We start from the raw sequence: 115343 nt of genomic DNA, 5'->3' as shown, positions 1-115343 counted from the left end.
ATTGAGCCCACAAGCATGCGCGCAAGCATGGTTTTTCCCGTTCCGGAGTCGCCAACGATCGCGAGCGACTCTCCTGGTTGCAGCTGGAAACTTATGCCGTTCAGAATAACCTTCTTGGTGGGCGGCGGAACATACAGAATGCGTTCCACGCTGAGGTGGCCTTGCGGACGCGGAAGCCGCAACCGGTCCATGTTCAGTGGAGAATTATGCAGAAGGGATTTGACACGCCCATATGCGGAACGAGCCTGAACAAAGCCGCGCCAACCCTCGATGGTACCTTCCATTGGAGCAAGGGCGCGACTTGCCACGATTGAAGCCGCAATGATCATTCCGCTGGTCAGTTGACTCTCCAAAGCCAGCCAGGCGCCCCAGCCTAGAATTGCGATCTGTGTGCAGAGGCGCAGGAATTTCGAGATTCCCGTCATCATGATGTTGAGATCTTGCCCCGCAACCTGCGCCTTCAAGGACTCGACCGTTTCGTGGCCCCAAACCTGAACGCCCTCCGGGATCATCCCCATGGCATTGATGACCTGGGCATTACGCGCCATCGCTTCAGCCTGAAGGTTGGCGCGGGTCCCAAAGGCATTCGCCCGCGTAAACGGAATGGCGGTAACCTTCTGATTGAGTATCGCGACAACCATGAGGGCCAGGCCGGACGACAGAACGATTAGCCCGAGATGCGGATGAATCAGGAAGACCACAGCGAAATACACGGGAGCTACCGGCGCGTCGAACATCGTAAGCAGGACCGGGCCGGTAATGAATGCACGGAGATGCTGAAGGTCAGCCAACGTCTGAAACTCGCGGCTTGATCCGCCTTGCGCCGCTTTCGCCGCGGCGCTCAGAACAGGACCACCCAGCCGCGCTTCGGTTTCGACCGCAACGCGCATAAGGATAATCCGGCGCATCATGTCCATCAAGACATGCGCGGCAATAGCCACCACGACGATCATCGTCAGCATGACGAGCGTGTCGGTGCTTCTGCTCGTCATCACGCGATCCGACATGTTGAAAAGATAGACGGGGATCGCAAGGACGAGAAGATTGACGGCGACGGAGAATATCCCGACGGTCACAAGATTGCGCCGGGCATTGGCCAGGCCTTTGCCGAGAACATCGCGGAATTCGTTGTCGCTGGAACGCTTGTGCAAAGGCGGAGAACCGCCGCCCCCTCCACCGCCTCCTCCGCCATTCGACGCTCCACCGCCTCCACCCCCGCCTCCATTCACTACCGACGGGACCGGCGCACCGGTACTGGTCAGCGACTCGCGTCCCGGCGGTCGCGCATCACTTAGTGGTTCCGGCGGTATCTTCGCCACTTCTGTCTGAGGAGGATCATCCGATCGCCTGGCAGCACTATCTGCCGCAGACAGAGCTTGCCGAATTGCAACGGCCACTCCGGATTGATCTTCTGCCGGTTCAAGAACTTCCGTATTCGGCACGTCGTTGTGCGTGCCGTCCGTATCGTGCCGGGCGGGGAACGGGACGACCTCCGCTGTACGCAGTTTCGCGCACTCTTCGTCGGTTAAATGCGCGGATGCGCTGGCTTCGTCGTGAGGTTCATTGTCGCCCCGCGTCATTAGCCCCAACCTCCACAGCGCCGATCAGATTCTGCCTTCATTCTCACGTTGAGCCGCCTCCGTTCAGTGCAAGACGCTTGCTATTGGGTCTTCCTGGACCGTCGTACTTGGTAGGGGTTGCGCTTCCGGCGTCTCGTCCTGGCTGTCGTTGACGAAGGCAATCAGCTCCGGAACCAGGCTTTGCGTATCGTGAACCAGCATATTGCCATTGTCGTCCGGCAAGAGATTTGCCTGCACAAGGATCGTATCGCCGTACACCTGACCGTTCACGTAGGTATTGGTCGCGCCGACATCGACAATCGCAGCATCGTTGGTTAGAAGATCCTTGCCACTGACTACGGACTGCGCTTCGGCACCGTCTGGATGAAGATCCAGAGCGGCTGCGGACGGGGCACCGATAAGCTGAAGCATGACGTTGACATCTGACGTTACATTGGTCTGCCAGATCGCGTTGACGTCATAATAATCGCCCTTGACATATAGCACGTTGAAGACACCACCGGATCCATCCACGAAGGTGCCATAGGAGGGATCGAGTACAGTCGAACCGTTTCCCATAGCGGCAACGAGACTTTCCAGCTTGTCACTCATCGGCTGGAAGTTGTCATCTCCGTAATTCTCGATTGTCGCCGAGTTGGTCAGCTCGTTCTGACCTGAGACAACAGATTGTGACGGATCGGAACCCTCCGCCAGCAACTTGATCATGTCGCTGTTCAACAGGATGTTGTTCTGGAAAATCACGTTCATGCCATGATAGGCGCCGGCGACAATAATCAGATCATAGTGGATCGAGCCGTCGAATATCTCGGTCAGATTGCCCTGCTCGTTCCCACCGCTATAGAGTTCGTAGTGCGTGTCCGAGCTTTCCTGAACGATGATGTCGTTATCAGACAGATAGTTCATTTGCACGATGGTGTGGATGCTGTAGTAATTTCCGTCCACCACATCGACGTTCCAATGCGGACCGGCGAACGTGGCTTTCAGTTCAGCATAAATGCCGGGATGCTGAACGAAATCGGCGATATTATCCATTTTGTTGTCGCCGCTCGCGATGGGCAGTGCGTTGCCGCCAGCAACGTCTATATGGTCGTGATCCATCAGCGAGTTGGTCTGAAAAATCGCATTTGTTTTGAAATAGTCCCCCATCACGATCATGGAGCGGCCAGACTCGCTCAGGTCGACGATCAAAGTGGCGTTCCAGCTGTCGTTCGCGCCAACCTCTGCCCATTGCCCGATGCCGTTACCTAGATCGGGCGGAGGTACTGGCTCCGGAAGCGGCGACTGGTCGGGGGGCTCTGGTGCGGGAGTCTGAAGCGCGCCGTTCAGATAGTAACCCGGTTCAACGGAATGAGAATCCGGAGCGCCGTCCCGGGAGACCAAACCATCATCATAGGCCTTGATAAACTCAATCGCGCCCGCGTTGCCCTGCGGCATCGACCATTCAGCGGGGATATGATCGTTGGCGTTTTCCGCCATCCGTTGCAGGATCGTATCGGCGTCGGCTGCAATACGCGCAATGTCACATGCGATGCTGTCACTGCAAGCCCCCGCGAGAAGATTGTCGTCGTCCAACATGAAGTTGTGTTGCTTGATTTCAAGCTCGGTCTGCTGGCCGCCTTCCTGATACTGAACGGTGATCTTGAACTCTATGCCTCCACCTCCGCCAGCGGCGCCCCGGGGCGCAAACAATCGGGGAAGGCCACCCTGCCCGTCAGAATCCAGATCCGGCTGCGGCGGCGGCGGGCTCAATGATTTTATCGGGAGAATCCGGGGGATATGAAATTCCGCAAACGGCGCAGCCTCCGGCACTTTCAGGCCTCTGCTGTCGAGAAGATCCAGATTTGGACTGCTCTCGTAGTTCGGGCGCAGCGTGACGTAATCGTCTTTCAAGCTCCGGAACGCAGACGGGTCGTATTCGATACGGTCTCGCGCGATGTCATTTATAATCTGCAGGTATCCTGCGAAATGCCAGACTACTTCGGTTATGCCGCCGGGTACCATGGGAGCCTCCTATGTCAGGCTCAAGCAAGCGACGATGCTGCGAGGCTAGCCGCGAGAACAGATCGTTTCAATCATGTGAGCGTTCAAGGAAAAGCCCGCGCGGCGGATGCCGCGCGGGGAAATGCTTGAGATCAACCCAAATTATGGGAGTCAGTCCAGTCATCACCGGCGACATTCATCGTGATGCTGTTGAACTGGATGTTCGCACCCTGGGTGATGTTCTGGTTGAATGCATCCTGCGAGAGGATCGCATCGGCACTTGCCGTTACGCCGCTGGCGCTGTTGCCGGCGATATCATCGATCTTGGAATCGATCTTAACGTCGCCGCCTTCACCCTTCGCATCCATGCGGAAGTCGCCGCCATCATACGAAACCTTCGGATCTTCAACATAATCGCGATCAACCAGATTGTTGACCTGATCGATGTTGAAGATATTGCCGTCGCCATCGAGCTTCTGGTTCACCACGTCTGGCATGATCACTGAGCCATGAACATCGCTCAGACATGAGAGGTCTATAACCGGGCTGCTCAGGCCATCGGCCTTGAGATCGAGATCGATCTTGACGTCAACCTCAACATTGACCTTGTTGTCGACGACGTTCGAAATCTTGTTGTCGACCTTGTTGTCGAGATCATTGTCGACCTTGTTGTCGAGGCTGTTATCGACCTTGTTGTCAACGTCGTTATCGATCTTGTTGTCGTTGCTGTTGCTGTTCTTGTTGTCGTTTTCGTTATCGTTCTCGCTCTTGGAATCGAGCGACTGAACAGCGAACTGCAACTGACCCTGACCCTGGGCTTGACCCTGGCCTTGAAGCTGCGCCTGAAGCTCGGCCTGCTTCTGATCTTGATCCTGGTCTTGCTTCTGATCTTGCTTCTGGTCTTGATCGTCCCGCCTTGGCTTATAGTGACCCATGACGAACTCCTGTTGGGTAAGGAGCATCGCCGTCGCCTCGAAAATCGCTGATCTTCTACGTCTGCGATCGTCAACGCGCTACGATGCGGTTGATGTCGGTCTCCCGACTGCGATCCCCTCGCAATTGTTTGCGAGACTCCGCATGATCAACGTTGCTTATGTAGAAGTCAGGGACTAGCCGCACATTCGAGCATTGCGCATCGTCTTAAGCATTAGACGAACGTCACCATTCGATAAGAATTCAGAGGCCCATACGTCATTTGGTCACGAACAGGCTAATCCTTTCGGCTAGTCCGAATCATTCAAATGGATAGCTCGAATGGGTGAGCTGGCTTGCAATCGGTTTCCGCAACACAACAACTGCACTGGTAAGCCTACGCGCACGAACACCGGAACGCGCCGGCAAAATGAACCTCTCGGCACATTATCCACCGGAATTAGCTTGTTGTCCTCGCCTGCAATCTCGCTAAAGGCAGCAAGCAGTATCAGCGCGATGGCTTATCAGTCGAGCCCAAGTGGCTTTCCAGGCGCGGCAGGAAATCCCAGATATCGCGATTGATGAGCGTCATTTCCTTTGTCGTCTTCACCATGCTCTTCAGCCGCGCTTCATCCATGGGCTTCATTTCACCGAATTGAAGACTATCCTTTGTCTGCACGATCCGCATCGATTGCGTATGGGTTATCTGGCCGCTGGCATCGACGATATACATGCAATGATTGAATTCGTTGCGAACATGAGTCGATTCATTGAATCGTTCGATGATCTTGGAAAGCGCCTTCTCTAGATTATTGTCCCGGATGGTGATCTTCGCCAGGCGCTGGATGAGATCGAGACGCGCGCGCGTTGTGTTGAGTGTGGCAAAGGTCAGCGCTGCCGATGCTTGATCCGTTCGCAAAAGAAGCATGAGAACGTAAATGAACAGACTCTCGTTATTAGTCCAGCTTGAAACCAGGTTTCCAATCAACGCCAGAATAAGTGTACGCCGGTCGGCCGACGCGGGTGCCGATGCCGCAAGCGCCTCAAAATCGGGTTTTGGCGGAAGCTTGCTGGACGCCATGGACAGGTCCCACTCCTGACTGGTCTGGAGTACCGCGCTATTATTGATATATGATCCAGCAGGTCTTGGAACAAAACAAGGGCAGCGTTGGCATTCTGCCCCCCTTTTGGAGAAATTGCGGAGAGCAGCGACATGTGGCGCTGGGTCCTTGACCTGTCCAAAGTTCGCAGAGCCCACCGGGCTGCGACCGCTGTGATCTCGCCCATGGTCGAAAAAAGCCGTAGCCGCCTTGGCGGTATATCCGACCCTATCTGGTCAGACCCGTACATGATCGGCTTCATGGTCATGTTGATCACCATCGCCGCCAGGATTGAAACCGGCAAGATCGAAGGCGAAGCTCTGTGTCGCGTGCAAGCCAAATCCTGGGAAGACATCACCACAGTGCGATCCGGCATAATCGGCGAAGAGGTACTCTTGCTGAGCACTGCATGCAATCAGGATTTCGAAGCTGGCTGCCGGAATGCGCTGGCATTCGGCTCTTTGCTTGTCGGAAACTCGATCCTTTTTGCAGGAGCAGGAAAGCGATGGGAGGATCGGCACAACGACCTGGAGGAAGCGAATTCGTCAATCGCCGAACGAGACGACGTCTCAGCCGCGTGGGAGCGCTTCTTCGATGCGCACATTTCGATGCATGCCTGCGACATCATGTCAGAGCCGGGTCGGATAGCCCTCTAAGTTCCCTCATGGAACCGGTGCGAAAACACATATGGCGTGCAATCAGCTTTCAAATCGCAAGTTTTGTGCAGCGCGACGAGCTCCTTCATAAAAAGCGTTGCAGGATTGCAAAAAAGGAGGACTATACTAAACATTAAAGGCAAATTGATCGTACTCGGCAAACGTTGCGGTTTTGAAATGGAAGGGCGCGTGCGACCACCGAAGTAACGAGTAGGGGGCGTATTATGAGTATCAGCGGCTATTCATATTCACATTCATTCCGAAAACGCCAGCAAGCTTTGGACGATTTGTCTGAACAGTTTTTTCATAACGAACTTCCAGATGTACGCGGCGACCAAAATACGATCCAGCAGCACAACGGTCATTCTCAGCAATTCACACTCAAGCAGTCTCTTTTGAAACGGTCATCGCCGAATAGAGTTCGCCTTTTCATGCGGGCTCCTGGCGATCACCATGCCGCGCCCCGCTCTCATGCCGGTCCATCTTCCGCGGGCCGACATGTAACAAGCTCACAAGATGCGCGCCCTCTCCTTCCGCGTAATCACGCAGATACCAAAGCCCCAAACCAAAACAAGCCTAATGAGATTTCGCGCCTCAACGGCGTCAATGAGAAAGATCACAAGCCTTCCGCGGTGAAGAAACCCGGGATCGTCGTTATCCATCAACGCGCATTTTTTCGCGATTGTTTCGTTCGTTGTCTTGAAGTTTCCTACAGAAGTCACGGCATTTTCGCATTCACAAATATCTTCGAATGGAGAAACTCCACCGAACAAAATGCTCTGAACCCGGCGGTGATCGTATTCTTTGTCGACGGCGGATCGTCCAGCGTTGCCGATCTTCAATTCCTGGAATCCAGCGCCGCGGACATTCCCGTTATCATCATGTCCGACATCGATGACACGAACTATGTCATGCACGCATTGAAGAATGGAGCCCGCGGCTATATACCTACAAGCCTGCCCTTCAATGTTGCCGTCGAAGCTGTTCGCTTGGTGGAGGCCGGCGGAACATTTGTGCCTGTCAGCAGCCTTGAGCTCGATCGCAACAAACAGCCGGCGACTTCGAAAACAAATGAGATTCTGACAGAACGGCAAATGATGGTCGTGGAAGCTCTCTGCCAGGGAATGGCCAACAAACAAATCGCCTATGAGCTTGGTATGAGTGAGCATACCGTTAAAGTTCATCTTCGCCATATCATGCGAAAATTAAAGGTCAGGAACAGGACCGAAGTCGCCGTCCTAACCAAGGACTTTTTTGAAAAAACAAACGAACACAGGTGGCTGGATTCTGGGATCGGCCATAAGGATATTCAGTCTTCCTGATTGCATATGAGTTCGGCTCGAAGGTTTCCAGCTATCAAATCAGGCGGACGAAGTCGCAACGCTTTCTGCCGTTCGTGGGTGAATCAGAACAGCACATATGTCCAGAAGAGGACAAACTACTGCGATCGGGTACGAGGCGCATTCATCACATTGAAGCGCTGGTATCGCGTACAGCCGGTCACGGATTGGAAGTCCATCGCCGAGCTTCGGCAGGCCGCTGATTGGTTCGTCGCTCGCAAGGCTCTGCGCCGGAGAGCCAGTCAAGGTGTCCGGCCATCTGGTGCGTCTTTAGCCAAACGGCGGTCTACTTTTCCGATTTCGCGCAACGGTTCGCCCGGTCAAGCGCGGCCATCAGACTTTGCTCGGTCACGGTCCCGACAAACTGCCTGAGGTATGGTGCTTCAGCGATGGAGCGCTGGGCGATTGTCCGGATGCCATCCTGTGTGTTGCTGGAAAACCCTAGGTCTTTCAGGCTTGTCGGCAGACCAACCGTTTTGAAGAACGCCACCATGTCGGCGAGAAATTCAGGAGATCTCTGCTCGAGACAGAGCTGCGTCAGAAGACCGAACGCCACCTGCTCACCGTGCAGCGCGCCGTTGAGCGACGGAATCGCTGAGAAGCCACGCGTCAGCGAGTGCGCGATCGACAAACCACCACTTTCGAAACCAAGTCCGCTGAGCAAAATCGCCGCCTCGACAATATTTTCGAACGCAGCGTCAGGCTCCTTCCGGTCGACTGCCGTGAGAGATGCAACCGCGTCCCTCCGGATTACCTGATAACACTGGTTGGCAATTGAAACCGCGAGCGCGGCTGGCCGGGCCTTGTAGAAGTTCATGCCGCCCGAATTGAAGCACTGCTCCGCTTCGAATTTCTTCGAAAGCGCATCGCCGATGCCGGCAACGAAAAAACGACGCGGGGCACGTGCAATGATCGATGTGTCGACGACGACCGCGTCCGGGTTGGTTGGCATCAGCCTGACTTCTTTCAGAATGTGATCGTCGGTGTAGATGATCGCAAGACGGCTGGTTGGCGCATCGTTCGAGGCGACCGTCGGCACCACGATAATGCCTCCGCCCCGCTGGATGCGGACACCCTTTGCGGTATCGATCGCCTTGCCACCTCCGATGGCGACGATGACGTCACTCTTTGCTTCGTTCGCTTTGCCCGTCATCGCATCGATCTGGGCAGCGGAGCATTCACCCGAGAATTCGGCGAATTCCAGACCATCGGCACACGGCTGGAGCAGCGCTTTGAGCTGTTCGCGAAGGGCGCCCATCACTGCCACGTCCGCCACAATGAAGGGACGGCGACCATAAAGCGGAACCAGCGTTGCAAGCTCATTCAGGGCGCCAGGCCCCTGAACATAGCGATGCGGGCCGCCAAAGGCTCGAATGGTCATTGGTCACCCCAGAAGAAGTCACGCTTGCCGCCATCCATGCAAATAAGCGCGCCGTTGATGAAGGCCGCCTGAGTTGAGCATAGAAATGCGATCAGCGAACCCACCTCTTCAGGCTGGCAGAACCGCCCAAGAGGATTCTGTCCAGCGATAATCGCCCGCTTCTCGGCGGAAAACCCGGCAATCAACGCGGTCTCAACATAACCTGGCGCAATGGCACTCACGGTAACCCCGGCGCTGCCGACTTCCTTGGCCAACGTCCGCGTGAAGCCAATGACCCCCGCCTTCGCTGCGGAGTAGTTCGTCACGCCCGGGCGACCACCGCCGGTAACGTTCATCGACGAGGTATTCACGATCCGTCCGAAACCCCGCCCGCGTATCAAGGGCAATGCATGCTTGCTGCATAGGAACGTGCTGCGCAGGTGAGTTCGGACGATGATATCCCAGTCGTCAAGGGACATGTTCTCGGCAAGGCTCCCGAGATGGCGGCCGCCGGCGCCGGCGTTGTTCACCAGAATATCGAGTTGCCCGAGACCACGATGCGCTTCCCGCACGACCGCCTCCGCGCCTGCTTCTTCCGATACGTCACCAATAGAGGCAACCGCCTTCGTTCCTACAGCTCTCAGTTCAGCCACTGCGGCTTCCGCCGCCTCGCGGTCGACGTCATTGATCGCGATCGAACACCCCTCCGCCGCCAGCGCGAACGCCTCAGCCTTGCCTATGCCGCGCGCCGCACCGGTGACCAGCGCTGCCTTACCTTTCAGTCCAAGATCCATGATTAACCCTTCACGGCACCAGCGCCGAGGCCTTGAATGAAGTACTGCGTCAGCAGCGCGAACGCTGCGAACAGCGGCAACGCGATCAGCGTCGATCCCGCCATGATCTCGCCCCAGCGCAGGTCGAATGATCCGACCATCGAGGCGAGCCCCACCGGCAGGGTCTTGTTCTCATCGCTTCCGATCATGATCAGCGCGAACGTGTAATCGGTCCACGACAGCAGGAAAGAAAAGATCGCAACGGTGATGAGTCCAGGTAGCGACAGCGGCAGAACAACCCGCAAAAATGCACCCAGCCGCGTACAGCCATCGACCATCGCAGCCTCTTCCAGCTCGAACGGCATGCCTTTGAAAAAGCCCCACAGGAACCAGACCCCAAGCGGAAGCGTCAGTGTCAAGTGCGAGGCGATTAGCCCGATCAACGTGTCACTGAGACCGAGCCGCGCAAAGATCGTAAACATCGGAATCGCGATCAGGAGCGGCGGAAACATGTAGGCATAGAGCATCGCACCGACGATGAGTTTCTTGCCGCGAATACGCTGGCGCGTCACGGCGTAAGCAATCATCACCGAAAAGATCATCGTCACGACGACCGTGACCACCGCCACAACAACGCTATTCATGAAATGGGTCGGATAGTCGGTTAGTTCGAGCAGGTTGCGATAGTACTCCAGCGTGAACGGACCCGGCATCAGCGAAACCGTGCTGAGAAGGCTCGTCGGCTCGCGCAAGCTGGAAATAAACATCCAGTAAATCGGGAACGCCGAATAGATCGCGATAACGATCGCTGCGCCATAGAGGCTGAGCCGGGCGGGAAGCGATTTAACGGCGGCCATCAATCGTCCTCTAGCGGGAAGATGCGGAAGTAGAAGAACACGGCTACCGACAGAATCGCGAACGAGATCGTCGCAATCGCAGCCCCTCCGCCGATGTCGAACAAGCTGAACGCATGACGATAGGATAGAATGGCCAGATGTTCGGTGGACCCGACCGGGCCGCCGCGGGTCAGAAGCCAGATCACGTCGAATTTGTTGAACATCCAGATCGCGCGCAGTAGCACCACCACCGTAAGGATCGGCTTAAGCATCGGTAGTGTGATGTGAAAGAACCGTTGAACTGCCGTGGTGCCGTCGACCCGCGCCGCTTCATACAACGAGGTCGGAACGGTCTGCAATGCTGCAAGAAAGCAGGTCGTGACGAAGGGTGTCCACATCCAGACGCTAACGAGGATGACCGATGCCATCGCCGCACCGGAACTTTCGAACCAGTTCACCGGCGGCAGCCCTATCGCCGCAATGGCCTTGGTGATGATGCCGATGCTGCCATCCACCATCCATTTAAATGTCAGGATAACGACCACGGTCGGCAACAGATACGGAAGGATGGACAATCCGCGCACAAAGTTGCGGCCTGGGAATGTCTCATTGAGGATCAGGGCAAAGCCAATACCGAGTACGACCTGAAGGACGATCGACCCGAAGGAATAAAGCACACCGTTCCAGAGTGCGCGCCAAAACTCCGGTAACTTCAGAATGGCGGTGTAATTATCGAAGCCAGCCCACTTGGCTTCGCCAACGAACGAATCGAGCTTGTAAAAGCTCAAGCTGATCGCATACGCCACCGGCGCAACGATCAAAACGAGCGTCACAAGAAGTCCGATCACCAGGAAGGTGTATATCGTCGCCTTCGAACTCAACTTCGTCTTTCCGGGGAAGAGCCCAGCCGGGAGCATCCGGCCGGGCAGTTGGCACACGCGTTTCTTATGATGTCGTGAGCTTGCGCATCTTGTCGCCAGCCGCCTTGACGCAGTCGGCCGCCGGCATGTTCTTCAGGATGCGATTTTGTAACATCTCGGGGATCACAAAGCCTTCGAACACCTTACCTGGACGCAGATCCGGCACCGGGCCTTCGGTGTCGACGGACGTCAGGATCATCGACTTGTCGACGATGAAATTCTTCATCGTTTCCACCGCGTCCTTGTGCTTCTCGATCAGCGGGTGAGCGCGCCAGCGTGCGTCCTCGTAAACGTCGAGACGTGGCGGCTGGAAGTGCAGCGGCGCGGTGTGCAGGAAGTTGATGTACTGGTTTTCGGTGAACCATTTCATGAACTTCATCGATTCGCTGGAGTTGGGCGTCTTCAGCACAACCCAACCGTCGTAGCCGTGGTTGACGGCCTTCGCCTTCCCCGCGCTGTCCATATACGGCATGATTCCGTACTTGGTCGCGAGAGCCGGCGACGTGCGCTCTAGCGCTTCGACGATGCGTCCGGCATAGGCGGTGTGCCCGACCTTGTCTGAGGAGAAGTTCGATAGGACCTCTCCAAAGCTGGCCTGGCTGGTGCCCGACGGCATGGTCTTGTAAAGATCGGCGAAGAAATCGAGATAGGCCGCGACTTTCGGCGCGTTCGCCGCGTTGTCGACGGCGACATTCCACTTGTCGTCAAACAACTTGACGCCCTCGGCCCACATGAAGCCCGGCGACAGCCAGTTGGTCGCGCCGTTGCTGCCGATCGGGAACAGCGAGCCGGAGCGGCCATCCTCGTTCAGTGCCTGCGAGTTCTTGAGCATATCAGCCCAGGTCTTGGGAACGCTCAGGCCCTTCTTCTCGTAGAGATCCTTGCGGTAATAGATCCAAGCCAGATTGTAATCGTAGGGGTACCAATAGGTTTCGCCCTTGATGGGGAAAAGGATCTTCGGGCCCCACTTATGTTTGCCGGTCAGTTCGGTCAACGGCATCAAATGCCCTTCCGCCTGAAGCAGAAGGACGTGACCCACGAATGCAAATGTCGCGATGTCATAAGGTTGACCACCGCGCAGAGACGTCGTCACCTTGGTGAAGGCATCGTCGAGCGGGACTGAGTCGACGATGACCTGCGTACCCGTCATCCGCTCGTATTCGGCACAAGCAACCTTCAGCGCGCGGATGCTGTCGATGGAGGTTTCAGTGTTGAGAAAACGCAGGGTCTTCTTGCCCTGCCCCCAAACTGCCGGTGCGCCGAGCGTGCCTGCGGCAAGACCCACGCCGACCGCACCAGCGCCCTTGATGAGCCTACGGCGATCGATGTTCGATATCCCGTCTTTAGCCATTTCCCTTGTCTCCCCTAGAAATTTCACTGTTGTGAATGTTTGTTTTGGTTTCTTGGTCGTCTAAAGTCGCTGTCCCGTTGACTTCGAGAACAGGTGGAGCCGTCCAGCCAGGAGCCGGACGGGAATTCGCTGGCCGAACTTCCAGTTATCGACACGGTCGGTCAGAATGCGCAGACGAGCCCCGCTTACCTCACCGATCGTCAGGGTCTGCGCACCCAGCTGCTCGATGACGCCGACTTCGAATGCGAGCGCGTCGGGTCCCTCGCCAAGCGCAATATGCTCGGGCCGGATACCGAGCACGATATCTTCGTTGGCCACTCGGTATTGCTCAGGCAAAGCAATCCGCAGCGCGCCACTCTCGAACACGCCGTTGAGCGCTCGGCCTTCTACGAGATTCATTTCCGGTGAACCGATAAATCCGGCCACAAAGAGATTGACAGGACGATCGTAGACCTCGAGCGGAGCCCCAACCTGCTGCACGTGACCGTCGCGCATGATAACGATGCGATTGGCAAGCGTCATCGCCTCGACCTGATCGTGGGTCACATACACCATGCTGGTGCCGACGTCCTGGTGCAGGCGAGCGATTTCCTCTCGCATCCGGACGCGCAGCTTGGCGTCCAGGTTTGACAGCGGCTCGTCCAGCAAGAACACTTCAGGCTCACGCACGAGCGCACGACCAAGCGCAACGCGTTGCATCTGGCCGCCTGAAAGCTGCTTCGGCTTGCGCTTCAGGAACTCATCAAGGCCCAGCATCTTCGCCGCACGCTGGACCCGCATGTCGATCTGCGCGGTATCCATCTTCCGCATCCGCAAACCGAAGGCGAGATTTTCGTAGATCGTCTTGTGCGGATAGAGCGCGTAGTTCTGGAACACCATCGCAATATTGCGGTCCTTCGGCTCCAGCGCGGTGACGTCGCGGTCGCCAATGAAAAGCCTGCCTGAGGTAATCTCCTCAAGACCCGCCATCATCCGCAACGTCGTCGACTTCCCGCAGCCTGATGGCCCCAGGAACACCACGAATTCACCGTCGCGAATCGTCAGATCGACACCGTGAACGGCGACGACCGGACCATAAGCCTTGCGAACCTTTTCGAGCCTAATCTCTGACATGCATCACTTGCTCTGACCGGCCACGAAACCGTGGATGCGATGATTGATCGGCGCGAGCGCCTTCTGGATATCGCGGTAAATCGGAAAACCTTGATCGTAGACAGCGGTTCGCGCCGGATCCGGCACCGCCCGCGAGACGATCTGAACAACACCGGCGGCGGCACGTTCATCCTTGAACACGCCAATGCCGACGCCTGCCAGCAATGCCGCGCCATACGAGGCATCAGCGACGGCGGGCAGTTCGACCGTGATGTTCAGCACGTCAGCGACGATCTGCCTCCACAAAGCGCTGCGCGCGCCGCCGCCGGTGAGGCGCGCCGTCGAAAAACCAAGGCCCTTGGACTTCATGACCTCAAGACAATCCCGCAGGGAGTAGGCCACGCCCTCGTAGAGCGCGCGGACGAAATGACCGCCGCCGTGGTTGAATCCCGCCCCGACAAAGTCCGCTCGCAACAGCGGATCCCAATAGGGGCTGCGTTCGCCATTAAGGTAGGGATGAAAGAACAACCCTTCCGAGCCAGGGCGCACCGCAGCAGCACGCGCGTCCATGGCGTCGAATACAGCACTCCCGTCCTCGCCCTCGCGGCGGAAGAACGTATCTCGCAGCCATTTGTGCGCAGACGCGCAGGAGTTGGTGGCAGCGATGACGTACCAATGGTCCGGCACGACATGGTAGTAGTTGATCAGCGAGAAATCGGGCCGGGCCTTGGGCGACAGCACGCTCACTGTCGCAGCCGTCGCGAGTTTCACAACGCCCATACCCTCGCGCACCATGCCGGCGCCAAAGGTCTCCGCTGCGGTGTCGGACGTGCCGCAAATTACCGGTGTGCCCTCGGCTAGGCCCGTCGCCTGCGCGGCTTTGGCCGTTACCTTGCCGACAACGGCGTTCGGCTTGACGATCGGCGGCAATGTCGCCATCGGCCAGCCGATCATTCCACAGAGCTCTTTAGACCACTCCCCTGTCTGCGCGTCCAGCATCAGGGTGCCCAGCGCGTCGATGGTGTCGGTTTCCCATGTTCCCGTGAACCGCGCGCGTAGCCAATCCTTGGCGACATAAAGCCTTGTGACGCGCGCGAACGCTTCCGGCTCATGATTGCGCAGCCACAGCATCTGCGGCAGCGTCCAGGTCGGATTGGCCCGATTGGCTCCGATCTCAAGAATACGCGCGTCAGCTTTGTCGCGAAGCTGCTGTGTCTGGTCGCGGCTGCGCTGATCATTCCACAAGATCGCAGGACGGATCACGTGGCCATCGGCATCCTCAAGCACCTGTGTATGGGCGCCAGCGGAGAATGAAATCGCGGCAATATCGGACGCGGGACGCCCGGATGCCTTTAGACCGCGGCGTAGCGCATCACACGCCGCCAGCCACCAGTCATCGGGGTTCTGTTCGCTCCAGCCCGGGTGCGGGGACGATGTCGCGACCGGTGCGGACGCCTCGCTGACCAACGAGCCATTACTCTTGATGATGCTGATCTTGAGCGAACCCGCACCGAGGTCAATGCCGACCAGTAGAGGATCAGACACGGCCATGCGCGCCCTCCCCGAATGCCGCGCCGTTGCGCGCCATCTCAATCACGGCGAATGTCTTTCGCGTTCGAGCCGGCGCGCAACCCAAGCTTTCCGGGATTCAGGAGATTGGCGGGATCGAGCGCATCCTTGATTGTCTGGAGTACACCAAGGCCTGCGCCAAGCTCGCGCTGCATCCACGGATTTCTGAAAAGACCCGCGCCGTGATGGTGCGCGATTGAGCCGCCATGATCGAGCGTCAGTTTCTGAACCGCATCCCAAAGCTTGGCATGGATCGGCAACGCCACATCATCCGCCATCGGCGGCAGACGGATCGTCATGTACTGACACGCGCCTTCCGGATAAACGTGAGACCAGTGCGCGCCGAAGTGGATGCCGGGGTGAATTTTACGCACGGCATTGCCGATGGCTTCATACATCGCGGGAATCGCCGACCAGTTGCCGGTCACCTCGATGGTATCGTTGAAATAACCCGCATCGTGCCATTTCTGCGAATAAGCGACATAGCGGTTTTCCTTCCAATGATGGAAGGGCGCGTCAGGCCCGATTTCGCCGCCGAGATTCTTGGCAATCGCCAGGGCCATGTCCTGCTCGACCGTAATCAGCGGTTCGCTGCCGCTGAACATCATCATGGCCAAGTAAGGCTTGATCTTGAACAACGCGATGTCCTTGGTGCGTTCATCGCTCTCAACCCGGTCGTAAAGCCGCACGATGGCCGGGCGCAGCTCCGCCTGCATGATGAGACGCGCGCAATCCAAGGCTGCTTGCTGCGTCGGAAAGGCCAGCACGACGCCACGCTCGATCTCCGGCTTTTTCCAGATTCGCAGCGTCGCTTCCGTAATAATACCGAATGCCCCCTCACCGCCGATCATCAGATCGCGGATCGATGGACCGACCGAACGCCGCGCGACCGGGCGGACTTCAAGCGGGGTACCGTCCGGCAGCACAGCCCTCAAACCGACAGCAATGTCTTCGATCTTTCCGTAACGGCTGCTGGCTTGGCCACCGCCTCGGCATGCGAGCCAGCCACCAACAGTGGAAATTTCGATTGACTGCGGCAAGTGACCGCTTGTGTATCCGGCCTCATTAAGTTGACGTTCGAACTCGGCACCATTCATGCCTGCCTGCACGGTCACAACCGCATCGGTCGGATTGATCGAAACGATTTTGTCGAGCCGGCGCGTGTCCAGCATGATTTCGCCGCCGAGCGGAATCGCGCCGCCCAGAACTCCCGAGCCGTTACCATAAGGAATAATCGGAACGTTACGCGCCTTCGCAAGCTGAACGATGCGAATAACCTCATCCTCGTTCGCTGGACGCACAACAAGACGCGGCACCGCGCCCGCAAGTGCGCCGGCGCGCTCACGGAAAACCGCAAACGGCAGGCGATCACGCGCATAGCCGAGGCGCTGCTCGAATGATGCCAGAACGTTGGCGTTGCCTACGATTGCGCCGAAAGCGGAGACGAGGCTTTCATCGACATGATCGGTTTCACGCACGGCAGCGATGGTGGTTGCAGTCATGACAGGCCCTTTTCAGAGGCCGAATTCGCCACGCTCACTCGGCGCACTCCCCTGATCGCATTGCATTTTCTGACGATTGAACAAGTGGCTTGCACAATCGTTTGTTCAAACGTCGTACAAACCGCCCCTGCGGTCAAGTGAAAATTTAGCGCGGGGCTGGGCCTGTGGAAGCGCGGATGACAAGACCGTCCGGCGCCAGCGGCGCGACGGGTTGCGGCGTACCGCCGTTCAAAAGGTCGATCAGAAGGTCGGACGCAATTTCGCCCATCAATTCCGTGGGCATCTTCACCGATGTCAGCTGCGGATAGAGCATTGTCGCGACCGGCGCATCGTGCAGACCCACCACCGACACGTCGCGCGGAATTTGCAGACCCGCCTCATGCAACACAGCCATCGCACCTGCCGCGGTCACCAGCGTGGCGCCCAGAACAGCCGTCGGCTTCAGTGCAAGAAGACTGCGCATCGCATCCGCCCCGCCCTCCGCCGTGTATCCGGCGACAGCGACCAGCTTCGGATCGAACGGAATACCGTGCCGCTTCAGTCCATCGCGATAGCCGGCCAATCGTTCACCAGCATTGAATCCGCCGGGACGGCCCGCGAGATGCGCGATCCGCTTGTGGCCCATCTGCGCCAGATGATCGACGGCAATTGCCGCCGCGGCGCGGCTATCCAGTACGACGCAATAAGAGCTGCCCGACAGTTGCCGGTTGAGCAGCACGAATGGCGTGTGAGTGGATTCAAGTTCCTCACGCAGCAGGCTGTCATCATCAAGGCTTGCGACCAGCAGCCCATCGACACGGTTGCCATGCGACAGTCGATGATAAACGGCGTCGGTCGCGCCTGATTCCCGGTGCGCAATCAGCAACGAATAGCCATGACGCGCCGAAGATTTTTCGGCACCGCGAATGGCGGACGCAAACACCGGATTGTCGAGTTGCGGAACGATAAGGCCGAGTGTCCGGCTGCGCGACGTCCGCAAACTCTGCGCGAGCGTATTTGGTGAATAATCCAGGCTACGAGCGCTTTCGAGAATCCGTTCGCGCGTCTCCGGGCGAATGCGTTGGCTCTCCTCACCGCGCAGCACCCGCGAAGCGGTGGATACGTCGACCCCCGCCATACGCGCAACATCGGCTAATCTTGGCCTCATCGATTCCAACATCCCAAGCGGCGACCAGCGCGGCGAGCGTAGACTTGGAGGCCTGATAAAACAAGCAATCCCCAGGCGCGGACTCGACGCAATCCGACGATCAATGTACAAGGCTTGCGGTCGAAAACTGAATAGGCCGGGTTAAAGCACGGATGCAGCCATGAATGTCACCATCTATCACAACCCGGACTGCGGAACGTCCCGCAACACGCTGGCTATGATCCGGCAAAGCGGCACCGAGCCGACGATCATTGAATATCTGAAGGAACCGCCCACCCGCGCAGAGCTGATCGAGCTTATTGCGGCGATGGGAGTTTCGGTGCGCTCACTTCTGCGCGAGAAAGGCACGCCTTATGCCGAACTTGGACTCGGCGACCCGAGGTGGACAGATAACGAGCTGATCGATCTGATGCTCGTACACCCAATTCTGATCAATCGGCCGATTGTCGTGACATCCAAGGGCGTCAGGCTGTGCCGACCATCGGAGGCTGTGCTCGACGTTCTGCCAAATCCGCACATTGGCAGATTCGTCAAGGAAGACGGCGAAATCATCAACGCGGTCTGACGGCACATCGCTAACCAACACCCCGCGCATGCGAGGTGAAGGTCAGATAGCCCGTGACTCAACCTTGTGACTCAGCCTTGGCGAAACGATCGTCAAGCGCGTAGCCCGCGCCACGGACCGTGCGGATCGGATCCGACTCGCGTCCAAGATTCAGGAGTTTCCTGAGGCGGCCGATATGCACATCCACCGTGCGCTCGTCGATATAAATGTCACGTCCCCACACGCCATCAAGCAGTTGCTCGCGGCTGAACACACGCCCCGGATGTTCCAGAAAGAACTCGAGAAGCCGGTATTCGGTCGGACCGAGATCTATCGGACGCCCGGAACGGGCAACACGCCGGCGGTCCCGGTCAAGCTCGATGTCGCCAAAGGCGAGAACTGTCGCGAGGCGCTCCGGACTGGCGCGGCGCAGCAAGCCTTTTACGCGAGCGAGCAGTTCGGGCACCGAGAACGGCTTGACGATATAATCGTCCGCGCCGGTCGCAAGCCCTCTCACTCTTTCGCTTTCCTCGCCGCGCGCAGTCAGCATGATGATCGGGATTTGCTTGGTTTCGGGACGCGCTCGCAGCCGACGGCACAATTCGATCCCAGATAGGCCCGGAAGCATCCAGTCGAGTACAATAAGATCGGGAACATGCTCCTTGAGCCGCGTATCAGCATCGTCGCCGCGGGCGACCGTTTCGACGTCGTAGCCCTCGGCATCCAGGTTGTAGCGAAGCAGCGTAGTCAACGCCTCTTCGTCCTCGACCACAAGAATTCGGGCGCTCATTTCCAGTCCTTCAGTTCTTCGTACAAATTAACTGCCTGACGCGACCGTTGCAAAGTTCGTCATATCGCCCTTCGGGCGCTGATCGAGCATCTGCTGGCCTTCGATCATGTAGAAAACCGTCTCGGCGATGTTGGTCGCATGGTCGCCGATACGTTCAATATTCTTGGCGCAGAACATCAGGTGAATACAGAAACCGATGTTACGCGGGTCTTCCATCATGTAGGTCAGAAGTTCGCGGAACAGAGAGGTGCAGATCGCATCGACCTCCTCATCCCCCTTCCAGACTATCATCGCGGCCGGCAGATCGTGCGCTGCGTAAGCATCGAGTACCGACTTGACCTGCGACTGCACCAGGTCGGTCATGTGTTCCAGGCCGCGGATCAATTTCAGCGGATGGAAATCACTATCGAGCGCCGCGACGCGTTTGCCGATATTCTTGGACAGGTCGCCGATGCGCTCCAGATCGGTCGCAACCCGCATCGAACTGACGATCTCGCGTAGGTCGACCGCCATCGGCTGGCGGCGAGCGATCGTGAGTACCGCACGCTCTTCGATCAGATGCTGCAACTTGTCGATCTCGAGATCGGCGGCGACAACGCGCTTGCCCAGCGCGACATCGCGCCGGATCAATGCATCGACGGAATCGACGATCTGCCGTTCGGCCAGGCCGCCCATCTCGGCAACAAGCCGGTTTAGCTCCTGAAGGTCTTCGTCGAACGCCTTGGCGGTATGATCTGAACCCATGGTATGTCTCTCCCGCGAATGCGCGTCAGCCGAAGCGGCCGGTGATGTAATCTTGCGTGCGCCGATCGGTTGGCGAGGTGAAGATTTTGTTGGTATCGTCGAACTCAACCAGTTCGCCGAGATACATAAAGGCTGTCTTGTCAGACACACGCGCCGCCTGCTGCATATTATGCGTCACGATGGCGATCGTGTAGTCTTCCTTGAGTTCCTGGATCAGTTCTTCAACCTTGGCGGTCGAAATCGGATCGAGCGCCGAGCAAGGCTCGTCGAACAGGATGACTTCGGGACGAACCGCGACAGTGCGTGCAATGCACAGGCGCTGCTGCTGGCCGCCTGACAGGCTGAGGCCGCTGGCGTTCAGCTTGTCCTTGACCTCGTTCCAGAGCGCGCCGCCCTTCAGCGCGGCCTCGACCCGGCCGTCCATTTCCGACTTCGATATCTTCTCATAGAGTCTGATGCCGAACGCGATGTTCTCATAGATCGTCATCGGGAATGGCGTCGGCTTCTGAAACACCATTCCGATCCGGGCGCGCAGCAGGTTCAAATCGAGCTTCGGATCGAGAATATTGGTCGAATCCAGCATCAATTGACCGACGGCGCGCTGACCGGGATAAAGATCGTACATACGGTTGAAGATGCGCAGCAACGTCGATTTGCCGCAGCCCGACGGACCGATGAAGGCGGTCACTCGGTTCTCGCCGAGAACAAGATTAATGTTCTTCAGAGCATGGTGCTCACCATAGTAGAAGTTCAGGTCACGCGCGGTCACCTTGGGCCGCGCATCAAGCCGGCCGGCACTGCCCGGCACGGGTCCACGGGAAAGATCTACGCTGACAGAAAGCTGTTCGTTCATTTCGATGTCCTCTCGGCGCCGAGAATGCGCGCGCCAACGTTAAGGGCAAGTACGGTCAAGGTGATAAGCAAAGCCCCGGTCCATGCGAGCTGTTTCCAGTAGTCGTAGGGGCTTTGAACGAAGTTGTTGATGGTCACCGGCAGGTTCGCCATCGTCTTGGTCAAATCGAGACTGAAGAACTGGTTGCTCAGCGCCGTAAACAGCAGTGGCGCGGTTTCGCCGGCAACACGCGCTGTCGCCAACAGCACACCCGTGATGAGGCCCGAACGTGCGGCACGATAAGCAATCCGCTTAATGACAAGCGAGCGCGGCAAGCCGAGTGCGGAGGCTGCTTCACGAAGCGGATTGGGCACGAGACCAAGCATGTCCTCGGTGGTACGCACAACAACCGGGATCACGATCACGGCGAGCGCCAGCGTGCCGGCCAGCGCCGAGAAGCCACCCATCGGGACAACGATCGCACCGTACACGAACAGACCAATGATGATCGACGGCGCGCTCAGCAGGATGTCGTTGATGAAGCGGATCACCGACGTCAGGCGGTCATGCTTGCCGTATTCGGCAAGATAGGTGCCCGCGAATAATCCGATCGGAGCGCCGATGCCGACGCCGAGTACCGTCATGATGATCGAGCCGACGATGGCGTTGAGCAACCCACCCTCGGTGGAACCAGGCGGCGGTGTGTTCTCGGTGAAGATGCCAAGATGCAGGCCCGCAAAGCCGTTGTAGAACAGCGTGAACAGGATAAGCGCAAGCCAGGTCACGCCGAAGACGGCTGCCCCAAGGCAGAGGAACCTGATGACGATGTCCCAGCGGCGGCGAGAGGCATAGATCGGGTTCATGGCTCAGTTCCCCGCCTTCTTTTCAAGACGCATCAGCATCAGCCGCGCCGCAGCCAACACGAAGAACGTCAGCACGAACAGCAACAGGCCAAGCAGAATAAGGCCCGACTGATGCAGCCCGTCGCTTTCGGCAAATTCGCTGGCAATAGCCGCTGAAATTGTCGTACCCGGAGCAAAGACCGACGAAGATATCCGGAACGAGTTTCCGATAATAAAGGTCACTGCCATCGTCTCGCCAAGCGCGCGGCCGAGAGCAAGCATGATGCCGCCGATCACGCCGACTTTGGTATAGGGAATGACGACGTTGCGGACGACTTCCCATGTGGTGCAGCCGACGCCGTAGGCCGCTTCCTTCAGAACCGGCGGCACCGTCTTGAACACATCGACAGAAATCGCGGTGATGAACGGGAGCACCATGATCGCCAGAATCAGCGCCGCATTGAAAAGGCTGAGATAGGACGGCGGGCCCGCGAAAATCGTCCCGAGGATCGGTACCCCGTCAAATACCCGGATCATGAAGGGCTGGAATGTATTCGCCAGGAACGGGCCAAGTACAAAGAAACCCCACATGCCGTAGATGATCGACGGAATGCCTGCGAGCAGTTCGACCGCAATGCCGATCGGACGGCGAAGCCACTGCGGACAAAGCTCGGTCAGGAAGACCGCGATGCCAATACCGACCGGAATTGCGATAATCATCGCGATCACTGACGTTATCAGCGTGCCGTAGATCGGACCAAGCGCGCCCAGAACTGGAGGATCGGCGGACGGTGCCCAGCGCTGCGTCCAAAGGAATGCAAACCCGTATTCTTTTATCGCCGGCCATGCGCCTGCGATCAGGGAAAGAATGATGCCACCGAGAATGAGCAAGACCGCGATCGCGCAGGCCCTGGTGGTCCAGTAGAATGCCTTGTCGCCAAACTTGAATGCGCCCAGAGCTTTCGCGCGATCGTAAGGCCCGGCTGCTTCCATTGAGGTGCTCTGAACCGCCATCTCTGCCACGCTAGTCCCCTGTCCCATTCATTTTACGCGTCCGCCAGCCACACACTTTGTTGCGCCGGCGTTGTCCAAGAAAACGGAGGAGAGGTGGGCCTCTCCTCCGGAACATTTGCTTAGCTCTTGATGTCAGCCGACCAGGTCTTTTCGATCAGCTTGACCACGGAATCCGGCATCGGAATGTAATCGAGCTCTTCAGCCAGCTTGTCGCCCTTCGCGAACGCCCAAGTGAAGAACTTGATCGCTTCCGCGGACGCAGCCTTGTCGATCGGAGTCTTGTACATGAGGATGAAGGTCGCGCCAGTAATCGGCCACGAAGCTTCGCCCGGCTGGTCGGTCAGGATGACGTAGTAATTCTTGGAGCCCGCCCAATCGGCATTAGACGCCGCCGCCTGGAATGCAGCAACGGTCGGCTGCACGGTCTTGCCGGCCTTGTTGATCACTCCACCATAGGTCAGCTTGTTCTGCTTGGCATAGGCATACTCGACATAACCGATCGAGTTCTTGGTCTGGCTGACGTTGCCGGCGACGCCTTCGTTGCCCTTGGCGCCAACGCCAGCAGGCCATTCAACTGCCGTTCCGGCTCCAACTTTCGCCTTCCACTCGGTGTTCACCTTCGAGAGATAATCTGTCCAGATAAACGTGGTGCCGGAGCCGTCCGAACGCCGCACCACCGTGATGGCTTCCGACGGCAGCTTCAGCTTCGGATTCAGCTTCACGATCGCTGGATCGTTCCACGTCTTGACCTTGCCGAGATAGATGTCGCCGAGCAGTTCGCCCGAGAACACCAGTTCGCCCGGTTTGATGCCTTCGAGATTCACGACAGGAACCAAAGCCCCCATTGCCTGCGGCCACTGAATGAGGCCGTCCTTCTCAAGCTGCTCTGGCTTCAGCGGCATATCGCTCGCGCCGAAAGTCACGGTCTTGGCCTGGATCTGCTTGATGCCGGCGCCGGAACCGATCGACTGATAGTTCAGACCATTGCCAGTCTCTTTCTTGTAGGCGTCAGCCCATTTCGAATAGAGCGGGAACGGGAACGTCGCACCCGCGCCGGTGATGTCGGCAGCAAACGCCGAAGTCGATGCGGCAACAAGGCCGGCAGCGACGATCGCTTTTTTAATGAAATTCACTGGGTCTCTCCATCGTGTGAGCGAAGCGCCCGACCGTTCGGGATCGTTATCGCGCTTCGAGGCCGCCTTCTTAGAAGGCCGAGCCTGCACTTTTTATGAAATCCACATGACAGCGTTGTGACAGCGTTTACCGCTGGGTAACACATGTACAAGCCATTGATTTAACGAATTAATTTCTAAAAGCCCGCTGTCGGGATGACGACGTGCGCCAGCAATATTTAGCCGCTTGGCTCCGGAATGCCTCCGAGTGTGACAGCGCCTGTGGGGCTGGCAGCCGGATACCTGCCGCCACCAATCTTCACGTTGCGATGAAGGCCTGACGCCCTACGCATGTGCCGACAAAGGCAGTCATGAGCGCAGGGACCGTCCTACCGGGGCCGTCCCCTCGCCGCTCTCAGGAACTACCAGACAGGCCTTATTTCACGCTCGCCTGCCCGACGCCGCGAACTGTCTCTGCTTTCTTTCCCTTGGAGTCGAACTGCTTGAGATAGGCGACGACATCGTCAATTTGCTTTGGATCTTTCAGGCCCGGAAAAATCATCTTGGTGCCGGGGATCTTGGCTTTCGGATCCTTGATGTATTCACGGAAGGTCGCTTCATCCCAAGTGAGGCCGGAGTTCTTGTTTGCGGGCGAGTAATTGAAACCTTCAATCGTCCCGGCCTTGCGCCCGAACAATCCGTTGAGTACCGGGCCGACCGCGTTCTTCGCGCTCTCGCCGATCTGGTGGCACGCCCTGCACTGAGCGAAAACCTTCTCCCCGGCGGCGACCTCCTGGGCGGTAACGGGAACGGTCGAGAGGAATCCCGCTCCGACGACGAGAACGAAAATGCGCATGCGACCACTCCATGTCTGACAAACAGAACGGCTGAGAAAATCAAATCTGAAACGAACGCGCTGTTGGCGGGTTAGCTCAGCGAGTTGATGATTTCCCGGTAAGCTGCTTCGGGGAACGCCTTCAACGTGCGCGTCCTGATGTTCCCCATCATTCCAAGTTGCAGATTGAAGCGCGCAGCGACCGCATCATCCGGAGCTTCGTAAACGGCGACGATGTCATAGTCGCCCATGGTCAGGAAAAACAGCTTAAAATCACCATCCATATCCTTGAGGGCTTTCTTCGCCGCATCCAAGCGACGTGGCGATTCTGTCACGTTTTGGATGCCTTTTTCGGTCCAGTTTGCCAACATGATATATGTCGTCATGGCAGTCCTCCGTGCATACGAGGCCCCCCAGCGCATGATCCGCCGAAGTGTGAGCTGTTCGGCGATAAGATTTTGCGCCAAGCTTACAATTTAGAGCGCAATCGAACGCAAACCGGTCTCCGCTTGTTCTACGCTCCTGACTTGAAGAACAAGACTCGGGTCAACAGCGTGTAGTCCGACTCCAGAACCATGATGGCCACGAACACCAGCAGCACCAGCGGCGGCAGCAGGATGGCATAACTCAGCGCCAGACGCTCCCAAGCCATATGCATGAAAACGGCAACGATCAAACCTGCCTTCAGAATCATGAACAGCAGGATCAGCGACCAGCGGAGATATCCGTGAACGCCGAAATAATCGACGAGGTACGAACAGGCGCTCAGGACAAACAGCCATGCCCAGACCACAAGATACAGCTTGATCGGATGCTGCTGTCCTTCGGCATGTGCCGCAGCCGGCGCTGCGGCGGGTGCCGCATGAGAAACTCCGTTCATCGTGACTTCAGCCATGCGTCACCTCACCACAGATAGAAAAATGCAAAGATGAAAACCCACACCAGATCGACGAAATGCCAATAGAGCCCGGTGATTTCGACGATTTCGTAATGTCCCTTCCGGCTCGTGAAAAAGCCGCGCCGCTCGGTGTCGAAATCCCCGCGCCAGACCTTTCGCGCGATGATGATCAGAAAGATCACTCCGATGGTGACGTGCGTTCCGTGGAAACCCGTAATCATGAAGAAGCATGAGCCGAACTGCGCTGCTCCCCACGGATTTTCCCATGGCCGAACGCCCTCCATGATCAGCTTGGTCCATTCAAAAGCTTGCATGCCGACGAATGTCGCGCCGAATGCAGCCGTCACCAGCATCAGGATCGCTGTCTTTCGGCGATCGCGGCGATAGCCGTAGTTGACGGCCATCGCCATGGTTCCGCTGCTGCTGATGAGTACGAAGGTCATGATGGCGATCAGGATCAGCGGCATATGATGGCCGGCAATCTCCAGCGCAAACACTTCGCTGGGATTCGGCCAAGGCACGGTCGTCGACATACGCGCCGTCATGTACGACAGCAGGAAGCAGCCGAAAATGAAGGTGTCGCTGAGGAGGAAGATCCACATCATGGCCTTCCCCCACGAGACATTCTTGAACGCCCGCTGATCTGACGACCAGTCGGCCGTAATGCCTCGCCAGCCCTTGGCTCGCGCGCGGGATTGCCCGGTGTTCGTCAGCACAGCCTCTGCCATCCGTCCCAATCTCCCTAGGTCAGCAACTGACGGCAGATCGCGGCGAAATCGTCCGCCCAGCCAGTCAGAAGCGCAAGCAGGATCAGCCAAACCAGAAGCAGGAAGTGCCAGTACATGGCGCATAGTTCGACGCTCAGGCGCAGCCGCGGGACATCGACGCCACGCCACGCCTTGGCGACGGTTCTGCCCAACGCCGCGAGACCACCCAGCACATGCAGCCCGTGAACCGCGGTAATGAGATAGAAGAAGGCATTGGCCGGATTAGCCGTCAGAAAATAACCCGCTGCGTTGAGCTGTTGCCACGCCAGCAACTGGCCAATCACAAAAACGACGGCAGAGACGCCCCCCGCGAGCAGGCCGATCAGCACATTGTCGCTATCGTCCCGGCGCGCTGCGACTTGCGCCCATTGAAGTGCTGCGCTGCTTACGATCAGCACGCCAGTGTTGAACCACAACAGCTTCGGTACCGGCAGCGACCGCCAGTCGATCAGTTCCATGCGCATGGAGTATGCGCTGATGAAGAGGGCGAACAATGATCCGACGACAGCGAGAAACACACCCAATCCAATCTTCGCCGGCGGCAGCGATGAAACGCTTCCACCAGGAAAATCACCGATTATGCCCTCCTCCAACCAGGGTTTCGCTGCCAGCCGTTGCTGCGACAGCCACCATCCTGCAATAGCCGCCAGTCCAGCCATGAACAGGACAATCGCAGTCATGCGCGGGCTCCCTTCGGTGCAAGGGCAGCCGGCGACTCGTTCTGTGGGATGAAATCCTGCGCGGCACCCGGCACGCTGTAATCGTAAGCCCAGCGATAGACGACGGGTAGTTCCTTGCCCCAGTTACCATGCGCCGGCGGAGTTTCAGGCGTTTGCCACTCGAGCGTGGTCGCCCGCCAAGGATTGCCGCCGGCTTCCTTGCCCTTGCGCAGGCTCCAGAACAGATTGAACACGAACACGAGTTGCGCGAATCCCACAATCAGAGCCGCGACGCTCATGAATGCATTCAGATCGTGGGCGGATGCTGGGACGAACGCCGTCTCACCAATGTCATGATAACGGCGCGGCATGCCCAGCAGCCCGAGATAGTGCATCGGGAAGAAAACTGCGTATGCTCCAAGGAACGTCACCCAGAAATGGAAACGCCCGAGCGACTCGTTCAGCATCCGCCCAGTGACTTTGGGGTACCAGTGATAGATCGCACCGAACACGACCATGATCGGCGCAACGCCCATCACCATGTGAAAATGCGCGACGACGAACATCGTGTCGGACAACGGAACGTCTACGACGACGTTGCCAAGGAAGAGGCCGGTCAAGCCGCCATTGACAAAGGTGACAATGAACGCGAGCGCGAACAGCATCGGTATGGTGAGATGAATGTCGCCGCGCCACAGGGTCAGAACCCAGTTGTAGACCTTGATCGCAGTCGGCACCGCGATGATCAGCGTCGTCGTTGCAAAGAAGAAGCCGAATTTCGGGTTCATACCGCTGACATACATGTGATGCGCCCACACCACGAAGCTCAACGCCCCGATCCCGACAATCGCCCACACCATCATGCGATAGCCGAAAATATTCTTGCGGGCGTGAGTGCTGATGAGATCGGAGACGATGCCGAAAGCCGGTAACGCGACGATATAGACTTCGGGATGACCGAAGAACCAGAATAGATGCTGGAATAACAGGGGGCTCCCGCCGGAGTATTTCATCTGCTGCCCCATCTCCACCAGCGTGGGCATGAAGAAGCTGGTGCCGAGAAGCCGATCAAGAAGCATCATCACCGAGGCGACGAACAAAGCGGGGAAGGCGAGCAGCGCCATCACAGTCGCGGTGAAAATACCCCATACCGTCAACGGCATCCGCATCAGCGTCATTCCGCGCGTGCGGGCCTGCAGCACGGTCACCACATAGTTCAGGCCGCCCATGGTGAAGCCGATGATGAACAGGATCAGCGACAGCAGCATCATGATGATGCCCGCCTCCTGTCCCGGCGTTCCGGAGAGCACTGCCTGAGGCGGATAAAGCGTCCATCCAGCGCCAGTTGGCCCGCCGGGCACGAAGAAAGTTGCCACCAGAACCAGCACAGCTAGCAGATAGATCCAGTAACTCAGCATATTCGCGTAAGGGAAAACCATGTCGCGCGCGCCGACCATCAGCGGGATGAGATAGTTTCCGAAACCTCCGAGAAACAGCGCGGTGAGAAGGTAGATCACCATGATCATGCCGTGCATGGTGATGAACTGGAGATACTGGCTTGGATCGATGAACGAGAACGTACCGGGGAATCCGAGTTGCAGCCGCATCAGCCACGAGAGCACCAGCGCGACCATGCCGATAGCCATCGCGGTGAGCGAGTACTGAATCGCGATGACTTTCGCATCCTGCGAGAAAACGTATTTGGTCCACCAACTATGCGGATGATAGAGGTCGACCTCACCCACTTCAGCCGGCGGGATTCCTGCGAGTACGTCAGACGGGACATCAACCATCGAAATGTCCTCCATGGTCTTCCATTCATCAGGGAAGAGTTTGCCTCATGAAGCGCAGGTCTCTTCGCCAATACTTTTCATTCACTGCCTGTCTTGTAAGTCGCCTTCGTGATGTTGCGCTGACCGGATAGCTCCGCGAACGTCTGCTGCTTCTCCAGCCACGCGTGATAGTCCTTCTCTTCCTGAATGATGACCTTGCTTCTCATTTGCGCGTGCGCGATGCCGCACAGTTCTGCGCAAAGAACCTCAAACGTCCCGGTTCGTGTTGGAGTGAACCAGAAATAGGTGACGGAGCCCGGCACCATATCCATCTTAGCCCTGAACTCTGGCACATAGAAATCATGCAGGACGTCGATCGAACGCAGCAACACCTTCACCGGCTTTCCCACCGGCAGGTGAAGATCTTCGTTTTCAATCACGACGTCATCCTGTCCGTTCGGGTCGTTGGGATTCAGTCCAAGAGGATTTTCGGCGCTGACGTTGCGCGCATCGGACGTACCGAGCCGGCCATCCTTTCCCGGAAGGCGGTAGCTCCAGCGCCACTGTTGGCCCATAACCTCGATTTCGGTGGCATTGGCCGGCACGGTAACAAACTGGTGCCAGACAACCAGACCTGGCGCGAGCATGGCGCCGACACCCACGGCTGTTCCTATGGTGAGCCACCATTCAAGCTTCTTGTTTTCCGGCTCATAGGCCGCTTGCCTTCCCTCCTTATGATGAAAGCGGAAGACGCAATAGGCCATGAATGCGACGACCGCGAAGAACACCGCTCCGGTGATCCAGAACGTCATCGTGATCGTGTCGTCGATGTAACTCCAGTTTGAAGCAATCGGCGTCCACCACCACGGACTCCAGAGGTGGAACAACACGGAAGCGACCGCGACCAGAAGCAATATGAGTGCGACAGCCATCCCTTGTTCATCCTTGCCTTTAGAGGCTACGGACAAGACTTAAGGGGCACGGCTCAAGTCGACATGGGATGGCATGCCTAAAGTTAGCCATCGCAATGCTGGCCGCCTTGCCCCCTTTTACCGGTCGCAACATCGAATCCGACGTAAGAAATTCAAGAGCAATGCAAGCCGGTCGGGTTCAATTCAGCGAAGATGTTGCGATCGCTGGTGTCATTGAACTATGGGCATTTACCACTACAGGATGTTCCCCGGCAGGCTGGATTGTCAATAGACCGGCTTATGCGAACAGACGATGCTTGTTGAACATTATGGCGTCGCGCACGATACCGCATTGCGATCTGAGTGCCTGAAGCGCGCCGCGTCTTCCACGGGCTTGCAGCGGCAAAGATTTTGCAGTTGCACAATGGATCTAACAGCGCGTGCTATTCTTGTCAGGATACGCTATATTAGCACTACAGGTCGCGACCGGTTTGTCCGGCATAGCTCTTTCGTGAACTTGGCCGTCTTGTCTGGTCGCTATTTCTGCGCACGAAGGCGATTGAACGTCGCTTGAAAAAGACGCCCAATCTCGCCGGTGCGAACGCATGGGAGATCGCGGCCATGGCCACACCATATTCCGACAACATTCCACAAGTACCAAGCGCGTCTTATGGCGCCGCCCTCCCTGTCGTTCGCAACGTTAAAACCTCCGATCTGCTTGAGGCCTTGCGGCTGGGCTGGGAGGACTTCAAGGCGATTCCAAGCCACGCGATTATTCTGTGCGTCATCTATCCGGTACTTGGACTTGTGATCGCGAGGACAGTGCTGGGCTATTCGGTATTGCCGCTCCTGTTCCCGCTGGCGGCGGGCTTCGCACTGATTGGCCCCTTTGCGGCACTTGGTCTCTATGAACTCAGCCGCCGCCGCGAGCGCGGGGAAGAACCTTCCGCATGGGATGCATTTGCCGTGCTGAGATCGCCGTCCTTCGGAGCCATGCTCGGACTTGGCGTGATCCTGCTCATTCTTTTCGTTGTCTGGGTCGCTACCGCGGATTCGATCTACGTTGCCATCTTCGGCAACACCCCTGCTGCAAGCATTCCTGATTTCGCTTCACGCATTTTCACGACCAAGGAAGGGCTGCAGCTGATGGTTGTGGGATGCAGTGTCGGCTTCCTGTTCGCTGTCATCGCCTTGTGCATCAGTGTGGTGGCGTTTCCGCTGATGCTTGACCGGCACGCCAGTGCGATCGATGCAATCCGGACCTCGCTGCGGGTTGTGGCGAAGAACCCCGTTGCCATGGCGACATGGGGGTTGATTGTTGCCGCGCTGCTGGTGATTGGTTCGATTCCGCTGTTCCTCGGTCTCGCCGTCGTTCTGCCCGTACTCGGTCACGCCACCTGGCACCTTTATCGCAAGGTGCTGGAGCCCGATCCAAATCCCTACCAGGAACAACCTCGCCAACCGAAAGGACGGAGGTATGCGGCGGACTTTCCGGCCTCTCTGTTCCCCTGGGGGCGCGACAAGCCGTAAAGCAGCGAGCATTCCGAGAGCGTTGGCAAAGCTGGTGCGATTGCGCCAGCTTTGCTGCTTCCACGAAGCAGGTCAGCGCGACACGGACCCTTTCTCAGCAGCGAAGACCTATCCGATGAGCCGGGTGCCTGAGGCAATCCACGGCGCGAAGCGCGGCCTGTAACCGACGTCAACGACCACTCACGATCGCAGTGTTTCAATCAGCCAGTTCGATAAAAATGGGCTGATGATCGGAAGCATCGGTTTTCCCATCGACGTCGACATGCCGAATCCGGTCGGTCAGATCGTCTGTCGCAAATATGAAATCCCTGCAATCAGGGCCATCCTGCCATTGCTCGTGATCATATAGCCCGCAGGTCAGCGCATGAGGCTCGCTGGAACGACAGATCGACCATGCGTCACGGTAGTTCAGCCCGGGGCGTTTCGATTCATGGATCAGCGCATGCTGCGGATCTGATATATCAAAGTTGAAATCGCCGCACAGCAAGCTCGACGCCGCAAGCGTCTGCGCAGCGTAGGGTTCGACCTGAGAGCCACCCGTTCTCGGATTTGTTGATGCTTCCTCTTGCAGATCGAGCAACCGCGTAATCTGCGCTTCACGCTGAGCGGCAGAATGATATTCAAGATGGGTATTCACGATACGTAACAAACCGAACGCGGCCTGAACCGTTACGTCCAGCGCTTGACGCCGCATGCTGCGGACATTGGCTTCTGGCCACGGCAGCAAATGGTTGGCGATCTGCACGATCGGCAGGCGTGACAGCGTCATGTTTCCGAACCGACGCGTCCTTCCGTCGTCGCCTATCGCTTCGATCGCGGGACGAAATACCGGCCGATATCCGGGAAGCAGCGACACCAGCTTCGCGCTTTGATCCGCGCCGCCATCGAGCTTGGTGAAATTGTCGGACACTTCCTGGAAGCAGTAGACATCCGCATCAGCGAACTCTCTTGCAACTGCGACAATGCGCGCAAGGTCGATTACACCATCACAACCCTTGCCGCACTGGATGTTCCATGTCAGCAATCGCATCAGCGAATGCCCACCCGCATGAAGGACTGCACAAACTGCCGCTGAAACAGCAGGAACGCGATCAGAAGCGGTGCCATGGTCATCACCGTCGCAGCCGTGATGATCGACCAATCGACCCCAGTTTCCGGCGCCCCAAATACCGCCAATCCAACGGTGAGCGGCCGGCTCTCGACGGAATTCGTGACGATCAGAGGCCACAGAAAATTATTCCAATGGTAGCTGACTGATACGAGGCCAAATGCGACGTAGGTCGGCCGGGCCAATGGGATATAGACTTTCCAGAGAATCTGGAGCGGCCCAGCCCCTTCAACACGGGCTGCTTCGACCAGCTCCTGCGGAACACTTTTGAATGTCTGCCGTAGCAAGAAGATGCCAAACGCACTGGCGAAATAAGGTAGCGCGATCGCCAGGATGGTATCCAGTAATCCCAGCTTTCCAATCACACGATAGTTTTCAACGATCAGGACATCGGGCATGATCATCAATTGCAGCAGCACCAGCGCAAACGCGATCCCGCTTCCTTTGAACTTGAAGCGCGCGAAAGCGTAGGCCGCCAGAGTCGAAAGTACGAGCTGCCCGATCAGGATGACAACGACCAGCGCAATGGTGTTGATGTAGTAACGCCCGAATGGCGCCTGATTCCACGCACGAACAAAGTTCTCCAGCGTCCATGGCGCGGACAGGCTGAAGGACGTCGCATAGGCCGCCGGATGCAGAGCGCTCCAGAAGGCATAAGCAAGGGGTGCAAGCCAGAGCAGCGCCAGCGCCCAGGCCGCGGTCGCTTCAAGAGGATGAGTGCGACCGTTCATTGGTAATGAATCCTGCGGTCGAGATAGCCGAATTTGAGCAGCGCAAGCGTACTCAGGAGAGCCAGAAGCACCACCGTCAAGGTCGCCGCATACGCCGAATCCTGGAACGTGAAGGCAACTTCATAGATGTAGTAGAGGAGCAGCGTGCTGGCGTTGTTGGGTCCGCCCTTGGTCATGATGACCAGATGATCGACCAGCTTGAATGAATTGATGACCGCGTTGATCGCCACGAACAGCGTGGTCGGCATCAGAAGCGGAAATGTAATCCGCCGGAAAATGTACCAGCGGCTCGCGCCTTCGACTGCCGCCGCCTCCTCCAGATCCGGTGACAACTGCTGAAGCGCGGCCAGATAGAAGATCATGAAGAAGCCAGCTTCCTTCCAGATCACCATAACGATCAGGCACGTCATCACGGTGCTGGGATCGCCGAGCCAATTCCAGCCCGCGAACCCGAAGACCCCGCGCAACTGGTCGAGCAGCCCATAGTCGGGGGTGTAAAAGAACAGCCAGATGTTCGCCACGGCGATCATCGGCAGCACAGTGGGAGTGAAGAAAGCGAGACGCAGGAAGCCGCGCCCGCGAATGTTGCGATTAACCCAGATCGCCATCAACAGCGCCAGTGCGATCGATGTCGGAATGGTGCCAAGCGCAAACCAGAAATTGTTGATCAGCGCCTTCCAGAAAATGGGATCAGCGTACATCGACCGATAGCTTTCGGAGCCGACGAAAACCTCCGTGCCGTTTCGGCGGATCAAGAAGAATGAATGCCGGATTGTCGCAAGAATCGGATAGTGAGTGAATGCAGCCAGCAGCAACGCGGCAGGCAACAGCAGCAGCCACGCGTTCACAGCGTTCCACCATGCATGCGACTTCGGCTTGCGTGTGGCGACTGACATAGTGGCTGCTTGTCCCGTCATCGGACAGTTGACCGGATGGCGGCGAACCGCCACCCGGCTTTCTCCTTACTTGTACGCGCGCAGCACGCGGTCAGCCTGCTGCTGGGCAGCGGCAAGCGCCTCTGACGGCTTTTGTGTGCCCGTCACCGCCGCCTGAATGGCGTCATTCACGAACTTGTAGATGCGGCCATTCTCGTGAACGGAGAGTTCCGGCACCGCATGTTCGAGTTGATCACGGGCAACAAGAGCCGCGGGAAAACCCTTCGCATAGGCTTCCATTGTCGGGGTCTTGTAAGCAGCAGGCGAGACGGCGGCATAACCGGTCTTGATGCTCCACTCAGCAGCGCGCTCGGGTGCGGTCATCCACTGGACGAACTTCACCGCTGCCTTCTGCTGCTCGGGTGACGCTCCCTTGAAGATGTAGAAGCTGCCGCCGCCGGTCGGCGAACCGCGACGCTCCTTCGCGGGCAGCATTGCGACACCGAAATTGAACTTCGCGCCATCCTTCACTGCGGTCAGATTGCCCGTGGTGTGCCACATCATCGCAGTCTTGCCCTCGAGGAAGTCGGTACGCAGCGTCGCCCAGTCGATGCTACCCGGAGGCATCACGGCGTGCTTGCGCGACAGGTCGACCCAATAGTCCAGGGCGCCGACGGTCTTCGGAGCCGTGAGATAGACCTCATTGCCCGGCTCGTTCATCAATTTCTGGCCATTCTCGATTGCGAGCGCCTGAAGCATCCAGTAGCCGTAGCCGGTGGTCGGAATTTCGACACCCCAGCGTATGGTGTTGCCGGATGCATCCTTTTTGACGAGCTTCTTGCTCATCTCGGTCATTTCGTCCCAGCTCGCAGGCGCCTTTTCCGGATCGAGGCCGGCTTCCTTGAATGCATCCTTGTTCCAGTACAATACGATGGTCGAGCGCTGGAATGGAATGCTCCACGTCTTGCCGCCGATCTGTCCGTTCGCCATGAACGCCGGATAGAATTCCTTGAACCACGTCTTGTCGCCGACGAGACCATCCATGGGCACGATGGCATTCTCGTCCATTAGCGTGAAGACGTCGGTAGACAGCAAGACCGACAGTTGCGGCGGCTGGCCGCCCTTCATCGCCGTCATCGCCTTGGTCATCGTATCGGTGTAGTTGCCGGCATAGACTGCAGTCACCTTGATGCCTGCGTTCTCCTTCTCGAAACGCGCCACCATGTCGTCGATGATCTTGGTTACCGGCCCACCGACCGCGACCGGATAGTACATCGTAAGATCCACCGCCGCCGCAGGGCGCGGGCTTAACGACAATACTGCAAGCGCAGCCACTGCCATCATCATTCGTCCAAAGAATCTCATACTGTCCTCCCTACTATGATTTGTCGCGCGCCGATCCGCCGTCGTGGCCTTACCCAGATGCAACAAGTCTCATCTCTCCGGAAGCGGACACCATCCGCCGGCCCGAGTTTTTGTCGAACTGATGTTCGAAGCTGGCATCCCAGGCGAGCTGAATACTCTCGCCCGGCGAAGACTTGTTGAAGCCATTCTGCCGAACGGAAATCTGCTGGCCGTCAATTTCGCAAAGAACGATGCTGTCGGCGCCAAGATGTTCGACAGCTTTTACGCAAGCCATATGACCGTCTTGCGACACGATACGGATATGCTCCGGACGAATGCCAATCAGCCGATCGCCCAGCGTCATGATGTTCATTGGCGGCGTGCCGATAAAACGTGCGGCGAACGCCGTTGCCGGACGATTGTAAAGCTCCTCCGGAGTACCGCTCTGTTCAATACGGCCATTGTGCATCAGCACAACGCGATCAGCCATCGTCATTGCCTCGGTCTGATCGTGGGTCACGTAAACCATCGTCATTCCGAGACGCTGTTGCAGGGAGCGAATTTCGGTACGCATCTCGTGACGCAGCTTGGCGTCCAGGTTGGAGAGCGGTTCGTCCATGAGACAAACCTTCGCCTCCGCGATGATTGCGCGTCCGAGTGCCACCCGCTGGCGCTGACCGCCGGAGAGCTGAGAAGGCTTACGTTCGAGCAGTTGTCCGAGGCCGACGATATCCGCAACGCGCTTGAGCCGCGCGTCGCGCTCGGCGCGGGACACGCCACGCACGCGCAGACCGAAGACAATATTTTCAGCCACACTCAGATGCGGAAACAATGCATATGACTGGAACACCATGGAGATCTTGCGTTGGGCCGGCGTGAGATGGGTGACGTCGTTGCCACCGATGTTGATCGTGCCGCCGTCGAGCTGTTCGAGGCCCGCGATCAACCGTAGTGTTGTTGACTTGCCGCATCCCGATGGGCCGAGCAGGACAAGCAACGATCCTTCATCCGCCGTGAGACTCACGTCATCGACGGCGCGCATGGGGCCCCAATTCTTTGAGACATGATCGAGCGTGATCGCCGACATGATTTACCCGGTTCGTTGTGACGTGCCGAAAGGGCACGCGTCGTCGTGCAGGATCATCCTAGTCCGTTGCTTCATTCTCGCGCGACGTTATGTGCGTCCGGCCAGTAACCGCGAGGCGATCCTTTGTGATGCAGGACCTTTGCTGGCGGTATGGACGTCGATGCCTGCGCTACTACCGGCTTTTGTTTTTGTCCGGACAGCAACGACACTAACTTCCTCCCATGTTCATATGAACATATTCTATGACCGTATGAAATAGAAATTGCAGGTTTAACGTTCGAATGATAAGGAAATATGACACGCAGGGTGCCATGCTAAAGATCGTCAGCAAACGACAGGCCCGTATTCTGGAGATCGTGCGCGAAGAAGGCTTCGCCTCGATCGAGCATCTCGCCGCGCATTTCGACGTCACCCAGCAGACAGTTCGCCGGGTTGTGAACCAACTATGCGATCAAGGTTTGTTGCGGCGCATCCACGGTGGCGTCAGTCTTCCGGTGCAAAATCAAAATCTTGCCTATGGAAGCCGGCAGGGCCTGAACCCCGACGCCAAGCGGCGCATTGCACAGGCGGTCTACGAATTCATTCCTGACGGCGCTTCCCTCATGATCGGACTCGGCACGACACCCGAGTATATCGCGCAGGCGCTGTCCTATCGCAAAAATATGCGCATCATTACCAACAACCTTAACGTTGCGGCAGCATGCGCCCGCAATCCCGAGGTGGAAATTACAATTGCGGGCGGCACGCTGCGCCCCTTCGATCGTGACATCATTGGCGACACCGCAGTGCGTTTCTTTTCCGATTTCAAGGCTGATATCGGAATCTTCGGTGTCGGCGGCATTGATGAGGATGGCACGCTGCTCGATTTTTACGTGGGCGAAGTCCAGGCGCGTCAGGCCATCGTCGCGAACTGCCGAACAGCCCTGCTCGTCGCCGATGCCAGCAAGTTTGGCCGAAACGCCACAGTGCGCGGCGGACATCTCAACGATTGCCATCATTTTTTCACGGACAAGCCCGTGCCGGCTGGTTTTGAGCCGATCGCCGAACAATACGCCGGCAGTATCCACATCCCGCGCGATAGCCGCGTGCAGGCGGCTTAGGCAAGGCTATTTGCACCACCGCGTGCGGTCGGAACATCTGAGAGGGATTCGATCATGCCCCTGTTTTTCTCCTTGATCGAATTGGCCGGTGCGATCGCCTTGCTGCTCTGGGGCACGCATATGGTGCAAACAGGCATCCAGCGTGCATTTGGATCGAAGCTGCGCTCGATCCTCGGCAGCGCTTTGCGTAATCGCTTTCGCGCCTTTCTGGCGGGCGTCGGCGTAACCGCCGTGCTCCAGAGCAGCACCGCGACCGGGCTCATGACCGCTGGCTTTGCAGCAGGAGGCTTCGTTAGCCTTGTTCCAGCGCTCGCGGTTATGCTGGGCGCCAATCTGGGAACAACGCTCATCGTTCAGGTCCTGTCGTTCGATGTTGTGCTGATTTCGCCGGCGCTGATCCTGATCGGCATGCTGATGTTTCGCAGGGATACACGCACACAGTCTCACGATCTCGGTCGTGTCTTCATCGGTCTTGGCCTGATGCTGCTTGCGTTGCGCCAGCTTCTCGATCTGATGACAGGTTATGAGAATTCCCCGATCCTGAGCATGATGTTGAACGCCGTGTCAGCGTCATGGTTTTCGGACGTCTGCCTCGCGGCAGCGCTGACCTGGGCCGCCCACTCGAGTGTCGCCATTGTTTTGCTCATCATGTCGCTGGCGACCAAGGGCATCGTGCCCGCCGACACTGCGTTTGCCCTGGTACTTGGCGCGAATCTTGGTACGGCCATCAATCCTCTCATCGAGGGCCCCGGCGGTGACGATCCGGCGGCGAAACGACTGCCGTTCGGGAATCTTCTCGGGCGCGTTCTGGGCGTCGTTGCAACAATAGGTTTTCTGGAGCCGATCAGTCACTTTCTGATGTTGATAGAGCTAAACAGCGCGCGCGCTGTCGCCGATTTCCATACTCTTTTCAATGTGTCTGTCGCGGCAATCTCGTTGCCGTTGCTAACGCCCTATGCGGCACTGTTGCGCCGATGGTTTCCGGAACGCATTGATCCGGCAGACCCGGCGCGCCCGCTCTACCTCGATCCCGCAGCGAAGGGGACACCCATCGTCGCGCTCGGCGCGGCGTCGCGCGAGGCATTGCGTCTCGCAGACGTTCTTGAAGAAATGCTGCAAGGGATGAGCGCCGGACTAGCGAAAGGAGATCGCAGAATACTCGTCGAAACCAGGCGACGCGAAGACGTGCTGGACAAATTGAATATTGCCATCAAGGCATATCTGACGTCGCTTGATCTGGAAGAATTGAGCCCGATTGACCACCGCCGCCTGAACGAAATTCTGACATTCACAATGAACATTGAGCAAGCCGGCGACGTGGTGGACCGTAATTTTTTACCGCATGCGTCCAAGAGACTGAAGCGCGGGTTGATATTCTCCGACGAAGAGCAAACGGATCTGTCCACGATGATCGGGCGTCTTTCCGCCAACCTCAAAACCGCGGCATCTCTGTTCGTCACAGAGGATCCGAGAACCGCTCGTTTGCTGGCCGACGAAAAAGCTGCATTCCGGGACGCGGAGTCGAAAGCCACCGCCTCGCATTTCCATAGACTTCGGAATAGCAATCTTCAGTCCGCTCAGGCCAGTTCGATCCATCTCGACCTGCTGCGCGATATCAAGCAGATCAATTCATACATCATCGCCGCCGCCGCATATCCGGTTCTCGAGCGCACCGGAGCACTTCTGCCAAGCCGCGTGACATAGCCTGCTTGCAGCGGACACATGATCCGCCTCCATTCTAACGACCGCGAATGTCTTCGCCGGAGCATCGTGGCGGCTCTGCCCGAATAATAACGTCCGCTCAGACAAGAGGCTCGCAATAGCCGGTCAAAACGGACAACAACCCAACATTCCTTAATAGCGCATAATGCCATCGAACTGTGACTTGGTTCACATACGTCGATACCGATCCAAGCTACAGAAATCGCCACCCTTCAAAGGAGGCATTTCATGCAAAGCCCCATAGGAGAATTTACCCAATACGGCGTGGGCAGCCGGCGAAACTGGACGATATGCTGGAGATGGTCGGTTTCGGTCCTGGCTGTCGAATTTGCTCTCGTGATGGCCTTGATCGGATTCGCCGTAAACTCCCGATCAACCTCGCCCATAAAGACATCCGCGCAGATTGAGCAGACGCAGAAAAACCCAGCCGACAACCGCAGGGCGTGCCCGTTGGCTAGTCTCCAAAAGACACAAAGCCTCTAATGGCCAATCGGTGATTGTCCGGTTGAGGCCGCTTTGCCTGTGTTCCAGTACAATCAATCCTGCGAGCGCTCCGCCATACCCTTCAACGAATCAACATCGATAACGGTGATCGATCCACGCTGAAGACGGACCAGATTGCGGTCGGCCCATTCGTGTAGTTGCTTGTTAACGCTCTCTCTCGACGTGCCAAGCATCTCGCCAATTTCCTGCTGTGTGATTGTGATTTTCTTATCCGGTGCAGCGCCCGGCCTGTCGATCAGACGGATGAGTGCCTTGGCCAGCTTGCCTGATAGGTCAGGAAATATGACCTGCTCCACATGATCGCTGATCCAGCGTAACCGCACGCAAAGCAGCTCTATCATCTTTGTTGCCAGCGTCGGTTGATTGGCCAACAAGGCCATAAAGTCGCGTCGATCGATGACAAACAACTCGCAATCCGAATTCGCGATGGCATCCGCAGTCCTGGCAAGGCCATCGAGAACGGCTATCTCACCGAACATTTCTCCCGCGTCGACCATATTGAAAATGGCGCCTCGGCCGTCGGCGGATGAGACGCCGATTTTCACCGTACCGCTGATAATGAAGAAGAGGCTCTGGCCCGGGTCACCCTTGGCGAAAATTGTCGCGCCTCGTTTGAGGGTTCTCTTTTTGGCGTAATGGCACAGTTGATCCAGCGCATCAGTGCCAAGGTCGCGAAATAGAAGATGGTTGCGCAAGACACGCGTCTTGTCGCCAGCGGATCGGGCTACTGTCGGCTTGTCGTTTTGAAGCATCGGCGTTTGGCCCGGTTGCGAAATAACTAAACTTGTTCCTATTCGGCGATCCTCGCGACACGCCGGGAACAAAACAATACAAACTTCTTGAGATTTCAATCAAATGCAGGTCCGGCGCGGCGAAGCCCATAATACATTCGCGGTACCCCCTTGGCTTGCAGCTATTTTTTGCGTCCAACCTCGATCCCTGAGGCCAATCCGTCTTGCTATTGTCAAAGGAACCCTTAAACCTAACTTAGACTAGAAAACTGCGGGGCTGCCATAAGCATAGGGTAGCGTGGCTTGGTCAGCAGCATAGATCATCGCTGTAGCTACTGCGGTTTCCTTTTTGAACCGACAGCCAGATTTTGCGGTGGCTGCGGACGCCCGAGGGCCCGCTCCAACGAGACAGCGTCGCACGCACTTTCCTTTCTGCAATCGAACATCCCCGCCGACCTTGCCGATCGCATCCGGCGTTCCGGCGGAGCGATGCTCGGTGAACGCAAACACGTCACGGTCGTTTTTGCGGATGTCCGCGATTCCACCGCGCTGATCGACCGGCTCGATCCGGAGGAAGCGCTTCAGGTTCTTGGTCCTGTCCTCAAAAGCCTGATGGATGCAGTCCATCATCACGATGGCTTTGTAAACCAGACACTCGGCGACGGGATTATGGCGCTGTTCGGAGCCCCTATCGCCAGGGAGGATCATGCGGTTCAAGCGTGCAGCGCGGCACTTGCGATGCGAACCGCTGTCGACGAACTCAATCAAAAGACCGGAAGGGATATCGCCATCCGCATCGGCATGAATTCCGGTGAGGTCGTCATCCATTCGATCGGCAACAATCTGGCGATGAACTATGACGCCGTCGGGAAGAGCGTCCATCTGGCCGCGCGAATGGAAGAAGCAGCCGCGCCAGGAAAGATACTTCTGACCGCAGCAACGCATGATCTTGCGAAAGGTTTTGTTACGGTCAAGCCGCGAGGGTTCCTGGAGGTAAAGGGCGTCTCGGAAGCGGTCGAAGTTTTCGAACTCACGGCAATACGGATGAGAACGCGGTGGCAGGTCCGATCCGCGCGAGGCCTCAGCGTCCTCGTTGGCCGGCAAAACGAACTGCGCAGCCTGAGAAGCGCGCTCGAGAGTGCCGCAGCGGGAGATGGACAGTCGCTGAGCATTGTCGGCGCAGCGGGGCTGGGAAAATCCCGGCTGATACACGACTTCATCCGCAACCTCTCCGACGAATGGACCGTACTTGAAACCGCCTGCCCCTCGCAGCGCACGAGCTCGAGCTACTACCCCATCGGCATACTGATCAGAGCCATGTTCGGGATTGGCATTGATGACAATCCAGAAACGGTCGTTGGCCGCGTCAAGGGTGGGATCGACCGTCTGGATAGCAATCTGTCGGCTTTCTTGCCGCCAATTCTCTCGCTGTTGGACGTCAACGCCGACGATCAGGAGTGGAAAAAGCTGGAGCCATCGGAGCGCCGGCTCAAAACCATGGAAGCCGTCAGGTCGTTGGTGGTCCATTACACGCGATTGAATCCCTCTGTCATTCTGGTCGAAGATCTTCACTGGGCCGACGCCGAAACGAAGCTCATTCTGCAAAATCTGGCTGGCGCGCTGGAAGGGACGCGGGCCGTCCTTATCAGAACGCAGCGTCCCGAGGGCGGTCCGCTGGATCGCGGCACAATTGGTATCGACTTGTCACCACTTGACGATGTGACATCTCATCAGTTGATGGACTGGCTGATGGGGGACGACAGCAGCCTTACCCCTTTAAAGCGGAAAATATTGGCGCAGTCCCAAGGTAATCCCTTGTTCATGGAAGAACTGGTCCAGACGCTCAAGGAAACAGGGTTTCTCGAAGGACCGCCAGGCAGCTACCGGGCCGTTAAACGGACCGGAAGGGTTGAAATTCCGCAGACCATTCATTCGGTACTCGCGGCTCGCATCGATCTCCTGGACGGATTTCCAAAGTCCCTGCTTCAGACATCGGCCGTCATCGGCATGGAGATATCCGTAACCCTGCTCTCGGAAATGCTGGGCGTGACGCCTGCGGAAATCTCCAGTGAGCTTCGAACCCTGGAGGCTGCCGACTTTCTTCGGAAAATCAGAAGCACCACATCGGCCGACTATTCCTTCAAGCATGAGCTCACGCGTGAAGTTGTCTACGGCACGATGCTGCTGGGCCTTCGGCGCTCCCTTCATGCTAAAGCCGTCGACATTATCGAGTCGCGCTTTCTCGATCGCCTTGACGAGTACATTGACCAACTCGCCGACCACGCGTTTAAGGCCGAGCTATGGGAAAAGGCCGTCCCCTACCAGTTACGCAGTTGCCGGCGAGCCGTAAAGCGCGGCGCCAATCAAGACGCCATCAGCATCTTCGAGCGCGGCCTGGAAACCCTGTCACATCTGCCAGCCTCTCCCGCAAGGATCAAAACCGAGATTGATTTCCACCTGACACTGGTGATCGCGCTCGAACCGCTCGGCAAACATCGCCGGATTGCGGAGGTTTTGCGCGAAGCGAGCCGTCTGGCCGATACCTCCGGAGATTCCCTGCGCACAGCCGCGGTCAATTGTCAGCTTGCTGTAGCGTTATGGCGGCTCGGAGAGCACGCCCCTGCGATGGCCGCGGCTGAAACCGCAAGCAACATCGCGGATAAAATCGGAAATCCATCACTGCAGTTCGCCGCGCTTCTCATCGTGGGCATTATCCATCATGAGCTCGGCAATTTCGTGACATCGATCGAGATGCACGAGAAATGTATTGCGATTGAAACACCGGAGCTTGACCAGAAGCGGGCTGGCTGGGCCGCCTATCCAAGCGTTCTTTTGCGAACCTTCATGGCGGACTCACTGATTGAACTCGGCGACCTCGACCGAGCGGAAACCGTGGCCGAGGACGCCAGCAGGCGCGCTGAGATCCTGGATCACGCCTACTCGCGTGCAAATATCAATCATGTGCTCGGTCGCCTGAGGACGTTCCAGGGACGACATGTCGAGGCGCTTCTCCTGTTGCGCGAAAGTTGGCAGACCTGTCTGGATCTCGAAATGGTCCAGATGTATCCCGTCTTCGCAGCCCGTATGGGTGAGGCTCATCTCGCGGCTGGCGATGTCGAAACTGCCCTCGATATTCTGTCGGTGCCCGAGCGGCTCGACGTGCCGCTGGCGGAGCATTCGTTCGGCTGGCGCTATCTTTTCGTTGCACAAGGTCGGGCCCTGCTCGCCGCCGGCCGCCTTGCCGAGGCGCAGGCTGCCGGTGAGCGCGCTCTGGCGCTCGCCGAACAGCGCGGAGAGCTGCCGCAGCAGGCCTACGCGGCATACTTGCTCGGTGAAATCGCACGGGCAGGCAATCCGCAGGACCGCGTCGCGGCAGAAGCCTGTTTCAAGCGCGCGCTCGGGCTTGCAGAAAAATGCGGCATGCTAACTCTGATGGCGACTTGTCGCCGCGCAATGGATAACGCAGAAAATCGAAACAAAGAGCCCAGCATCGCGGGCAGATAACCCGCTCTCCGCGCCTGCAATTATCCAGCCAACGAGCGAATTGCTTCTATACCGGGCAGAAAGAAGTAGGCACCGCCGCGGACCCGAACAAACGGGCGCGGCCGCTCGATATGATGGTTCGTTGGCCTGTCCTGAATGGTGACTACATCTCCAGTGCAACTGAAATGTCCAAGCGGGTCCGTACCGGCGTAGAGACCACCGAAGTGAGTGTTGTTCAGCCAAGAATGCTGGATCATTTCGAATTGCCCGGCGATATCCGCATTGAGAGCGATGAACGAAATTCCACGAACCGCTTGCCTGCCGGTCGCATTTTCCTTCGCGGCGTCGAATCTTTCTCCATACGGCCTCCCACGCCGGATGATGCGGTGCATTTTTGAAAGACGCAAAGCTGTATCGGCGTCCGGCCCGATGGTATCTCGCGGATTCGCGCGGCGGATGTGAGCACCGATCGGGCAAGCCATACCGAAACGATCCTCAAAGTGGTAGAGAAAATCGTTGCGTGGAGTCCCCCCAGGGGGCTGATCGATCGGAACCAGAGGATGACCTCCGTGTGTTCGCCCAATGAGCTGCGACGCAATCTTTTCCCGCGCGGGCTCATCGGCTCGGCCATAGATACGTTCAGCCGTCGTCGCAACAAATTCATGGAAGGCCGGCACATCCTGTTCCAATTGCCGGAAAACAAGATATGTCCCATTGCGCCGGATATCGCGTGGCACAGTGTTCCCGCCAGTCTTCGCACCAGAGACATCCGCAATGCTGGTGCGGCGCTCGTTCTGGTAGCCGAGTACGAACTCACCGGGCTTAACGAGAAGAATCCTCCTTTCCTCCGGTGTAAGCTTTTTGTTGTGATCGGCGTCGCTGCTGCGTTTCCTGCCATTTCCCTCCGCCTTGGGCGAGCCCTCAATCAAAGGCTGGGAAATGCCGTCTGTAAATCCAAAATGCTCCTTCCGATCGTCATAGATCCGACCGTCGATAATCAGCGGCTCTCCATTCTGTCGCGGTGCCGGCGCCGCAACCCCGGCCATTGCCTCGATCTCGGCGTCAATGAATGATCGCAGCTTCGTTTTGTCAGCAGCGTAGAGCAACAGCATTCCATCGATGCTTTGATTCCCTTTCCAGCCACCCCACTCCCAGTGCTCGGGCGAGCTGTCACCTGTATCTCCTAGAACGTTCGACCGGCGCGGAAACTTCGTTTCCGCTGTCGGCTTCGGGGCCATGCCTTCGAGAAACTCGAGAGAGAAGCTGTTAAGCGCGTCGTCACTGATGTGGAGATGCTCAAGACCATGCACCGTAAGCGCCAGATTGATCGCTTGTTTATCGCCGCGGGCCGTCGCGCGCGTCAGACGATCGGACAACAACCTCAGCCATTTCTTTGCAGCATCGACCTCGCCGGGCACAAAGTGCCAGAAGACATAGGCGGAAAACGGCAATTTCGGATACCCGCTCAGCACCAGCCTCTGAACGTCATCCCATTCAATCTTCTCCATGGCAGCTACCCATAATCAAAGGCTTCGAAATATCGTGTCGATCTCGCCATAGTTCAGCGGTTTGAACAGCGACTGTCTCAGATCGGTACTGGCGTTGATATTGATGACACTGAGCGTGGGATAGGCGCTGTACCAGACGATCGTTTCGACCTGACTTTGGCGGACATAGGCCTTGAATGGTTGTTCCGCCTGAGCGCCTTTCCAGAAGAGGAATTTCGATGCAGGAAAGGTGTAAGATTTTCCCCCAGCGGCGACGAAGGTATTCGACCAGATGGCATTCAGGCCCTTCACTGCCGCGAGATCAATGAACTCATTCAGATAGCTTTCCCAGGCGCCGCCATAGTTATCCAGAAACAGCAATCTCTTCCCGCCGTCGATCATCACCCACCGCGCCGACAGGATCGTCGGTATGCCACCAAGTTCCCCGCGGTTAAACCAGAATCGGGATAGCAGGTTGATGGCAAAGAGCGCGAGGCGCAGCAGCCAGCAACGAATGAAGCCCGGCTTCACAGACGTGATGCTCGCCAGATGGTTTTGATACTTGTTGATGCCGCCTTCCTCTCGATCGTACTTCCTGGCATTATCCCTGGCTCGCGCGATGAGTTCAGCGGGCTCCAAAAATCTGCGTTTGTCGCTGATTTCGAGAATTCGTATCAACCCAAAGATGAAAAGCCCGATGGCATAAAAGGCCAGGATGCCGATGAGTCCGTAAGCCACAGTGACAAGAATGGCGAAGACGAACGAGCGCGCGCCCCCCGCGATCTGCTCACTGACGGAGAACGGCAGGAGACGGGCGACGAGCAGAACGCCGATGGCCGTAACGATAACCATCGCAAACCTGTCAATATCCAGCAGCAGCCGCCGGACGTTCTCGCGAACAGCGCTATAAGGCCGAAGCTGCACAGCAAGCTTCAGGGATGTTGCCCAATAGTTTAGAACAGCCAAGATCAAGCCGGCAACGATCAGACGCCCGATGACTGATACCGCCGTTACGACCGACGGCCAAAAGCCGGATTGAGTTACGTCAACACCCGCTGATCGGGTCGCAATCATTCCTGAAATGATGGCCAGCACGACCGAGCCGACAAGAAACACGATCAGTGCGTATCTGACGATAACCGCGATCTGGAGCGGAAAACGATTGATGAAAAGCTGATCGTGAGGATTCTTCGTCCAGCCGGTCAGGACGAGTTCAAAGATGCGAACGATCAGCCACACGCCAGTCAATGCAATCAGGATATGGAGGATCGCAGGTTCGATCGTGATATGGCTGGCAATCCAGGGAAACCAGGAGACCACAAAGTTGCCGATCCTGGCCCCGATGTGACTCACCTGCTCGAAGGACCGGACGATATGCCCGTGCAGCACAAACGGTCCCCACCCGAACAGCGCGCCTACGGCAATGCCTGTCGCGCAGACCACGATGAACGCCGTGATAACAGCGGCAGCCACAATCCCCGAACGCCGTCGTATTTCCCAGGGTACCGGCGCAACTTGCTCGGCCCAACGATTATCGTCTTGGCTGCGGATCACATGCCGCCGCACCTCGTCCAGAAATCCGGCCGATCGCGCTGGAATAGCATCGCCCGGCTGGCACCGCTTCGAAAGAAACGTGAGAATGCCGTGGCGGAGAAGGTTTTCACCTTTAACTTGCGCAACGGATCGCCCCGGACTGCCGCTGAAAAAGGTGTTCGCGCCGACATCATGATTCGCAAGGTACTCCTCGATCAATTGAGGCGCGGCGCGACTGGAAAACGGATAATCCGCACAATTCCGATAGACCTCATGCATGCCCTCTGACGCAATTTCCAATAACTCATCCAGAAAATCTTCTCTCGATCCGTCGAAGGTCGCCTCGAACACGAGGCTTGGAGCAAATTCACCGTCTGCATCGAGAATGACAAAGCTGCAAAAATGCAGGCTTGCGATCTTGTCGAACCGGAACAGTGGCTGACATTCAATGAGATCGTCGACGAGACGCGGCTCGGCCTTGTTGCGCAGATACTTCCGGCATGCATCCACACGGCCGGGCTCGAGCGGCGTAATGATGGTCGTGTAGTTCGGGTTCACCGCTCCTGAGCCCCGGTGGTTTGCTTATTGAAGGTAAGTACAAATGAATATGGCGCCGGCCCCTCATAGCGGATCCGGCCATCGGCTCCAGGTGCGCGCGCAAGACCGGGAATACGCAGCACCGCCCGTACCATTTCCATAAGCGCGCACTCGGCAACGTACCGCCCGAAGCAGCGACGCTCCCCGTCGCCAAAATGAATGTATTTCTCGAGCGGCCGTTGAGGATCGAAGCGCCACGGCTGTGGAATTGCGTCCGGATCGAACATAGCGGCCAGCGGTGCGGCCAGAACGCGTGCGCCGGCCGGCACGACACGCACGCGCCCTGTTCCATTTGCGATGATTGTTTCGCGCGGACAGTCGCGCACCAATAGGGGGAGCATCGGCCGGAACCGAAGAGCCTCATAGATGTAGTGTCTCAGCGCATCCCGCGATCTTGCCACTCGCTCTGCGACAGAGCGCCGTTCGACTTCCGACGCGCTACTCGTGAGGCGCTGTTCATGCGCTTCCGCGTCATCGAGTGCTGCGGCCAGACGCTGCGCTTCCTGCAAGGCATCCGGATGCGCCACGAGTTGGTCAACCGTCTGCGACGTCCCGCGGACGACCGTCGCCAGGCCGGTCGCAACCAGGCCAGTCAGGTATCGTCGTATCCAGTCTTCATCAAACCACTTTGGTGTGCCTCCGGCGTGTAGCAGCACAGTCAACCGCGTCAGCAAGTTGTCGGGAAGCTCGCTTTGGCGCGATGCGTCGATTGTCGACTTTACAGCTTCAATCTGCTCCAGCAGCTGTTGCGTCAGGGCGACCATATCGTCACGCGAGTCGATCCACGGCTGTGAGCCGACCGGAGGATTGACCATAATGATACCGGCCAGATTACGCGTGGCGCGCGCCATGCGGCGCTTGTCGTTCTTCAACGGAGCGACGCCGAAATAGTCATTGGCGATGCGAATGACGGCGGGCTCCGTGATCTCGGCAACCATGTCGATCCGGCCGTCTTTGGCAGCGACTATCCGCTCGCGGCATTCATCGGCGACAGCTTTCCTGATTGTCTGCGGGTCGATCTCCCGCTTGACCACACTCTGGAGAAGCCCTCGCTCGCGCGCGTGCTGCTCGCGCCAGTCAACCGTCATCAGGAACGGCCCCCACGGCATTCCCGGCTCGATTACCTCGCCGAGCGTGAAGTCATCAAAGCGTCCGAGAACCTCGCGGACATCGCTCATCTTGGTGAGAACGACGAGCTTGCCAAAGATCGAGATGGGACGGACACGGCGCAGCAGCGTGAAGACAAGTTTGAGAAGCCAGAGGTGTGAAAAAATATACGAGCTGAATCGGTAGCTCGCCATCTGCCTGGCTAGCGAAATTCTTTGCAGAAGCCTCGTCAGAGCGCCGCCGTCAGTCGCCCGCCAGTGGCGGCGCGGGGCTGCGGCAGCCGCGGAAGAACCGCGATGTGGACCTTCGATCATTGAATCAGGAACGTTCGTGCTCATGACGACATCCCGCAATTATCGCTGGCAACGCACGCGCTAAAAATCCGGACAGGCAATTAATTGGTATGCGCGGCAGGTCGCAGGATATCATCTCCACAAACGGACGGCCAATACTTAGAGGTTCACGAGCGGTAAGCAGATAGCAGGGTTTTTGGAAGGCAAAGAGATCAACGAACACTCTGCAAATCTTTAATAACACCAACAGTTTGGGTGGCACACACGAGACTCCGCTCCCTGATGCAGCAGGACTCTGGATGGCTCGATCGCCCCCCGCCTTAAAGAAATAGCCGATCGGGACAGCTTACGAATGTGAACTCATTCACATTCCGCGCAATTTCCGCTGCGGTGAGGTTATGGAATCCCGTGATCTGTGGGTCAGGTCACAGACAGATCGCTCCCTTTGCCGAAAAGGTACATAGCAGCCAGACAGGAGGCTCCTATGAAAAACAAGTCCAGCTTCAGCACCCGCCAGATCGTCTACATCGTCGGCGCATTTTGCACCTACGGATTATTGGTCGGCAGCCTGATCGTCCTCAATGCGAGCAACCCGCACGCCAGAGGGGAAGCAACATTCGATACCGCGACCATGGATTTTCCCGCGTCGAACACTGCACCAGCAGCAAAGGTAGCTTCGCCTTCAACCAACGCCGGCTCCTCCAATTCAGGAACTTCACCATAAGGCAAAGAACCTGCCGGTCGGAATTTCTGCCGGCCCGAACTGACGCCACCACGCGCTATCGAGAGCGCCACCCTTCACCACGATCTTTCCAGGTGGTGAAGTCTAGACCGGCTGTCCGCTATCACCTCTATCCACGTAGACTGTGGTCTACGCCCGACTGCTGTCAGCTTCTTTGATAATGAGTTAAATGAGAACACGCTGCCGCGTTGCCTCTAGCAGTCCAGCCATCACATGCATGACAGCTATCGGCGTCAGGTGCAAAGTGCGCGGTAAAAGGCCGTCATCAGCGCATGGCCCAGAACAGGCAGCCTACGCCGAAATTTTTTCCGGCGGCTGGTTCAGGAAAATCTTTGACGTTCGGTCGAGAAAACGTTTCCAATGCTTGAAAGCCCGTTCACTGTCGCGACGAATGAAGTCTGCCTGATGCTTGCCGCATTCTTCGTAAACCTGCTTCATGCCATTTGCTGAATGAGCCTCCGCGATCTTGGACGCGAACTCATTCGCAATTGAGAACTCAGCGCTCGTGCGTTCAAGCGCATCATTGCTTACATCGATCAGTTCCTCAAGAACCGCCTTCTGAACATTGAAAAACAGATCAATCGATCGCTTGTTCATACCGACAAGCTGATTGGCAATGCCATCGACCCCGTTTCCGTTTGCCGATTTTTCGACATTCAGTGCGTCAGACATGGAATATCTCCACTACTATGCCGCTTAATGGTACTTATCTCCGCTGGATCTTCATTGATCCACGTCAAACAGGAGCTAGGGATTTCGATCAACTTAACCTGGCGAATGTGATCCGGAGACAGCGAACACGCGCGGAGCTGGCGAGGCGAATGATTTACGCGTCATAAGGTACCTGATCGCCGGCGCCAGCCGAACACTAACGAGATCCGCCCCACCGAAACCACGGGCGGAAGGGTGATTACGGTATGGATCAGAGCCAAATTCTTAGCCGTCTCACTATCTCGCTAGCCATCGGTCTGCTCGTGGGCCTGGAGCGCGGCTGGCGCACCCGCGATGAGCAAGATCACCAGCGAGCTGCGGGGTTCCGGACATTTGCGCTGTCCGGCCTGCTCGGCGGTGCGACTGGAGTCGTTGCACTTCAAACCAACGGTCTGGTCGTCGGATTTGTCTTTCTTGGGTATGCGGCAATATTCGCTGCGTTCCATTGGCTTGAGGCCCAGGCAGAGCGGAACCTAAGCGTGACATCCGTCGTCGCCGGGATGTTGACATTTCTACTCGGGACGATGTCGATTACAGGAGATCCCCACATCGCGATCGCCTGCGCCGTCGCCATGACCGGTCTTCTTGCCTTGCGCGAATGGATACACAGCGGGATCGCCTCGCTCAAGTGGCAAGAACTCCGTGCAATCCTCATTCTGCTCGCGATGTCTTTCCTGCTGCTGCCGATTCTACCAAACCGGACAATTGATCCGTGGAATTCGGTCAACCCCTATGAGATCTGGCTTCTTGCCATTCTGACAGCTGCGATTTCCTTTGTGGGATACATCGCGGTTCGGATCCTGGGAGATCGTCTCGGCATTGTCATGACTGCGATCGCAGGCGGTCTGGCATCATCGACCGTAACGACCGTGACCTTCGCAGCGCTTGGCCGAGCGCATCCTGGCTCTTCCAAACTTCTGAGCGCCGGTATTGTGATCTCCGGTACTGTCATGATGGTCCGCGTCGCTGTGGTGGCAGTCGCTCTAAATCGAGCGTTGCTCGGTCCGCTGTTGCTGCCGCTTGCGAGCGCGGCCGCGATCCTTCTGGCCGGAGCTGTAATCCTGTTGCTAAGCAACACCGAACGACAAACGCCCAAACTCCAGATAGACAATCCGCTTGCGTTCGGAACGGCTCTCAAATCGGCGGCCTTTATCGGCGCCGTGATCCTCGCCGCCGAAATCATCCGTCAGACATTTGGAAGCACGGGCGTTCTAATGGTCGCAGCTCTCTCCGGTGTGGCTGACGTCGACGCCGTAACCATCTCGATGGCTCGACTAGGCGGGGGATATCTCGACCTCAATATCGCTGCTCAGGCGATCATGATCGCGGTCGGCGTTAACACCGCCTCAAAAGCCGTGATTGCTGGGTGGGCTGGAGGGCGAGACATTGGGATGCTGGTTGGCGGGATCAGCGGCGCCGCCATTGCTGCTGGGCTCGCTGCGATAACATGGCAAATTCAGGGATAGTCCCGGAACATCGACAGATGCTCGCAGCGCCGCTGACAGCCCGTGGAACGCACGAACGACTTGACGCAGGTCAATCGGTAATCCTCGCACCAACGTAGAGTTGCTACAGTCTTGCAAAAGGAACGTCGATCGTGGCTTGGATCGTGCGCATACTGCTCTACATCGCTGCTCCGATTACCGCGTTGTTCGTCGCACGCGATGCTCTCAATTTCGGTGTTTTCCAGATGATGATTACGACTGTGCTGATCGCAGCGCTGGTCGCTGCTGCCGCCTTCTGGCCTCGCCGGTGGAAGTCCTAGGAGTGCTCAAGATGGCCCGTCGGAAGTCCTCGTATTGGCTGAACGACGGCTAAAGCACAAACCGGCAGATGCAAACCGTATCAAAGCGATGCAAGCACCGCCGTCCGCACTGAATCCGTGATGCGCGGTAACGGCGGCTTCGCTGGACGATCAATGCGACATAAAGACGGGGACCGTCATCGTCGAGAGTATTCCGCGCGTCGTACCGCCAAGCACGAATTCGCGAAGCCGGGAGTGCCCGTAACCACCCATCACGATCATGCTCGCCGAACAATCCGATATATGTGACAGAATAGCATCGGCCACATCAATATCGGCTGCGGGCACCGCTTCGACTTCTACGTTGATACCGTGCCGTGCAAGATGGTTACCGATCTCCGCGCCGCGAATTTCACGCTCACCTGCGGTTTTTTGATTGGTGACGATAAACAATTCCACGGTCTGAGACTTCTTCAGCAGCGGCAGCGCATCGTTGATGGCACGCGTTGCGGCGCGGCTGCCATCCCAACAGCACACAATGCGGTCGAACTTCAATCCATCCTTCTGTATATAGGGCACGACGATCAACGGTCGCCCCGAATCGAATAACGTCGCCTCGATCAGGATATCGTTGTTCGCGCCGTGATCGTCATCAGACTGCATTACAACGCTCAAATCGAACCGCCGAGCCATCGCTGAAAACGCACTGGGCGGCCCAAATTCGCTCTGAGTAATCAGCCGGGGCTCTACCGAGAGCAGACTCCGTTTGGCGCCCTCCTCGAAACGGGCGACCGCCTCGCGCGCTGCTCTTTCCTGTTCGGCGACGAGCCCTGCAAGAACATGGGATGGAAAATCCGGCATGAGGAAGCTTGGAATACTGCTGCCATCGGCGAAAGCCACTCCTGCGATGTGCGAGTCGAATGCCTCGGCAATCGAGATCGCATATTCACGAACGCTATCGCGCGACTTATCAAGCTCCAGATTGAGGATAATGTCCTTGATCATGATTTTCTCCAAAATACGATGCCGACCTTGGAAAGTATGTCGCATGCCGATTGCACATGATTGACTCATATCAACTTGGAAAGCAGTTCAAATAGGTATCATAATGAAATTAGCCCCTCCTATCCGTATAATGTGGGAATTGGCCGGCAAGAGATTTCGATGCTTTACGCTTTGATGTCCGACATTCATGGCAATCGGGAAGCATTTGAGGCGTGTCTTCAGCATGCGGAGACGCACAACACGGGCCGCTATGTTTTTCTGGGCGACTACGTCGGTTATGGAGCGGACCCCGAATGGGTCGTGAATAAGGTCATGTCTTTCGTCGATGGCGGCGCGATCGCCGTCGTTGGCAACCACGACCGAGCGATTTCGGATCATTCGATTTCCATGAACAGGAACGCGGAACTGGCCATCGAATGGACCCGTACTCAACTCAGCAATCGATCGACTAAATTTCTTGATCTCCTGCCTATGACGATAGAGGAATCGGCGTATCTGTATGTGCATGGCGATGCGTCGGCTCCCGCGCGTTTTAACTACGTAACGGACTCAGACACCGCCCGCCGCAGCCTTCACGCTAATCATGCCCACGTGACCTTCTGTGGTCACGTTCATATACCAGCCATTTACGCGTTATCTTCCCTGGAGAAGCTGATTTCATTTCAGCCCATACCAAATATAGCTATTCCGATTCTGAAGCAGCGCAGATGGCTGGCGGTTGTCGGATCTGTTGGACAGCCGCGCGACGGTCACACGGCAGCAAGTTACTCCACATTCGACGACCAGACGTCGGAGATCACGTATCACCGCGTTCCATATGATATCGAAACGGCGGCATCAAAAATTCGCGCCGCCGGGCTCCCGCACAATCTTGCCGACCGATTGTTCCGAGGGCGATGAAATGGCAAGGCCGCGACTGACGTCTGGATCAACAATAGACGGATTTATCATCGGACAACCCATTCACACCGGCGGCATGGCGATGCTGTGGAGCGTGACCCATCCCGATATCGACGTTCCTCTGGTTATGAAGGTGCCACTGCTGTTCGAAGGCGAGGATCCGAGCGCGATTGTTGGGTTCGAAATGGAACAGATGATCCTTCCGCGCCTGTCGGGACCGCATGTGCCGAGATTCTTTGCCTCCGGCGATTTCAGCGTTCAGCCTTACATTGTCATGGAGTATATCGCCGGGAGCAGCCTGATGCCGCTCCTCGATCAGTTGCCGCGAAACTACGATGAAACGATCAGTATAGCCTCCCGCGTTGCGACGGCGATAGACGACATTCACCGGCAGCATGTCATCCACCTCGATATCAAGCCTTCGAACATTTTGATCCGGCCAAACGGCGATGTTGTCCTGATTGACTTTGGCCTTGCCCACCACAGCCAGTTACCGGATCTTATGGACGAAGAATTTCGTGTTCCCTATGGGACTGCACCATACATGGCTCCGGAGCAAATTCTTGGCATCCGGCGCGATCCACGCAGCGACATCTTTGCGCTGGGCGTTTTGATTTACTTTCTTTCGACGGGCAAGCGCCCTTTTGGGGAGTCTCAATCACTCAAGGGTCTCAAGCAGCGGCTCTGGAAAGAACCCATTCCGCCCCGAGCCATACGACATGACTATCCGCCCGAGCTTCAGGAAATCGTTCTGCACTGTCTCGAGGTGAATCCCTCTGAACGCTATCCAACAGCGGCCCAAGTCGGGTTTGAATTGGGCAATCCAACACAAGTGAGGCTGACAGCACGCGCCAACAAGACCGAACCTGGCTCTTTCTGGAGTTCGCTCAAGCGGAAATTCGATCAAAACAATATTGAGTTGCTGCGCCGGAATTCCATGACAACGCAAATTGCAGCTGCTCCGATCGTTATGCTCGCGATTGATTTAAGCGAAGAATCCGGCAATCTTTCCGACGCGCTGCAAAGACAGACGCTTCAGACCCTGGGGACTATTCCGGGTGCAAGAATTGCATGTGTCAATGTCCTCAAACTCAATCGCGTCGCTATCGATCGCACGCTGGACGAGAGCGGCAACAACAAGCACGTCGACCGGCTGGCGCGTCTTAAAAACTGGGCCCATCCGCTTCAGCTCGCCGACAGCAAAATCACATATCACGTACTGGAGGCGATGGATCCTGCGCAATCCATTCTGGAGTTTGCGAACGCCAATCACGCCGATCACATCATCATGGGCGCACGAGCCAATTCCACTTCCCGTAAATTCCTGGGCAGTGTCTCAGCTGTTGTCGCGTCACGCGCGCCCTGCACAGTGACCGTTGTGCGCAACCGCGATTCGGTTTCTTCTCGTAACAGACTTATCGGCTGACGAAAATGCACATGCGCTCAGATCTCAACATTCGTTATGGCGAGGAGCGCCTGCCGCGCTACACAAGCTATCCGACAGCGCCGCATTTTTCGGCTGCAATCTCGCAAAAAACCTATCGCCAGTGGCTCGCCTCTATTCCTCAAGAGCGAACGGTTTCGCTCTATCTGCACATACCCTTCTGCCGATCCATGTGCTGGTATTGTGGCTGCAATACAAAGATTACCCGGCGCGATGAACCCATCGCCGACTATCTCGCGGCGTTGCGGCAAGAGATCAGCATCGTGGCAGATCATATCGGGCGCCCGCTCAAAGTCCATCAGATTCACTTCGGCGGCGGAACGCCGACCATCGTAACGCCCGTTCAGTTTGCTGAACTGATGAACATTCTGAGGCAAAAATTCTCTTTTCTTTCCGACACTGAGGTCGCCGTCGAGATCGATCCACGCACGCTCACTGATGAGATGATGCTTGAACTTGGTGCGAGCGGAGTCACACGGGCCAGTCTCGGCGTACAGAGCTTCGACCCTGTGGTGCAGCAGGCCATCAACCGTGTGCAAAGTTTTGAAGCCACTGCCGCCGCGACCGAAGGACTGCGGGCGGCAGGCGTGCGCGGTATCAACTTCGATCTGATTTATGGCTTGCCGCATCAGACGGTTGCGTCGTGCTTCGATACGGTCCGGCAATGTCTTCAACTCCGTCCCGACCGTCTTTCAGTTTTCGGCTATGCTCACGTTCCGACGTTCAAGAAGCATCAGCGCAAGATTGACGAAGCTGCGCTTCCTGATGGAGCCAACCGCCATCTCCAGGCGAACATGATCGCCTGTTCCCTGACCTCCGCAGGTTATCGGCAGATCGGCCTCGATCATTTCTCCCTTCCTGGAGACAGCCTGACGACGGCGCACGCAGCAGGAAGCCTTCACCGGAACTTTCAGGGCTATACCAACGACGCCAGCGATATTTTGATTGGCTTTGGCGCAAGCGCCATCGGACGGCTTGACCAGGGTTACGTCCAGAATGACACCGCACCGCGATCCTATTGCGAACTGGTCAACGGTGGAGATCTCGCGACTCGAAAAGGCTATGCGTTGACGGCCGACGACCGTCTGCGCGCCGACATTATCGAGCGGATCATGTGCGATTTCCGCGTTGACCTGCGGCAGGTTTGCTCAAGGCACGGAACAACACCGGACGCCGTACTTCAGTCGGCCAGTCGCTTGCACGCGCTGACTGCCGATGGCGTGGTCCACCTCCAAGGGTCTGTACTTTCAGTCGCGGATGACGCGCGCCACCTGGTACGGAGCGTCGCCTCAGCATTCGACGCCTATATCGGAACGTCAGGTCCGGTCTACAGCCGCGCGGTGTGAACCGGAAGCGCTAAGTACCCGGGAAAACGGCATCTGGAATGACACAACCTGTCAACCGTCTCCGGTGAGACACCCAATCCACCAGTCGAGACACGCGATATATCACGCTTGTCACTTGAGAAACGAACTAGTGATCATCGCAATGCACGCGATGACACCTAGCGCTGGTACCCAGACCGGCACGCTGACGTGAGGATGCGAAGATAAAGCGCCCCGATACCGAAGTCTCAGCAGAGCTATGTTGACCAGAGCAAAAACCACAAGCGTTGCCAGCGAAGTTCCTTCCGCCAGCCATGCGAACGGGACTGACAGCGCGAGCGGAATCACGCAGGCCACAATCAATGTAGTTGCCACTACAGGCGTTCCGGTAGCGGAATGAACCCTCGCAAGCACGTTCGGCAAATCCCCGTCACGCGCCAATCCATAGATGACACGCGACGCCATGGTCATCTGGGCCAAAATCGTATTCAGCGTCGCCACAATCGCGATAAGGCTGATCGTCCTCGGATTAACGTCTGCCACCGCGTGAAAAACCAGGCTGAGCGGCGCCGGCGACAACGCGAGGCGCTCGATTGACACTGTGGAAACAGCAACTGCGGCTATCAGGATATACAGCGCTGTCGATATCAGCAGCGTCAGAACCATCGCGCGAGGGATATCCCGGCGCGGTTGCTTGGCCTCCTCAACCACATTGGCAAGATCCTCAAAGCCGATGAAAGCGAAGAAGGCCAGCAGGCTGCCGAACGCAATACCAGACAACGCTGTGGCTTCCAACGGCGGAACATTCCTGAACGCAGCCGCGATCGGAACGTCCGAATAGACAGCGGTGGCAATGATCGCAACAAGGCCCCCTGCTTCGATCAGCGTGAATAGGCTGGCCAGCACCACCGATTCGAGAATGCCCCACGCCGCGACAACACCAAGCAGAACGACGACCGCCATGACGATCAGGTCCCGGGGCCAGTCCAGAAACTGCTGGATGTAACCGGCGGACCCCAGCGCCACGGCGGCGGAGGAGACCGTCGCAATGCCGATCGTCAACAAACCTACCAAAATCGAAAGCGGCCGTGACTCGAAGGCGGCTTTTACATAGGCGGCCTCGCCTGCGCTCACCGGAAATCGCGTGGACAACTCAATATACGAAGCCACAGTGAGCGCCATGATGGCCGCGGCGAGAAGAAACGACCATGGTGCATAAACACCGGCGTGACCGGCGACCTCACCAATGAGCACATAGATACCTGCACCAATCGTGATGCCGGTGCCATAGAGAACGAGCAATGGCAGTCCAAGCCGCCGCTTGAGTGTCGCAGGTGTGTTAGACGGCAAGCGTGTGAGCATCGGGGATGCGTGATCGGTCATGAGCCATCCGGACCCGGCAGCATCCGAACAAGGGTGCGGTCGCGAAACACATAATGATGGACAAGAGCCCCAAGTGCGTGAATGCCCGCCAGTATCATCAGCGCATGGGCGGACAATTCATGCACCTCCATCATAATGTTTGCAAGCTTGGCATCGAACGTCAAAGGCGAGGGAATTTCAGCGACGCCGTAAAGCGGCAAGCCTTGGCCATAAGAGAATTGAAGCACAATGCCAGTGACTGGCACCATCAAAAGCATCGCATAGAGTACATAATGCATCAGCCTTCCCACCCCAGGCCATATTCCGAATACCGGGCGCTCGGCCGGCGGCAGCGAAGACATGGCGCGCCAGAGCGCTCGCAGCACGAGAATATCGAGCAGTGCCAACCCCACTGTGATGTGAACAAATAGAGTGACGCTGCGGCTCGTTACCTTCATCAGGTCGTTCGTGAAAACACCTAGCATCCAGCACACCACGACAAGAATAGCCATCAACCAATGCAGAACCTTGGAGACGGTGCTGTAGCTCTGGAGCGTGCGATTAAGGTGCATTTGAAAAGCCTCTGGACAACGCTATCGGGGCTTGCAGCGAAGCCTTTGACCTGCATCAAGGACGTGGTGGCGATCACAGCCTCATCAATGACCTTACCTGCTCCAGAATGGGCTGACCGCCGCGAACGCGCCATAGGCCGCGGCCGCTTTCTTCAGCAATCTCTCTCGCTTCCGCGATGCAATTCCTCGGGTGCAGCTTGAGTGACTTTCGATTTATGCGTGGTTATCTGTCGAACCGCGTCAATACTCACCGCCGCGAGGAATTGTCCCGCAGTCGCTGCGTTGGACAAACAGGCAGTACGAACGCTCATTGCGCTCACTCGCCGCGATACGGCACAAGCGCCGTCAATGCGAGAGAAACACCGGGACCGGTGGCCGCATAAGCACGCTTCTGGTGGCGCCCCCAAGAACAAATTCGCGAAAGCGCGAATGGCCGTAAGCACCCATCACCAGGAGATCCGCACTCCGCAGCATCAAGTGCGATTCGAAGACGGTGGCAATATCGCGGCCGGCGGCGTCGACTTCGTCGAGAACAACATTCACGCCATGACGCGCCAGATATCTGGCAAGCTCAGCGCCAGAACGCCCGCTGGAAAATACTTTCTCATTAGTCACCGTCAATACGGAGACAAGTTTCGCTTTTTTAAGGATTGGCAAGGCGTCGGCCACGGCGCGCGAGGAATTCCGGCTGAAATCCCAAGCGACGACCACCGTGTCCAACGCAACAGCCCTGCTCCATCTCGGACGTTCCGGCAGAACAACTGTAGGTCGCCCCGAACCGAAGATCAGGGTTTCGGCAAGCCATCGCTCAACGGTATCGGTATCGGACATCGGGATGATGGTGAGATCCCTGAGACGCGCATAATCAGTGACCAGATCGGGAAATTCCGGCGTCGTGCATTTTTCCAGAACAACTTCCTGAAACACACCCTTCTGGTCGGCGACCTTTCTAAACTCAGCGAGTTCTTGCGCGGCAGCGGTCGCACTTTTCTTCAATTCGGCGGAAACCAGCGCCGGGACATTGAGCAGGGCGCTACCCATCGGACTAGCCGGCGCTGGCACTCTGACTTCGCAGGCAATTGCCGAAATACGAGATTCAAGCGAAACCGCAAGGGCGACAGCATCATCAATCGCCGACCGCTTCGTCGGTTCCGGATAGGTTGTAAGGGAAATCAGAATATCCTCGAATGCCATCGCGGGCTCCTTTTTCCGAATAACTCACGCCCTTCTTATCGTCGAACGAAGACCGTTCCTTGATTCATCGCAAGCCCGTCAAATATGCCTGACATTAGGCTGTCTCGTCTTCATGGCCGGTCCGGCCAGAGGCGATTTTATCGATGTGATCGGCGATGTTAGGCTCGCGGGAAATCAAGGTTTTCAGGTCCGAGGCGTCGAGTACCAAAAGCCTTGAGCGGGTACATGCTTTTACCGTCGCCGAACGCTTGGTATTTCTGAGCAGTGCCCGTTCGCCGAAAAACTGCCCGGGCCCTAGCAGAACCGTATGGCCGGGCCGCAACTCTATCTCCACTTCCCCTTCCGTGATGAAGTACATTGCATGGGCGATATCGCCGCGGCGAACGATTATATCGCCCTTCTCGACTTGCCGGGCTCGCAATAATTGCATCACGTGAGCGATATCGCCCGCGGTCAAATGAGAAAAGATCGGTACGCGCGCCACCATGCTCCAGGTAACGATGAAGTCACGCCGGTGGATGACGTCCGAGAATGCCGTCGCAACGATGCCAACGGGCAATGCAATCATCACAAGACCACTAACGATGATAACCGCAGCCACCATCTTCCCGATCGCAGTCGCCGGGACAACATCGCCGTATCCGATCGTGGTGAGCGTGACAATCGACCACCACATGGCGTCCGGTATGGTCCCAAACTTGTCTGGCTGCGCTCGTCCCTCAACCACATGCATTACGCTCGCGGAAATAAGCGTCGCACAAATCAGGATGATGAGGCAGCCGATGAGCGCGCGCCGTTCGTTCCAAAGAACAGCAAGCAACGAACTCATACCGGAGGAATACCGGCTAAACTTCATCACGCGCAGAACGCGCAGAACGATCAAAACACGAAGATCGGCCACTTCCAGAATCCCGCCCCAAAGGGGAGCGATGGCGAGACAGTCGATAATCCCCTGCGCGCTCAGAATATAGCTGAGGCGCGCGGCACGCCTATTCAGCTCGCGATAAGGAACATGTTCCGGAGCTATCCAGATCCGGACGGCATACTCCACGCTAAAAAGAGCGAGACTAACGATCTCAATGGCAAGAAAAATAGTGCCATATTTGCTGTTCAGATGTGGCACCGTCTCCAAAACCGTCCCACACAGACTTACCGCAACGAATGCCGCAATGGTCGAGTTAACGAGCATCCCCGCACTCGTGCCATGCGGCGACGCTTCCAGGATCTCGTAAAGATGCCGGCGCATACGCGCGGCAGCCACCTTGTAAGCCATGGTGCAACGCCTCTCGATCAAGGATGAGCGGCAGCAAGGCACCGGCCGGAAATCTGGCCGCTCCGACCCGTCATGCGCTTGAACCATTGGTATCCGATGGGCAGCGGGACCGATTGATTCACATCAGATTCAGGGGGCCCCGAGCTCATCTTTTCGATCTAAGGGGGGTCAACGCCGCGAAACATTCCGGACTGGATGTTTTTCAGGATCGCGAGCCGGGCGGATCCATGCCTCGGGCTCGCACGAACCGGCACCGCTGAGCGCGGGAAACACAGATTGCTCAATCGGTCGAGATCTGAATTCAAAGCCGATTCGATGATACCAACTACCGCCTCTTCGTCTCGCCTATAAGCAAGGGGCCGAAGTAAACTGCAAAGCCAAGAAACGCGGCCGCCCACGCGTATGCCGCCAGATGCAGCAACTGACTGCTCAAGGCCGGGAAGATGACTGCGCAGATGCGGGCAAGCGCGGCTATCACAATGGCGGCATAGATTCCCTGCGTGAAGGTGGATGCAGTCAGCGGCTGGCCAGTATGACCGAGACTTGCGCGCGTCATCACCGCCAACGTCATGACGCCAGCGGCTCCCGCCATCCATGCGTGGACGGCGCCACTTGCGGGAATAAAATTGAAGGCAGACGCCGCGGCCAACAGGAAGCCAGCCGGAATGAAGGCATATCCGACGTGCAGGATGAGGACGAGGCGCTCCCGAAACGCGCGGTCACCAGCCCACCGGCCGAGGCGGACAACGTGCAGAACTCCAACCGCAGTAAAAAGGACGCCGCTCGGAAAACCGTCCTGCTGGATCACCCACACAAGCAGTGTCGCCGCACTCAGGATGACGATCGCAATGTCGAATCTGGCAAAAGGAGATGGCAGGCGCCCGGGATTTTCCCGCGCCAGCCAGTTACGCGTGAAACTTGGGATGATGCGGCCACCGATCAACACGATGAGTAGGACGACGACGGCGATACCGGCGCGGATGCCGTAGTTCGCTTCGCCGGTGAGATGAGCCTCGAGATGGAAAGCGATGTTGCCCGCCAATAGGAGCGCGACAAGCAATACAACCTTAAGATTCCGCCAGTTACTTCCGTAAACAATTTCCCGGCTGGTAACGGCCGTGATCAGCCCCAGAAAGCTAATGTCTATCGTCATTGCCGCAAACCAGCCGATTCCTGCTGAACATGTCACGGCAAGACGACCCAATGTCCAAACAATGACCAGCACGAGCAATGGCATACCCTGGATCGGCAGCCGCCCGGTCCAGTTCGGAATCGCCGTAAACAAAAATCCGGTGATGATGGCAGGCAAATAGCCATACAGCATTTCATGCACATGCCAGTCACGTGGAGAGAATGCAGTACTCAGCGTCAGTTCGCCGAGAAACATCGGAAGCCATGCGAGCACAGCAATGCCCGCATAGACTGCACCGAGCAAGAAGAACGGCCGGAAGCCGTACGACAGCACGGCAGGTCCCCGATAGAGCCGCAGCCGCGGCACCGATGTTGCTGAAGTTGTCATATACTTAAAGGTCTTTTGTGATTAACGGGTGCCCGTTTCAGGCTGCGCAGAGCGACATGGATTCGAGCGCCTCAAGCCATTCTCCGATTTGACCGATGTCCTCGGGAAGTTCGACTGAGAACTCGCCGGCAAAATTTCTCCATGCATCCAGGTTGCGGATCGGCACGCCGATAATAACCGGTATGCCGCGTTCCAGCGCTTTCGCTATCAACCCACACATACCTCCGCCATCGGCTTCCACCTTCCCGAACTTGTTAAGCACCAGAAGGACAGGATTACTTTCGAGACTGTTTTCAACCTTTATGGCGGCTTCGATCAGCGCCGCCAAGTCCAGACGGCATCCCCTCGCGCCGGCGCCACGGTCCTCAAAGAGCAAAGTGCGATCGCCACTCGCGAGATCTTCGAGCAACACATCGCATCGCTTATCAGTCCCCTCAAATGCCGGTTGCTGCAGAACTCCCGACAGAATCAGATTGCGTGAGCGGCATTCGCTGACGATCCACTTGAATATCGCATCCGGATATTCGTCATTCGCGTAAACAACCGCAGCAAGGCTGGATTCGAGCGGCCGGGTCAGATCAGGCGCCGGGGCGGAATGTAATACAAACATCGGAATTCACCTCGATTGGGCGCGCCCCGATCAGTTCAAGACAATACGGGATCGCAGGGAAGATGGCATTCAGGCAAACGTCAATGGCCGCAGGGCGGCCGGGCAGGTTGACGATCAGCGAATGATTGCGTGTACCGGCGAGTTGACGCGACAAAATCGCAGTCGGAACGTGGTCCAGACTCACTCGCCGCATCAATTCACCGAAACCCGCCAGTTCGCGGCCGATGACCATGCGCGTTCCCTCCGGTGTGAGGTCGCGCGGAGCGGGTCCGGTTCCACCTGTGGTCAGGACAAGATCGCAACCTTCGCGATCCGACAATTCGATCAGCGCATTGGCAACACTTTCCGCGCCATCGGGAATGACCTTGAAGATGACGATCCAATTCGACCGTATAACCTTTTCCAGGAAGTCACTGATGGTCTTCCCACTCTTGTCTTCATAAATACCCCTGCTCGCGCGATCTGAAACAACAAGGATACCGATCCGTGCGAGCGTTTTTGATCCGGTGAGATTGGCTGGCTTGTCAAATCCGGGACTCATGAACAGCCTCCGCTCCCTCCACACATGCACCCTGCATGAGCATGGTCGGTATCAACATGGGAGGCTGGTTGAGCTTCGTCCTGCTTCAGCGACCAGCCAACCATGTACGTCAGACAACCCGCTCCCGGATCGTCAGCACGTTCGAGAACATTCATAAGGCCGAGCCAGTCTTCGCTACCGGCTAAATTTGAAAAACGCCCCACGGCACCTGCTGCGTACTCACCGATGCTTTCCCCGAACCGGCCGGACATGGCGTCGACGCGCGTCAGCAACACAATGTCGCCACAGGCAATCAGTGCCTCGGCGGCATAGGCCTGGTCATTAAGGCCACGGATAATCTCACCGAGCTGCATGTAGTGCCCCTCGCTACTGGACCAGCGGCGTATCGGTCGCGGCGAGCGAAATGCCTGTGATCTTGGCCCGGCCCGCAAGGATTGAAATGTATTGCGCAAGCGCACGATGTTCGACGCTAGATGCCAAATAATCGGCGATCCGCTCGCGCACGATTTCGAAAGGCAATGTCTGCCCCTCGGCGCGATAATCGAGACGCACGATGTGGAATCCATAGCGGGTTTCCACGACCGCAACGTCGCCCGGCCGCATCCGCTCTAGCGCCATCTCAAATTCCGGCACCGTTTGTCCGCGCGTGATCTGCCCGAGATAGCCGCCCTCCAGTGCCGACATTTTGCAGTCGGAATGATGGGTCGCGAGATCCGAAAAAGCAGAACGATCCGATTTCACGGCCGCAAGGAGCGTATCGGCGGTCGCCCGTGCCGCGGTGCGGGCGGCCACATTGCCGCGAGGCGCGGCGACCAGAATGTGAGCCACCTCATAGATATCTCCCAAGCGAAACCGCGGGCGGTTCTGTTCGTAAAACCGCCAGCAGGCCGCCTCGTCCGGCTCCGGAGTCGCGACTTCGCGCTCGACCAGCGTCCGCATTGCCGCCTCGTCGGCGGTCTCGGTACGGCCATCAGGATCGCTAAGCGGCTCTGCATCAATGTCAAGACGCGCTGATTCCTGAAGTAGCAATTCCCGGACGACCAAGGCGCGAGCCGCGGCCTGCCACGCTAGAATCGGCTTTTCAGCCGGATGGTTTTGAACTTCCCTGGCAATCGCCTCGCGGGAAATCACGACCTCGTTGACACTAATCGTCTTCGGCTTCGGCAAGACATTCGAGACCGAGCAGTTCATGATTTTACTCCGCGGGTTGGACAGGTGGCGGGGCAGCCCGGCCACCGTTGCGGCAGCGGACGACTTGATAACCACGTCGACCGAGATACCAGACCGGAGCGCTCCACACGTGGACAAGGCGGGTAAAAGGAAAGATAAGAAAGATCGTCATTCCAAGCACCAGATGCGCCTTGAAGATCGGATGCACATCCAGAATGTTCGCAGCCGCGCCTGGTTGCAGCGTCACAATCGACTGAGCCCACGTCATGAATTTCACCATTTCGTGACCGTCGAGATGGCCGAGTGACAGAGGGATGGTCGCAAGTCCCAGCAGCAGCTGAACGAACAGGACCAGCAGAATCGCAGTATCGCCAAACGACGAGTTGGCGCGGATGCGCGCATCGAACAGACGCCGGTGCGTCAGAAGGGAAATACCGACGAGACACATGATGCCGGCCACGCCGCCAGCGACGATTGCGAGTACCTGCTTGAAACCATGAGAGATGCCAAGCATATCGAACACCCAGATCGGCGTCAGCAGACCAACGAAATGGCCCAGAAAAATAACCAGAATGCCGACATGAAACAGGTTCGATCCCCACATCAGTTGGCGCCGCCGCAGCAGCTGGCTGGATCCGGTGCGCCACGTATACTGCTCGCGGTCGAACCGAAAGAGGCTCCCGAACAGAAACACTGTGAGACAAAGGTAGGGATACCAGCCGAAGACGATGGCGTTGAGCGTTTGCATCATTGCTGCCTTCCTTAGAGAGCTGACGGCGTGGGCTTGACTGCACGCGTGGCATGGCGAAGGCGAGCGGCAAGGCTTTCGTGCCCGCATGCATTCTGCGAGCTCGGGCCGAACCTGACCTCCTCTTCTTCCCACGCGGCATCGAGCACAGCGAAGTCCATTGGATCCGGATCGGGACCTTTCAGGAGCTCATCGACAATCGCTCTTTGCGGCGCTTCGGCCACAATCGCCACAAGCGCATCGAAAATAGCTTTGTAGCTGGACTTGCGGCGCCCCAGCCGCTCAGCCATTGCGGCAAGGATATGCGCTGGCTGGGCGAGCAGATCGCGCGCCGCCGTCACGGGTTGCGTTGACAGGAATTCGAGAAACAACGGCACAAAGTCCGGCAATTCGTTTGCTGCAATGGCAAAGCCGGCATCTTCGTACAATGTCCTGAGATCAACCATGGCCTGGCCCCGATCGCGGCTTTCACCATGAACGTGTTCGAACAGATGCAGGGCAAGAGCCCTGCTCCGGTCGAACAACAGACCGTAGCTCTCCTGAAGGTCGTAAAGTTCCCCAGACGCGATTTCCTCGATCAGGGCATCAAGCGCGCGCCGCTGGGCGGCAGGCACGAGGTTCTCCGAATCCAGTACCGCTCCGAACTCTGAAACCACCGCAATCATTTCCCGGGAAGGATAGGTGAGAAGCGCCGAAAGGACTTTGAAGGTCTTCATCACACAACCTCCATCGGATTCTTTGCCTTGCGCGGCGAACCGAACAGATTGACTTCGGTTTCGCCGCCCGAGCATCCGTTACCGAATGTAAAGCCACATGAGCCGCGCAAATCGTAGGCGTCGGCGCCGACTTCACGATGGGCCGTCGGAATAACGAACCTGTCCTCGTAGTTGGCTATTGCCATGATCTTGTACATTTCATCGATTTGTTCGGCCTTCAGGCCGACCCGCCGCGCAATCGCTTCATCGACAACCCCGTCGATCGTCTTGGCGCGCATGAAGGCCCGCATCGCAAGCATACGCTCGAGCGCAAGCGTCACCGGCTTCTCGTCCCCTGCGGTCAGCAAGTTTGCGAGGTACCTCATTGGAATACGCAGCGATCTGACGTCGGGCATTTCACCGTCAATACCAATCTTCCCGGCGGATGCTGCCGAGGTAATCGGCGACAGCGGCGGCACGTACCAGACCATTGGCAACGTGCGATATTCCGGATGCAGCGGGAACGCCACCTTCCATTCCATCGCCATTTTCCAGATCGGCGATATTTTGGCGGCTTCCAGCCACGCATGGGGAATGCCCTGTCGTTCCGCCTCGGCCATCACCAGCGGATCGTTGGGATTCAGGAAGACGTCGAGTTGGGCCTGATACAGATCGCGCTCGTCCGGCATGCTGGCGGCCTCCGCGATCCGATCTGCATCGTAGAGCACCACGCCGAGATAGCGGATGCGGCCGACACATGTTTCAGAACATACGGTCGGTTGACCGGCCTCGATCCGCGGATAGCAGAAGACGCATTTTTCCGACTTCCCCGAAGACCAGTTGTAGTAAATCTTCTTGTAGGGACATCCGGAGACGCACATGCGCCAGCCACGGCACTTGTCTTGATCGATCAGGACGATGCCGTCTTCCTCGCGCTTGTAGATCGCGCCCGAAGGACACGCTGCTACGCAGGTTGGGTTCAGACAATGCTCGCACAATCGCGGCAGATACATCATGAAGGTGTTTTCGAACTGGCCGTAAATCTCCTTCTGCACGCCGTCGAAATTCACATCCTTCGAGCGCGCAGCGAATTCTCCGCCAAGAATTTCCTCCCAGTTTGGCCCCCATTCGATCTTCTCCATACGTTCACCGGAAATGAGCGAGCGCGGACGGGCGGTCGGCATCGCCGCCATCTCGGGAGCCTTCTGCAGATGCTCGTAGTCGAAAGTGAACGGCTCGTAATAATCGTCAATCTCCGGCAAATCAGGGTTGGCGAAAATATTCGCCAACACGCGCCACTTGCCGCCGATCCGAGGCGCAATCGAGCCATTACGCTTGCGGGTCCAGCCACCTTTCCAGCGCACCTGATTTTCCCAGTCCTTGGGATAGCCGATGCCGGGCTTCGTTTCGACGTTGTTGAACCACGCGTATTCCATACCCTCGCGGCTGGTCCAGACGTTCTTGCAAGTCACGCTACAGGTGTGACACCCGATACACTTGTCGAGATTCAGCACCATTGCAATTTGGGCACGGATTTTCATTCTGCAGCCTCCAGGCCGGATGTGGTTGCGGCCAGCGGCGTGTCGAGCCAATCGATGTTTGCCATCTTGCGAACGGCGACGAATTCATCGCGGTTCGAGCCCACCGTGCCGTAGTAATTGAAGCCGTAGGATTGCTGAGCGTACCCGCCAATCATGTGTGTCGGCTTGAGTACGACACGGGTCACGGAATTGTGGATACCGCCACGCTGGCCGGTTTGCTCTGAGCCCGGCACGTTCACGATCTTCTCCTGGGCATGGTACATCATGCACATGCCTTGCTTGACGCGCTGAGAGACCACCGCACGGGCCACGAGCGCCCCATTGGTGTTGAAGACCTCGATCCAGTCGTTATCAACGATGCCGGCACCCTTCGCGTCGGCTTCGCTGATCCAGACAATCGGACCGCCGCGCGACAGCGTGAGCATCAGTAAGTTGTCGGTGTAGGTTGAGTGAATGCCCCATTTCTGATGCGGCGTAAGGAAATTCAGCACCATTGTCTTGTTGCCGTTTGGCTTGCGGTCGATCACAGGACCGACCGACTTGGTGTCGATTGGCGGACGATAAACACAGAAGCCCTCACCGAACGCCCTCATCCACAGATGATCCTGATAAAGCTGCTGGCGGCCCGTAAGCGTCCGCCAGGGGATCAGTTCGTGGACGTTGGTGTAGCAGGCGTTGTAGCAGACCTTTTCCGACTCCAGTCCGGACCAGATCGGAGACGAGATGATCTTGCGTGGCTGCGCGACTACATCGCGAAAGCGGATCTTCTCATCTTCCTTCGGAATCGCGAGATGAGCATGATCGCGGCCGGTGAATCCGCCGAGCGAATTCCAGGCCTTGACCGCGACCTCGCCGTTGGTTTCCGGGGCGAGACTCAGAAGAACTTCGCAGGCATCGATGTCCGTATCGATGCGAGCGAGACCCTTGCTCGGCCCCTCCTCGGTCACCACGCCATTCAGATGCTTGAGCAGATCGACCTCATGCTCGGTATTCCAGTTCATGCCCTTGCCGCCGTTGCCGAGCTTACCCATCAGCGGCCCGAGCGACGTGAACCGCCCGTAAATGTTGGGATAGTCACGCTCGACCACGGTGACCGCCGGCATGGTCTTGCCGGGAATCGGATCGATCTCGCCCTTCTTCCAATCCTTGACATCGAAGGGCTGTGCAATCTCGCCAGCCGTGTCATGCATGATCGGTGTAAGGACGACGTCCTTTTCCACGCCGAGTACCTCCGGGGCGACTTTGGAAAACGATCTGGCGATGCCCTTGTAGATCTCCCAATCGCTGCGCGACTCCCAAACCGGATCGATCGCCGCCGTCAGCGGATGAATGAAGGGATGCATATCTGACGTGTTGAGATCATTTTTCTCGTACCAGGTCGCTGTCGGCAACACGATGTCCGAATACATGCAGGTCGTGGACATGCGGAAATCGAGCGTGACGAGAAGATCGAGTTTTCCCTGGGGCGCTTCGTCATGCCATACGACTTCGTTCGGCTTCTTCTTGCCGTCCTCGCCAAGGTCCTTGCCCATCACGCCGTGGCTGGTGCCAAGCAGATGTTTGAGAAAATACTCGTGGCCCTTGCCGGACGCTCCCAGGAGGTTGGAGCGCCACACAAACATGTTACGCGGCCAGTTCTTTGGATTGTCGGGATCGTCGCAGGCGAGTTTCAACTCGCCTGATTTGAGCGCCTTGGCGACATAGTCCTTCGCCTCCAGACCAGAGGCTGCGGCCTGCTTCGACACCTCGATCGGATTGGCCTGAAGCTGCGGTGCGGATGGCAGCCAGCCCATGCGTTCTGCGCGCACATTGTAGTCGATCAGCGCACCATCCCACGGACCTGCCGGGGCCGTTGGCGACAGAACTTCCTTTACATCGAGCGTTTCATAACGCCATTGATCTGTATGGGCGTAGAATGCCGAGGTCGAATTCATCTGTCGCGGCGGACGGCTCCAGTCGAGGCCGAAGGCGAGCGGCAGCCATCCGCTTTGCGGGCGCAGCTTTTCCTGTCCGACATAGTGCGACCAGCCGCCACCCGATTGGCCCACGCATCCGCACATCACCAGCATGTTGATGATGCCACGGTAGTTCATATCCATGTGGTACCAGTGGTTAAGACCAGCGCCGACGATCACCATCGAGCGCCCGCCTGTCTTCTCGGCATTCAACGCGAATTCTCGCGCCACCGTGATGATCTGATCGCGCGGCACACCACTGATCTTTTCCGCCCAGGCCGGGGTGTAGGGCTCCATATCATCGTAATTCGCGGCTATATGCGCGCCGCCCAGGCCACGATCGACACCGTAGTTGGCAATGAACAGATCGAACACCGATGCGACGACCGTTTCTCCATCCGCGAGCTGGAGTGTCTTCACCGGCACGTTGCGCATCAACACGTCGGGATGATCGGTGCCGAGGAAATGATCATGCTCGCGGTTGCCAAAATACGGAAATCCGACCGAAGCAATGTCATCCTGGATGTCCATCAACGACAGTCGGAGTTTTGTCTCCCGCCCATTCGCCGCCCTCTCCTCGAGATTCCAGTTACCCTTCTCGCCCCAGCGGAATCCGATCGTTCCATTCGGCGCGACGATCTCGCCGGTGTTCTCGTCGTAAGCGACGGTCTTCCATTCAGGATTATTGGTTTCACCCAATGCGGCATGGAAGTCGGACGCGCGTATGAAGCGCTCCGGCACATAGTACGCGCCCTGCTTTACCAGACGCACCAGCATCGGCATGTCTGTGTATTGCCGCGCGTAGTCATTGAAGTACTTGGCTTGCCGGTCAATGTGGAATTCGCGCAGGATGACATGACCCATCGCCATGGCGAGGGCGGCGTCGGTTCCCTGCTTCGGCGAGATCCACAGATCGGCGAATTTTGATGCTTCCGAATAATCCGGACAGATCACCACGCTCTTGGCACCCTTGTAGCGAACCTCGGTATAAAAATGAGCATCCGGCGTGCGCGTCTGCGGAACATTGGAGCCCCACAGGATGAGAAAGCCGGAGTTATACCAGTCGGCGCTTTCCGGCACGTCGGTCTGCTCACCCCAGGTTTGTGGCGACGCCGGCGGCAAGTCGCAGTACCAGTCGTAGAACGACATGCATACGCCGCCCAGCAGCGAGAGGTACCGCGCACCGGCGGCATAGCTCACCATCGACATCGCGGGAATCGGTGAGAAGCCGAAAATGCGGTCTGGCCCATAGTTTTTCACGGTGTAGGCATTCGCCGCAGCGACGATCTCGTTGATCTCATCCCAGCTTGCGCGCACGAAACCGCCGAGGCCGCGTTTCTTGACATAAGAGGCGCGCTTTTCGGAATTCTCGACGATCGACTTCCATGCCGCGACCGGCGTCATCATCACCCGCGCGTCACGCCACAGCTTCAGCAGCCGGGAACGCACCAGCGGATATTTCACACGGTTACCGGAATAGAGATACCAGCTATAGCTTGCGCCACGCGAGCATCCACGCGGCTCGTGATTTGGCAGATCGGGCCGCGTTCGCGGATAATCGGTCTGCTGGGTTTCCCAGGTCACGATGCCGCCTTTGATGTAGACCTTCCACGAACAAGACCCCGTGCAATTGACGCCATGCGTGGAGCGAACGATCTTGTCGTGCTGCCAACGTTTGCGGTAGCCATCCTCCCACGATCTGTCCTCAGACGTCGTGATGCCGTGACCGCCGGCGAACTCGGGTTTGGCTCGCGTGAAGAACGTAAGCCTGTCAAGAAAATGGCTCATCGTTTTTCTCCTTACTGAGCTGGCTGGGCGGCGGGCGTTGATAAGCCGCGCCGTTCGATGTCATGAAGCAGGCCGCCCTTGCGGGTGTAGACGGCCCAGGTGATCAGAACGCACGTCACGTAGAAGATGAAGAAGCCCCACAGCGCCGCCTGCACTCCGCCGGTGAGATCGATGGAGGTTCCGTAGGACTTCGGGATGAAAAATGCGCCAAATGCAGCGATCGCCGAGGTAAAGCCCGTAATCGCGGCTGACTCTTTTTCCGCCTGCCGCGTGCGTGTCGCGAGATCGACTCCTGGCATCAAGCGATCAATCTCCTTCCGCATGATGTTCGGGATCATCTGGAAGGTCGACGCATTACCAACACCCGTCGCAAAGAACAGGAACAGGAACATTGCGAAGAATCCCCAGAACGCTCCCGGCTGATCCTTGATGCCAATGAAGTAGAGAATTCCGACGACACCGATCATCATCGCTATGAACACCCACAGGGTGACGCGCCCTCCGCCCCATTTGTCAGCGATCCAGCCCGTCGCTGAACGCGATAGCGCACCCACGAGCGGCCCCATAAATACGAACGGGAGAGCATCAATCGCAGGGAATTGTGTCTTCGCCAGCAACGGAAAGCCAGCCGAGTAGCCGATGAATGAACCGAAGGTACCGGTATAGAGCCAGCACATAATCCAATTGTGCTTACGCTGGAAAATAACAGCCTGATCCGCGAAGGATGCCTTCGCCGACGCGATGTCGTTCATCCCGAACCATGCGGCGAAAGCGCTTGCGGCAATGAACGGCACCCAGATGAAGCCGGCATTCTGCAACCAGAGCGGCGCCTGCTGCGTTCCATTCGTCACGATCGCTGGATCGCCGCCGAACCAGCCGAACACGCCCGCTGTAATCACGAGTGGCACCACGAACTGCACGGTACTGACCCCGAGGTTGCCGAGCCCCGCGTTGAGCGCGAGGGCATTCCCCTTTTCGGAGCGTGGGAAAAAGAACGAGATGTTTGCCATCGACGATGCGAAGTTTCCTCCGCCAAATCCGCACAACAATGCCAGTACGAGAAACAGGGGATAGGGAGTCGCCGGATTCTGCACGGCATAGCCAATGCCGATAGCCGGGATCATCAACGACCAGGTCGCCAGCGTGGTCCACAGCCGACCGCCAAAGATGGGAACCATGAACGAATAGAAGATACGCAGCACCGCGCCGGATATGCCCGGCAACGCAGCCAGCCAGAATAATTCCGCTGTGGTGAACTTGAATCCGACCGCTGGCAGTTTCGCCACAACGACCGACCACACCTGCCAGATCGCGAATGAAAGCAGCAATGAAGGGATTGATATCCATAAGTTGCGCCGCGCGATGGCGCGCCCGGTCGTATCCCAGAACGCCTTGTCCTCGGGGCGCCAGTCGGTCAGCACCGCCCCGGACAGAGCGCCAATATGTTCCGGCTTGTGGATCTCTTCCATTTCGGGAAGTTCGGGCAACTTTCTGAGCGCCTCCCCCGAAACGCCACGTTCCATCTGCCGGATGGCGAGATGCATCCAGGCGAGCGAGGCTGCCACCAGGACAAACAGCAGCATGAAGCAACTTGTCCACAGCCCGGTGAGATCGTTAAGCGCACCGAACACAATCGGGAGTACGAAGCCGCCGAGGCCGCCGATCATGCCGACGAGTCCGCCGACCGCGCCGACGTGCTTCGGATAATAAACCGGGATGTGCTTGAAGACCGCCGCCTTGCCGAGCGCCATGAAGAAACCGAGTACGAACACAATGACGGTGAACGGCACGAGGCCCATTTCCATGTGGAAGCTCACCGGCCCTGTCGTTGTCCGGACGACATAGTCAGCCGGCGGATAGGACAGGATAAACGTGCATGCCACGCCAACAAGGAACGTCCAGTACATCACCCGGCGAGCGCCATAGCGGTCCGAAAGATGTCCGCCATATGCGCGGAACACGCTGGCGGGAAACGAGAACATAGCGGCGACCATGCCCGCGGTTTTGATGTTCACGCCGTAAACGTTGATCAGATACTGCGGCAGCCACAGTGAAAGAGCGACGAACGCGCCAAAAACAAAGAAGTAGTAAAGGGCGAAGCGCCAGACCTGGACATTCTTGAGCGATTCGAGCTCCAGCCATGCGCTCTTCGGCTTCTCACGATTTTTCCGGCGCGCGAGTACGACCGGATCTTCTTCCGAGAACATCCAGAAGATGACGCCCATTGCGCCGATCGCCAATGCCCAGACCTGCGCGACAGTCTGCCAGCCATAAGCAACCAGCACGAACGGAGCCACGAACTTCGTAACCGCGGCTCCGACATTACCCGCACCGAAGATACCGAGCGCCGTCCCCTGTTTGCCCGCCGGGTAGAAACGCGACACGTAAGCGACGCCGACTGCAAAAGAGCCGCCGGCTATGCCGACAAAAAGCGCGGCGATCAGAAACTGCGGATAAGTATGCGCCCATGTCAGTAGATAGGTAGCGATCGCCGCCGCCAGCATCACAACAGTATAGATGCGTCTGCCGCCGTACTGATCGGTCCACACACCGAGGATCAGCCGAATGAGCGATCCGCTCAGAATGGGCGTGCCGACAAGAAGCCCGAACTGGGTTTCGTTAAGTCCCAGTTCCTGCTTGATGCGAATGCCAATGATCGAGAAAATCGTCCAGACCGCGAAGCAGATCGTGAAAGCAATGGTCGAAAGCCAGAGCGCCCGACCCGGAGCCGTACTGACTGGACTTGATCCGTTCATAATGCATCTCCAAAATCCGCACGGATTGGAGATTGCTTCTTGAGGCTCGAATTGATTTGCGCTGGATCAATCTGGGGACCGCCAGCCTCGCCTTATATACAAATAGGCCGCGTTGTTTGACGTTGTGCGCATTGCCACATGACGTTTGTTGCGGCTAGAATTGATAAATATCACAATACATCGACAATCTTGAAACGGAGCGATGCCATTGCGTCCCCATGAGCTCCAACAGCTGCGGGAACTGCCGCTGTTTTCCGAAATAAGCCTCGAGAATCTGGAGCGCCTGCTGGACGCCGCCCTGTTTCAGCAATTTCCAGCCGGCGTCGTCTTGATACGTGAAGGCGCCCAGGCCGACTTTCTGCATGTACTGATCGACGGCCTCGCCGAGATTTATACCGAACAGGATGGCGGGGAATGGGGGATCTCATTGGTCAATCCGGTCTCCACATTCATTCTGGCAGCCATCGTCAGCGACCAGCCATATTTAAACTCGGCAAGGACCTTGGTCGAATCGCGCGTTCTTTTGATTCCAGCAAAGCGGGTTCGTCAGATTTTCGATCAGGATGTCGCTTTTGCACGCATGATCGCAAAGGAACTTGCGCTCGCTTATCGCGGATCGGTCAAGAAACTAAAAGGATACATGGCAAGATCGAGCGTTGAACGGCTTGCCAACTGGATATTGGCGGAGGCTCAGAAGGACATCCATCAAGGAAATATCGTCATTCCGTTCGACCGCGGCACGCTGGCATCTCATATCGGCACCACGCGGGAGAATCTGTCACGGAGTCTGGCATATCTGACCGATCACGGCGTGCGGATTCGAGGACGTGAAATTGTCATCGACGACAAAGAACAACTCGCAGTCTTCGCGCGCCCGCAACGGCTTATCGACGATCCGGATTCGTAATACCCGGAGCTATGGTTGCGAGTGGCACTCCCTGAAAGAAGCAATCTCGACGAGATGGCGAAAACACATTTGCGTTAGCGCAAACGAAGAACAAAAGACCCTGATAGATATTGCGCCTCAATGGCCCGCAGGGAACCGGGCATCGTTTCTCCGCGAGGAGAATGGAGCACACAAATGGGTCATCCACGCAAATCTCACGAGATATCGTTTCTTCCGCAACGACGGCATACTGATCGGCAAGAAGAGATTTCTCGGCCGTCATGCATGGATCATGAGGAGTCCACGCTGACCCCAGTCGATCTCGCGATCGAGAGGGGGCTGACGTTGAGGCAGCCGATGACAGTGGAAACTGTCGATCTGCAACATGCCTCTGGACGTATTCTGGCGCGGCGCCTCATTGCACAGGCGCCGCAACCCTGCTTCGATTACAGCGCGATGGATGGCTATGCGCTCAATGTTGAGGGCATGAATGGCTCCCTACGGTTGAGACTGATCGGGCGCATCACAGCCAGCCGCACGAAGGAAGAAATATCGCTGAAGGCCGATAGCGCCATCCGGATTCTGACTGGAGCGCCGATCCCGCCCGGCGCAAATGCCGTCATCGCCCAGGAGGACGTCCGGCGCGAAGGAGACATAGTGATACTCTCCCGCATTCCGCGACGTGGTGAGAACATCAGACTGCGCGGCGAGGATGTTCAGACCGGCGATACATTGATCGAAAGCGGCAGCCTGATGGAACCGCGAGCAATGGGCGTCGCGGCATCGGCCGGAATTGCGCGGATCGAATTGTTCCGCAAACTCCGCGTTGCCATTTTCTCGACTGGATCGGAATTGCGTCAGCCTGGAGAGAATCTCGCGCCAGGTGAGATTTACAATTCGAACCGCTACATTTTGCGAGGCCTACTGGACAAGCCATGGATTGATCTTATCGATCTCGGCACCTGTCACGATGAGCCAAAAGCCTTGTGCGCCCGCATGAGAGACGCCGCAGCGCAGGCGGATGTGGTCATCACCACAGGCGGTGTTTCTGTCGGCGATGAAGACCATATGGCCGATGTCGTTCGTCGATGTAACGGAACGATCGCGGTCACCCGGGTTGCGATCAAACCAGGAAAGCCGCTGACACTCGGTCACGTCGAGCAAGCCGCTTATATCGGCCTCCCAGGCAATCCCGGAGCGGTCTACACAACATTCCACGCCGTAGTTGATCGCCTGTTACGAGCGTGGAGCGGCCTGAAACAGCGCGCAGAGCCTGTACGTCCCGTGATCGCGGATTTCACATGGACATGCCGGATCGGGCGATCGACCTATCTGCCTGCCGTTATCAAAGGATACAATGCAAACGGAGTACCGCTTGTGGATTTGCTACCCAAGGCTAACTCCGGAAAACTCTTTCTTCTGAGCAAGGCCGAAGGATTTGCCGTGCTCGGCCCCGACTGCGAAGGCGTCAAACCGGGCGATCGGGTCGAATGGTTTGCCCTGTAGGCCGGCTTGCGCCAATTCCGTCAAAACGAACGGTTTCTCTTTATCCGCACGTACCTTCGCTTACTGGCTGGCGGTGCTGTGCCGATCGCACCGGTCTCCAGCGGAATCCTGCAACAGGGAATTTTACAAAGAAATCCATGACTTTGCGGTGCCCAAGAAGGGCCAGAGCATTCTGCGGCCGCCCGTACAAACTGATTAGCGAGTCACGTCACGGTCGCCTCTATCCTTGATCTCGATTTCCTGAGGCCCTCCTCCTTGACCAGCGTATAGATGGCCGGGATTACGATCAGAGTGAGCAGCGTCGATGAAACCATGCCACCGATCATCGGTACCGCGATGCGTTGCATGATCTCTGAGCCGGCGCCGGTACTCCACATGATCGGCAGTAGTCCCGCTATGATGGCAACCACCGTCATCATCTTCGGCCGCACGCGCTCCACCGCGCCTTCCATGATCGCTTCGTATAAATCAGATCGGGTTAGCGCTCGGCCTTCGGCATCGCGCCGCGCCCTGATTTCCATAAGCGCCTGGTTGAGATAGATCAGCATAACAACACCGGTTTCGGCCGCAACGCCGGCCAGCGCGATGAAACCGACAACGACCGCCACAGACAGATTGAAGCCCAGCCACCACATCAGCCAGATTCCACCGACCAACGCGAATGGCAGCGACAACATCACGATCATAGTGTCGCTGATAGACCGGAAATTGAGATACAGCAGGAGAAAGATGATCAGGAGCGTCACCGGCACCACAATCTTCAGACGTGCAGCCGCACGCTCGAGATACTCGAATTGCCCGCTCCAGACCACGTAGGACCCTGGCGGGAATTGGATGGTCGCTCTCACTGCCTTCTGAGCGTCGGCCACGTACCCGCCAAGATCACGATCGCGAATATCCACGTAGATATAGACGGCCAATTGCCCGTTCTCGGTACGGATCGATGTTGGGCCGCGTGACGGCGCAACTCTGGCGACCTCTCCGAGCGGGACCGCCCCGCCCCCCGGCATTGGAACGAGAACATCGTTGGCGATGGTCTGCGGACTGTCACGCAAATCGCGCGAGTATCGCATGTTGACGCTAAAGCGTTGCCGTCCCTCCACCGTTGCGGTCACGGTCTGACCGCCAAGCGCGGTCGCAACGACGTCCTGAACGTCCTGAATCATGATGCCATAGCGCGCCAACGCTGTCCGGTCTGGCGTAATATCGAGATAGTATCCACCGATCCCGCGCTCGGCATAAGCCGACGATGTCCCTGGCACAGTCTTCAAAACCTGCTCAATCTGCTTGGCCAGCTTGTCGATCTCGACAAGATCTGTGCCGATCACCTTGACCCCGACCGGCGTGCGGATGCCGGTCGACAGCATGTCGATGCGCGCCTTGATCGGCATGGTCCAGGCGTTGGAGACACCTGGGAACTGCAACGCTCGATCCATTTCAGCGGTCAGACTGTCGATGGTGAGGCCGGGTCGCCATTCCTCCTTCGGCTTCAGATTTACGACTGTCTCGAACATCTCGGACGGCGCAGGATCGGTCGCCGTCAATGCACGCCCCGCCTTTCCGTAAACCGAGGCCACTTCCGGAAATGACCGGATAATCCTGTCTTGGGTCTGTAGAAGCTCGCCTGCCTTGGTAACCGAGATACCGGGCAACGTCGTCGGCATGTAGAGCAACGTGCCTTCATTCAGGTTCGGCATGAATTCCGTACCTAGCTGCCGCGCGGGCCACACGGTCGCGGCGAGAATTGCGAGCGATATAGCGATCACCAATGTCTTCGCATGCATGACGGCTTCGATGACTGGCCGATAAATCCAGATCAGGAAGCGATTGATCGGATTCCTGTGCTCTGGAATGATTTTTCCGCGCACGAAGACGATCATGAGCGCTGGTACCAGCGTCACCGACAGCAAAGCCGCCGCCGCCATCGCAAACGTTTTGGTAAATGCCAGGGGGCTGAACAGCCGGCCTTCCTGCGATTCCAGCGTGAATATTGGCATGAACGAAACAGTGATAATCAAGAGGCTGAAGAACAGCGCCGGACCGACCTCGGAGGCGGCCTCGATCAGAATATCGACCCGCGAGCGGCCGGGTTCGGCCCGCTCCAGATGCTTGTGCGCGTTCTCGATCATCACAATGGCCGCATCAACCATCGCGCCTATCGCAATCGCGATACCACCGAGGCTCATGATGTTTGAGCCTAACCCGAGGAGCTTCATTGCGCCAAAGGCCATCAGCACACCGATTGGCAGCATGATGATGGCGACCAGGGCACTCCTAACATGAAGCAGAAAGATGATGCAGACCAGCGCCACCACCACACTCTCCTCGACTAGAGTGTGCTTAAGCGTGGCGATGGCCGCCTTGATCAGGTTGGATCTGTCATAAACCGGAATGATTTCGACCGAACTTGGCAAACTGCTGGCAATTTCCTTGAATCGCTTCTTGACGTTCTCGATCACGTCGAGTGCGTTGACACCGAAACGCTGAAGCACAATGCCGCTTGCAACCTCTCCTTCTCCGTTCAATTCGGTGATGCCGCGCCGCTCGTCCGGACCGAATTCGACCCGGGCGACATCGCGCAGCAGGACCGGTGTGCCGCCGCTGGTCTTCAGCACGACGTTGCCAAGGTCATCGATATTTTTCAGATAACCTTTGCCGCGGATGACGTATTCGAACTCCGAGAGCTCGACGGTACGGCCGCCGACGTCGGCATTGCTGGCTCGAATCGCATCGCGCATCCTCTGCATCGTGATCCCGAGGTCGCGCATACGCTGCGGATTGAATATGACATTGTACTGCCGGACGAAGCCGCCCACGCTGGCTACCTCGGCGACTCCTTCCGCCCTGGCGAGCGAGAATTTCAGATTCCAGTCCTGAATTGCGCGTGTGTCGGAAAGGTTCAATTCCTTCGACATCACCGCATATTGGTAAACCCAGCCGACACCGGTGGCGTCCGGGCCCATCGTCGGCGTTACGCCAGCCGGCAGCCGCGATGCCGCACCGTTGAGAAATTCAAGCACACGCGAACGCGCCCAATAGATGTCGGTGCCATCTTCGAAAATGACGTAGACGAATGACACCCCGAAGAAGGAAAATCCGCGCACCACTTTCGACCGCGGCACGGTCAACATCGCAGTCGTCAGCGGATATGTGACCTGATCCTCGATTACTTGCGGCGCCTGTCCGGGATACTCGGTGTAGACGATCACCTGCGTATCCGAGAGATCGGGAATCGCATCGAGCGGCAAGTGAGCAAGGGCGTAGATTCCAGCCGCCGCAGCGAATCCGGCACCAAAGAACACCAGCAGCAGATTTCGCGCGGACCATGCGATGAGACGAGTGATCATTGCTGCCCCCCCGATTCCGAGAACCCCTTGAGGGCGGCCTTCAAATTGCTTTCCGCATCGATCAGAAAGTTCGCCGAGACGACAACTGACTCGCCTTCCGTGACACCCTCCCGCACCTCGACATAACCATCGCCCCGATGACCGAGCCTGACATCGCGCGGCTCAAACCGCCCCTGCCCTTTGTCGACGAAGACAGCTTGTTTCGTTCCGCTATCCAGAACGGCGCTTTCCGGGATGGTCAGAATCGGCTCTGGGTTGCCGGTGTTGATCTGCGCGTCCACATACATCTCGGGAAGCAGCGCATCATCTGGATTGGACAATTCGATCCGCACACGGGCGGTTCGTGTTTCTCTATTCACCTGCGGATAGATCACACTGATCTTTCCGGCGAACTCCCGGCTCGGAAAGCTGCGCGCCTTCACGATGACCGGCTGGCCGACTGCAAGCGTTCCCAGATCGCGTTCCGCTACATCGATCATCGCCCACACGACCGACGTGTCCGCAACCCGGAACAGAACATCGCCCGGCTGCGCGCGCATGCCTTCAATAGCACCGCGTTCGAGTACGATCCCGTCGCGCGGTGCCGACCACTCGATGGTAATCGGAACGGTTCGGCTCTTTTCCATGGCCACAATGGCGGCATCCGGAACGTCGAGGTTAATAAGCCGCTGCCGCGAGCCGCGCCCATAAAATCCGTCCCCGCCTGTCGTCTTCGAGCTGATCGTCGCGATATATTCGGCCGATGCCGTCGCAACAGCCGGGCTGTAGATTTCCATCAGCGGTTGGCCCTTGCTGACTCTCGTACCGGTGGTGACGTTCGCGACTTTATGGACCCAGCTTTCCGCCCGCATCGAAATGACAGAGATACGGCGTTCGTCGAGTTGGATCGTACCCGGCGCTCTGATCAATGTGCGGATGGCTCGCAGCGCCGCCGGTTCGGATTTCACGCCAGTGCGCTGGATTTTCCCGGGCGAGAGTTTGACCGATCCGTCGTCACTGTCTTCGCCTTCATAGACAGGGATGTAGTTCATCCCCATCGAGTCCTTTTTCGGAATTGGCGACGTATCCGGCAACCCCATCGGATTGCGGTAGTATTTAATCTTCCGATCCGTCGGTGCAGCCGGCACGGCCTCGGGAGCGGATTCCTCGTCGAAGCTGACGTCTGCGCCGACAGGCACGGCTTTGTAATCCCGTCCGTCCGGCGTCTTCTTGGGCGTGAGCGAGTAGGACGGCTTGCCGTCCGGATCCTGATAATAGAGCGGCGCGTCCATTGCATGCGCAACGGTCACGAGAGCGATGCGCGGGGTTTTGGTTTCATGATATGGTGGATGAAACATAATGAATCCACCGCTCCCCGCCGCTGCTACTGCGGCGACGGTAACCAGGCTGGCGGTTCTCATTTCTGAGCCGTGATGACGAGTTTGCCTTCGACAGTGCCGGTTTCGCCCTGCACTTTCGCACCGAGCGAAAGCAGCCATCGGCCCGCCATCCCGAAGGTCGCCTTGAACTTGTAACTGCCCGACTCCGCCCCCGGTGCTGGCACGATCTTCGTCGCCATCTCCTGCATGCCGTCCGGAGCCATATCGAGACGAGTAGCGAAGATCACTGCATCCGGTACCGGCTTGCCGGTGGTCTTGTTGACGAGCCGGATCGTAACGGTCTTGTCCTGGCCAGCTTTGACCGTCTGATCGACGAGCTGGAATTCGTAATCCTTGATTTCAGCTCGGACTCCAGTGGTGACCAATCCGGTCATGCCAACGCCGGTGAGCACAGCCCCCACAGCGCGTGTGTACTTGAACGTCTTCATTTCGAGGTCCTCAATATCCTGATCTGCCGCAAGGCGGCATGCGTTTGCCGCGCAGCCTGAAGCCACACGGCAGCGAACCGGCGCTACAGCGCCGATCAGATCAGGATTCGAGGAGGATGGTCAGGAGGTGGATGGGCCAAACTCTGGAGCCAGGCATCATCCTTCGGCCGTATAATCCGGCTGGAAACGGCAGGAAACCGAAGCAAGGTGGATACCGGCACGACAGTGAAGCCTGTGGTCATGCAGGCCGCCATGAGAAGGCACTTCTCACAATCAACTGGCGACGGAGCTTTCGACGGACAGCATGGCATGTCGTTTGCCATTTCGTTTGTCGTCGCCGACGCCGCCACTTCGTATGACATGCCAGCCATCGCACCGTCCGGCGGCGACTCCGCCATGACGGGCCGGGACAGCGGAGCCAATACCAAACCTGCGATCATGAAGATCGCAACTAGCTGGCGGATGGCAATCTCGTGGCTCATAGTCCCAAAATCTCACACACGCGCCGAAATTGAAAGCCTCACAGGTAACGACACCGTGATGAGCAAAAATCGACGAATGGCGTCTTTAGAATGTAAGGGGATGGCGCGAACCATGGTGTGCCTTGCGGTAGCGTGAAGAAAAACGACCGACGGATGAGTTCCCTCATCCCGCAACGGCCGCTACCGCCTGGTAGATTTACGACAGGGATAGCGGGTCGCCGCGATCGACCTGTGACCGCGTCAAGCGATCCGCGTTGCCGAGCTCGCCGACGCTCTCCTAACTCAGTTGGTCAACCGGCATCCTCCGATCGGCTGACGCGCAATGTTTCATGACGCGTCAAACATCACATCGGCCTCACAGGGCGTGATTCGGCGACCTGTGAACTTTGGCGCCAGCTGACGATCGAGGATGACGTATGATCGGCTTCAAGCCATCCATCGAAGCGATTCTTCGGGAAGTCGGCCGCTGCAAAGAAGTTTGCGCTTTCCGCGCAACGAGAACATGGAAAACAATGACTTTGCCAGCCGCAGTTGCAAGGGCTCTGGGCTTTGAAATCGGCTACGAGCGCCCGCTGCTTGAACTCGAGGGCGTTGGAGGCTGATCCGGGCGTTGTTCTTTACGCCAGTGGCGTCGAAAATCCGGCGACGAGCTTGACCAGATCGGCCTGTCGCCCGGCGCCCGTTTTTTCGAAAAGGCGACTGACATGAGTCTTGATCGTCGTCTCTGCAACACCGAGAGCGACTGCGACCTCCGGCACGCCGCCGACCTCGACCACCGCGAGCAGCACACGCAGTTCGGTCGGCGTCAACTTGAAGGTACGTCCGATCACTTCCGGAGCCGAAGGCGTTTCGAGCGTCGCCCTCCGGACGAACAACGCCGCAACCGCCGTATAGGCAACGCCGGCACGCAGACGGGCGCCAGACATCAGCGGCAACAGATGAGCAACGTAGCGTTCCCCATCGTGCGTCGAGAGCGGCAGTGCAATGCCCTTAATACCAAGCGCGGCATCGCCCTGGTCCGCGATGGCAAGAATCTCTCGCAGAGTTTTGTTGACCTGCGGATCGGCTGCGACGAGTTGGCCTTTCATCGAACGCAGAACACTCCCTTCGTCCAGAAGAGTGTGCCCCGCGACATTGGCGTGAACGATGTGCCCTCGCCCATCAACCAGAAACATGCCCGCACTGAGACCATTGAAGGTTTCGGCAAATGTCGCCGCTTCCGCATGTTTCAGATCGATCACCTTGCCTATCAACGCCGCGCGGCGCACATGCGGAATGACAAGCGACATACGCCGGCGCATCTCGTCGTCGACCATGCCTCCCGCCTTGTTCCGGACAACGCTGAGAAACGCACAACTTGTCGAAGACTTCTCGAGTACGGCACTGGCGACATCGATCCAGCCCTGAGGTTCGGCCCACTCCCGAAAAAAGCGTCCCTTGCGATATTCTTCGTAAGGTACGAGGTCTGGAAGGCTTACGACTTGCCCGACGCCGAAGAGCGTCACCGCAGCAAGAGGATCGAACTTCGAGTAGGTTTCAGAATAACTCCGCATGTACTCTGGATCGAGGCCAAATTGATAGCGGGCCTCCACAAAGGAGCTTGCTGTATCTTTCAAAGCAAGGCCTGCGGCCTGACCGCCGACAAATTCAGATATCTCTTCGAGAACGACGGTCCACATCGCAGGATCGAGCGAAGCATCATAGATGTCTCCGATCAGGCGGGATGCTTTTTGATACTGAGTCATGCGCTCGTTGACCACGCCAAGCCGGTCAGCCCGACCCGCCGTCCGGGGTCGGGCATTCCTTTGAACGGCTTCTGTCAAAGTACGTCTCCCGTCAAAGCGAGTCCACAGCACTTGCGGAATCGAAGACTGCAGAATGGGATATTCCGCCGGCCGGCGCCGGACTTGGAAACCACGCCGAACCGGCAGAAACAGAAGCAATTATCGAAGCCGCGGACGGCTCTCGATTTACTTCGTAAACCTGGCCTTGATCGACGCCAAACCAGCTTCGTAGACGCCTTTCAATGCCTCACTCGCAATCGTTTCCTTGCCCCGATCCGCGGTGTAGGAGCCGCTCCAACTGACGATGGAAGAGCCATCACCCTTGGCCGTTACCTTGATGGTCGACCTGTAATTCGTGACCGGCAACGGGCTCGATATGAACGCGTAGGAATAGGTATACTCTGCGTCGTTCCGCGCAGTTTGCGCTTCCACGAACGCGGCTTTGCCATCCTTGGTCACAAGAGTCCGCGTCGGCGGCACCTTGCCATCCTCAATGCAGGCCCCTACTGGCGGCAGCCAATCCTTGATGGCGCAAAACGAACCGATCGCCGACCAGACAGCCGAAGGCGTGCCGTTCACGTCAACGCTGTGCGACAGATTCGCGGCAGAAACTGGCGACACAGAGACGCTCAAGAAGGCCATCGCGCCAAGAGCAGCCGAAGGTGAAAGCGCTGTGAGGTATCGCGCAACAATAAGATTTTTCATGAATTGTCCTAGTCATTGGAGTTACGGAGGCCTCGCCAGCGCTTATCACCGCGCGGGCAAGACCGACGTTTGCGCAGGCGAGCTTCGTGCCCGCCGTGTCCATCAAGATTGCCAACCTTCCCCGCACTGGGCCAGTTCAGGAACTGAATCGCGACCGATATAGAAAATGAACCAAGAGACAGCGCCAGCATTCCGCATCCATGATGATCTGGAGAGAACATGACCATAGGCAGTTACAGACAATTTTGTCCGGTCGCGATGGCCGCGGAGATTCTATGCACACGCTGGACCGTCGTTCTGTTGCGCGAACTCGTCGCGGGCTCGACACGCTTCAATGAGTTGCGCCGCGGAGTTCCGCGGATGTCGCCAGCCCTGCTCTCGCAACGTCTCAAGGATCTTGAGATGTCCGGTATCATTGCCCGCACAGCGTCAGCGTCGGATCCCGGCATCTTCGAATATCATCTGACCGCGTCCGGAAAAGAACTCGGACCAATTGTCGAGGCATTCGGCATCTGGGGACAGCGCCGGATCGAAGCAGACGTGTCGCTTCAGCATCTCGATGTCCAACTCCTGATGTGGGATATGCGGAGAAACCTGAACACCACGCCGATGCCGCAGGGCCGTAGCGTTGTGCAGTTCATTTACCCCGAGCTGTCGGTCACCCAGCGTTCCTGGTGGCTGATCGTCGATCCGAATAAAGGCGTCGATCTCTGTTCAATCGACCCCGGCTTCGATATCGATCTCTATGTGTCGGTTGATCTGCGGACCATGACATCCATATGGATGGGACTTGACACGGTGCGCGTCGCCGTTGGGAGCGCGCGGATGATACTGACCGGAGACCGGAAACTCGCCTCAGCCATGCAAACATGGCTCGGCCTCAGTCCCTTTGCGAAGGAACGAAAGCTGGCGAGTTGAGCGCTGAGTTAGCGGCAACCTGAGCCGCATATCCAAATTGCGATCACTGAGAGGTACAGTTCCTGAACTGGAATTGAATCCAAGCACCCTGATAGTCGGTCTGACTTGATCAACTTCGAAAGGAAGACAGATGAGTCACGTTGGAGGCTGCTTTTGCGGCGCTGTTAAACTTGAGGTTACCGGCTCGCCGGAGGCCATGGGATACTGTCATTGCAGTTCTTGTCGTTCATGGTCCGGCGGCCCCGTCAACGCCTTCAGCCTGTGGAAACCAGAGGCGGTGGAAGTGAAATCGGGAGGCGAGCATATCGCGACATTTCAGAAGACCCCGCTTAGCCAGCGTCAGTATTGCAAAAAGTGCGGGGGACACCTTATGACCAACCATCCGACGCTGGGCCTGGTCGATGTATTCGCCGCATCGCTTCCAACCCTTCCGTTTGTCCCCGGCGTTCACGTCAACTACGCAGAGACGGTGCTCCCCATGAAAGACGGATTGCCAAAACTCAAGGACTTCCCGGCAGAATTGGGGGGATCTGGGGAGGCGGTCGAGGAGTAAGGCCGTCTCATTCAACGAACGCATAGATAAAACCAGGAGTCCGGCCTCGCGCCGGGCTTCACCATCGCATCTATAAGCGACGTGAACACCGCACGCGGACACAACGCACCGTTATGAGAGCGTTGTGTGTGTGTGTTGTCGAAATAATCGGTCTGACCGTGGCACGACGATCTCACCGATGGCTCCGGGCGAGCCGGAGGAGCCCGCAGTCAATCCTTGAACAGAAGCTCGCTCGTGAGGGATTCGAGGGCCGTGACTGCTTCAAGCGCAATGCGCAGCCGGCCACGATCCCGGGTTGATAATCGCTTGACCGCGACGGCGTTGGACGGCGGCGTCCCGTGGGCGATATCCTCGATCTGCTGGGCCACGATAAGATCGAGAAAAACCCCCTGAGCGTCATCAAGTGCATCGAGATCGAGTTCACTGGCGTGAACCAGCGCTTTGACGCCCGCGAGCCGCGCCGGTGTTGACCGGTCCATCACGTGATACCGGATCGCCCAGGCCCGCGCCGCAGCGACGATGCCGAACAGTCCGGCCTTCTTGAGGTCAATGCGGCCATCCTTATTGGTGCGGATGCCGCCGAACGATTTCAAGCTCGTGGGAACGCCGATGCCCTCAACCAGAAGTTTGGCGAAAGCGACCTGTCCCTCAGCCGCCGCGAAGGCGGCCTGCCTCACGTCAACGGCTAGACCGCCGGCGCCATGGACGGCGCGCAGATCGAAAAAAATATCGACACAAACCAGATCATTGGGATTCGAACGCATGATCCAGTGGTCGATGCGGTTTCGCCACGTCGCGACCGATCCGCGCCACGGCGCGTTCCTCGCCATGACGCCGCCCCGGCAATACGGCACGCCGACCTCATGCAAGATATCGGCGATACATGCCCCGAACGCTGCGAACCAGCGATCCTCGCTGCCGTCAGGCTCACCTCGTTCAAAGATTACGGCGTTGTCCTGATCCGTCGCCAGCAGGCTTTCGCCACGCCCGGCCGATCCCAGTACGACCAGGGCATAGGGCGACGGGGGACCGCCCTGCCCACGCTCCCGCATGTAATGTTCAGCGATCACAGCGGCCCGGCGGGAGAGAGCACCGAGTTCGCTGGAAACTACCTCCGCAAGGTCACGGCCGGACAATCCTTCCGCCAAAAGCGCTTCCGCGACCCGCGGCAACTTTGCCCAGGCTGCCGATAAAGCATGCACGTCCTCCGCATCGTCGATCTCGTCGCCGAGCGATATGGCCTCTCCCGCGCGCAAGCGCAGTAAATCCCTCGATGACAATGCGCCGATCACGTGGCCAGCTTCATCGATGACTCCGAGATGGCGGGTCTTGAGGCGATTCATCCGGCCGATTGCGCGATAGACGAAGCCGTCCGCAGAAACCGACGCAAGCGGCTTGCTCATGATCTGCCTTACCGGCAATTCGAGCGCTACCGCTCCGAACCGGTCGATCGCACGAAGCACATCACGCTCGGTCACGATCCCGACCTCCGCCGTCATGATGTCCGCTTGCGGTCCGCGCACGTATATCGACGATACTTTCTTGCGCGTCATCCGCGCCAATGTTTCACTAACCGAGACATCCGGCGCGACGAAGAGTGCCGGCGTACGCATGATGTCGCGGTTGCGGTGACGGTAAGCATAGCTGTCGAAACGCTTCAGCGTCTGCTCGGCATCGATGCGAGCCGGAGCATCGACAGCTTCAATCCAGCCGAGCCGCACCTGATCGTCGAGTACGGCGGTGAGCGCACGACAGGCCCGTTCGGCCTCAGCGACGGTACGGATACCATGGTCACGTAACCTCGGCAGCAGTGCCTGAAATACCCGCGCCGTCATGACCGCGTCGCCGAGCGCGGAATGCCGGCCGGTCATATCGATCCCGAGCCAGGTCGCGAGCTTCTCCAGCGCATATCCCGCCAGTTCCGGCGCGGCGATCTCCGCGAGCAGCCGGGTGTCGAGCGTTCGCGGCCGCGACCACGGCAGCCCGGCCAGATCGCATTCGCGCTTCAGCACCGCGAGATCGAAGCCGATTGTGTGCCCGATCACGACGGCCTGATTTATAAACGTGTTGAAGCGCGGCCAGGCATCCACGAACAGCGGCGATTGCGCGACCGCCGCATCGTCTATGCCATGAATGTGCGTCGTCACGGCGGGAATGGAATCATCGCCTGGTCTAAGCAACTGACTGAACGAGCCGCCGGCAACCAGCTTTCCGCCTGCGAGGCGCACGCCAGCAAGCTCGATCACCCGCGCCTTGCGCGGATCGAGACCAGTAGTTTCGGTGTCGATGACGACGGCATCGAGCGACAACAGCAGGGCGCTGCTATTCGTCCTGTGCATCATCGCCTCCCCGTCGCCTATCGCAGGTCGTGTGCGGCCGATCGAAAGGTTAGGCTGCGGCACCCGCGATAAATGATTGTTCCAGCGCCCCCTTGTCCATGCGCTCAATCAACTCATCATGGATGTTGCACAGACTGACCCGGAGATAATTGCGCGTTGTCGCAAAGTCGCGTCCGCGCAGCTTCTCATGGATTGGCATTAGCGCGAAATAGGTTTCCGCCAGCGGTTCGGGAATATCCATCACCCGCTTGGGCGCGTGACCGGCCGTAAGTTCAATCCGCTTCGCCAATTCGCTCCGCGCAGCAAGCCAAGCATCTTCCCCGATCGAGGGAGGGACCGGATAACGGTCAAAGACCGAGAGAACCATCGTAGTCAGTTCATCCAGCATGGCGCGGCGGCGATCGCCGACATGCGGCCGCAGCACGCCCTCAACCATTTCCCCAACCATCGCGAGACCGAGCGGGTATGCTTGCCATCGGGAATGTTCGACGGATTTCGCGAAGCCTTCTTCTGCGAACAGCACTTTCGCGTAGTGGCCCGCGCGGGCGCGCGAGTATTCATAAATTCCCTTCTGCACAAGGAAGGCCGATTGCGCATCGATAAAATCTGCGAGCGCCGCTTTATTACAGACCGGTGGCTGGCGTCGGAATAATCTGTCGAACAGCTTCATCGGGTAGAATCCAGACAGTGATGTTCTGCATTATCACGGCGTCGCGCAGTTCAACCGTTCAATTCATTTCGCACTTGCGAAGCGGCCCGCGTCAAAGAACCGCAGGTAAATAAGGGCCAAAACGAGGCTCTAAGACGAAAGTCTATAAGGTCTCTCCCGGCCCTGTTGTTAGTTTTTTATCGGCTCCTGAACCGGCATCAAGATCGGTTGGGCCGCGGCAGCGGGGGGCGCCGCTTTTCATGGGATTGCATTCCCCTCGACAAAACCCGGCACTCACGTAGTCCGGCTTTTAGGGAGGATTGCAGCCCATGCCTCATTCCACAGATATCAGGGCAAGAGAAGTCGCCCACTGGCGAAAGACGTCGCGTTTGATGTTCACGCATCTCGCGGTCTGGTTCTTCTTCGGTTTCATCATCCATATGTTCGTGATCCCGCTCAACAAGATCACGATCCCGATCCTTAACTTCCCGCTCGGCTTCTACATGGCCGCGCAGGGCTCGCTCATCGTGTTCGTGGTCATGCTGTTCCTCTTCGCAAAGCAGCAGGACAAGATTGATCGCGAATTCGGCTTTGCCGAGGAAGATTGAGGGGGAATGACATGTCCACACAAACCGCTTCCAGCAGCTCAGACTTCATCAAGAATCTGGGAAAGATGTATGGCACCTACACCGGTGGCTTCATCTCGTTCATTGTCCTTCTTGCGATTCTCGAGCAGGTCGGCGTACCGAACAAGATTCTCGGCTATCTGTTCGTGTTCTTCACCATCGCGGTCTACGCCATCATCGGAGTTATGACGCGAACTGCCGAGGTCTCGGAATACTACGTGGCAGGGCGGCGCGTGCCGGCCTTCTACAACGGCATGGCGACCGGCGCCGACTGGATGTCGGCGGCATCCTTCGTCGGCATGGCCGGCACCCTCTTCCTGCTCGGCTATGATGGCCTTGCCTGGGTGCTCGGATGGACCGGCGGCTTCGTGCTGGTCTCAATCCTGATTGGTCCGTATCTGCGCAAGTTCGGTGCCTATACCGTGCCGGACTTCCTGTCGTTCCGGTTCGGCGGCCACCTGGCGCGCACGCTCGGAGTGATTGTGCTTGTCTGCTGCTCCTTCACATACGTGACGGCACAGATTTATGGCACAGGGCTTATTGCATCGCGATTCCTCGGCATGCAGTTTGAGGTTGCAGTGTTCGCCGGGCTGGTCGGCATCCTGCTGTGCGCCATGCTCGGCGGTATGCGGGCGGTGACCTGGACGCAGATCGCACAATACGTCGTGCTGATCATCGCGTATCTGACGCCCATCGTAATCCTGTCCACCAAGAATTACGGGATTCCAATCCCGGAACTCACCTACGGCCAGGCGATCGCGGATATCACGGCGCGTGAAGGTCAGATGCTGCAAACCGGGCTTGCGACTACCGCAAACCTCAAGCCGCACATTCAGCCGTTCATCAACTACAGCCCGCTGAATTTCTTCGCGATCATCTTCTGCATGATGGTCGGCACGGCTTCGCTTCCGCATATCCTGATGCGCTACTTCACCACCCCGTCAGTGCGTGAGGCACGTCAGTCGGTCGCATGGTCGCTGCTCTTCATCTTCCTGCTTTATTTCTCGGCGCCTGCCTATGCCGCGTTCTCGAAGCTGGAGGTCTATACCAACATCATCGGCCGGGATCTGAGCGCGATCCGGCCATGGCTGTTCAACTGGGGCGAATTGGGCTTGATCCAGATCTGCGGCAAGAATGCAGCCAACATCGACGCCATCGTGGCCGCGTGCAAGGCCATTGCCGGTCACCCCGGTGTGGTCAGGTTGCAGGACTTCGTGATCAATACGGACGTGATCGTGCTCTCCACCCCGGAGATCGCGGGCCTTCCGTATGTGATTTCGGGACTTGTCGCCGCTGGCGGTCTCGCGGCAGCGCTGTCCACGGCTGACGGGCTTCTGCTCGCCATCGCGAACGCACTGTCTCATGACGTCTACTACAAGATGCTCGATCCCAACGCGCCCACAATGCGTCGGCTGCTGGTGGCACGGGTCCTTCTCGTCATCGTCGCGGTGATTGCCGCTGCTCTGGCCGCGACCAAGCCGGGAGACATTCTGGCGATGGTGGGCTGGGCATTCTCGCTTGCGATGGCCGGCAATTTTCCGGCACTCGTGATGGGGGTGTGGTGGAAACGTGCAACATCGACAGGCGCGGTCTGCGGCATCATCGCCGGGTTCGGACTCTGCCTGTTCTATCTCGTGACGACCAGATACTTCCCCGGTGCCGGCGTGGCATATTTTGGCATGTCCTCGCTGCTAAACCCTGTCACAGGCGCGCCAATCGTCGATATCGCAAAAGCGATGGCGCTACCGAATGCCATGGAAAGCTGGCCAACGCTGGCTCACCCCATGGCCAACAAGGTCGGCTGGTTCAACCTCAACAATATCTCCTGCGGTTTGTTGGGAATGCCACTCGGCTTCCTGGTTATCTACGTCGTCAGCCTGATGGGCAAGGAACCGTCGAAGGAAATGCAAGCCTTCGTCGATGAAATCCGAAGGCCGCGCGGCGAGACTGTGCTCAAAGAGAAGACCACCTAGAGCGCCTTCTCAAATCTCAATGAACGGGGCCCTTCCGGGCCCCGTTTTTGTCTCGAGACCACAGCCTACACACTTGCCGTTGATGCCGGCGCTTGTCATCCTGCAACAACGCCGTTCTCGAAACTGAAATAACGCAGGCAGAACTTTCCTTGTCGACAGGTTGAGTGCGCAATCACCGCGCGTTGAGAAAGATTTCGGGGGCCCATATCCGTGGATATCGCGACATCTCTTGCCAACCACTGGTATTTCCACATACCGAATTTCGTTCTCGCGGCATTGATGTACACGATGCTTGCGCGCGCATTGCTTAGTCTGATGGTGGACGCGGACTCACCGAACTATATCTGGCGTTTTTTCTGCCGGGTCACCGATCCGGTCATCGCCGTGTTATCGGTTGTAACCCCGAAGGTTACGGTGCCGGTGGTCCGCTGGTTGTTCGGATTCGTTTGGCTGTTCTGGCTGCGCGTTGGTTTCCATTACGCACTGTTGCTGCTCAATCTTGCTCCCCGCGCCGGAGGGGCTGCGTCATGAGCCGCAACTTCTATTTTATCGGCATTGCTTTTTTCGGCATGGTCAACGGCATCTTCAATCAGCTCTGGCTGATCTTCGCGCTGCTTTACGTGCAACCCCTCGTGGGACCGCTGCTGTTCGGCAGCGTACCACTGACGCTCATGTTCGCTTCGCTGATGGTTTCCACAGCAACCGTTATTCTCGGCGGAATCCCGGCGGCGATCTACGAACGCGTTACCGGCGCCTCGGACTCGACCGACGCATCTCTTTGGATATGGCTCGCCGGAACCGCGCTATTGACACTTCCTGCCGCCGGGAACTTCCTTAAAATCGGCCTGTAGGCGATATGGCGCCGGGTTGAGCGCACCTTGGCTTGGCGATACGTTTGTGCATGCGGGCACAGGCACGATCCGGAATGCGCCGCCCAGGGCGATGGAGTACCGACGATGGAGGACATGCGCCGCATCGCCTTTGAGACGGTGCTGCGCGCCTGTGGTTTCGCATCCCTCGCCATTTTCTGCATCATGATCGGCCTGTCCTTCCTGCCGCGATCAGCGTTTCAGGCCGGCGGCTTTCTTAGCATGGTGATGACCCTCGTCCTCGTTCTGAAGGCTCACGAAGCCCAGACCAAGGACCACCGCCGGACCGAAATGTGGCTTTATCTTCCGGAGGAGCGTCGGCCGCCGGCAGCCCATGCACAGCGGACGATCGCTGCCCTGATGCGAGAGACCTATCTGCTGTTTGCTCGCTGGACCGCGCTCGTCTCTATCGTGATGTGGATGATTGCACTGCTGTTTTCCCTCACCGGGTACTGAGCCAGCCTGTTGGGCCGGAGTCATTTGAACCGGCCCGCAAGTTCCTTGTCATGCGACTAATACTTTAGTATAATAAAGACATTCAGAATTGGGTGTGGCGGTGCGAGGCGCACGTCATGAGCTCCTTTAATGAAAATGCTTTTTATCTGCTGGTATGGCGGACAATTCTTGTAACGCTGATCAGCGTCATTCTCCTGCTGACACATCCGCTGGAACTTGGGATGGCGCTCCTCGCTGCCGGCAATATCTCTCTGCTGTTTTCCGTAGTGCTCATCACCTGCGCGGCGCGCCTGACCGAAGATCGCATTGCCCACAGCGATGCCTGGCGATTGCTCCCGCCTACTGAGCGTCCGTTCGGACCCGGTGGCCGGCGCTGGGCCTGCAATCGCCTGAGGGAGCAAATGCTGCGGTTTGCCAAGGGCGGGTCCATCGTCGCGATAATATCGTCAGTATCGTCGCTGATGCTTGCGAGCGAGTGACTCTGTGCATGGGCGGGCTGTCGCAGTACGATGCAAGTCAAACGAGGACCTGGCTTGGATTGACCTTGTCCCACGGGCTTGATCCAGTTCGAAGTAACCTGTCTTTGACCTAACGGCTGGTCAGAGCGAGCGTAACTTCACAGATGTCGGAATCCCTGTCATCCGTCCTTACGTCAAATCCCAACTCCCGGCACATATCTAGCATCGCCTTGTTCTCCTGAAGAACCTCGCCAGAAATGGACTGAAGGCCCTCAGATTTGGCATATGCGACGATCAACTGCATCAGCGCCCAGCCAAGCCCCCGTCCCTTGAGGTCCGATTTCAGCAAGATTGCGTACTCACCGGTCTCATAGATCGAATCAGAATGTATCCGGACAACACCGATAATGTCTTTGCCTGACTTCTCGAACGCCACGAAGGCCATTGCGCGTGCGTAGTCGAGTTGCGTCAACCGGGCGACAAACGGATGCGTGAACTCCTTCAGCGAACCAAAGAAGCGCATCCGAAGGTCTTCCTTGCTGACGTGTTGCAGAAATTTGCGGAGCAACGGCTCGTCGCTCGGAGATATCGGCCGCACGAAAATCTGCGAGCCGTCCCTGAGGTCGATATGGCGTTGCCATTCGGAGGGATAAGGACGAACGGCTAATCTCGCATTTCCGTGACCTGCGAATTTTCGCTCTGAGGCACCAACGGCCACTCGCGCATCGACCGCAAGAACGCCGTTCTCATCGGCTAACAGCGGATTGATATCGAGTTCAAGCACTTGCGGCAAATCCGCGGCCAACTGAGCCAGCTTGACCAGTGTTAGGGGCACCTCGTCCGGCTTGACTGCCGGGACGTCGCGGTAAGCGACAAGCAACTGGGAGATCTTCGTCCGTTCTATAAGATCACGCGCCAGTCTCAGATCGAGCGGCGGCAAGTCTATCGCCTTGTCATTAATGACCTCGACGGCCGTGCCGCCATGTCCAAATACAATAACCGGACCAAAGGTCGGATCATTAGCGAGGCCGAGTATCAACTCTCGTGCTTTCTGCTTCAACATCATCGGCTGCACGATGAATCCAGATAACTTGGCGTCCGGACGATTTGTCTTGGCCCGCGCCAGAATACCCCTGGCGGCGGCGCGTATGCTATCGGCGTCCGTAAGATTGAGCACGACACCGCCGATGTCTGATTTATGGGTAATGTCCCGGGATAGAATCTTGAGAACCACGGGCATCCGCCGGTCGAAGAACGGCGACGCCAACGCGACAGCCTCGTCAGCGTCGGCCGCGGCGAGTGTTGGCACCATAGGGATTTGATAGGCCTCGAAGAGCTGCCTCACTTCGAGCGGATCGAGCCAGCGGCGCCCTTCTGCGACGGCCGCCTCGACAACGTGACGTGCCGCACTGGCGTCCGGAACAAAGTCTGTCGGCAGGCTCGGCGGCACTTGAGTCAATTGCTCGATCGCTTCGCGATGATGCACCAGGTGCATGAAACCCCGGACGGCATCGTCTTCTGTGGAATAACTTGGAATCGACGCTTCGTTGAATGTTCTCGCGATACTGTCATCGCCCCCCACCCAAACCGCCAGGACAGGCTTGGGAGTGGAGTGTCTCTTACGATCGGCGCTAACAGTGCGGGCAACGGTCGTCGCCAGATCGCTGGCCGAAGCGATTGCCGTCTGCACATTCATCACGAGAACTGCATCGTTACCCGGATCAGCCAGCAGTATTTCCAGCGCTGCCGCGTAGCGGGCAGCGTCGGCGTCACCGACGATATCGACCGGATTATCGCCAGACCATGTCGGTGGCAGCACGGAATCCAGCCTCTCGCGCACTGGCGGCGCGATCGAGGCAGGAATTCCGCCCAGTTCGACCAGCCGGTCAACCGCCAGCACGCCGATGCCGCCGCCATTCGTCAAAATTGCGAGACGCTTGCCCTCGGGCTGGATAGCGCGACCGAGCGTTTCCGCGCAATCGAACAGTTCGCGCAGATCGAATACCCGCAGCATGCCGGCGCGACGAAAGGCAGCATCGTAAACAGCATCTGAACCGGCAAGAGCGCCGGTATGAGTCGCAGCGGCCTTCGCGCCCTGGGCCATCCGCCCGGATTTGACAACGACGACTGGCTTGATCCGCGCTGCCGCGCGCGCTGCGGACATAAATTTGCGAGCATCCTTGATCGCTTCGACGTAGAGAAGAATCGCCTTGGTATTTGTATCCAACGCAAAGAAATCGAGCAGATCAGCGATGTCGACATCGAGCTGATCGCCGATCGACACGATGCCGGAAAACCCGACGCCCTCCTTGGCCGCCCAATCCACCATGCCGGCCGCGATCGCGCCCGACTGCGAGATGAGCGCCAGATTCCCAAGCCGCGGCATGCTTGCGGCGAAGCTCGCATTCAAACAGGCGGCCGGCATCATGATCCCCAGGCAGTTTGGGCCGATCAGCCTCATTCCATGCGCTCGCGCAGCGCAATTGGCGGCCTCCGCAAGAGATCCGGCTCCATGACCGAGACCGGCACTGATGATGACCGCTCCGGCCACCCCCCGGCTTGCCGCCTCAGCGATAATCTCCGGGACTGCCTTCGCGGGCGCGGTGACGATCACGAGCTCAGGAACGAATGGCAGCTGTGAGAGACAGTCGACCGTCGCAAAGCCGTCGATGTCTGCATGGTACGGATTGATGACGCCGAATTTGCCGCGGAACATTCCGGACCGTATATTCCTCAAGATCGCGAGCCCAACGGATCCATGCCTCGGACTCGCGCCGATCAGAGCCACTGAGCACGGCGAAAGCAGATTGCTTAATCGATAAGTCGACATCTGATTCAGTTTCCGGATGACATGGCGACATACCCAGGAAATAAAACCAGAATCATTCGATCTTCGCGACTGTCCAGCTCACCAGATCCTTGGCGAGGGCACCAAATGCTCCGCTGAAAGCACGAACCGCGGACTGAGGATCAAGGCTGTCGACTTTTCGCCTTTCACTAAACACCCGCGCGGCAATGACGCGGCCGGCCTTACCCAGGATTTTCGCTGAGATGACGATTTCGGCCATCGGGATGGGCTCGGTTAATACTTGAAAACTGCGAATATCGGTCAGAAGCTGATAGTCTGCGACCACACCTTCAATCGCTCGCAGCGGCGCGTGAGCTGGATCGTAATTTTCGAAGCTCTGGATAAGCTTGGCCTGCAGTAATTTCGGTAAGCTGTCGCTCCACTGAAAGTCGGAAAACTCCGGATGGCTGCCACCCGGCGGTGTAAAAAGGATACGCTGGGTATCAAACATCAGGATCGATGTTGGATCCGGAATGACGATCTGGCCATTGATGTGCTTACTGGATGGTCCAAGATGCTGAGGGACATCGAGATCATAGACGACCTTCACGGCAGCAGCGGGCCCTCCCCCCGTCATCCGCTCAAGGCCGGCGACGATACCGTCAAGTCGCCCCGTATTTCTCGCCAGCCCTTCAGAAAATGTTTTGAGATTGGAAATCGTGCTCTTGAGTGGTTCAGCGTTATCGGCCAGCACTCCATCAACACGCCTTAGCGCATCACGCGCAGCCTGAGTCATGCTCTGGCCCGCGCCAGGCTCGGCGACGAGTGTCGGCACCGGTCCTGATGCCACAAGCTGGACGCCACCTTCCAGAGCGATGACCGGCACGCCCGTGAGTCCCTGGAAATCCAGGCCCACCTTGGTGTCCGCACGCACAGGCGTGTCGGGCGCCACCGAGATGATCGCATTGACGCGGCGCGGGCTGTCGGCAGCAAGGCCGAGGCTGGTAACCTCACCGACACGAATGCCGTTGAACAACACCGACGCTCCGACCAGCAACCCCGGCACTGATCCATTGAATTGCACACTATACGATACCCGCGCTCCCAGTCCGCCGGTGTTGTGAAGCCAGTACACGAAGCCGAACACGGCACATATGGCCGCCAAGATAAAAGCCCCGACGATAACGAATGGAGCACGCGTTTCCATGTTCCTAACTCTTTCGTGGTTGCAGCATTTGGGAGCGCTTTCCGTGGAAATAGGCCCTCACCCATGGATGTTCTGAACGAAGCAGCTCGCTCATCGACCCGATTGCGACGATTTTCCCGTCAGCAAGCGCGGCGACCCGATCGCAAACGGTATTAAGGCTGGCGAGATCGTGCGTGACCATGAAGACCGTCAGCCCAAATGTTTTTTGAAGCGTCCTGATCAGGGCGTCGAAATCGCCGGCCGCGATCGGATCCAGTCCCGATGTCGGCTCATCGAGAAAGACGATTGGTGGATCAAGCGCAAGCGCGCGCGCCAATGCAACGCGCTTCGTCATGCCGCCGGAGAGTTGTGAGGGAAACTTGTTGCCATCCTCCGGCGAGAGACCCACCATTTCGAGCTTCGCCGTCGCTATTTCATCCATCAGTTCCTGGGAGAGCGTCAGCTCTTCGCGCAGCGGAAACTGGACGTTCTGAAGAACGGTCAGGGACGAAAATAACGCCCCCTGCTGGAAGAGAATGCCCCATTTTCCAGCCGTGGCTTGAGTGACCACGCCATGAGTCGTGTCGATCTCAACGCCCATCACCTCGATCCGGCCGCTTCGCTTCGGTATCAGACCAATGATAGTCCGCATGAGGACCGACTTACCGCCGCCGGATGCACCGACAAGACCGAGGATCTCGCCTTTGCGGACATCCAATGTCAGATTGTCGAGTACTGTCTGTCGGCCGAATCCGACGACGAGGTCGGCGACACGGATAGCGAACTGATCAGACAACCCAACCATTGTCACATCCCAATCGATGCGAAGAACACAGCAAAAAGGCCGTCAAGCACGATAACGAGAAATATCGATTTGACGACTGAAGTCGTCGTTCGCCATCCGAGTGATTCCGCGCTCCCCTTGACTCTCAGGCCTTCGCTGCAAGCAATGACGCCGATAGCCAGCGCCATGAATGGCGCCTTGATCATTCCAACTTCAAAACTTTTGACCGATACCGCGTCGTGCAGCCGCGCGATGAATATCGCGGGACTCATTCCACCATAAAGCCATGCGACCAGGCCGCCGCCATAGAGCGCCGCCATGGAGCCGATGAATGCCAGAATTGGCAGCGCGCAAATGAGTGTCAGAATGCGCGGTAAAATGAGCACCTCAACCGGATCAAGGCCCATGGTGGACAGCGCGTCGATTTCTTCGCGCATTTTCATCGATCCGAGTTCGGCGGTGTAGGCGCTACCGGAACGGCCCGCTACCATGATGGCGACAATCAGAACGCCAAGCTCCCGCAGCACGAGTATGCCGACCATGTCGACGACGTAGGAATCCGCGCCGAACTTGCGAAAATGAAAAATTCCCTGCTGGGCGATGATCGCTCCAATGAGGAAGGTAATCAGCAGGATGATCGGAATCGCCTGCCATCCAACGCGATAAATCTGATAGGCAAGTGACGTCAGCCGAAGCGATCGAGGCCGGCGAAGAGCGTTGAACAAGGCGATGCCCAGAGCGCCCAACATCTGAAGGAAGATCGCAACATCCTCGGTAGCGTTCGCGGCGTATCGTCCGAGTTGCTCCAACCGAACGGCAGCCCGATTTTCAGCCTTATCTGCCGGAGGATTGCACCGATTGGTCTGATTTACCTCGGCGATCAGCCCGGCATAGCGATCAGATACCCCAACGACTTCAGTTGGTCGGCCAGGCGTATGCCGCAAGATTTTCTCAAACAGCCAGGCGCCAAGCGTGTCGAGTTCGGCAACACCGTTCATATCGATCCTGACCCGCTTTGTCAGTTGCAACTGCGGAACGATGCCGTCGTATAGCCCCTCCAAAATAGAGCCATAAGCAGCCGTCCACGCCCCACTGGGCCGCAGATCAAGCATGCCGTCATTGTTTGTGACGCTCAGAGCGGGTGCGGGGTTCAAGGGCCATATCCATCCGAAACGATGGTGGATATCTTTGGGGTAAAGGCATCATTCCGTTTTGACCTGCCTCAACGGCTGCCGGAACCGGCAACAAATATTAGCCGAGGCTCGACCGCCGGAAGGCCGTATTGATGATGCGTGCGACGAAACGATGACCGCCCATTCCGTTTTGATCCGGCCTCGGGACGCGATCAGCAGCAGCCTGGCTGCCTTTTGCGTACTTTCAATTTCGCCTTGATCCAAATCAGCCCCCTACGGGAGGCAATGTGCTGTCTACCAATATGGCAAGCATCGACTGCGCATTTTTGGGGACACCGCCTCACGGCGCAAACTCGCGACCGCAACTCAAGATTCGTTCCTTCAATATCGATACGGGCCGCGAGAACGTCGCTGTCATATCGCGCCACTCGTGCGCTTTACGCCCCGACGTCTTTCGCGGCTTTAGCCGAATAGAACTCCGCTGCGGGGAGAAGGTTCTTCTGGCGACATTGCTGATCACAGACGATGATGCAGTGGTCGGCCCAAATGAGCTTGGGCTCGCGGCACCTGCATTTCGTCGCCTTAACGAACCCGAAGGCAGGCTGGTAAGCATTTCGCCAGCTCAACCACCGGTCAGCCTTGATGCTGTCCGGGCCAAGATTCAAGGGCACACTTTGAATGATCGACAAATCCAGGCGATTATCGATGATCTCATCCACTACCGGTATTCCGACGTAGAAATCGCCGCCTTTCTCGTAGGATCTGCGGGCTTCTTGACAACAGACGAACTGCTTGCACTGACCCAGGCGATGGCTGCGGCTGGCACCCAGCTTCGATGGCAGCAAAATATGGTCGTCGACAAGCATTGCATTGGAGGTATCCCCGGCAACCGGACATCGATGATCGTCGTACCCATTGTGGCCGCACACGGACTCACAATCCCCAAAACTTCATCGCGCGCCATCACTTCGCCGGCGGGCACCGCGGACACCATGGAAGTATTGGCGAGGGTCGATGTCGGAATACCCGAAATGAGGGAGATTGTGGCGAGGTGTCAGGGGTGCCTGATCTGGGGCGGACACGTCAATCTTTCTCCGGCGGACGATATCATGATCTCTGTTGAGCGGGTGCTGAGTCTCGACACAAATGAACAGATGGTTGCCTCAATCATGTCGAAGAAGCTGGCAGCGGGTGTAACTCACCTGCTGATAGATATTCCCGTGGGGCCTTCTTCAAAGGTAACGAGTGCTAATGAAGCACTCCATCTTCGGAAACTGTTCGAGTTTGCAGGAAGCCATTTTGGCATAGTGGTAAATGTTGTCACCACCGACGGCCGCCAGCCGATCGGTTCCGGAATTGGTCCTACGCTGGAGGCGCAGGATATTATGGCGGTGCTGGAAAACAAAGCGGATGCACCGAAGGACTTGCGCGAGAAATCGCTGAGACTCGCTGCGCAATTACTCGAGTACGATCCGGATTTACGCGGCGGCGCGGGTTACGCCAAAGCGCGCGACCTTCTGGAAAGCGGCGCAGCACTGAAGAAAATGCAGGACATCATATCCGCACAGGGCCCCTCCGGATGCGCGACGGAGCTCGGCTCCCTTCAGAGCGATTTGCTCGCAACAACAGACGGCGTGGTGAATGGCATCGACTGCCTGAGAATGAATCGCATTGCACGCACCGCAGGTGCGCCGATCGACAAAGGCGCCGGCGTCAAGATCTTCAAGAAGATTGGCGATCGGGTCGATAAGGGCGAACCTTTATACCGGATCTACTCGTGCGATCCCTCCGGATACGATCTCGCCGTACAAGCAGCCGCAGACGATTCCGGCTTTACCATTGAAAATCGAGCACCCTCAACCTAGGGGCAGTATGCACAAAATCGGCCTCCAGTATCTTCCAGACTCCCTTAAGGCTGCGACACGTCTGGCCTCCCGGGTTGACGTATTTGCGGAACCAATAATGTTGCATCGGTTCCCCGATGGTGAAATGCGTGTGACGGCGGCACCTCCTGCCGCGACCACCATCATCTATGCGTCGCTGGATCAGCCGAATGAGAAGCTGATCTCACTCCTGTTTGCAGCAGAATCCTTGCGCCGCAACGGGGCAAGTCGGCTGATCCTTATCGCGCCATATCTATGTTATATGCGGCAAGATACCGCCTTTCAGCCACTTGAGGCAATAAGTCAGAAGGTTATCGGCAACCTTCTCTCTGGGGCCTTCGATCGCGTTGTTACAGTAAACGCCCATCTTCATCGCACCAAAGACATCCACGACATCTTTCCCGGAATTGCTGCGGACGATCTATCCGCGATGCACGCCATCGCCACGTATCTGCAAGCATCAAACCTTGACCCGGAAACCGTTATTCTTGGACCAGATGAGGAATCCAGAACATGGGTCAGCGAACTGGCCAGCCGCCTCGGCGTAACCTTCGCGGTTGCGCGAAAAATCCGGCAAAACGATCAGTCCGTGAAAATAGTTTTACCAGAACGAGATTTTGGCAGCCATCCAGTTCTGATTGTCGATGATATCGTGTCCTCTGGCGGAACCCTGACGGCCTGCGCGCAAATGCTCAAATCGGCTGGAGTCAGGACAATTGATGCCATCGTCACTCATGCATTGTTTCCCGCACTTCAGGCCGAAGAGTTCACACGAGCGGGAATTCGATCGATCCAATCCACTGACAGCGTGCCGCATCCGACCAATGCTATTTTTCTCGACGCCACGCTCGCTGACGCCTTGCGCGATGAGTTCGATGACCGTGAGACGAAGGGACTGCTGCCATGAGTGTCACCATCCAATTTTGTGGCGCAGCTCATACCGTGACCGGCTCATGCTATCTGTTTACGACCTCCAGAGCGCGCTTTCTGGTCGATTGCGGACTTTTTCAGGGATCGAAGACGCTAAAGGCGCTCAACTACGATGACTTCCCCTTTCGGCCATCCGATATCGACGTTGTGCTTCTGACCCATGCTCATATCGACCACAGCGGCTTGCTGCCGAAGCTGGTCAAGGCCCATTTCAAGGGACGCATCATGGCGACCCGCGGCACAATTGACCTGTGTTCCTACATGCTACCCGACGCTGGGGGCATCCAGGAGATGGAGGTTCTCACATTGAACCGTCGAAATGTCGCCCGTGGCAAGCCGGAGGTCTCCCCTATCTATACCAAGGTCGATGCGATCTCATCGCTCACCTCATTTCAGCCGGTCGAATACGAAACGTGGTTTGAGGCAGCGCCCGGGGTCCGCGCACGTTACTGGAATGCAGGTCATTTACTTGGCTCCGCTTCAATCGAACTCGAAATTTTCGATGACTCAGAGTCAGGTTCCCCTCTGCGCATACTTATGTCGGGAGATATTGGCCCCGACGGCAAACTGCTTCAGCCTGAACCTGACGCTCCGAAAAAACTCGACTACGTAATTACCGAATCGACCTATGGCGATACTGATCGACCGCCAACGTCATCCAAGCTACGCCGCGAAAGGCTCGCTGCCGAGATCCGGGACGCGGCCGCAGCTAACGGCGCCTTGATCATTCCGGCGTTTGCGGTGGAACGAACCCAGGAATTGCTCGTCGATATCATCGACCTGATGGAGCGCGGCACGATTCCCGCCAGCCCGGTATTTCTCGATTCTCCGCTGGCTATTCGCGCGACCGAAGTATTTCGCCAGCATGCATCAAGCCTCGACAGCGAAGTTGATATTGCACGCACCTTGCGATCCCCACACCTGCGTTTCACTGAGACAGTCGATGAAAGCAAAGCCATCGAGAAACTCTCGGGTTTCCACATCATCATCGCGGGCAGCGGCATGTGCGACGCAGGGCGAATCCGCCATCATCTCAAGAATTGGCTGTGGCGGCGCAACGCGACCGTTCTTCTGGTGGGTTTTCAAGCTCAGGGCACGTTGGGACGGTTTCTCGGCGACGGCGCAAAAGCCGTGCGCATACAGGGAGACGAAATCCGCGTCGCCGCGCGGATCAGGTCAATGGATGACTACTCCGGCCATGCGGATGGGCCTGAACTTGAGCGTTGGATCGCTGCACGACGTCCAGTTCGCAAGGGTATTTTCCTGATGCATGGAGAAGACAACGCCCTGAAGGGATTGCAGCAACGTCTCGCGGACCGGGTCATTCCTGAGTCCCTCATCCATGTTCCCGTTCTCGACGAGATTTACGAACTCACAGCATCTGTTCCGACGCTCATAGAAACCACGCGCCGTCACCGTTTGACGCCCGATGCCGTTGTCCATCTGGATTGGCACAATGATATGTCGAAGCTCATTCTCGACATTAACGAAAAAATGGACGCCGCAGCGGACAACCGCGCGCGGGGGATTATCATTAGACGGCTAAGACGGGCGCTTGACGATCAAGTCTAGGCGAAACGCCCGGAAACTATATGGACGAATGGATGGCTGCCGCCGACATGCCCTGAAGCGTTGGGCGCTTCACCCTCCCCAATCTGGACGGTTCCGTAGAACGCGAAAAATGGACCGCCTCTGCTGGCGCATATGTGAAAGTCGGAAGCCGAGTACTTGTTGACAATTTTAACACATTTTAGAGGTATTTAAATACCTCAATTCCTCTTTTTCGTTGTTTTCCTGCCACACTCGCTAAGAGTCGAATAGCCAGTTGTTCCAGCACCTTAGGTAGCGTGCTACTGTTTTTTTGAAATTTTACAAGTTGTTGAATTTTGGGCGTGGGAGATTTGGGGATGCGTACATTAGCGTTTGCCGCTTCGGCATTGATGCTGAGCTGTTCGCTTCCGAATGCAGCGCATAGTCAATCTGCATTTCTGATCAACGAAGCTCTCAAGCAGGCAATAGCAACTAACCCCGGTGTTGGAGAAGCAGCTGCTAACCGTCGCGCAACTGAATCAGAACTAAGACAACAGCAATCAACACTCCTCCCGCAAGTTCGCGTTGAAGCGCGAGCCGGCCCGGAACGGTTCAATCAACAGATTGTTCCTGCACCATTGGGTAACGACACATGGCGAAATGGCCGGGACGTTTCGATCGTTGGCCGCCAGCTCATCTTCGACGGTTTTACATCTTTAAACGAAATCTGGCGTCAGTCTGCACGGGTGAATGCCGCAGCCGCTCGCGTTCATGAAAGAACTGAATTACTCGCACTGGATGCCGCAGAGGCTTACATTGATGTCATTCGCTATACGCGGCTTATTGCGATCGCGGAAGACAATGTAAGAGTCCATCGCGGCTTGTTCAGTAATGTGCAGGCTCGGTTCAAGGGCGGGCGCGCAGGCGAAGGCGATCTCGAACAGACCCGAGAACGCGTCGAAAACGCAGTGGCCGCTTTAGCAGGTTTCCGCCAAAGTCTTGACGAGGCTCGCGCCAAGTATCGGCGGGCCGTCGGACTTGAACCTTTCAATCTTCGGAATCCTCATCGCCTCGGAGGACTACCCTCCACAAAGGATGAGTCGCTTGCCATCGCGATAAAATTCAATCCGACCATCAAGGCAGCAGAAGCTGATGCCCGCGCGGCCAAGTACGCCTTCCGAAGCACTTCGGGAGCTTTCGTCCCGAATGTGTATCTCGAGGGACGAGCTTCAACAGGAATCGACGCAAACGGCTATGTCGGCAAGCGCGACGATGTGAGCGGCAAGGTGGTTGTAAGCTGGGATGTATTCCGTGGCGGTCAGGACACATGGCGTCGCTCTGAAATGGCGGAGCGGTACGTTGAAGGTACTATGCGACATGCTCGCTTGCAGCGAGATGCTGTTGAATCCATCGACAAGGCCTGGGCTGCGCGTACTCTTACCGCTGACAGAATTTCTGCTCTTAATCGACAGATCGCCTCTGACCGGAAGGTCATCGTTTCCTACCAGAAAGAGTATGAATTGGGTCAGCGATCGCTGGTCGATTTGCTGAATGGACAAAACCAACTCTTCAACGGCTTCATCTCATTGATTTCAGCACAGAGCGTGGCAGTATTCGCGGATTATCAGCTTCTCGCCGCGATGGGTAATCTGATCGAGTACGTCAAGGCGCCACCTCCAGCGGATGCTTCGGCGCTCGATGTCGAACCATTTGGACTTTTCCCGACCAAACTGCCCCCCATTATTATCCGGGATCCGGTCTCGGGGCCCGAGCCTTTGCCAGTTAAGCGGGTCGAGCCGATTCCAGCCCTGAATTACGCTTCGGCCGGTAGCGGAGAAGGTGCTGCGGTAACGAATAATTTTGCCAGTCGCTGGCAGGGGTCGTCCCCCGCGCAAGAATTGATCGACGCCGCCTCAAAGTGGTCCGTCAAATGAAGCGGCCCACACGTTGGCAGCGCGCAATAGTGCGCAACTGACTGCGCGGAAAAGACAGTGGCGGCCTTAGACACAGACATTACGCGTCTGCGGTCAGCTATTAGGCTTAATTTTAGGTTTCCGGGTCTCGGGCAACCATAGGTTTATATTGGCTAGATGCCCCTTAGCCAGGACCACGATCATTGAAAACAGATGCGGGATCCAAGACTTCAGCGAAGTCGAGTGGCATCGAGAGCACCGACCACTTGAGAGATCCGCTTGCGGAGGCACTCATCTGCCTTGCGGCTTTTCATGGGCGTGCGATTAGCCGCGAGGCCCTGATAGCCGGCCTGCCGATCGTGAACGGCCGCTTGACCGCAGCCCTCGTTGAACGCGCAGGCTTGCGGGCCGGACTCGAAGTTGAGCCGGTAAAGCGCGCGCTCGCGGACATCCCAGCACTGGTGCTGCCAGTTTTGCTGGTGACCAAAGAAGGGGCACCGTTAATTCTTAGCAGGATCGATGAAGCTCGCCAAATGACCTGGGTGATCGACCCTGAGCGCCCCGAGAGCGGCAGAGATTTAGCTATTTCCCAGCTTGCATCCATATATTCGGGGTACGCATTTTTGGTCAAACCCGCGGCAACCGCGGATGCGCGAACAGTTGCCGCCGGCGATCTTCCGCAAACCCATTGGTTCTGGTCTGTCGTTCGCAGATTCGGCTCGAACTACGGGCATGTTGCGCTGGCCGCCCTGCTGGTAAACCTGCTCGCCCTTGCAGCGCCGCTGTTCACAATGAATGTGTACGACCGCGTGGTGCCGAATGGCGCGATACCCTCGTTGGTCGCGCTCGCGGTCGGTCTCGGCCTCGCAATCGTTTTCGATTTCATCATCAGGATCGTCCGAAGCCGGATTATCGATCTTACGGGCAAAAAAATCGATGTCGTGCTGGCCGCAAACATCTTCGAGCACATCCTCGCCGTGAAGATGGCAAACAGGCCAACCTCGGTTGGCATTCTCGCCAATCAGATGAGGGATTTCGACTCTGTTCGAGAGTTCTTTACATCCGGAACAGTGGTTGCCGCCACCGACTTGATCTTTGCCGTCCTCTTCATTGGCGTACTCTTTATCATCGCCGGTCCGCTAGCTTGGATACCCTTGCTTATGCTGCCGGTTGTCATCGCGACCGGCTTCATTTTACAGCGCCCTTTGGATCGCGCGATGAAACGGCTGCAAGCCGAGTCTGCAGCTCGGCACGGCGTGCTGATAGAATCGTTGTCGGGCGTCGAAACAGTTCGCGCGACGGGCGCTGAGTCGCGCATGCAGACTGCGTGGGAACGGTCTGTTGCCGCAACCGCCCGCTCCGGCGAAGACGTGCATTTCTGGTCCTCGCTGGCTTTGACAATCTCAAGCTCCGCCCAGCAAATCACCAGTATGCTGCTCGTCGTGATCGGCGTTTTTCTGATCCTCGACGGAAAAATCACGATGGGTGCATTGATTGCCGCGAACATGCTGTCCGGCCGGGTACTCGCACCTATTTCCAGCCTCGCCTCAGTTATCACCCGAGCGACGCAAACCATAAGCGCTCTTCGCTCCATCGACAGGCTGATGTCGTTGGAGCGGGAAAGACCACCAGGCCGCGCATATGTCGCTCGAAAAATTGAAAAAGGCGCGGTCAGCTTTGAGAATGTCAGCTTCCGCTATCCTGGAGCCAAGGAAAACGCCCTTGAGAATGTTTCGTTCAAGATTGCCCCGGGAGAACGAGTCGCCATCATCGGCCGGGTAGGATCAGGAAAGACAACGGTCGGCCGCCTTTTGGCCGGGTTCTATGAACCACTCGAAGGCGGCATCGCCATCGACGGTATCGATTCCCGTCAGTATGACCCAGCAGATCTTAGAGCAGGTGTTGGCTTCGTCATGCAGGATACCGACCTGTTCTTCGGGAAACTGCGCGACAACATAACCCTCGGAAAGCCATCTGCAACCGACGAAGAGGTTATCGCAGTCGCCCGCCTGTCCGGCGTCGAGCAATTCATAGCAGGCCATCCGCTCGGTTACGACATGCCGATCGCCGAGGGCGGCCGAAGCCTCTCCGGAGGACAAAAGCAAGCAATCGGTCTGGCGCGGGCCATGATCCGTAAACCCAAGATCATTTTCATGGATGAGCCAACTGCGCACTTCGACGTGCGTAGCGAGACGGAATTTCTTGATCGCCTGAAATCGATCGCCATGTCTGACATGACTATAATCGTTTCAACACATCGCCCCTCATTGTTGACGTTGGTCAACCGGATTTTGGTGTTTGAGCGAGGCAAGCTCGTCGCCGACGGTCCGCGCGAAACCATTCTCGCTAATCTCCAGGCAAGCGCAAAGCGGCAAGCAGAAGCGTCGAAATTTGTGCCTCCGATCGTGAAATCAAATGCAGCAGTCTGACTTTGCTTTCGCAAACGATATTCGAGCCGCGGTCGAGCTACGCACGCCGCGCACGTCACGACTCGTTCTGCTCTGCACATTGGCACTATTCGTGGCTGGAATCATTTGGGCACATTTTGCCGTCCTCGACGAAGTGAAGCGCGGGAATGGCCGAGTGATCTCATCGCGTCAAACCCAGGTTCTTCAAAGTCTCGAAGGCGGGCTCGTCCTGGAAATTCTCGTGCGAGAGGGCGATATCGTAAAGCAGAGCCAGGTGCTTATGCGAATCGACGACACGAAGTTCTCCGCGGATCTTGGCGAGGTTAGAGAGCGGCGCGCTTCGAATGCTGCCCGTGTTGCGCGCCTTGAGGCGGAAGTGGCTGGCGCCGAGAAGCCCGCGTTTTCGGACGAGCTTGTCAGAAGCGCGCCTCAACTCGTCGAAACTGAGCGAAACCTGTTTGCAGCGCGCGTGAAGAAAGTATCGCAGGACATCGACGTACTGGCGCAACAGGAAACACGGCTTGCGGGCTCGCTCAAGCTGCTCAGCCGCGAGGTGGAGATCACCCGCAATCTGTATGCGCAAAGGGTGGTTCCCGAGATTGAGATGTTGCGCCTCGAACGTCAGGCCAGCGAAATACGCGGACAACTGGCGGAAACGCAATCACGCATCACAAATATCAAGACGGCCTTCCGGTCACAGGCGGAAGAAGATCTCGCCAAGTCTCGCGGCGATCTGGCCGTACTGGAAGAGAATATCAAATCAGCTCAGGATCGTGTACGCCGCGCGGATCTAAAATCTCCGGTTAACGGCATCGTCAATAAACTGAACGTAACAACGGTCGGCGCTGTGGTTCAGCCGGGCGCAAATCTGATGGACATCGTTCCGCTTGATGACAGTCTCCTTGTCGAAGGGCGGATCCGTCCGCAAGACATCGCATTTATCCGAGCTGGGCAGGATGCTGTGGTCAAGATCACAGCATACGATTCTTCGGTCTACGGTTCTCTCAAGGGCAAGGTTGAACGTATCAGCGCAGATACGATTTCCGACGACAAGCCCGAACGGGGTGAGAAAGCAGAAACATTCTATCGAGTCATGGTTCGGACGGAAAAGAACCATCTTGGAACGGCCGAAAATCCGCTACCTATTATTCCGGGCATGGTCACGACTGTTGAAATCCTGACCGGCGCGAAATCTGTGCTCGATTACATTGTAAAACCCGCCCGCATGCTTCGCGATGAAGCTCTTCGAGAGCGCTGAGGCTTCATCAGTAACGATTTGGTCAGCATTAACGCTGCGTTGCGATGCCTCAAATTCTACGTATTTTATTTCCCCCTCTTGACTCTACGGCGCAGAATACCTGCGCCTATGCGCGCCGTTTAACCCGATTCCAGCCGCTTCCATTTAATGATCGCCCCATCACACGGGAACGGGATCAGCATCATGGCTGACCGACGCTCCTGGGATGCAGGGGCGTTATCATGGCGAGCTATTCCGCGGCGCATACCATTACAGGGGCGATTATCGGCCTGGCGGTTTTGACGGCCAGTGCTTTTCCTGGTGAAGCGGCATCAAAAGCCAAACCCAGGAAGCATATTTTCGACGATCTGGTGACGCCTTCAATGCTGGCGCCCGTCTCACCACCCGCCCGCCCCCAGGCCGGCGACGCGCGTTTCTTTTCCATTAATAGTGTTTTGGCGAGGCTTGATGGCAAGCCCCGCATCGACAAGCCCGTTCAACTGGCATCCGCGGCCAGCAATGAAGTTCTTTCGGACGTGCCAACCGGACTGAGGATGACAGCTGAGCCCGCGGCGCAGACGACCAACGAACCTTTTGGCCTTTTTTCATTTCGGGCCCCGGAAGGTATACTTTGGCGCAAATGGCGCGCGGCGAAGGCTGATATTTCTGCCGGGCAACGGCAAGTCGAAGCCTGCCGAGCAGACAGCCCAGACTGTAGCAATGCGGCGCGCCGGTTCATCCTGATTGTTGATGAAGTCCGTAATCAGACTGGCGCAGCGCGGATCGAGACAGCAAACCGCCTGATCAATACCGCAATCCGCTACATGAGCGATCTCTCACAGCATGCTGCCGTGGACGTCTGGTCGGCACCGTTGGCATCGCTCGGTACAGGCCGGGGCGATTGCGAGGACTACGCTATCGCAAAATACGTGGTGCTGCGGGAAGCAGGTGTTCCGGAACAGGATCTGCGCATCCTTTTGGTCCGCGACCGAAAAGCACGCGAAGATCACGCTGTTCTCACCGTCAGGAATGGTGATGCGTGGGCCGTCCTTGACAACCGGAGCTCCGCTTTAGCGATTGACAGCGACCTGCGCCACTTCACGCCTCTCTTTGCACTCGATGACGGTGGGGTAAGCCTCTTTGCATCGCCTTACCTGACGCAGCGGCTAAACGGGGAAGCAAGGGCGGTTTTGCCAGCATCCGACGCCGTCGCCGGAATCGATACCGAGACAAGCTGGCTGCAGGAAGCCGCCAGCAATCGCACAGAAGCACAGTTCCTCGGCAGCGCCTCGGGTGCCGCTACGTTGCCGATCCTCATGTAACACCGTTGCCGGCGCACGGAATGGCGAGATCAGCAACTCACCGATCATCGTGACGGCGGCCGAGGCCGCGATCAGACCTCGGCATCCGCTACCAATAATGCCGTGTTTGCGGTACGGCTTAGCATGTCCGGTGCATGGCAATCGCTTTCATGCTATATTCCAATGACTTCATCGCTTCAGCGCAGCTTTGCGCTGATCCAGGCCGCGCGAGGATGTCGTGGAAGCTGACGATAGAATTTTGCGTCAAGGCAAATTGCGTACTGTCGCGAACTACCTGGCAGGGGCAACTCTTGTCGCCGGGATGAGCTCAGTCGCTCTGGCGCAGGCCCAGACGGTCGAACGCCTGGCCAAGGGACCGCCAGCGAAGGACATACGGCTCGGAGTTTATCTCAATGTCCAGCCCGACTGCACGTCGGGCACCTTGCCGACGATACGCCTGCTCAGTCCGCCCGCCAATGGAGCGGTAAATATCAAACGCGGCAAGGTGAGCGCTACGAACTATAAGCAGTGCCTCGCGCTTGAAGTTCCGGGCTACATCGCATTTTACCGTTCGAAGCCGGATTTCTCAGGCGTTGACGTCGTAACGATCGAGATCAAATACCCTGGCGGCCGCACCGAAGTTCAGCGTATCAGCGTGACGGTTGGCGGAGGACCGGGCGGACAGAAGATTTAGGCGGACAGGCGTTATCTGCCGGATCCAGAACTAAAAATCCGCCGGGGATGACACGGCGGATTTTGCGTGGGGCGAGAATCTCGATCGTCATACGACTGCGGATTGCACCGCGTGAGCAGCGTCCTCGTACATAATGGTGATCGCTGACGGCGTATTTGGCAGCGAAGTCGCCACCGTTACAAAATTGGTGCCGTTGAGATTGCCATCCACATCGACCTGAAGGGTGGTTCCTGTGTGAACAACGTACTCGCTGAGGCTGTGACCAGACGCAACCGAGAACAATGCAGTGAGATCGATCTTGTCGCCTTCGGCGTTATTGAAGTCGCCGATGATGTCCGCCGCAGCCGTGTCGGTCAGCCTGAAAATGTCCGCACCCAAGCCGCCGGTCAGATTGTCCGCGCCGGGACCGCCGATCAAAATGTCGTTGCCGCCATTGCCGAAGAGTGAATCAATGCCAAGCCCTCCAGACAACACGTTGGCAGCGCCATCGCCATTGAGAGTGTCCGCAAAATCAGACCCAATGATATGGGGGTTCGTCACCGTCGAAGTGTAAGTGTGGGAATCACCAATCAGATCGCTCGAATGGTTCTGAATACCGGAACCTGGCTGCACAAGCGTGATACCGAGAGTGCTTGCGGCAGTATCGCCGTCACCATCCACCACCAGGATCGGAACATCGAGGCTGACGGGGGCAGTGGTTTGAACCGCAGCGCCGAAGCCGGTGATTGCAAAGTCATCGCCAGCCTGATTGAGGAGCTCGAGGCTGTGGTATCCATCGGCCGTATAGGTTGCAATGGTCACATTAGTATCAAGGACACCAATGATCTTGGCTGCATACTTGACGCCCGCGCCCGGGTCCACATCGACAAACTGGACGTTGTAGGTCCGATCCCCAAGGCCCCCGGGATTTCCGACTGTGAAGTCTGTCGCCGTGGTTCCGATGGCCGCGAAAGTGATGACCTCGGACTCACCATCATAGTTGATGATGATCTTGTTCACGGAATCGAGAATTCCGTCACCTACGATGTTATTGGCGTCGGTCGCTACCGTTTCATCTCGCGCGGTAATCTGCAACGTTGTGTTGGTAGAACCGTCTCCAAATTTTATCGTGGCACCATTCGTATTGTAGTGATCATCAAACACGTAGTCACGGTTTGATGTGTCTCCGTAGCCTCCAGCTCCACCAGTGTCCCCTGTGAGATCGATCACGAAATCAAGTCGAACACCCTCGCCGTCTCCGATGTTCTGGCCGCCAGATCCGCCGCCTGCGCCTGTGGAATTGGCGTTGTTATTGACAGTATCGGCAGTTCCGATCGGGGTGATCAGAATGTCGCGAGAATCGTCATCGACGGGCGTATCGTTATCCTTCTGACCGGCAGGCACCAACGCTACCCACGCCGTGTTGCCGCCGTCGAACTGGTAGGAGCCATCGCTGAAATTAACAGTACTGATACTGTCTACGACTGCATTCATATCGACAGAGTAAGTTGCGGCCGCCGGATTGAGCGTGACCACAAAAACCGACGCCAGGCCGGCCATAGCCGTCAGCGTTAAACCGTCACCGGATACCGTGTAGGTGATCGACACGCCGTTCGATGTTAGCCCACTCAAAGCTCCATCAAGTGAGGCCGGGAATCTGACCGTACCCGCAGCATCAGCGCCATAGTTGTTGGCGAGTGTATTGTCGAAGTCGAGGCCGAAAATCACCGGCGAACCGGCGCCATTAGACATTACAGCGTAATCGGCGATTGCCGCCACGGGAACATCGTCTATCACATTGATTGTGAAATTTGCGATCGGCTCGTCATCGTTCAGATCGCCGTTATCAGTGACCTTGACAAGATTGTTGAAGTTGATGCCGATGATGTTTTCGACATTGTCAGCCGCCGGAACGGTATGATGATCGAGGTTATCGAGCAATGTGAACCGATATTGACCATCGGCCGGCTGGTTCAGTTCGAGCGTGAAGACTATTCGATCAGCACCGCTAAAGCCGGCTCCGCTGACTTCAACGTAGCCCGTCAACGTGTCACCACTGACGTGGAACAATACGGCTGCGCCGTCCGAGGTGAGAGCGCCGCCTCCTGCCTTCGTAACGGCGCTGCCTTCAATAACAGAATTTACTGAATAGCTGAGCGTGCCTTCGTCGCCGGTAAAGCTCAGTGGCGGCGAGAAGGTGCCGACAAACACATTGGTTGTGACATTTAGATTGCCGGCGGTGTCCTGGTCGTTGTTTGGCGCGAGCGACGCCGAGCTGATATCGTCAATGCCACCTGGAACGCCGTGTTCCTCTTCCACGAGGCCGACGATACTGCCTGTGATCGCAAGCGGCTGATTGACGTTGACGATCGTAAGGGTCTGCGAGTCGGACGAGTTATCGCCATCGCCGTCTGTCGCCTTCAGCGTGAAGGTGACATTCTCATTCGAAGTCACCGAATTTGCGACAAAATGCCATTGCAGATCGGCATCCACCGTCAAAGTGCCGGCCGTCAGACCGTCTCCGGCACCAAACGTGACAGTATTCGAGCCGACTGCAAGCGACAGCGTTTTCGTAACCGCACCAACGGTTACGTCAACCGACGTCACGCCATCTGCACCTGCCGTGAGGGTCCATGTTCCATCAATTGTTTGATTTTCATTCACAGAGTTCGGCATATTGACGATATCGAGAACAGGAACATCGTCGTCGATCACGACCGTGAAGCTGGTGTTGCCGGTCGAGCCGTCGCTGTCGGTCACAACCGCGTTCACCGTGAACGCCGGCGTGTCGTTCTCGTTGAGCCCGTCGGCATGCTTCACCGGCTGCAGCAGCGTCAGCGTGTAGCCGGCGCCGGTGTCCGTCGGAACCCCCAGCACGATCGTGAACACCACGTCCGACACACTCGTGCCGTACCCCGTCAGCGTCCGCGTCCCGGCATCCCACGACGTCTGGATCGCCGTGCCGTCAAGCTTGAACAGGCCCGTCGCGTTGCCCGCCGTCGACAGCGCAACGCTGCCGATATGGTCAGCCCCCAGCGTGTAGCTGATCGTCCCCGTCAGCGTCTGGTCGTCGTCACCCGTCTGCGTGTCGTTGGCCCCGATCACCGGGATGTTGTCTTCGTCCGCCAGCAGGTTCGCAGGCGCAGCACCCATTGTCACGCCGCTGTCGGTGCGGCTCACCGTGAACGTCGCCGTATCGGTGTCGTTGTCGCCGTCCTTGATCGTGTAGGTGAACGTCTCGACGTCCGTCACCCCGTTCGCGACGTTCGACGTGTTCGTGTAAATCAGATGCCCGCTGCCATCGATCGTCACCGTGCCGCCATGGTCGCCAACCGCAATCGTCAGCGAATCCGCCGCCGCCGCGCCGTCCGCGCCGTACTTGTCATTCGCAAGCAGCACCGACGCCAGGCCGAGATCCACACCAGACGCGTTCTCGTTGTACGGGCCGTAGCCCGCATCGTTCGCCGCAACCGGTACATCGTCGTCGATCACGACCGTGAAGCTGGTGTTGCCGGTCGAGCCGTCGCTGTCGGTCACAACCGCGTTCACCGTGA

General features: G+C 57.4%; 96 protein-coding genes (1 of these 96 running past the window's edge). 33 read left to right on the top strand and 63 right to left on the bottom strand.

Annotated features, from left to right (window positions below):
* The 4 genes from AC1Q6J_RS00980 to AC1Q6J_RS00965 all read right to left on the bottom strand — a co-directional run.
* A protein-coding gene (locus tag AC1Q6J_RS00980) for a type I secretion system permease/ATPase (protein ID WP_492277452.1) crosses the window boundary here: on the bottom strand, nt 1-1580 show its 5' portion. The gene continues 580 nt to the left of window position 1, outside the view; the window shows 1580 of its 2160 coding nt (coding positions 1-1580); its start codon is at nt 1578-1580; its stop codon lies beyond the left edge, outside the window.
* Between the two features lie 63 nt (nt 1581-1643).
* Nucleotides 1644-3581, bottom strand: coding sequence for a hypothetical protein (locus tag AC1Q6J_RS00975; protein WP_492277451.1), 1938 nt, complete (start codon nt 3579-3581; stop codon nt 1644-1646).
* 131 nt (nt 3582-3712) lie between these two features.
* Nucleotides 3713-4495 carry a hypothetical protein gene (locus AC1Q6J_RS00970; RefSeq protein WP_492277450.1) on the bottom strand — a complete coding sequence of 261 codons (783 nt, stop codon included), beginning with the start codon at nt 4493-4495 and terminating at the stop codon, nt 3713-3715.
* A 485-nt stretch (nt 4496-4980) separates the two neighbouring features.
* Entirely contained in the window at nt 4981-5553 is a 573-nt protein-coding gene (locus AC1Q6J_RS00965) for a hypothetical protein (protein WP_492277449.1), read from the bottom strand.
* Between the two features lie 132 nt (nt 5554-5685).
* Between AC1Q6J_RS00965 and AC1Q6J_RS00960 the strand changes: the two genes are divergently transcribed.
* Complete coding sequence (locus tag AC1Q6J_RS00960; RefSeq protein WP_492277448.1) at nt 5686-6228, top strand: hypothetical protein; 543 nt, start codon at nt 5686-5688, stop codon at nt 6226-6228.
* A 224-nt stretch (nt 6229-6452) separates the two neighbouring features.
* Nucleotides 6453-7550 carry a LuxR C-terminal-related transcriptional regulator gene (locus AC1Q6J_RS00955; protein ID WP_492277447.1) on the top strand — a complete coding sequence of 366 codons (1098 nt, stop codon included), beginning with the start codon at nt 6453-6455 and terminating at the stop codon, nt 7548-7550.
* A gap of 304 nt (nt 7551-7854) precedes the next feature.
* On the opposite strand, the gene AC1Q6J_RS00950 is transcribed toward AC1Q6J_RS00955, so the two are convergent.
* The 9 genes from AC1Q6J_RS00950 to AC1Q6J_RS00910 all read right to left on the bottom strand — a co-directional run bounded on the left by AC1Q6J_RS00950 (nt 7855) and on the right by AC1Q6J_RS00910 (nt 18118).
* The gene (locus AC1Q6J_RS00950) at nt 7855-8949 is read right to left on the bottom strand and encodes a glycerol dehydrogenase (RefSeq protein ID WP_492277446.1); all 1095 of its coding nucleotides are present in this window, start codon (nt 8947-8949) and stop codon (nt 7855-7857) included.
* Nucleotides 8946-9722 (bottom strand): SDR family NAD(P)-dependent oxidoreductase, encoded by a 777-nt coding sequence (locus AC1Q6J_RS00945; RefSeq protein WP_492277445.1) that lies wholly within the window; start codon nt 9720-9722, stop codon nt 8946-8948. Before AC1Q6J_RS00945 ends, AC1Q6J_RS00950 begins: the two co-directional genes overlap by 4 nt.
* A 2-nt stretch (nt 9723-9724) precedes the next feature.
* Nucleotides 9725-10558 carry a carbohydrate ABC transporter permease gene (locus tag AC1Q6J_RS00940; RefSeq protein WP_492277444.1) on the bottom strand — a complete coding sequence of 278 codons (834 nt, stop codon included), beginning with the start codon at nt 10556-10558 and terminating at the stop codon, nt 9725-9727.
* Complete coding sequence (locus tag AC1Q6J_RS00935; RefSeq protein ID WP_492277443.1) at nt 10558-11418, bottom strand: carbohydrate ABC transporter permease; 861 nt, start codon at nt 11416-11418, stop codon at nt 10558-10560. The genes AC1Q6J_RS00940 and AC1Q6J_RS00935 overlap by 1 nt, the downstream gene beginning before the upstream one ends.
* A gap of 64 nt (nt 11419-11482) precedes the next feature.
* Nucleotides 11483-12808 carry an ABC transporter substrate-binding protein gene (locus AC1Q6J_RS00930; RefSeq protein ID WP_492277442.1) on the bottom strand — a complete coding sequence of 442 codons (1326 nt, stop codon included), beginning with the start codon at nt 12806-12808 and terminating at the stop codon, nt 11483-11485.
* A 60-nt stretch (nt 12809-12868) separates the two neighbouring features.
* On the bottom strand, nt 12869-13921 hold the full coding sequence (locus tag AC1Q6J_RS00925; protein ID WP_492277441.1) for an ABC transporter ATP-binding protein: 1053 nt from the start codon (nt 13919-13921) through the stop codon (nt 12869-12871).
* A 3-nt stretch (nt 13922-13924) separates the two neighbouring features.
* Nucleotides 13925-15451 carry a xylulokinase gene (gene xylB / locus AC1Q6J_RS00920; protein ID WP_492277440.1) on the bottom strand — a complete coding sequence of 509 codons (1527 nt, stop codon included), beginning with the start codon at nt 15449-15451 and terminating at the stop codon, nt 13925-13927.
* A 38-nt stretch (nt 15452-15489) separates the two neighbouring features.
* Entirely contained in the window at nt 15490-16971 is a 1482-nt protein-coding gene (locus AC1Q6J_RS00915) for an FAD-binding oxidoreductase (RefSeq protein ID WP_492277439.1), read from the bottom strand.
* Between the two features lie 145 nt (nt 16972-17116).
* Nucleotides 17117-18118, bottom strand: coding sequence for a LacI family DNA-binding transcriptional regulator (locus AC1Q6J_RS00910; protein ID WP_492277438.1), 1002 nt, complete (start codon nt 18116-18118; stop codon nt 17117-17119).
* Nucleotides 18119-18278: 160 nt separating this feature from the next.
* On the opposite strand from AC1Q6J_RS00910, the gene arsC reads away from it, so the two are divergent.
* Nucleotides 18279-18683, top strand: coding sequence for an arsenate reductase (glutaredoxin) (gene arsC, locus AC1Q6J_RS00905; protein WP_492277437.1), 405 nt, complete (start codon nt 18279-18281; stop codon nt 18681-18683).
* Nucleotides 18684-18741: 58 nt separating this feature from the next.
* On the opposite strand, the gene phoB is transcribed toward arsC, so the two are convergent.
* The 13 genes from phoB to AC1Q6J_RS00840 form a co-directional block, all read right to left on the bottom strand.
* A complete protein-coding gene (phoB, locus tag AC1Q6J_RS00900; protein WP_492277436.1) occupies nt 18742-19452 on the bottom strand; it encodes a phosphate regulon transcriptional regulator PhoB in 711 nt (236 codons plus the stop codon).
* A gap of 27 nt (nt 19453-19479) precedes the next feature.
* A complete protein-coding gene (gene phoU, locus AC1Q6J_RS00895) occupies nt 19480-20196 on the bottom strand; it encodes a phosphate signaling complex protein PhoU (RefSeq protein ID WP_492277435.1) in 717 nt (238 codons plus the stop codon).
* A gap of 25 nt (nt 20197-20221) precedes the next feature.
* Nucleotides 20222-21049 (bottom strand): phosphate ABC transporter ATP-binding protein PstB, encoded by an 828-nt coding sequence (gene pstB / locus AC1Q6J_RS00890; RefSeq protein ID WP_492277434.1) that lies wholly within the window; start codon nt 21047-21049, stop codon nt 20222-20224.
* The gene (gene pstA / locus AC1Q6J_RS00885) at nt 21046-21891 is read right to left on the bottom strand and encodes a phosphate ABC transporter permease PstA (RefSeq protein ID WP_492277433.1); all 846 of its coding nucleotides are present in this window, start codon (nt 21889-21891) and stop codon (nt 21046-21048) included. The genes pstB and pstA overlap by 4 nt, the downstream gene beginning before the upstream one ends.
* 3 nt (nt 21892-21894) lie before the next feature.
* Nucleotides 21895-22893, bottom strand: a complete 999-nt coding sequence (gene pstC, locus AC1Q6J_RS00880; RefSeq protein WP_492277432.1) for a phosphate ABC transporter permease subunit PstC — start codon at nt 22891-22893, stop codon at nt 21895-21897.
* 110 nt (nt 22894-23003) lie between these two features.
* Nucleotides 23004-24017, bottom strand: coding sequence for a phosphate ABC transporter substrate-binding protein PstS (gene pstS, locus AC1Q6J_RS00875; protein WP_492277431.1), 1014 nt, complete (start codon nt 24015-24017; stop codon nt 23004-23006).
* Nucleotides 24018-24432: 415 nt separating this feature from the next.
* Nucleotides 24433-24852, bottom strand: a complete 420-nt coding sequence (locus AC1Q6J_RS00870) for a c-type cytochrome (RefSeq protein WP_492277430.1) — start codon at nt 24850-24852, stop codon at nt 24433-24435.
* Nucleotides 24853-24923: 71 nt separating this feature from the next.
* Nucleotides 24924-25217, bottom strand: a complete 294-nt coding sequence (locus AC1Q6J_RS00865; protein WP_492277429.1) for a GYD domain-containing protein — start codon at nt 25215-25217, stop codon at nt 24924-24926.
* A 128-nt stretch (nt 25218-25345) separates the two neighbouring features.
* Nucleotides 25346-25726 (bottom strand): cytochrome C oxidase subunit IV family protein, encoded by a 381-nt coding sequence (locus AC1Q6J_RS00860; RefSeq protein ID WP_492277428.1) that lies wholly within the window; start codon nt 25724-25726, stop codon nt 25346-25348.
* An 8-nt stretch (nt 25727-25734) separates the two neighbouring features.
* Entirely contained in the window at nt 25735-26457 is a 723-nt protein-coding gene (locus AC1Q6J_RS00855) for a heme-copper oxidase subunit III family protein (protein ID WP_492277427.1), read from the bottom strand.
* Nucleotides 26458-26471: 14 nt separating this feature from the next.
* Nucleotides 26472-27176: a cytochrome c oxidase subunit 3 gene (locus tag AC1Q6J_RS00850; RefSeq protein ID WP_492277426.1), complete on the bottom strand. Its 705-nt coding sequence runs from the start codon at nt 27174-27176 to the stop codon at nt 26472-26474.
* Complete coding sequence (gene ctaD, locus AC1Q6J_RS00845; RefSeq protein WP_492277425.1) at nt 27173-28948, bottom strand: cytochrome c oxidase subunit I; 1776 nt, start codon at nt 28946-28948, stop codon at nt 27173-27175. The genes AC1Q6J_RS00850 and ctaD overlap by 4 nt, the downstream gene beginning before the upstream one ends.
* Nucleotides 28949-29025: 77 nt before the next feature.
* Nucleotides 29026-29859, bottom strand: a complete 834-nt coding sequence (locus AC1Q6J_RS00840) for a cytochrome c oxidase subunit II (RefSeq protein ID WP_492277424.1) — start codon at nt 29857-29859, stop codon at nt 29026-29028.
* 600 nt (nt 29860-30459) lie between these two features.
* Between AC1Q6J_RS00840 and AC1Q6J_RS00835 the strand changes: the two genes are divergently transcribed.
* Nucleotides 30460-31368: a DUF2189 domain-containing protein gene (locus AC1Q6J_RS00835; RefSeq protein WP_492277423.1), complete on the top strand. Its 909-nt coding sequence runs from the start codon at nt 30460-30462 to the stop codon at nt 31366-31368.
* Nucleotides 31369-31564: 196 nt separating this feature from the next.
* Here the strand turns inward: AC1Q6J_RS00835 and AC1Q6J_RS00830 are convergent, their stop codons facing one another.
* The 5 genes from AC1Q6J_RS00830 to AC1Q6J_RS00810 all read right to left on the bottom strand — a co-directional run bounded on the left by AC1Q6J_RS00830 (nt 31565) and on the right by AC1Q6J_RS00810 (nt 36513).
* Nucleotides 31565-32509, bottom strand: a complete 945-nt coding sequence (locus AC1Q6J_RS00830; protein ID WP_492277422.1) for an endonuclease/exonuclease/phosphatase family protein — start codon at nt 32507-32509, stop codon at nt 31565-31567.
* Nucleotides 32398-33207, bottom strand: coding sequence for a carbohydrate ABC transporter permease (locus AC1Q6J_RS00825; protein WP_492277421.1), 810 nt, complete (start codon nt 33205-33207; stop codon nt 32398-32400). Before AC1Q6J_RS00825 ends, AC1Q6J_RS00830 begins: the two co-directional genes overlap by 112 nt.
* The gene (locus AC1Q6J_RS00820; RefSeq protein ID WP_492277420.1) at nt 33204-34103 is read right to left on the bottom strand and encodes a carbohydrate ABC transporter permease; all 900 of its coding nucleotides are present in this window, start codon (nt 34101-34103) and stop codon (nt 33204-33206) included. Before AC1Q6J_RS00820 ends, AC1Q6J_RS00825 begins: the two co-directional genes overlap by 4 nt.
* A 66-nt stretch (nt 34104-34169) precedes the next feature.
* On the bottom strand, nt 34170-35447 hold the full coding sequence (locus tag AC1Q6J_RS00815) for an ABC transporter substrate-binding protein (protein ID WP_492277419.1): 1278 nt from the start codon (nt 35445-35447) through the stop codon (nt 34170-34172).
* Nucleotides 35448-35496: 49 nt separating this feature from the next.
* Nucleotides 35497-36513, bottom strand: a complete 1017-nt coding sequence (locus AC1Q6J_RS00810) for an ABC transporter ATP-binding protein (RefSeq protein WP_492277418.1) — start codon at nt 36511-36513, stop codon at nt 35497-35499.
* A gap of 311 nt (nt 36514-36824) precedes the next feature.
* Between AC1Q6J_RS00810 and AC1Q6J_RS00805 the strand changes: the two genes are divergently transcribed.
* Both AC1Q6J_RS00805 and AC1Q6J_RS00800 read left to right on the top strand, forming a co-directional pair.
* Nucleotides 36825-37613 (top strand): DeoR/GlpR family DNA-binding transcription regulator, encoded by a 789-nt coding sequence (locus tag AC1Q6J_RS00805; RefSeq protein WP_492277417.1) that lies wholly within the window; start codon nt 36825-36827, stop codon nt 37611-37613.
* A 54-nt stretch (nt 37614-37667) separates the two neighbouring features.
* Nucleotides 37668-39317: a Na/Pi cotransporter family protein gene (locus tag AC1Q6J_RS00800; protein ID WP_492277416.1), complete on the top strand. Its 1650-nt coding sequence runs from the start codon at nt 37668-37670 to the stop codon at nt 39315-39317.
* Nucleotides 39318-39871: 554 nt separating this feature from the next.
* Here the strand turns inward: AC1Q6J_RS00800 and AC1Q6J_RS00795 are convergent.
* On the bottom strand, nt 39872-40591 hold the full coding sequence (locus AC1Q6J_RS00795; protein ID WP_492277415.1) for a Crp/Fnr family transcriptional regulator: 720 nt from the start codon (nt 40589-40591) through the stop codon (nt 39872-39874).
* Nucleotides 40592-40873: 282 nt separating this feature from the next.
* Here AC1Q6J_RS00795 and AC1Q6J_RS00790 point away from each other — a divergent pair, with 282 nt between their 5' ends.
* Nucleotides 40874-44074 carry an ATP-binding protein gene (locus AC1Q6J_RS00790; protein WP_492277414.1) on the top strand — a complete coding sequence of 1067 codons (3201 nt, stop codon included), beginning with the start codon at nt 40874-40876 and terminating at the stop codon, nt 44072-44074.
* Between the two features lie 20 nt (nt 44075-44094).
* Here AC1Q6J_RS00790 and AC1Q6J_RS00785 read toward each other — a convergent pair whose 3' ends face one another.
* From AC1Q6J_RS00785 to AC1Q6J_RS00775, 3 genes are read right to left on the bottom strand one after another with little or no spacing between them, the layout of a single operon-like run.
* Nucleotides 44095-45561, bottom strand: coding sequence for a Dyp-type peroxidase (locus AC1Q6J_RS00785; RefSeq protein ID WP_492277413.1), 1467 nt, complete (start codon nt 45559-45561; stop codon nt 44095-44097).
* 15 nt (nt 45562-45576) lie between these two features.
* Nucleotides 45577-47631, bottom strand: coding sequence for a hypothetical protein (locus AC1Q6J_RS00780; RefSeq protein WP_492277412.1), 2055 nt, complete (start codon nt 47629-47631; stop codon nt 45577-45579).
* Entirely contained in the window at nt 47628-49115 is a 1488-nt protein-coding gene (locus AC1Q6J_RS00775; RefSeq protein WP_492277411.1) for a cytochrome P450, read from the bottom strand. The genes AC1Q6J_RS00780 and AC1Q6J_RS00775 overlap by 4 nt, the downstream gene beginning before the upstream one ends.
* A gap of 439 nt (nt 49116-49554) precedes the next feature.
* Here AC1Q6J_RS00775 and AC1Q6J_RS00770 point away from each other — a divergent pair, with 439 nt between their 5' ends.
* A complete protein-coding gene (locus AC1Q6J_RS00770; RefSeq protein ID WP_492277410.1) occupies nt 49555-49794 on the top strand; it encodes a hypothetical protein in 240 nt (79 codons plus the stop codon).
* 309 nt (nt 49795-50103) lie between these two features.
* On the opposite strand, the gene AC1Q6J_RS00765 is transcribed toward AC1Q6J_RS00770, so the two are convergent.
* Nucleotides 50104-50484 carry a hypothetical protein gene (locus tag AC1Q6J_RS00765; RefSeq protein ID WP_492277409.1) on the bottom strand — a complete coding sequence of 127 codons (381 nt, stop codon included), beginning with the start codon at nt 50482-50484 and terminating at the stop codon, nt 50104-50106.
* A 245-nt stretch (nt 50485-50729) separates the two neighbouring features.
* Between AC1Q6J_RS00765 and AC1Q6J_RS00760 the strand changes: the two genes are divergently transcribed.
* Both AC1Q6J_RS00760 and AC1Q6J_RS00755 read left to right on the top strand, forming a co-directional pair.
* On the top strand, nt 50730-51989 hold the full coding sequence (locus AC1Q6J_RS00760; RefSeq protein WP_492277408.1) for an MgtC/SapB family protein: 1260 nt from the start codon (nt 50730-50732) through the stop codon (nt 51987-51989).
* Between the two features lie 131 nt (nt 51990-52120).
* A complete protein-coding gene (locus AC1Q6J_RS00755; RefSeq protein WP_492277407.1) occupies nt 52121-52288 on the top strand; it encodes a hypothetical protein in 168 nt (55 codons plus the stop codon).
* A gap of 150 nt (nt 52289-52438) precedes the next feature.
* Here AC1Q6J_RS00755 and AC1Q6J_RS00750 read toward each other — a convergent pair whose 3' ends face one another.
* Nucleotides 52439-53272: a universal stress protein gene (locus tag AC1Q6J_RS00750; RefSeq protein WP_492277406.1), complete on the bottom strand. Its 834-nt coding sequence runs from the start codon at nt 53270-53272 to the stop codon at nt 52439-52441.
* 159 nt (nt 53273-53431) lie between these two features.
* Between AC1Q6J_RS00750 and AC1Q6J_RS00745 the strand changes: the two genes are divergently transcribed.
* From AC1Q6J_RS00745 to hemN, 3 genes are read left to right on the top strand one after another with little or no spacing between them, the layout of a single operon-like run.
* Nucleotides 53432-54172 (top strand): metallophosphoesterase family protein, encoded by a 741-nt coding sequence (locus AC1Q6J_RS00745; protein WP_492277405.1) that lies wholly within the window; start codon nt 53432-53434, stop codon nt 54170-54172.
* 1 nt (nt 54173) lies between these two features.
* Entirely contained in the window at nt 54174-55598 is a 1425-nt protein-coding gene (locus AC1Q6J_RS00740) for a protein kinase domain-containing protein (RefSeq protein ID WP_492277404.1), read from the top strand.
* Nucleotides 55599-55609: 11 nt separating this feature from the next.
* Nucleotides 55610-56962, top strand: a complete 1353-nt coding sequence (gene hemN, locus AC1Q6J_RS00735) for an oxygen-independent coproporphyrinogen III oxidase (protein ID WP_492277403.1) — start codon at nt 55610-55612, stop codon at nt 56960-56962.
* Nucleotides 56963-57073: 111 nt separating this feature from the next.
* Here hemN and AC1Q6J_RS00730 read toward each other — a convergent pair whose 3' ends face one another.
* From AC1Q6J_RS00730 to AC1Q6J_RS00665, 14 genes are all read right to left on the bottom strand, one after another.
* Nucleotides 57074-58324, bottom strand: a complete 1251-nt coding sequence (locus AC1Q6J_RS00730) for an APC family permease (protein WP_492277402.1) — start codon at nt 58322-58324, stop codon at nt 57074-57076.
* Entirely contained in the window at nt 58321-58875 is a 555-nt protein-coding gene (locus AC1Q6J_RS00725) for a cytochrome b (RefSeq protein ID WP_492277401.1), read from the bottom strand. Before AC1Q6J_RS00725 ends, AC1Q6J_RS00730 begins: the two co-directional genes overlap by 4 nt.
* Before the next feature lie 345 nt (nt 58876-59220).
* Nucleotides 59221-60069 (bottom strand): universal stress protein, encoded by an 849-nt coding sequence (locus AC1Q6J_RS00720; RefSeq protein WP_492277400.1) that lies wholly within the window; start codon nt 60067-60069, stop codon nt 59221-59223.
* A gap of 94 nt (nt 60070-60163) precedes the next feature.
* Nucleotides 60164-61342: a cyclic nucleotide-gated ion channel gene (locus tag AC1Q6J_RS00715; RefSeq protein ID WP_492277399.1), complete on the bottom strand. Its 1179-nt coding sequence runs from the start codon at nt 61340-61342 to the stop codon at nt 60164-60166.
* Nucleotides 61343-61667: 325 nt separating this feature from the next.
* Nucleotides 61668-62861, bottom strand: coding sequence for an NnrS family protein (locus AC1Q6J_RS00710; RefSeq protein WP_492277398.1), 1194 nt, complete (start codon nt 62859-62861; stop codon nt 61668-61670).
* Between the two features lie 37 nt (nt 62862-62898).
* A complete protein-coding gene (locus AC1Q6J_RS00705) occupies nt 62899-63471 on the bottom strand; it encodes a DUF2478 domain-containing protein (RefSeq protein ID WP_492277397.1) in 573 nt (190 codons plus the stop codon).
* Nucleotides 63440-64012, bottom strand: a complete 573-nt coding sequence (gene mog / locus AC1Q6J_RS00700; protein ID WP_492277396.1) for a molybdopterin adenylyltransferase — start codon at nt 64010-64012, stop codon at nt 63440-63442. The genes AC1Q6J_RS00705 and mog overlap by 32 nt, the downstream gene beginning before the upstream one ends.
* Complete coding sequence (locus AC1Q6J_RS00695) at nt 64009-64365, bottom strand: hypothetical protein (RefSeq protein ID WP_492277395.1); 357 nt, start codon at nt 64363-64365, stop codon at nt 64009-64011. The genes mog and AC1Q6J_RS00695 overlap by 4 nt, the downstream gene beginning before the upstream one ends.
* A 13-nt stretch (nt 64366-64378) precedes the next feature.
* Nucleotides 64379-65203 carry a peptidylprolyl isomerase gene (locus AC1Q6J_RS00690; protein WP_492277394.1) on the bottom strand — a complete coding sequence of 275 codons (825 nt, stop codon included), beginning with the start codon at nt 65201-65203 and terminating at the stop codon, nt 64379-64381.
* A gap of 4 nt (nt 65204-65207) precedes the next feature.
* A complete protein-coding gene (narI, locus tag AC1Q6J_RS00685) occupies nt 65208-65933 on the bottom strand; it encodes a respiratory nitrate reductase subunit gamma (RefSeq protein ID WP_492277393.1) in 726 nt (241 codons plus the stop codon).
* 11 nt (nt 65934-65944) lie between these two features.
* Complete coding sequence (gene narJ, locus AC1Q6J_RS00680; RefSeq protein ID WP_492277718.1) at nt 65945-66646, bottom strand: nitrate reductase molybdenum cofactor assembly chaperone; 702 nt, start codon at nt 66644-66646, stop codon at nt 65945-65947.
* Complete coding sequence (gene narH / locus AC1Q6J_RS00675; protein ID WP_492277392.1) at nt 66646-68166, bottom strand: nitrate reductase subunit beta; 1521 nt, start codon at nt 68164-68166, stop codon at nt 66646-66648. Before narH ends, narJ begins: the two co-directional genes overlap by 1 nt.
* Entirely contained in the window at nt 68163-71909 is a 3747-nt protein-coding gene (locus AC1Q6J_RS00670) for a nitrate reductase subunit alpha (RefSeq protein ID WP_492277391.1), read from the bottom strand. Before AC1Q6J_RS00670 ends, narH begins: the two co-directional genes overlap by 4 nt.
* 11 nt (nt 71910-71920) lie before the next feature.
* The gene (locus AC1Q6J_RS00665; protein WP_492277390.1) at nt 71921-74665 is read right to left on the bottom strand and encodes a nitrate/nitrite transporter; all 2745 of its coding nucleotides are present in this window, start codon (nt 74663-74665) and stop codon (nt 71921-71923) included.
* Nucleotides 74666-74867: 202 nt separating this feature from the next.
* On the opposite strand from AC1Q6J_RS00665, the gene AC1Q6J_RS00660 reads away from it, so the two are divergent.
* Complete coding sequence (locus AC1Q6J_RS00660) at nt 74868-75572, top strand: cyclic nucleotide-binding domain-containing protein (RefSeq protein ID WP_492277389.1); 705 nt, start codon at nt 74868-74870, stop codon at nt 75570-75572.
* A 264-nt stretch (nt 75573-75836) separates the two neighbouring features.
* Entirely contained in the window at nt 75837-77057 is a 1221-nt protein-coding gene (locus AC1Q6J_RS00655; protein WP_492277388.1) for a molybdopterin molybdotransferase MoeA, read from the top strand.
* 203 nt (nt 77058-77260) lie between these two features.
* Here AC1Q6J_RS00655 and AC1Q6J_RS00650 read toward each other — a convergent pair whose 3' ends face one another.
* The 3 genes from AC1Q6J_RS00650 to AC1Q6J_RS00640 are packed head-to-tail and all read right to left on the bottom strand — an operon-like array spanning nt 77261 to nt 82211.
* Nucleotides 77261-80404, bottom strand: coding sequence for an efflux RND transporter permease subunit (locus tag AC1Q6J_RS00650; protein ID WP_492277387.1), 3144 nt, complete (start codon nt 80402-80404; stop codon nt 77261-77263).
* A complete protein-coding gene (locus AC1Q6J_RS00645; protein WP_492277717.1) occupies nt 80401-81741 on the bottom strand; it encodes an efflux RND transporter periplasmic adaptor subunit in 1341 nt (446 codons plus the stop codon). Before AC1Q6J_RS00645 ends, AC1Q6J_RS00650 begins: the two co-directional genes overlap by 4 nt.
* Before the next feature lie 59 nt (nt 81742-81800).
* Complete coding sequence (locus AC1Q6J_RS00640; protein ID WP_492277386.1) at nt 81801-82211, bottom strand: FixH family protein; 411 nt, start codon at nt 82209-82211, stop codon at nt 81801-81803.
* A gap of 207 nt (nt 82212-82418) precedes the next feature.
* On the opposite strand from AC1Q6J_RS00640, the gene AC1Q6J_RS00635 reads away from it, so the two are divergent.
* Both AC1Q6J_RS00635 and AC1Q6J_RS00630 read left to right on the top strand, forming a co-directional pair.
* On the top strand, nt 82419-82829 hold the full coding sequence (locus tag AC1Q6J_RS00635; protein ID WP_492277385.1) for a hypothetical protein: 411 nt from the start codon (nt 82419-82421) through the stop codon (nt 82827-82829).
* A 280-nt stretch (nt 82830-83109) separates the two neighbouring features.
* Nucleotides 83110-83295 carry a hypothetical protein gene (locus tag AC1Q6J_RS00630; protein ID WP_492277384.1) on the top strand — a complete coding sequence of 62 codons (186 nt, stop codon included), beginning with the start codon at nt 83110-83112 and terminating at the stop codon, nt 83293-83295.
* 15 nt (nt 83296-83310) lie between these two features.
* On the opposite strand, the gene AC1Q6J_RS00625 is transcribed toward AC1Q6J_RS00630, so the two are convergent.
* Both AC1Q6J_RS00625 and AC1Q6J_RS00620 read right to left on the bottom strand, forming a co-directional pair.
* Nucleotides 83311-84438: a helix-turn-helix transcriptional regulator gene (locus AC1Q6J_RS00625; protein ID WP_492277383.1), complete on the bottom strand. Its 1128-nt coding sequence runs from the start codon at nt 84436-84438 to the stop codon at nt 83311-83313.
* Nucleotides 84439-84663: 225 nt separating this feature from the next.
* The gene (locus tag AC1Q6J_RS00620; RefSeq protein WP_492277382.1) at nt 84664-85182 is read right to left on the bottom strand and encodes an SRPBCC family protein; all 519 of its coding nucleotides are present in this window, start codon (nt 85180-85182) and stop codon (nt 84664-84666) included.
* A 219-nt stretch (nt 85183-85401) separates the two neighbouring features.
* Between AC1Q6J_RS00620 and AC1Q6J_RS00615 the strand changes: the two genes are divergently transcribed.
* Together AC1Q6J_RS00615 and AC1Q6J_RS00610 are read left to right on the top strand one after the other, a co-directional pair.
* The gene (locus tag AC1Q6J_RS00615) at nt 85402-86100 is read left to right on the top strand and encodes a winged helix-turn-helix transcriptional regulator (RefSeq protein ID WP_492277381.1); all 699 of its coding nucleotides are present in this window, start codon (nt 85402-85404) and stop codon (nt 86098-86100) included.
* Nucleotides 86101-86230: 130 nt separating this feature from the next.
* Nucleotides 86231-86653 carry a GFA family protein gene (locus AC1Q6J_RS00610; RefSeq protein ID WP_492277380.1) on the top strand — a complete coding sequence of 141 codons (423 nt, stop codon included), beginning with the start codon at nt 86231-86233 and terminating at the stop codon, nt 86651-86653.
* Nucleotides 86654-86862: 209 nt separating this feature from the next.
* Here AC1Q6J_RS00610 and AC1Q6J_RS00605 read toward each other — a convergent pair whose 3' ends face one another.
* Together AC1Q6J_RS00605 and AC1Q6J_RS00600 are read right to left on the bottom strand one after the other, a co-directional pair.
* On the bottom strand, nt 86863-88992 hold the full coding sequence (locus tag AC1Q6J_RS00605; RefSeq protein ID WP_492277379.1) for a DUF294 nucleotidyltransferase-like domain-containing protein: 2130 nt from the start codon (nt 88990-88992) through the stop codon (nt 86863-86865).
* Nucleotides 88993-89041: 49 nt separating this feature from the next.
* Nucleotides 89042-89662 carry a hypothetical protein gene (locus AC1Q6J_RS00600; RefSeq protein WP_492277378.1) on the bottom strand — a complete coding sequence of 207 codons (621 nt, stop codon included), beginning with the start codon at nt 89660-89662 and terminating at the stop codon, nt 89042-89044.
* Between the two features lie 308 nt (nt 89663-89970).
* Between AC1Q6J_RS00600 and AC1Q6J_RS00595 the strand changes: the two genes are divergently transcribed.
* The 6 genes from AC1Q6J_RS00595 to AC1Q6J_RS00570 all read left to right on the top strand — a co-directional run bounded on the left by AC1Q6J_RS00595 (nt 89971) and on the right by AC1Q6J_RS00570 (nt 94044).
* On the top strand, nt 89971-90249 hold the full coding sequence (locus tag AC1Q6J_RS00595; protein ID WP_492277377.1) for a DUF4212 domain-containing protein: 279 nt from the start codon (nt 89971-89973) through the stop codon (nt 90247-90249).
* Between the two features lie 11 nt (nt 90250-90260).
* A complete protein-coding gene (locus AC1Q6J_RS00590) occupies nt 90261-92240 on the top strand; it encodes a sodium:solute symporter family protein (RefSeq protein ID WP_492277376.1) in 1980 nt (659 codons plus the stop codon).
* A gap of 210 nt (nt 92241-92450) precedes the next feature.
* The gene (locus tag AC1Q6J_RS00585; protein ID WP_492277375.1) at nt 92451-92771 is read left to right on the top strand and encodes a YggT family protein; all 321 of its coding nucleotides are present in this window, start codon (nt 92451-92453) and stop codon (nt 92769-92771) included.
* Nucleotides 92768-93091, top strand: a complete 324-nt coding sequence (locus AC1Q6J_RS00580) for a hypothetical protein (RefSeq protein WP_492277374.1) — start codon at nt 92768-92770, stop codon at nt 93089-93091. Before AC1Q6J_RS00585 ends, AC1Q6J_RS00580 begins: the two co-directional genes overlap by 4 nt.
* A gap of 105 nt (nt 93092-93196) precedes the next feature.
* Entirely contained in the window at nt 93197-93565 is a 369-nt protein-coding gene (locus tag AC1Q6J_RS00575) for a hypothetical protein (protein WP_492277373.1), read from the top strand.
* A gap of 116 nt (nt 93566-93681) precedes the next feature.
* Nucleotides 93682-94044 carry a hypothetical protein gene (locus AC1Q6J_RS00570; protein WP_492277372.1) on the top strand — a complete coding sequence of 121 codons (363 nt, stop codon included), beginning with the start codon at nt 93682-93684 and terminating at the stop codon, nt 94042-94044.
* A 109-nt stretch (nt 94045-94153) separates the two neighbouring features.
* Here the strand turns inward: AC1Q6J_RS00570 and AC1Q6J_RS00565 are convergent, their stop codons facing one another.
* The 4 genes from AC1Q6J_RS00565 to AC1Q6J_RS00550 are packed head-to-tail and all read right to left on the bottom strand — an operon-like array spanning nt 94154 to nt 99935.
* Nucleotides 94154-96853: a bifunctional acetate--CoA ligase family protein/GNAT family N-acetyltransferase gene (locus AC1Q6J_RS00565; RefSeq protein ID WP_492277371.1), complete on the bottom strand. Its 2700-nt coding sequence runs from the start codon at nt 96851-96853 to the stop codon at nt 94154-94156.
* Between the two features lie 52 nt (nt 96854-96905).
* Complete coding sequence (locus AC1Q6J_RS00560) at nt 96906-98018, bottom strand: ABC-type transport auxiliary lipoprotein family protein (RefSeq protein WP_492277370.1); 1113 nt, start codon at nt 98016-98018, stop codon at nt 96906-96908.
* A gap of 4 nt (nt 98019-98022) precedes the next feature.
* Complete coding sequence (locus AC1Q6J_RS00555) at nt 98023-98802, bottom strand: ABC transporter ATP-binding protein (protein ID WP_492277369.1); 780 nt, start codon at nt 98800-98802, stop codon at nt 98023-98025.
* A gap of 2 nt (nt 98803-98804) precedes the next feature.
* A complete protein-coding gene (locus AC1Q6J_RS00550) occupies nt 98805-99935 on the bottom strand; it encodes an MlaE family ABC transporter permease (RefSeq protein ID WP_492277368.1) in 1131 nt (376 codons plus the stop codon).
* 281 nt (nt 99936-100216) lie between these two features.
* On the opposite strand from AC1Q6J_RS00550, the gene AC1Q6J_RS00545 reads away from it, so the two are divergent.
* The 8 genes from AC1Q6J_RS00545 (at nt 100217) to AC1Q6J_RS00510 (ending at nt 111810) form a co-directional block, all read left to right on the top strand.
* Nucleotides 100217-101779: a thymidine phosphorylase family protein gene (locus AC1Q6J_RS00545; protein WP_492277716.1), complete on the top strand. Its 1563-nt coding sequence runs from the start codon at nt 100217-100219 to the stop codon at nt 101777-101779.
* 7 nt (nt 101780-101786) lie between these two features.
* Nucleotides 101787-102704 carry a ribose-phosphate diphosphokinase gene (locus AC1Q6J_RS00540; protein WP_492277367.1) on the top strand — a complete coding sequence of 306 codons (918 nt, stop codon included), beginning with the start codon at nt 101787-101789 and terminating at the stop codon, nt 102702-102704.
* Nucleotides 102701-104299, top strand: coding sequence for an MBL fold metallo-hydrolase RNA specificity domain-containing protein (locus tag AC1Q6J_RS00535; protein WP_492277366.1), 1599 nt, complete (start codon nt 102701-102703; stop codon nt 104297-104299). The genes AC1Q6J_RS00540 and AC1Q6J_RS00535 overlap by 4 nt, the downstream gene beginning before the upstream one ends.
* Nucleotides 104300-104634: 335 nt before the next feature.
* The gene (locus AC1Q6J_RS00530) at nt 104635-106191 is read left to right on the top strand and encodes a TolC family outer membrane protein (RefSeq protein ID WP_492277365.1); all 1557 of its coding nucleotides are present in this window, start codon (nt 104635-104637) and stop codon (nt 106189-106191) included.
* Nucleotides 106192-106373: 182 nt separating this feature from the next.
* Nucleotides 106374-108599, top strand: a complete 2226-nt coding sequence (locus AC1Q6J_RS00525) for a type I secretion system permease/ATPase (RefSeq protein WP_492277364.1) — start codon at nt 106374-106376, stop codon at nt 108597-108599.
* The gene (locus tag AC1Q6J_RS00520; RefSeq protein ID WP_492277363.1) at nt 108586-109836 is read left to right on the top strand and encodes an HlyD family type I secretion periplasmic adaptor subunit; all 1251 of its coding nucleotides are present in this window, start codon (nt 108586-108588) and stop codon (nt 109834-109836) included. The genes AC1Q6J_RS00525 and AC1Q6J_RS00520 overlap by 14 nt, the downstream gene beginning before the upstream one ends.
* Nucleotides 109837-110057: 221 nt before the next feature.
* On the top strand, nt 110058-111137 hold the full coding sequence (locus tag AC1Q6J_RS00515) for a transglutaminase-like cysteine peptidase (protein WP_492277362.1): 1080 nt from the start codon (nt 110058-110060) through the stop codon (nt 111135-111137).
* A gap of 217 nt (nt 111138-111354) precedes the next feature.
* Nucleotides 111355-111810: a hypothetical protein gene (locus tag AC1Q6J_RS00510; RefSeq protein WP_492277361.1), complete on the top strand. Its 456-nt coding sequence runs from the start codon at nt 111355-111357 to the stop codon at nt 111808-111810.
* Nucleotides 111811-111897: 87 nt separating this feature from the next.
* Here the strand turns inward: AC1Q6J_RS00510 and AC1Q6J_RS00505 are convergent, their stop codons facing one another.
* A complete protein-coding gene (locus AC1Q6J_RS00505; RefSeq protein ID WP_492277360.1) occupies nt 111898-115326 on the bottom strand; it encodes a beta strand repeat-containing protein in 3429 nt (1142 codons plus the stop codon).
* Between the last annotated feature and the right edge of the window lie 17 nt (nt 115327-115343).

It is taken from the genome of Afipia sp. MLSD5-FHT05B12 (assembly GCF_058793355.1).
The sequence above is the reverse complement of the archived record's forward strand: the minus strand, read 5'-3'. Positions and strand labels throughout refer to the sequence as shown.

Bases quoted from the DNA above. Each gene is read 5' to 3' on its own strand.
- AC1Q6J_RS00975 (WP_492277451.1), bottom strand. From the start codon at position 3,581: ATGGTACCCGGCGGCATAACCGAAGTAGTCTGGCATTTCGCAGGATAC.
- AC1Q6J_RS00970 (WP_492277450.1), bottom strand. From the start codon at position 4,495: ATGGGTCACTATAAGCCAAGGCGGGACGATCAAGACCAGAAGCAAGAT.
- AC1Q6J_RS00965 (WP_492277449.1), bottom strand. From the start codon at position 5,553: ATGGCGTCCAGCAAGCTTCCGCCAAAACCCGATTTTGAGGCGCTTGCG.
- AC1Q6J_RS00960 (WP_492277448.1), top strand. From the start codon at position 5,686: ATGTGGCGCTGGGTCCTTGACCTGTCCAAAGTTCGCAGAGCCCACCGG.
- AC1Q6J_RS00955 (WP_492277447.1), top strand. From the start codon at position 6,453: ATGAGTATCAGCGGCTATTCATATTCACATTCATTCCGAAAACGCCAG.
- AC1Q6J_RS00950 (WP_492277446.1), bottom strand. From the start codon at position 8,949: ATGACCATTCGAGCCTTTGGCGGCCCGCATCGCTATGTTCAGGGGCCT.
- AC1Q6J_RS00945 (WP_492277445.1), bottom strand. From the start codon at position 9,722: ATGGATCTTGGACTGAAAGGTAAGGCAGCGCTGGTCACCGGTGCGGCG.
- AC1Q6J_RS00940 (WP_492277444.1), bottom strand. From the start codon at position 10,558: ATGGCCGCCGTTAAATCGCTTCCCGCCCGGCTCAGCCTCTATGGCGCA.
- AC1Q6J_RS00930 (WP_492277442.1), bottom strand. From the start codon at position 12,808: ATGGCTAAAGACGGGATATCGAACATCGATCGCCGTAGGCTCATCAAG.
- AC1Q6J_RS00925 (WP_492277441.1), bottom strand. From the start codon at position 13,921: ATGTCAGAGATTAGGCTCGAAAAGGTTCGCAAGGCTTATGGTCCGGTC.
- xylB (WP_492277440.1), bottom strand. From the start codon at position 15,451: ATGGCCGTGTCTGATCCTCTACTGGTCGGCATTGACCTCGGTGCGGGT.
- AC1Q6J_RS00915 (WP_492277439.1), bottom strand. From the start codon at position 16,971: ATGACTGCAACCACCATCGCTGCCGTGCGTGAAACCGATCATGTCGAT.
- AC1Q6J_RS00910 (WP_492277438.1), bottom strand. From the start codon at position 18,118: ATGAGGCCAAGATTAGCCGATGTTGCGCGTATGGCGGGGGTCGACGTA.
- arsC (WP_492277437.1), top strand. From the start codon at position 18,279: ATGAATGTCACCATCTATCACAACCCGGACTGCGGAACGTCCCGCAAC.
- phoB (WP_492277436.1), bottom strand. From the start codon at position 19,452: ATGAGCGCCCGAATTCTTGTGGTCGAGGACGAAGAGGCGTTGACTACG.
- phoU (WP_492277435.1), bottom strand. From the start codon at position 20,196: ATGGGTTCAGATCATACCGCCAAGGCGTTCGACGAAGACCTTCAGGAG.
- pstB (WP_492277434.1), bottom strand. From the start codon at position 21,049: ATGAACGAACAGCTTTCTGTCAGCGTAGATCTTTCCCGTGGACCCGTG.
- pstA (WP_492277433.1), bottom strand. From the start codon at position 21,891: ATGAACCCGATCTATGCCTCTCGCCGCCGCTGGGACATCGTCATCAGG.
- AC1Q6J_RS00870 (WP_492277430.1), bottom strand. From the start codon at position 24,852: ATGCGCATTTTCGTTCTCGTCGTCGGAGCGGGATTCCTCTCGACCGTT.
- AC1Q6J_RS00865 (WP_492277429.1), bottom strand. From the start codon at position 25,217: ATGACGACATATATCATGTTGGCAAACTGGACCGAAAAAGGCATCCAA.
- AC1Q6J_RS00860 (WP_492277428.1), bottom strand. From the start codon at position 25,726: ATGGCTGAAGTCACGATGAACGGAGTTTCTCATGCGGCACCCGCCGCA.
- AC1Q6J_RS00855 (WP_492277427.1), bottom strand. From the start codon at position 26,457: ATGGCAGAGGCTGTGCTGACGAACACCGGGCAATCCCGCGCGCGAGCC.
- AC1Q6J_RS00850 (WP_492277426.1), bottom strand. From the start codon at position 27,176: ATGACTGCGATTGTCCTGTTCATGGCTGGACTGGCGGCTATTGCAGGA.
- ctaD (WP_492277425.1), bottom strand. From the start codon at position 28,948: ATGGTTGATGTCCCGTCTGACGTACTCGCAGGAATCCCGCCGGCTGAA.
- AC1Q6J_RS00840 (WP_492277424.1), bottom strand. From the start codon at position 29,859: ATGGCTGTCGCACTCATATTGCTTCTGGTCGCGGTCGCTTCCGTGTTG.
- AC1Q6J_RS00835 (WP_492277423.1), top strand. From the start codon at position 30,460: ATGGCCACACCATATTCCGACAACATTCCACAAGTACCAAGCGCGTCT.
- AC1Q6J_RS00825 (WP_492277421.1), bottom strand. From the start codon at position 33,207: ATGAACGGTCGCACTCATCCTCTTGAAGCGACCGCGGCCTGGGCGCTG.
- AC1Q6J_RS00820 (WP_492277420.1), bottom strand. From the start codon at position 34,103: ATGTCAGTCGCCACACGCAAGCCGAAGTCGCATGCATGGTGGAACGCT.
- AC1Q6J_RS00815 (WP_492277419.1), bottom strand. From the start codon at position 35,447: ATGAGATTCTTTGGACGAATGATGATGGCAGTGGCTGCGCTTGCAGTA.
- AC1Q6J_RS00810 (WP_492277418.1), bottom strand. From the start codon at position 36,513: ATGTCGGCGATCACGCTCGATCATGTCTCAAAGAATTGGGGCCCCATG.
- AC1Q6J_RS00805 (WP_492277417.1), top strand. From the start codon at position 36,825: ATGCTAAAGATCGTCAGCAAACGACAGGCCCGTATTCTGGAGATCGTG.
- AC1Q6J_RS00800 (WP_492277416.1), top strand. From the start codon at position 37,668: ATGCCCCTGTTTTTCTCCTTGATCGAATTGGCCGGTGCGATCGCCTTG.
- AC1Q6J_RS00795 (WP_492277415.1), bottom strand. From the start codon at position 40,591: ATGCTTCAAAACGACAAGCCGACAGTAGCCCGATCCGCTGGCGACAAG.
- AC1Q6J_RS00785 (WP_492277413.1), bottom strand. From the start codon at position 45,561: ATGGAGAAGATTGAATGGGATGACGTTCAGAGGCTGGTGCTGAGCGGG.
- AC1Q6J_RS00775 (WP_492277411.1), bottom strand. From the start codon at position 49,115: ATGAGCACGAACGTTCCTGATTCAATGATCGAAGGTCCACATCGCGGT.
- AC1Q6J_RS00770 (WP_492277410.1), top strand. From the start codon at position 49,555: ATGAAAAACAAGTCCAGCTTCAGCACCCGCCAGATCGTCTACATCGTC.
- AC1Q6J_RS00765 (WP_492277409.1), bottom strand. From the start codon at position 50,484: ATGTCTGACGCACTGAATGTCGAAAAATCGGCAAACGGAAACGGGGTC.
- AC1Q6J_RS00760 (WP_492277408.1), top strand. From the start codon at position 50,730: ATGGATCAGAGCCAAATTCTTAGCCGTCTCACTATCTCGCTAGCCATC.
- AC1Q6J_RS00750 (WP_492277406.1), bottom strand. From the start codon at position 53,272: ATGATCAAGGACATTATCCTCAATCTGGAGCTTGATAAGTCGCGCGAT.
- AC1Q6J_RS00745 (WP_492277405.1), top strand. From the start codon at position 53,432: ATGCTTTACGCTTTGATGTCCGACATTCATGGCAATCGGGAAGCATTT.
- AC1Q6J_RS00740 (WP_492277404.1), top strand. From the start codon at position 54,174: ATGGCAAGGCCGCGACTGACGTCTGGATCAACAATAGACGGATTTATC.
- hemN (WP_492277403.1), top strand. From the start codon at position 55,610: ATGCGCTCAGATCTCAACATTCGTTATGGCGAGGAGCGCCTGCCGCGC.
- AC1Q6J_RS00730 (WP_492277402.1), bottom strand. From the start codon at position 58,324: ATGACCGATCACGCATCCCCGATGCTCACACGCTTGCCGTCTAACACA.
- AC1Q6J_RS00725 (WP_492277401.1), bottom strand. From the start codon at position 58,875: ATGCACCTTAATCGCACGCTCCAGAGCTACAGCACCGTCTCCAAGGTT.
- AC1Q6J_RS00720 (WP_492277400.1), bottom strand. From the start codon at position 60,069: ATGGCATTCGAGGATATTCTGATTTCCCTTACAACCTATCCGGAACCG.
- AC1Q6J_RS00715 (WP_492277399.1), bottom strand. From the start codon at position 61,342: ATGGCTTACAAGGTGGCTGCCGCGCGTATGCGCCGGCATCTTTACGAG.
- AC1Q6J_RS00710 (WP_492277398.1), bottom strand. From the start codon at position 62,861: ATGACAACTTCAGCAACATCGGTGCCGCGGCTGCGGCTCTATCGGGGA.
- AC1Q6J_RS00705 (WP_492277397.1), bottom strand. From the start codon at position 63,471: ATGTTTGTATTACATTCCGCCCCGGCGCCTGATCTGACCCGGCCGCTC.
- mog (WP_492277396.1), bottom strand. From the start codon at position 64,012: ATGAGTCCCGGATTTGACAAGCCAGCCAATCTCACCGGATCAAAAACG.
- AC1Q6J_RS00695 (WP_492277395.1), bottom strand. From the start codon at position 64,365: ATGCAGCTCGGTGAGATTATCCGTGGCCTTAATGACCAGGCCTATGCC.
- AC1Q6J_RS00690 (WP_492277394.1), bottom strand. From the start codon at position 65,203: ATGAACTGCTCGGTCTCGAATGTCTTGCCGAAGCCGAAGACGATTAGT.
- narI (WP_492277393.1), bottom strand. From the start codon at position 65,933: ATGATGCAAACGCTCAACGCCATCGTCTTCGGCTGGTATCCCTACCTT.
- narJ (WP_492277718.1), bottom strand. From the start codon at position 66,646: ATGAAGACCTTCAAAGTCCTTTCGGCGCTTCTCACCTATCCTTCCCGG.
- narH (WP_492277392.1), bottom strand. From the start codon at position 68,166: ATGAAAATCCGTGCCCAAATTGCAATGGTGCTGAATCTCGACAAGTGT.
- AC1Q6J_RS00670 (WP_492277391.1), bottom strand. From the start codon at position 71,909: ATGAGCCATTTTCTTGACAGGCTTACGTTCTTCACGCGAGCCAAACCC.
- AC1Q6J_RS00665 (WP_492277390.1), bottom strand. From the start codon at position 74,665: ATGAACGGATCAAGTCCAGTCAGTACGGCTCCGGGTCGGGCGCTCTGG.
- AC1Q6J_RS00660 (WP_492277389.1), top strand. From the start codon at position 74,868: ATGCCATTGCGTCCCCATGAGCTCCAACAGCTGCGGGAACTGCCGCTG.
- AC1Q6J_RS00655 (WP_492277388.1), top strand. From the start codon at position 75,837: ATGGATCATGAGGAGTCCACGCTGACCCCAGTCGATCTCGCGATCGAG.
- AC1Q6J_RS00650 (WP_492277387.1), bottom strand. From the start codon at position 80,404: ATGATCACTCGTCTCATCGCATGGTCCGCGCGAAATCTGCTGCTGGTG.
- AC1Q6J_RS00645 (WP_492277717.1), bottom strand. From the start codon at position 81,741: ATGTTTCATCCACCATATCATGAAACCAAAACCCCGCGCATCGCTCTC.
- AC1Q6J_RS00640 (WP_492277386.1), bottom strand. From the start codon at position 82,211: ATGAAGACGTTCAAGTACACACGCGCTGTGGGGGCTGTGCTCACCGGC.
- AC1Q6J_RS00630 (WP_492277384.1), top strand. From the start codon at position 83,110: ATGATCGGCTTCAAGCCATCCATCGAAGCGATTCTTCGGGAAGTCGGC.
- AC1Q6J_RS00625 (WP_492277383.1), bottom strand. From the start codon at position 84,438: ATGACTCAGTATCAAAAAGCATCCCGCCTGATCGGAGACATCTATGAT.
- AC1Q6J_RS00620 (WP_492277382.1), bottom strand. From the start codon at position 85,182: ATGAAAAATCTTATTGTTGCGCGATACCTCACAGCGCTTTCACCTTCG.
- AC1Q6J_RS00615 (WP_492277381.1), top strand. From the start codon at position 85,402: ATGACCATAGGCAGTTACAGACAATTTTGTCCGGTCGCGATGGCCGCG.
- AC1Q6J_RS00610 (WP_492277380.1), top strand. From the start codon at position 86,231: ATGAGTCACGTTGGAGGCTGCTTTTGCGGCGCTGTTAAACTTGAGGTT.
- AC1Q6J_RS00605 (WP_492277379.1), bottom strand. From the start codon at position 88,992: ATGCACAGGACGAATAGCAGCGCCCTGCTGTTGTCGCTCGATGCCGTC.
- AC1Q6J_RS00600 (WP_492277378.1), bottom strand. From the start codon at position 89,662: ATGAAGCTGTTCGACAGATTATTCCGACGCCAGCCACCGGTCTGTAAT.
- AC1Q6J_RS00595 (WP_492277377.1), top strand. From the start codon at position 89,971: ATGCCTCATTCCACAGATATCAGGGCAAGAGAAGTCGCCCACTGGCGA.
- AC1Q6J_RS00590 (WP_492277376.1), top strand. From the start codon at position 90,261: ATGTCCACACAAACCGCTTCCAGCAGCTCAGACTTCATCAAGAATCTG.
- AC1Q6J_RS00580 (WP_492277374.1), top strand. From the start codon at position 92,768: ATGAGCCGCAACTTCTATTTTATCGGCATTGCTTTTTTCGGCATGGTC.
- AC1Q6J_RS00575 (WP_492277373.1), top strand. From the start codon at position 93,197: ATGGAGGACATGCGCCGCATCGCCTTTGAGACGGTGCTGCGCGCCTGT.
- AC1Q6J_RS00570 (WP_492277372.1), top strand. From the start codon at position 93,682: ATGAGCTCCTTTAATGAAAATGCTTTTTATCTGCTGGTATGGCGGACA.
- AC1Q6J_RS00565 (WP_492277371.1), bottom strand. From the start codon at position 96,853: ATGTCGACTTATCGATTAAGCAATCTGCTTTCGCCGTGCTCAGTGGCT.
- AC1Q6J_RS00560 (WP_492277370.1), bottom strand. From the start codon at position 98,018: ATGGAAACGCGTGCTCCATTCGTTATCGTCGGGGCTTTTATCTTGGCG.
- AC1Q6J_RS00555 (WP_492277369.1), bottom strand. From the start codon at position 98,802: ATGGTTGGGTTGTCTGATCAGTTCGCTATCCGTGTCGCCGACCTCGTC.
- AC1Q6J_RS00545 (WP_492277716.1), top strand. From the start codon at position 100,217: ATGGCAAGCATCGACTGCGCATTTTTGGGGACACCGCCTCACGGCGCA.
- AC1Q6J_RS00540 (WP_492277367.1), top strand. From the start codon at position 101,787: ATGCACAAAATCGGCCTCCAGTATCTTCCAGACTCCCTTAAGGCTGCG.
- AC1Q6J_RS00535 (WP_492277366.1), top strand. From the start codon at position 102,701: ATGAGTGTCACCATCCAATTTTGTGGCGCAGCTCATACCGTGACCGGC.
- AC1Q6J_RS00530 (WP_492277365.1), top strand. From the start codon at position 104,635: ATGCGTACATTAGCGTTTGCCGCTTCGGCATTGATGCTGAGCTGTTCG.
- AC1Q6J_RS00520 (WP_492277363.1), top strand. From the start codon at position 108,586: ATGCAGCAGTCTGACTTTGCTTTCGCAAACGATATTCGAGCCGCGGTC.
- AC1Q6J_RS00515 (WP_492277362.1), top strand. From the start codon at position 110,058: ATGGCGAGCTATTCCGCGGCGCATACCATTACAGGGGCGATTATCGGC.